Raw genomic sequence first — 84,804 nt, 5'->3', positions numbered from 1 at the left:
GGCACCCCCCCCCCCATAACGCCCTTGTGGGTACCCTTCCGCAACCACGCCCCCCTCAGGGTTCCCCTCACGGACCTCGGCATCACGCGTCAGGCCGGCCGCGCGACGCGAGAACCCCGCGCAAACGGGGGTCTTCTCGCAGGGCTGCGCGGTGGCATGCGGCGCGGGGCCGCTGGCAGCTGCGGCGATGCGGCCGACACTCGCCACACCGCATCACGCCACGCCGCTCCCCACTACCGAGAAAACCCCAATGTGGCATTGGGTGCGTCAGATGCACCCAATGTGGCGTTCGGTGCGTTCAGCGCACCCAATGCCACATTGGGGCGCAAGACCGCGCACCACCCGAACCCGTAGAGCACCGCGGCCTTGTGAGTGTTTATGCCGGTTAGAACCGGCATAAACACTCACAAGAGGGTCAGGCGGAAGCGGCCGCGGCGGCCTCAGCGAGGGCCTTTTCGTCTTCCTCGCCGAAAGTGTCCTCGAGCTGCTCAGGCGAGTAGTCGAGGTCGATCTGCTCGACCGGCGTGCCCCGCGCGGATTCGATCGCGCCGAGGCGGCGCTGGGCGCGGTCGGCGGCGTACTGGATCAGTTCCTCGGGGTCGTTGTCGAACGGGACTTCCTCGAACTGGTCCTGCACCCACTGGATCATGCCGAGCGCGTGCGGCAGCAACTCGCCCATGCGTTCCTGCACGGCGTCCCACATCGCGTCGTCCGCCGCGACGTGCCGGCGGCAAGTGAACGTGCCCCACGCCATGTGGCGGCGTTCGTCGTCGCCGATGCGGCGCACCAATTCCTGCATTCCCGGCAGGATCTGGTTCTGCGTGCAGATCAGCTGCCACGAGTAGTACCCGGTGAGCGCGAGGCTGCCTTCGATCACGTGGTTGTACGTCACGCTCGCACGAATCTGGTTGAGCGGACTGGGATCGGCCTCCAGCGCGCGCAGCGACTGCGGCAGCTCCTCGTAGAAAAGCTTGCGGTAGTGCGGGTTTTCCGCGACGTAGGAGTGCAGGTCGTCGTCCAGCCCGACGGCGTCCATCCAGCGCCGGAAGACCTCGACGTGCTTGGCCTCCTCGAAGCAGAACTGCGTCAGGTACATCTCGTCGCCGAACCGGCCGGTGGACGACATCGCGCGCATGAACGGCTGGATGTCCTCGGTCACCGCCTCCTCGCCCGCGATGAACTGCGCCACGAGGTAGGTGGTGGAGCGCTGCTGTTCGGGCGTCAGGCTTTCCCAGCCCGCGCGTTCCTGGCTGAAATCGAGGTCCGCCGGGTTCCAGAACTTCTTGTTGCCCTTGACGAACAGCCGCAACGGGAACGAGTCCCAGTTCAGCCCGCCCTTGCGCAGGGACGAGAATCCGCTGCGCAGCTCCGGAAGCGTCTCGGTCATGACTGGCCCTCTCGTTTCACTCCATTGTGGACGAATTGGTCGATGGCGGGGGCGAGCACCGCGAGGACCGACTCGGCGGCCTCGGACGCGGTGTGCGTCGGCAGCACCAGGTGGCTCAGCGACAGCCGGACCACCGTTTCGGCGAGCAGTGCGGCGGCGTCGGCCGTGAGCCGGGGTTCGAGCGCGAGGTACTGCTGCGTCGCGAGTTCGGCCGACGCGGTGAGGATCGGTTCGCCGCGCGAAGTCAGCAGGGGCAGCAGATCCTCGCCGGCCTCGGTGCCGAGTGCCGCGGCGATCAGCCGGTTCTCCCTGGCGTGTTCGATCGTGTAGACGACTGCGCCGCGGATGCCCGTGAGCAAACTCTCGGCGTCCTCGAACCGGCAGCGGATGCCGTCGAGGAATTCCGCCGCGACGCGCAGCGCGACGGCCTGCGTGAGCGCCGCCTTGCTGCCGAACTCGTTGTAGACCGTCTGCCTGCTGACCCCGGCTTTCGCGGCCACGTCGGCCATTCGCAGGCCCTGGTGGCCGCGGTCCGGGAGAAGATCCGCGGCCGCGTCCAGCAGCGTCTCGCGAAGCGTCGCCTTGGTCCGCTCGGTGAAGCTGGTCACACCGCCAGCTTGACACAGACTGATTCTGTGTCAAGAACCTTTACCTGGATGGTGTACGTGTACAAATGCCCGCCGGAATTGTCGGTGCGGACGGCTACCGTGTGGGACGTGGGCATCACGGTGGGGTTCGACCTCGACATGACATTGATCGACCCGCGGCCGGGCATGGTCGCGGCGATGAACGCGCTGGGAAAGAAGTCCGGGCTGCCGTTCGACGGAGAGGCGTTCGCCGCCAACCTCGGGCCGCCGCTCGACCAGGCGCTGCGCGAGTTCGGCGCGCCGGAGGACCGGATTCCCGAGCTGATCTGGCAGTTCCGCGAGCTGTATCCGGAGACGGTCGTGCCGAGCACGGTCGCCCTGCCGGGCGCGGCCGAGGCGCTGGAGGCGGTCCGGGCGGCGGGCGGGCGGGCGCTCGTGGTCACCGGCAAGTACGGGCCCAACGCGCAGATGCACCTCGACGCGCTGGGCATGAAAGTCGACGACCTGGTGGGCGAGCTGTGGTCCACGCAGAAGGCGGCGGCCCTGCTGGAACACGGGGCGCGGGCGTACGTCGGCGATCACCTGGGCGACGTACGGGGCGCGCGAGCGGCCAACGCGGTGTCAGTGGGCGTGGCGACCGGGCCGTGCACCCGGGAGGAACTGACCGCCGAGGGTGCGGACGTGGTGTTCGATTCGCTGGTCGAATTCCCGGAGTGGTTCGCCAGGACGTTCGTGGAGACCGCGGTGTAACCCCAGCTCAGCCGTGCTTCCCGGCGCGGGCTTCCTGGATCAGGGCGATGAGCCCGAGCAGCAGGCCGAGCGGGGTGATCACCCCGGCGGCCGCGCTGAGCCACACCGGCAGGTTTTCGAGTCCGGCGGCGAACAGCACGAACACCGTCGCCACGGCGAGCATGCCGATGGCGAACAGGCCGATGCCGAGCCGCATGAGGATCGGTTTGCCGGTCTGCTTCGCTGCGTTCTCCATGGGGTGAGAGTAACGGGACTATCCGCTTCTCCCCAGCGCCTGTGGCGAGATACGCTTGTCGGACGCGCGCCTCGAGATCGCTCGGGGCGCGTTCGTCGTGACCTGCACAGCAGAAGGACTGGTGAGGGAAGTGCCGACCGGCAAGGTCAAGTGGTACGACGCGGAGAAGGGGTTCGGTTTCGTCACGCAAGACGGCGGTGCCGACGTCTACATCCGCAAGGCCGCGCTGCCGCAGGGCGTGGAAGGCCTGAAAGCCGGCCAGCGGCTCGAGTTCGGCGTGGCCGACGGCAGGCGCGGGCCGCAGGCGCTCTCCGTCCGGCTGCTGGACCCGCCGCCGTCGGTCGCCGAGGCGCGCCGCCGTCCCGCGGAGGAATTGCACGGCCTCGTCGAGGACATGATCAAGCTGCTGGAGCTGAAGGTCCAGCCGGATCTGCGGCGCAACCGGTACCCGGATCGCAAGAACACGAAGCAGATCGCGGAGATCATGCGCGCGGTCGCGCGCGACCTCGACCCGTGATCGGCCACGCCACCGCTTGAAAAACGGTGAAGGGCTCCGCGCGGGAATCCCGGCGCGGAGCTCTTCACTGCTTTGCGAAGAAATCAGGCAGGCTGGACCTGCAGCGACCACAGCGCCGTCGTGACCGCTTCGGCGTCGTTCGGGTCGCCGGTGCGGCTGATCACCGAGGCCTGCGCGATCTCGACCACCACGATCTGGTCGTCCTTCGCGGGCGGGGTCGCGGTGTAGGCGTAGCGGTCGCGGGAGGTGATGATCTCCTCCTTGAGCGGCTGCGGCTCGCCCTTGCTGTTCACGAACTGCACGGTGACTTTCCACGGCGTCTCGGCGATTTCCTTCGGCACCGAGATCTGCACCGACCGGCCAGGGCGCACCTTGAGCTTGCCCGTCGCGCCGGGGTTGGCCGCGCAGACGCCGGATTTGATGTCGCAGTTGCCGATCGGGGCGGCGGTGATCGTGTGCCCGTCGGCGTAGAAAGTCACCTCGGCCGGGCCGGGCGCGGAACAGCCGGCCACCGCGAAACCACCGGCCGCGAGCACGGCCACCACCCGGGAACGTCGCATGGCCCGAGATTACCGGCGGCCTCGCGCCGGGCCGGGAGCGGGGAAGCTGCCCGTCGGCTCTGGGCGCAATGGGCGATTGCCGCCGAGGCCGGGCAGGAGCGAACCGCCGCGCTGCACCAGGAAGGTCTGCGCCAGGCCGACTGCCAGCAGCAGCGTCACGGTGAGGAAGCCGATCCAGTACGTCGGCGGCAGCAGCAGCCCGACCGCGCCGCCGAAGCACCACGACAGCTGCAGCACCGTCTCCGAACGCCCGAACGCCGACGCGCGCGACTGTTCCGGCAGATCCTCCTGGATCACCGCGTCGAGGCTGATCTTCGCCAGCGCACTGGCCGTCGCGCCGATGAGACCCACGATCGCCGCTGTGGCGAGGCCGGGCAGCAGCGTCGCGATCAACGTCGTCACGACACAGGCCGCTACGCAGGCCACGATCACCTGGTCCGCCGAACCGAAGTGCAGCCGCGACCCCAGCGCGTTGCCGACGAATCCGCCGACGCCCGCCGCCGCGCCGATGATGCCCAGCAACAGCAGCTGCACGAACGGACTGTGCCCGGCGTGCTCGGTCTGCGCCTTCACCGCGAAGGCGGCGAACATCATCAGGAACCCGGTGAGCACGCGCACGGAACCGTTGCCCCACAAGGCAACGACGATGTGCCGCCCCATCGGCTGGCGCTGCCGCTTCTGTTTCGGCTCCGGCCGCGCGGACAGCGACGTCGGGACCTCGCCCTCGGTCACCTCGACCCACGCCGGGATCCGCATCGACTGCACGGCCGCGGCCACGCAGATCGCGGCGGTGAACCACAGTGCGCCGGAGGAGTTGGTGAGGCCGCTCACGCCGCTGGCCAGCGCGCCGAACGCGCCGCCCGCGATCAGGCCGAACACGGTGATCCGCGCGTTGGTCTTCGACAGCGTGATCTCCGGCGGCACCACGCGCGGCGTGACCGCCGCCTTCAGCACGGTGAACGACTTCGAGAGCACCATCATCCCGAGCGCCGCCGGGTACAGCAGCCAGTCGTCGAAGTGCAGCGCCATCACCACGGCCATCAGGCCCTGTCCGACCGACGAGACGCACATCGCCAGCCGGCGGCCGCGCTGGATCCGGTCCAGCGCCGGGCCGATCACCGGCGCGACGAGCGCGAACGGCGCGATCGTGATCAGCAGGTACAGCGCGACCTTGCCCTTGCTCTCGCCGCTGGTCGCGGCGAAGAACAGCGTGTTGGCCAGCGCGATCGCCATCGCCGCGTCGCTGGCATAGTTCAGCATCACCGCGTACATCAGCGAGGTGAGACCGGACTTGTCCGCACCGTCTGCCTTGGTGGCGCGCTGGAACGCGCCGACCGCCTTCCCGCTCAGCTGACGGCTGCGCAGCGCGGCGACCCGCGTGACGGTGAGCTTCTTCGGCAGCTTCGGAACCGACCCCGCGCCGGCGACCGCGGTGGTGTTGAAGGCCTCGTCCTGCTCGTCCTCGACGCGGGGCTCGCCCGCGTAACCGCCGGTGTCGTAGTGCTCGTAACCGGCGCTGCCGGGACGGTCGTCGTACGGCCGCGGGTGGACGGGCTCGGTGCGGTGCTCGCGAGGCGGGTACGGCCGGGCACCGCGCGGGGGCGGCGGCGGACGGTGTCCCATCGGGACCGCGCCAGTGGGTGCTTCCTCGGCGTTCGGCGGGAACGGCGGCGCGTCGTCGTAGAACGCGCTGCGCGGCTCCGGCCGCCCGGGGTAAGCGCGCGGAGGACGCTGATCGACGTGCTCGGTCCGCGGTTCGGCCGGGCGGCCGCGGGGCGGTTCGGGCGGGATGCGCTCCGGCCGGGCCCTTGGCGGCTCCGGCGCGTACTGCGGCGGAGCCTGGCGAACGCGCTGGTCAACGGACTGATCGACCCGGGTCGGCGGGGTGTCGCGCCACGAACGGGCCTGCGCCGCGCCGGGCTCGGGAGTCCAGCGGCGCTTCTTCTTCCCACGGCCTTTGCCCGACTGCCCGCCGAGGGGGCTGTCGGAACCGGAGCGCGAGCTGAAGAGTGCCACGGTTCAATCCTGCCTCATCGGGGTCCCGCGCCGCCCGCTCACGTGCCGGTTCGCTGATTTTCCGGGACGAACTTCACGCGGAACGACGACGGCCACAGCTTCCCGGTGAGGAGGAATTCGTCCGTGCCGGGGATCGCGGCGATGCCGTTCAGCACGTCCTCGCCGGGCCGGGTCGGCGTGCGGAGCCTGCCCGCGTCGATCTTCGCGGTGATCCGTCCGGTGTTGGCGTCGATGCGCAGAATGGTGCCGGTCTGCCAAACGTTTGCGTAGACGGTGTCGCCGACGCACTCCAGTTCGTTCAGCTGATCCTGGCCGACCTCGACGGAACCGGTGACCGCAAACGTTTGCGGATCACGGAACGTGAGCTGCGACGACCCATTGCTCATCACCAGCCGCCCGTTGGGCTGGTGACAAAGACCCCAGCCTTCGCCGTCGTAATGCACGCGCCGCAGCTCGGCGAGCGTCTGGGAGTCGCGTTCGATGGCGATTCCGTCCCGCCAGGTCAGCTGCCACAGCTTCGGCCCGAGCACGGTGATGCCCTCGGCGAACAACGGCGAAGCAACTGTCACCTGTTTGGCTGGTGTTCCGCCGGCCGGGCCAGCGGTGAGTGCGGACTGCCCTTCGAGGCCGCGGCTTTCGTAGAGCGTGCTGCCGGAGTACTCGAGCCCTTCGGTGAAGGCGGTCGAGTCGTGCGGCAGCGTCCCGAGCACCTGGACTGTGAGCCGTTCGGGCTGGGCGGGCGTGGCTTGAGTGCCCGCGCATCCGCCGAGCAGGGCAGCGGCCACCAGGGGCCAGACGATCCGGGTTCGCACGAGGAACAGCCTGGCACGGGCGGCGCGGATGCGTGCGGCACAATTGGGGGTATGACGCTGCTGTTGACCCTGGACGACGGCTCTCTCCACCGGAAGCTCGCGGACGCCGTGGCGGTCGCGCGGGAGGCCGTACTGGCGGAAGCCCCCGCTGAACAGGTCGGCGAGCACGTCGGGGTGGGGCGCGAGGACGCGGTTTCCGCGAGCCACCTCTTCGAAGCGTCGGTGCCCGGCTACCGGGGCTGGCGCTGGTCGGTCACCGTCGCGGTGGCCGGACCGGACGAGCCGGTCACGGTAAGTGAGCTGGTGCTGCAGCCGGGCCCCGAGGCCTTGGTTGCGCCCGCCTGGGTGCCGTGGGAGCAGCGGGTGCGCGCAGGCGACCTCGGCGTCGGCGACCTGTTCCCCGCGGACAAGGACGACCCGCGCCTTTCGCCCGCGTACCTCCAGTCGGACGACCCGGCCGTCGAGGAAGCGGCCCACGAGGTCGGCCTCGGCCGGGTGCAGGTCCTCTCGCGCTACGGCAGGTCCGACGCGGCCGCCCGCTGGCACGGCGGCGAGTTCGGCCCGCGCTCGGACATGGCCCGAAGCGCCCCCGCGACCTGCGGGACCTGTGGTTTCTTCGTGCCGCTGGCGGGTTCGCTGCGCGGTGCGTTCGGTGCGTGCACGAACGACATCGCGCCCGCGGACGGGCATGTCGTGGACGTGGCCTACGGGTGCGGGGCGCACTCGGAGGTGCGGGTCGAGGTGACTTCCTCGGTCCCGGTCGCGGAGCTGGTTTACGACGATTCGCTGATCGACTTCACGCCGGTTCCGGAGCCTGCCCCGGAGCCGGAGGTCGTCGCGGACCCAGTCGTGGTGGAGGAAGCGGCGGCTGCTGCGGCTGAGGAGACCGCGGCGGTGGCGGCGGTGGAGCCGGAGGCGGCCGCGGAAGTGGCTGTTGAGGAGGCTGCTGCTTCGGAGGCGGCTGAGGTTTCGGACGCGGTCGAGCCGGTTGCGGCGGAGACTGCGACCGAGGAGGCGACGGCGAGCGAGCCGGTTGCGGCGGAGGTTGCGCCGGAGGCGGCGGGCGAGAAGCCGGTTGAGAATGCGGTGGCCGAGCCGGTGGCTGCTGAGGAGTCGGCTGCGGATGCTGCCGAGCCGGTCGCTGTTGAGTCTTCGACGGCAGACACTGCCGCCGAGCCGGTTACCGCGGAGACGCCCGCCGAGTCCGGAGAGCCGGAGACTGGTGCGGTTGCCGAGCCGGTCGTCACTGAAGAACCGGCGGCGAGCGCTGCTCCCGAGCCGGTCGAGGGTGTTGTCGAGGCTTCGGCGGCGGGTACTGCCGCGGACGTTGTCGTCGAGTCGGTCGCTGCTCCGGCCGGTGGCGAAGAGAACTCCGCGCAGCAGCACGGCGACGGCTCCGACGGGAGCGATGTCCTCCGGTGAGCGAAGTCGCTGGGGGAGCGGCTGATCCTTTCGGGACAGCTCGCCTGCGGGAAGCGGTCCTGAGCGCCTGGCGCGACTCGCCCACCCGCTTCATCGAGGACACCAACTCCGAGCGCGACCTTCGCGTCGGCGCCTACCGCGATCGGCTGTTCGTCGAACTCGCGCAGAACGCCGCCGACGCCGCGCAGATCGCCGGCGAGCCGGGGCGGATTCGGGTGTCCGTTGTGGACGGTGAGTTGCGGTTCGCGAACACCGGCGCGCCGTTGGACAACCGGGGTGTCGAGTCGCTGGCGTCGTTGCGGGCGTCGGCTAAAGAAGGGACTGTCGGGCGGTTCGGGGTCGGCTTCGCGGCCGTTCTCACTGTCACGGACGAGCCGCGAGTCATCTCTGCTACCGGCGGGGTCGCGTTTTCGGCGCAGCGCACGCGGGAGGAATCCGGACGGGCCGGCGACGTTCCGGTGTTGCGGCTGCCGTTTCCCATCGAGGAACAGCCGGCCGACGGGTTTGTCACCGAAGTGCGGTTGCCGCTCAGGGAGTCCGGGCAAGCGCTGCTCGACGGGCTGGCGAACGAGATCGAGGATCTCCTGCTGGCGCTCCCGTGGCTCGCTGAGGCCGAAGTGGACGGTCGCAAGTGGACTCGAAGCGGCGAGGAGATCGTCGAGATCACTTCGCCGAGCGGGCACAAGCGTTGGCTGAAGCACGGGTCCTGGGCGGTTCCGGTCGACGCCGACGAGGTTCCGCAGCCGCTTGAGGAAGATTTGCTGCACGCGCCCACGCCGACCGACGAAGGGCTTTCGCTCCCGGCTCGGTTGATCGCGGAAGTGCCGCTGGAGCCGTCTCGGCGGCGAGTGCTTCCCGGGGAAGAGCTCACTCGTGCGTTGGAGAAAGCAGCGAGTGAGTATGTCGAGCTGGTTCGAGCGGTAAAGGCAGAACATCGACCAGCGCTGGTTCCCGCGGCGGGCTTTCCGCAGTCCACTGTGGACGCGAAGCTAAAAGAGCTGGTGTACGCCGAGCTCGCGCGGAAACCTTGGCTGGCCACAGTGGATGGTCAAGAAGTCTCGGGGCAGCAGGCTCGGGTGCTCGACATCGACGGGCTGGCTCCGTTGCTCGCGGACGTCATCCCGGGTCTGGTGCAGGCGAATCCGCGACTGCTCAAGCCAGTCTCCGCGAACATTCTCAGTATCGGCGACGTTCTTGAAGTCCTGACTGGCATCGACCGCGAACCCGGCTGGTGGCAGAAGCTGTACGCCGCGCTGGCGGTCGCTGTCGAAAGTCACGCGCTCAGCGCGAATCAGCTGGACGGGCTGCCGGTTCCGCTGTCGGACGGGCGGACGTTGCCTGGTGTCAAGGGCGCGCTGCTCGTCGACGGCAGCAGTGAGCTTCGGGAACTGCTGTCCGATGTGGACGTTCCGGGGCTGAGGTTGGTGCATCCGGGCGCGGCGCACCAATTACTGGAACTGCTGGGGGCCAAGCACGCTGACGCGCAGCAGCTGCTCGAAGCGGAACAGCTGCAGTACGCGGTGGAGCACAGTGTCACCGACGTTCAGTCCGGTTTGGACGGAATGAACCTCGCCGGCGCGGTACTCCGGCTGGTCGCGGATTGCGGCAACCAGGCACCGGAGTGGATCGGCGCGCTCGCGCTTCCTTCGGAGGACGGCTGGCGGCGCGCGGACGAGTTGATGCTGCCGACGTCGCCGTTGCTGGAAGTGATCGACCCCGAGGTTTTCGAGCCCGGTGGCGCGCTTTCCGTGCTGGACGAGGAATTCGCCGAGGATTGGCTGGCCGAGACCCTCGTCGCGGCGAAGGTGCTCGACTCGTTCGCGGTCGTGCTGGACGAGGAGCCGCACGAACCCGATCATCACCTGCCGGACGAGGAGCAGTGGTGGGATTCGTTCGAGCAGCCGCCGACCACCGTGGTGTCCATTCGGGACCTTGACCTTGTCGCGGACGACGCTTGGCCCGACGCGCTCCGGCTGATCGCGGCGCGGCCGGAAACGTGGCAGGCGCTGCACAGCCCGGACGGTCACGCGGGCTGGTGGCTCGCGCGCTACGCCCTGCTGGCCGGGGAAGCGCCCGGCGCGTGGCGGCTCCCTTCGGCGACCGCGCTGGCGGGGCTGTACGACCCGGTGCCGGATCTTGAGCTGAGCGACGATCTGCTCCGCGCCGTCGGTGTCCGGACCGGGCTGGATTTGGAGACCGCGGAAGACGTCACCGATCTGCTCGAAAGGCTCGGCGATCCGCAGCGCACGCCAACGCCGGGGCTGGTCGCTCGTGCGCACGCGGCGTTGGTGGCCGCGCCGATCGCGGTGTCCGACGTCGACGCGCCAGCACGAGTCCGCGCGGCGGACGGGAGCGTTGTCGAGGAAGCCGTGGTGCTGGACGTGCCGTGGGTCGCGGCGGCACTCGAACCGGCGAGGATCCTGGTCGCGCCGGTCGAGCCGGAGCGGTTGGCGGAACTCCTCGACGTCCCGGTCGCGAGCAGTCTCAAGGCCGAGGTCGAGAGCACCGGCGAGTACGTCGCGTGGGCGGACCTGCCTGCCCTCGCGCTTGCCGCGGACCAGCTCGGGATTCCGCTGCCGGACGGCGGTGTGCTGCTGCACGATCCGCTCACCGTGACGGTCGACGGCGAAACGACTGAGGTGCCGTGGTGGTCCGACGACCGGCTGCACGCGGCGGACACGTCCGAGGGGCTGGCGCGCGCCTTCGCCTGGGCGAGCGACCACTGGGGCGAGCGCTACCGCATCACCGCGCTGCTGGAAGACCCCGCGCCGCGCACCCTGCTGAACTGACGTCGTGAGTGGCAAAGCCGGTGGGAACCGGCGTAGCCACGCACGAGCCCTAAAGCCGCTGCGCCGATTTGGACCCGCGCCGGGCCGCTGCGCGCTGCCAGAAAATGATCCCGAACCCGATGAACCCGAGCGCGATCCCGGCGACACACGTCTGTAACCACACGCCTCCGCTGGTGAAGAAAAGCACCACGAGCGCGACAAGCCAGAGCGCAGTACCTACGATCACCACCGGCGTCAGGTCGGTGAGCCGCTTCGGCAGGTCCGGCGTGTGCCGCAAGGCGGCCGGAGCGTCCGGGGCACTGGTCGGTTCGTCCACGAGCCAGAGTTTACCCGGACGGAAACAGCGAGACAGGCGGGGAAATGGCGGAGCAGCGCGAACGGGCGGGGTCCACTCTGGACCGCTTCTTCCGGATCAGCGAACGCGGGTCGAGCACCGGGCGGGAGATCCGCGGCGGCGTGGTCACGTTCGTGACGATGGCCTACATCGTGGTCCTCAACCCGCTGATCATCGGCAGTTTCGCGGCGGACACCCCGTCCGCGCACAAGGACGTGCTCGGCCACATCCTCCCGGTGCCGCAGGTCGCCGCGGTGACCGCGCTGGTCGCCGGCGTGCTGACGATCCTGATGGGGCTCGTCGCGAACTATCCGTTCGGCATCGCCACCGGGCTCGGCATCAACAGCCTGCTCGCGGTCACCATCGCGCCGCAGATGAGCTGGCCGGAGGCGATGGGCCTGGTGGTCATCGAGGGCGTGATCATCGTCCTGCTCGTGCTCACCGGGTTCCGCACCGCGGTGTTCCGCGCCGTGCCGCCCGCGCTGAAATCGGCGATCGCGGTCGGCATCGGGCTGTTCATCTGCCTGATCGGCCTGGTCGACGCCGGGTTCGTGCGCCGGCTGCCGGACGACGCGCACACCACGGTGCCGGTCGGGCTCGGCATCGGCGGCTCCATCGCCTCGTGGCCGACCGCGGTGTTCGTGGTCGGGCTGCTGCTCACCGCGGTTCTCGTGGCCAAGCGGGTCAAGGGCGCGATCCTGATCGGCGTGCTCGGTTCGACCGTGCTGGCGATCGTGGTCGAGTCGATCGTGAAGGCCGGGCCGTCCAACGGCACCGACCCGAAGGGCTGGAACCTCGGCTACCCGGCGCTGCCGGGCAAGGTCATCGGACTCCCGGACCTGTCGCTGGTCGGCGACGTGTCGTTCGGCGCGTGGACCCGGCTGCCGATCATCACCGTGGTGCTGCTGGTCTTCACCCTCGTCCTCGCGGACTTCTTCGACGCCATGGGCACGATGACCGGCCTCGGCAAGGAAGCGGGACTGGTCGGCAAGGACGGCCAGCTGCCGAACGTCGGCAAGGCGCTGTTCGTCGAGGGCCTCGCGGGCGCGGCCGGCGGGTTCGGCTCGGCCAGCTCGAACACGGTCTTCGTGGAATCCGCGTCCGGCATCGCGGAGGGCGCGCGGACCGGCTTGGCGAACGTCGTCACCGGCCTGCTGTTCATCGCCGCGATGTTCCTGACCCCGCTGTATCAGGTGGTGCCGGTCGAGGCGGCCGCTCCGGCGCTGGTCGTGGTCGGCGCGCTGATGATGGCGCAGGTCCGCGACATCGACTTCACCGATTTCAAGATCGCGCTGCCCGCGTTCCTCACCATCGTGGTCATGCCGTTCACCTACTCGATCGCCAACGGCATCGGCGCCGGATTCGTCAGCTACGTCGTGATCCAGGCGGTCACCGGCAAGGCCAAGAAGGTGCACCCGTTGATGTGGGTGATCGCCGTGGCGTTCGTCGCGTACTTCGCAGTGGGCCCGATCGAGGCCGCGCTCAGCTGACCGGCGTAAACCGGAACCTCAGGTCGTGAGGTATGCTAACTATATGTCCGGCGACCCGCACGAGCGTTCCTTGGCGAGCCGCTTGCGTCTCGCGGTGGTGCGGCTCAACCGCAGGCTCCGGGCACAGCGGGTGGCTGACGACGTGTCGCTCACGCAGATCGCGGCGTTGTCCACCCTGCACAAGTGCGGCCCGCTGACCCCAGGTCAGCTCGCCGCGAAGGAAGGCGTCCAGCCGCCCTCGATGACGAGGGTCATCGCCGCGCTCGAGGAGATGGGGTTCGTCGAGCGCAGGCCGCACCCGACTGATGGCCGCCAGGCCATCGTCGAGCTGTCCGACGACGGGCTCACGTTCGTGCGCAAGGCCATCTCGGTGCGGGAGGCGTGGCTGGACCGGCAATTGGCCGAACTCGGCGAGGAAGAGCTCGAAGTGCTCTCCCGAGCCGCGGAGATCATCGACAGGATGGCGGGGAACTAGCACAGGTGACCACCACGGGTAGCGAAACAGGATGTCCGGCCCAATCCACTGCTACCCGGGACACGGCACCGCCGCCGTCCGGCTCCGCTCCACCCGGCACCTCCGCGCCGGCCGGGAAATCGTCTTCCGCCGCTGAGACCGCCCCGGAAGCTAGCGGCCCATCGGGAACCAAGACCCGCCGCACGATGTTTTCGTCGTTGCGCGTGCGGAACTACCGGCTGTTCTTCAGCGGCCAGGTCATCTCGAACATCGGCACCTGGATGCAGCGCATCGCCCAGGACTGGCTGGTGTTCACGCTGTCGGGCAACGACCCGGTGGCGCTCGGCGTCGCGGTCGCGCTGCAGTTCATCCCGACGCTGCTGCTGTCGCTGTGGGCGGGCGTGCTCGCCGACCGCGTCGACAAGCGCAAGCTGCTGATGCTCATCCAGGCGGTGAACTGCCTGCAGGCCGTGCTGCTCGGCGTGCTCGACCTGACCGGCGTGGCCCAGCTGTGGCACGTGTACCTGCTCTGCGTGATGCTCGGGACGACCTCGGCGATCGAGGTGCCGACGCGCCAGTCGTTCGTCGCCGAGATGGTCGGCCGCGACCAGGTGGCGAACGCCGTCGCGCTGAACTCGTCGATCTTCAACATGGCGCGCATCGTCGGACCGGCCATCGCCGGGTTCGCGATCACCTGGGTCGGCACCGGCTGGCTGTTCATCGCGAACGCGGCGAGCACGCTCGCGGTGATCACCGGGGTCGCGCTGATGAACCCGGCGAAGCTGTTCCGCGGTCCGGCGATCCCGCGCGCCAAGGGCCAGCTGATGGAGGGCCTGCGCTACGTGCGCGGGCGGCCGGATCTGGTGACCGTCATGGTGCTGATGTTCTTCGTCAGCACGTTCGGCATCACCTACTTCACGTCGCTGCCGATCGTGGCCGCGAACGTCTTCCACACCCAAGCCGACGGCTACGGCCTGCTGTCCACCCTCGTCGCGGTCGGCACCTTCACCGGTGCGCTGGCTTCGGCGAGACGTGGGGTGAAGAGCCAGCCGAGGGTTCGGCTGATGCTGGTGTCCGCGGCGCTGCTCGGGGTGTTCGAGTTCGCCACCGCGTTCATGCCGACGTACCTGGCGTTCGGGATCGGGCTGATCCCGCTCGGCTTCGCCACGATCACGTTCCTGAACACGGCGAACGCGCTGGTCCAGACGTCGGTGTCGCCGGAGATGCGCGGCCGCGTGATGGGCATTTACGTGCTGGTGCTGATCGGCGGGAACCCGATCGGCGGGCCGATGACCGGCTGGATGGCGGACGCGTTCGGCGGCCGGTCGCCGTTCTACATCGGCGGCGCGGTCTCGGCGATCGCGGCGGTGGTGTGCGCGGTGGTGCTGATCCGGCGCGGCGGCGTGCGGCTGCCCCGGCGGCTCGGCAACGGCCTGCGGATCCTGCCCCGGGAACGGGTCTGACCTGCGGTAATGGCTGTCAAAGAGGGCGGAGGCCGCCGAAAGTTGTCACTCGGGCGGGTGAGACTGAGGTCTCCGCTGGGACGGTCTTGCTTCCATTGATGAGGTTAGGCTAACCTCATACATGTCCGCTTCGTGGTGGGAGCGGCAGTCAGTTCGGGAACGGACAGAGCCCCGCAACCTGGGAACCCCGGGAGGCGGGGCTCTGTTCATGGTCGGGGGACCGGGCGGATGGGGCAAGAGGGTCCAGTGGCTGGGTTCTCGTGAGTGGCTAGGCCGGTTCTAACCGGCTTGAACACTCACGACGTAGTCAGCGCGTCGCCAGAGGCCCCGAGCGGATGCTCGCCCGGCCGCACCGGCAACCGGCGCAGCCGCAGGCCGAAGTACACGTGATACGCCAGCCGGACGGCCTCGTCGTTCGGCAGCAGCACCTCGTGCCGCACGCCGTCCACCGTCTCGATCAACCGGTCTCCGGACAGCGTCACCCGGCCTTGGGCGGTCGGGCGGGAGCAGGTCAGGGTCTGCGTGAAGTGCGATTGCGGCGACGTCGACTGCCACCACGCCATCGGCCCGAAGTCCGACAGCTGCCGCGGGCGGCGTTCAAGGCGGTACTCGGGCTTGCCGTCGCGCAGGACGTCCACGTCGCCGTACGGGGCGTCCAGGATGAGGTAGTCGCCCTCTGGGTCGCTCTGCGGCTCGACCGCGGACAGTGCCAGCGGCTGCCGGCTGAACTTGCCGAAGCCGACGTCCACCAGGTACTGCTCGTCGTCGAGCTGGACGAGGATGGCGGCGTGGTCCAGCGGCGGGCCGGGCACGCCGGCGTCGTTGAAGACGCGAGCCGCGTGCAGCGTCGCGGCGAAGCCCAGCTCTCGCAGCAGGGCGACGAAAAGACCGTTCAGCTCGTAGCAGAATCCGCCGCGACGGCGGCGCACGAGCTTGTCGAAGAGTGCTTCTTCGGTGAGTTCGACGGGTTCCCCGAGGTGCACGCTCAGGTTCTCGAACGGGACGTGCATCAGGTGTCGTTCCTGCAGCTGGCGCAGCGCGGCCAGGTCTGCCGCCGGAGGCACCGGCAGGTCCAGGCGAGCGAGATAGGCGTCGACGTCCATGGGTTCCACTCTCACACCTCCAGTGCACTCCAGGTCAAGCGAAATAAAGGGGCCCGGCCGTGGCGAGGCCGGGCCCCTGGGGCGCAGCGGGCCTCAGCCGAGCAGGAGGCCGTTGCCGCCGGCGACGGCGTTGTCGAAGCGCTTGGAGATCTCGGCCCAGTTGAAGATGTTCCACAGGGCGTTGACGTAGTCCGGCTTCACGTTCTTGTAGTCCAGGTAGAACGCGTGCTCCCACACGTCGACCAGCAGGATCGGCGTGGTCGGCAGGATCAGGTTGTTGTGGTGATCGCGCAGCTGCTGGGTGATCAGCGTCTTGCCGATCGGGTCCCACGACAGCGCGCCCCACCCGTTGCCCTGGATCGTCGTCGACACCGCGGTGAACTGGGCCTTGAACTTGTCGAACGACCCGAACGCCTCGTCGATCGCCGCCGCCAGCTCGCCGGTCGGCTTGTCCCCGCCCTCCGGCGACAGGATCTTCCACCACACCACGTGGTTGGCGTGCCCGGCCAGGTTGAACGCCAGCGTCGTCTCCAGGCCCACGATCGAGCCGAAATCGCCGGCCTCGCGCGCGGCGGCGATCTTGTCCAGCGTGTCGTTCGCGCCCTTGACGTAGGTCGCGTGGTGCTTGCTGTGGTGCAGCTCGTTGATCTCGCCCGAAATGTAGGGCGCGAGAGCGCCGTAGTCGTAATCGAGTTCGGGCAGCTCGTACCGGGCCATGGGCCCTCCTTCTGGTCGACGCGCGGTTTTGCTTGGCGGCTTCCCTCGCGGGAGCCTTCTGAAACCGAGCCTCGTACTTCAAGCTAGGTGGAGGTCAACCGGCTGTGACCCGGGTCATGCCGAGGGATCGCGGTACTGCGCGAGGTCGCGGGCCAGTTCGTCGAACACCGCCACGTTGTGCTCGAACGCGACCACGGATTCGTCGATCACCCGGGCGCGGTCGTCCTCGCTCCAGGGTGCCTCGTCGAGCTTCGCGCGGTAGCGGTCGCGGAACGCGGGGGCGCTGCCGATCTCGTCGAAGCGGTAGAAGAGCGTGCCCGCCTCGGCGAGGTCGAACTTCTTCTCCAGCAGCCGCCGGATGATCTGGCCGCCGGCGATGTCGCCGAGGTAGCGCGTGTAGTGATGCGCCACGAACCCGCCGGACCAGCGCGACGCCTCGGCGATCCGCGCGGTGTAGGCCTCGGTGGCGGCGAGCGGCGCGATCTCGGTGCGCCAGCCGGGGCCGACCAGGCGGGCGAGGTCGCGTTCCAGCGCGGGCAGCCGGCGCAGCTCCTCGAACACGAACTCGCCGCCGACCGGGTCGTCGGCCATCGCGTCGCCGGCGCGCTCGATGGCCTGGTAGATGAAGTAGTACTGGGTGGCGAGCGCCGCGTAGCCCGCCAGCGTCAGCTCGCCGCCGAGCAGCGCGTTCATGTACGTGGAGTGATTGGCCTTGTCGTGCACTGTCCTCGTGGACGCGCGCAGCTGTCCGGAGAACGGGCTGGCTTCGAGGTCCGCGGTCACCGTCATCAAAGGCCTCCGACGTTCTTTATGACAAGCTGTCAGAAAGAACTGTAGGCCACGACCCGCACTTAGGCTACCCTAAAATCAACCGTTTTCACTCGAACCGACCGCCCGGCGGACGAACCGCACGGCGGCTTCAATGGCGTCTTCCAGCTGGTCAGCGGACACATCGATGACCTGGCGGCTGCCCAGGGCGGCGGTGATCATCGGGACCACCACGTCGAGGTCTTGCGCGGGCCAGCTGCCCGCGTCGACTCCGGCGAGCAGCACCGAGCGCAGCTGTTCGATGATCGGGTCGGCGTGCGCGCTGATCCGCTGATACGCCGCGGGCGCGAGCGCGGACTCCAGCGCGGTGCCCGGCGGGAGGTGGTGTTCGGCCAGCACGCGCAGCTGCAGCCGGACGAACGTGGCCAGCTGGGCGACGGGGTCGGCTTCGGCGTCCACCGCCGCGCGCAGCCGCTCGACGTACCGCGCGGCCTCGTCCTCCACGAAGGCGACGAGCAGGCTTTCCTTGTCCGGGAAGTGGTTGTACATCGCGGTGCGGCCGAGCCCGGCCTCCGCGGCGACGCCGGCGAGCGTGATCGCGTCGAACCCGCGCTCGTACAGCTGCGCGCGGACGACGTCGAACACCCGTGACCGCACTTCGCGGCGGTGCGCTTCGAGCGAACCGCCCAGCACCTTCGGCACTCGCGCCACCCCTTCCCGTGCGAAACACTTTAGGGGACCGCGCAAAACGAATCAGTCGTCGAGCGTCCAGGTGTGCACCGGCTCGCCTTCCGCGGAGAGCTCGAGGTACCGCCGCAGCATCCAGTTGAGCGCGGTTTCGCGGTCCGCTCCGCGTTCGTGCGCGCGCAGCACGTAGTCCCGCTGCCAGGTCGCGCCGCTGCGGCGGGCGAGGCAGCGGCGTTCGATGATGCCGAGGTAACGCACCCGGGCCTCGTCGGACACGTCCGAACGGCGCAGGCCTTCGTGCGCCAACGGCAGCAGCACGCGCAGCGCCAGTTCGTCCGGCGGGATCCAGCCGATGCCGGGCCAGTACAGCTGCGCGTCGAAACCCTTGCGCGCGCCCTCGTGCAGATTTTCTTCCGCTGCCTGGAACGACATCTGCGACCAGACCGGCCGCTCCTGCTCGGCCAGCGCGCGTTGCGCGCCGTAGAAAAACGCCGCGTTGGCCACGATGTCGGCGACCGTCGGGCCGGCGGGCAGCACGCGGTTTTCGATGCGCAGATGGGGCAGGCCGTCGACGACGTCGTACACCGGCCGGTTCCATCGCCAAATCGTTCCGTTGTGCAGCCGCAGTTCGGAAAGTTTTGGCGCCTGCCCGGATTCCAGTGCTTCGATCGGGTCCTCGAGATCAGTCTCCGGCAGTAGACCTGGAAAATAGCGGACGTTTTCCTCGAACAGGTCGAAGATCGACGTGATCCACCGTTCGCCGAACCACACGCGCGGCCGGACGCCCTGGTTTTTCAGCTCCTCCGGCCGGGTGTCGGTGGCCTGCTGGAACAACGGGATCCGGGTTTCGTGCCACAGCGCCTTGCCCAGCAGGAAAGGAGAGTTCGCGGCGACCGCGATCTGCACGCCGGCCAGGCATTGCGCGGCATTCCAGTGCGCCGCGAATTCCTCGGGGGCCACTTGCAGATGTAATTGGACCGAAGTACAGGCGGCCTCCGGGAGAATGGACTCCGCGTAGTGCCGCAGCCGTTCCGGCTGGGCCCCGGGCAGCGCGGGCCCGTCCATCGCGAGAGCGATCCGCTCGCCGCGCGCGGCGAAGATCTCGTCGTTCAGCGACGAATAGCGCGTTTTGTGGGAAAGCCACTTTTGGTCGAAGTGTTCCGGGCGCAGCGTCGGAAGAACGCCGATCATGGCCACCGTCGAGCCGGTGTGGGCCGCGCTTTCCCCGGCTTTCGCGAGGTAGGCGTGCAGGTCTTCTTCCAGTCGCAGCGCGGAATCCCCGGCGAGCGGGCGCGGCGGCACGTTGAGTTCGAGGTTGTGCTGGCCGAGTTCGGTGGTGAACGCGTCGTCGTCGAGCGCCTCCAGCACGACCGAGTTGGTCATCGACGGACGCAGTTGCCCGTCCACCAGGTTCAGCTCGACTTCGAGGCCGATGTTCTTGCGGGGAAAGGAAAAGCTGCCGTCGGTGAGCATCCGCGCCAGGGTGTCCAGGCAGCGCTGGACCTTCCGGCGGTACCGTCCGCGATCGAGCCGGCCGGGGTGTGCCGAGAGATCCGTACCCATTGTTCGACGCGCTCCTTGGCTGCTGTCCGCAGTGGTCTGGGCGGCTAGTACGCCAGGCAGACCACCGTCGCACAGCGGGTGGCGATGGGCTAGCGGCCAAACTGGTGCTCTCCGTCACCGGAAGTTGACCCTGCGCGAAAATACGCCGTTTGCAGTAAATGGCGCCAAGCGTTCGGACCAATCGGCGCGGGTTCGGGCGGGTGCGAGACTGTCCGATGTGGCTCAACTGATCTTCACCGAGGACCGGGCGCATCCGGGGCTCGACGACTTCCGCGACCTGTCCACAGCGGACCGTCGCCCGGACCGCCCCGGCGGGCGCGGGCTGGTGATCGCCGAAGGAACCGTCGTGGTCGGACGGCTGCTTGCTTCGCGCTATCCGGTGCGAGCGCTGCTCGGCGTGGAGAGACGGCTGCGGGAACTGGAAAACGAACTCGCGGCCGTCGACGTGCCGGCGTATGTGACGTCGGCGGAGACGATGGCCGACGTGGTCGGTTTCCACCTCAACCGCGGCGTGCTCGCGGTCGCGGACCGCCCGGAACCGCCGGCGGTTTCCCAAATCGTGGACAGCGCACAGGTTTTGGCGGTTCTCGAAGGCGTCGGCGACCACGAAAACCTCGGCGCGCTGTTCCGCAACGCGGCCGCGCTCGGCGTCGGCGGGATATTGCTCGGTCCAGGTTGTTCGGATCCGCTTTACCGGCGCAGTGTGCGCGTTTCGATGGGACACGTGCTGCGCGTCCCGTTCGCGACTTTCGACAGCTGGCCCGGCGGGCTGGATGTGCTGCGGGCACGGGGTTTCACGGTCGCCGCGCTCACGCCGCGCGCGGATTCCGTGCCGCTGCGCGGATTGCGCGAGAAGGTGCCGGGTCCGATCGCGCTCCTGCTCGGTGCCGAAGGACCGGGGCTGACCGACGAGGCGATCGAGGCCGCGGACGTCGCGGTCCGCGTGGAGATGGTGTCCGGCGTCGACTCGCTGAATGTCGCCACGGCCGCGGCGATCGCGTTCCACGAAGTCTCGGCGGGGGTCTCCCCACTAGAGTGACCCCCGGCACGTTTCTTGCGGGGAGGGGCACCATGGAGCTGCGGATCCGCGGCGAGCAGGCGGTGCTGGCCGGGCCGGGCGGCGAGCACGCGCGCGAGGTCGACCCGCGCCGGCTCGCGATCGGCGCCGACCTGGCGCAGGACCTGCACGAGTGGGCGCGCGTCGCGTCGGCGGTGACGCGTTCCGAGTCAGACGCCGATGTCGCGGGTTCGGTCGTGTCGCAGCGCGGCCGACAGCTTGCCGCGCGCCTGGCCGCGGTGATGGGCACCGAGGTGCGTTTCGTCGACCCGGTGACTGGCGTGGAGACGGTGGTCGAACCGCCGCCGCGGCCGGATCAGCCCGCGCGGGCCGCGACTCCGGACGAGCCGACGCCTTGGTTTACCGGGCTTACGGTGTCGGCTTTCGCGGCTGCCGTGGTGATCGTGGCGATGCTCGCGCTGGCTGGCACGCTCGCGCGGGAGACGAGTACGTGGCTTGCGTTGATCGCGTCGCTGGTGGTCACCGGCGGGGTCGCGCCGTCGCTGTGGCTGGGGCGGAAGGTGCCGATCCTGCGCTGGGCGGTGTACGGCGCGGGCGGCGGGCTGGCGGTCGCGTGGATCGGCGTGCTGGCCACGGTGTTCTGACTCGCGGATACTGAGCCGATGGCTCCGCTCGACCAGCTGCGCGCCCTCTGCCTCGCCCTGCCCGAAGCCACCGAACGGCTCAGCCACGGCGAACCGACGTGGTTCGTCGGCGGGCGCAAGACGTTCGTGATGTTCGCCGACCAGCACCACGACGACCGGCTCGCGTTCTGGTGCCCCGCGCCGCCCGGCGTACAGGAGGAATTGGTGCGGACCGAGCCCGAGCGGTTTTTCCGGCCGCCCTACGTCGGACCGCGCGGGTGGCTCGGCGTGCGGCTTGACGTGGACGTCGACTGGGTCGAGGTGGACCAGATCGTGCGTGAGGCTTATCGGCACGTGGCGCCGAAGAAGCTGGCAGCGTTGCTGGACTCCTGACCCCAGCCTGCGCCCGCCCCAATGTGGCATTGGGTGCATGTGGCGCACCGAATGCCACATTGGGTGCGTGGGACGCACCCAATGCCACATTGGGGCGCTAGAAGCGGTCCAGGCGGTCAGCCGCGCTGGGTGCGGACTCCGAGCAGCACGTCCTCCCAGGACGGCACGATCGGATGGTTCTTCTTCGCCTTCGTGCGCGGCTGCTCGGCTTCGTCGCCGTCGGACTCGCCCGGGACGCGCGGGATCTCGCGGGTCTCGTCGTCGCCCTCGTCCGGACCCTCGATGGCGCGCGGCTCCTCGACGGCGTCGAGCGTCGGCTGCACCACCGAATCACGGGCCGGGGCCAGCGCGCGCACGGTGCGCGGGGCGACATACGAGTTCGGGTTCAGCAGGACTTCGGCGTTCTCGTCGAGCGCGTGCACCGTTCCGCCGTGTGCGCCGGGCGAGAACGACCAGTGCGCGCGGTTGTCGGAGCGGCCCGCTTTCCAGCGCAGCACGACGACCCACTTGCCGTCGTCGCCGCGCCAGGCGTCCCACGAGGCCTGGTTGTAGTCGTGGCCGCGGACGCCGAAGGCGTAGGCGATGACCTCGCCGAGCGTCTGGACGTCGGGCCCGTCCTCGCGGACCGGGTGCGCCGACTGCGCGAGCTCCGCCGTGCGGGACCGTTCGAGCAGCACCGGGTAAGCGAATCGCTCCACCCGCTGCGTCGAGACGCCCGCGCTGCTCGCGACCTGCTCGACGGACTCGCCCGCGCGGATTCGCGCCTGGATCTCGCGTGGCCGCATCTGGCTCTCCAACTCGATCTCGATCTGGCCCAGCCGGGCTATGTCCCCCCTCGCCGCCGCACGCAGTCTCTCGTCGGCCGGGAGCAGGAAGCGGGTACGGCTCGCCGGGTCCTCCAGCACGAGGGACTTCCCGTCCTCGTGCAGCCCGACCACCCGCAACGCCCGCATTTCTCGCCTCCCCGGTGTTCACCTTTGTGGGTGCCCACGTTAGAACGGCGCGTCGGCTTGACGTGCGAGGCGCGCCGACGCCTCACCCATCCGAACTCAATCCGACGACACTTTCCCGGCCATTTTCGCGGCCGCCGTTATCCGGCACAGCCGTGACACGCCGACCACGGTGTGTCACGAACGAGTGGTCGTCAACGCGAACCGCCCCGCGAGCCGGGCGGCAGGCGGGGCGGTTTGGGCGTTTTTCGTTCAGCCCAGGCGTTCCACGACGTATTCGATGCTCTGGGTGAGCTTCGTGACATCGTCCGGGTCGATCGCCGGGAACAGGCCGACGCGCAGCTGGTTGCGGCCCAGCTTCCGGTACGGCTCGGTGTCGACGATTCCGTTGGCGCGCAACGCCTTCGCGACCGCGGCGGCGTCCACCTCGTCGGCGAAGTCGACCGTGCCGACGACCTGCGAGCGCAGGTCCGGGTTCGCCACGAACGGCGTGGTGTACGAGGTTTTCTCGGCCCATTCGTACAGCCGGGTCGAGGATTCCTTGGTGCGCGAGGTGGTCCAGTCGAGGCCGCCCTGGCCGTTCATCCACTCGATCTGCTCGGCGAGCAGGAAAAGCGTGGAGACGGCGGGGGTGTTGTAGGTCTGGTCCTTGCGCGAGTTGTCGAGCGCCGTGGTGAGCGACAGGAATTCGGGGATCCAGCGGTCGCCGCCGCCGATCTCGCCGATCCGCTCGATCGCGGCGGGCGAGGCGAGCGCGATCCACAGCCCGCCGTCGGACGCGAACGACTTCTGCGGCGCGAAGTAGTAGACGTCGAAGTCCTCGGCCTTGACCGGAAGGCCGCCGGCGCCGGACGTCGCGTCGATCGCGACCAGCGCGCCGTCGCTGCCCTCGGGACGCTGCACCGGCACCGCGACACCGGTGGAGGTTTCGTTGTGCGCCCAGCCGACGAGGTCCGCGCCCTGCTGGTAGGCGATCTCCGGCGCGCTGCCCGGGTCGGCCTTGACCACGATCGACTCGCCGAGGAACGGGGCCTTGTTCGTGACGGTCGCGAACTTCGACGAGAACTCGCCGTAGGTGAAGTGCTGGGCGCGCTCGCGCACGAGGCCGAACGCGGCGGCGTCCCAGAACGCGGTCGTCCCGCCGTTGCCGAGGATGACCTCGTACCCGTCCGGGAGCGAGAACAGCTCGGACAGCCCGGCGCGCACGCGGCCGACGAGCGACTTGACCGGCTTCTGCCGGTGCGAGGTGCCGAGGTAGGTGGAACCGGACCGGGCGAGGGCGGCGAGCTGCTCTTCGCGGACCTTCGAGGGTCCGCAGCCGAAGCGGCCGTCGGCCGGCTTGAGGTCTGCTGGGATCGTCAACTCAGCGTCGGTCATGTGCGTAGTCTCTCAGGTCGGGACAACGCAGGTAACGGCGGTTGGCGGGTGTCCGACATGTGGAATCGTGACGGAAACGCACGGTTACCGGCCGCGCTGGGGGTGGGTTGCGCTCTTCGCCTTGACGGCGTTGGTGCACCCGTGGGATTCGACTGCGCTGATCGGCCTTCCGGTCGGGCTCGCGGTGACGCTGCTGCTGGTTTTCGTGCCGCGATGGCCGCGGTGGTCGTTCCCGCGACGGCTGGCCCCGCCAGCGGTGTTCGGGCTTTCGGCCGGATGCGCTGGGCTGGTTGCGGCGGGCGTGATCAAGGAACCACCGGACCCGGACGAGGTCGGCTCGGCGGTTTTCGTGGTCATGGTCGTCGCCGCTTTCGTCGTCGGCTCGCTGTGGTGGTGGCGGCCGTGGCGTCGCCTGGCCCGCGTGCGGCCGAAGGGACCAATGCGCGAGGTCCGCGCGACGCTCGACGGAGATACCACTCAGTGGGACCACGGCCAGGAAATCCCGCATCTGCTGCGAGTCACGGTTCGCCCGCGCGGCTTCCTCACGCTGCTCGACTGCCCGCCGGAGCAGGCACTCGAACTCCGGCGAACCGGACGGCTGCGACTGGACGAGCCGGATGCGCGAGGCCGGGTCGCGGTGGAGATTGGCGGGGTGTGACGTCGGGGGCCGTTGCTGGAACTGGGACACTCCGGAGACGGTGCCTGCCGCTCTGGACGGCGGTTTTCGGTGGCTTCGGCGGCTTTCTCGGCGCATCGTGCTGAAACCGTGCGGCCCTCACGCGTGGGAGACGGCGAAGCCGCTGTCCAGAGGCCTGGGCGGGGCTTCGTTCTTGCGTGCCGGAGCGGGTTGTCCACACCCGCCCGCGGTTGTGGAGTAGTCGGCCTCCGCACGCTCTGAGCACCGGTTTCGTCGGGTCGCGCCGGTAGAATGGGCATGGGCAGCCCCCCAGAGGAGGGCGGGGGTGGGCTTCGGCCCGGTTAGGCCTCGGACAGAGGAAGCCGGGCGCGGTCCAGGCCTCGGAAGTGCGAGCTGGTGGGGCTGCGCGGCTGGCATCGAGCACCGGCGGCTGTGGGTGTTCGGCCCGCCGCGGCTGGGCGGGGTTCTCGTCGGCCTGCCCGGCCAGGACTTCTACGCGGAGGCGTGGCTGTCGCCGACGGGACGGCCTGCTGACCTCGACGCCGAAGAACCCGGCGTCGAGGTCGAAGCGGGCTGACTCAGCGCCACCCGGTCTCGTCCAGCCCGCCGGGGATAGGCGCGGCTGGGTCGTACGGTGTGCGGCTGAAGATGAACGTCGCGAGGTTGAGGTGGTTCGCCGTCCCGTCCGCGGTGCGGCCGACGGTGAGGGTTTCGCCTGCGTAGTAGCCGTCCAGGCCGATCCAGGTGTCCGGGCCTTCGGGGCGGAAGCGCGAAGCCCGTCCGGCTCCGACGGCCGGGTTCAGCGAGATCAGGCCGTCGCCTTGCACGCGCAGGAAGTACGGCGACGGGCCCCAGTGCCACAGGCCGGTCAGCGCGAGCAGTTCCGGGTCCACAGTGGACGGGAGCCACTCGTCGGGCAGCGTGGGTTCGAGGTCGTCGGTGGTGGTGAGCAGGTCCAGGCAGAGCTGCGTGATGCCGACGCCGCCGGTGGAGTTCGCCAGGCACAGCGCGCCGGTGCCGCTGCGCGGGTCGACCAGGGTCGCGGCGAGGAAGCCGGGCATCGAGCCGGTGTGCCCGGCCAGGTGCCTGCCCTGGTAGCGCACGACCATCAGGCCGAGGCCGAATCCGGTCGACCACACCTCGGTGTCGTCGACGGTGTTCATCGTCCGCATTTCGTCGACCGTGTCGGCGGACAGCACGTCGCCGGTGTGGCCGCCGAGGAACGACGTCCAGCGGCCGAGGTCGGTGATCGTGGACCAGAGCTGGCCGGCCGGGGCCATCGCGCCGGCGTCCGGCCACTTCTCCGGCAGCAGCACGTCGGCGAACGGGTGCACGGCGAATCCCTCGGCGTGCGCGCCTTCCGGGTACGGGGTCGTGCGGTTCATGCCCAGCGGGGTCAGGATTTCGTCGCGCACGACGTCGTACCAAGGACGCTCGCGGTGCCGGGCGACCAGCTCGCCGAGCACGCCGTAGCCGACGTTCGAGTAGTGGAATTTGGAGCCGGGACGCAGCTTCGTCGCACCCTTTTCCAGGCTCGCGACGAGCGCCGCCCAGTCCGCGCCGGGCGCGCGTTCCCACCACTGGCCGGGCGATTCCGACGTCAGGCCGGACGTGTGCGACAGCAGCTGCGCGACGGTGACCGAGCCGAACGCGGTGCCCGGCAGGTGCCGTTCCAGCGGGTCGGTGAGGTCGAGTTTGCCCTCGTCGCGCAGCCGCATGACCGCGGTCGCGATCATCGTTTTGGTGATCGACCCCAGCCGGTACTGCGTGTCGTCGTCCGGGCGCTGGTCGCCGACGCGGCCGCGGGCTCCGGACCAGACGACCTCGCCGCCCCGCACGACAGCGGCGAGCAGGGACGGGGCGCGGCTGACGGACTGCTCCTGCGCGAGCCGTCGGTACAGGGCGAGTTCGGTGGAGTCGAGCATGGGCGTCATTCTGCCCGGGCGGCTCAGCCGAGCAGTTGCCGGTCCAGGGCCGTCGTCACCGCCGCCGTGCGGTCGGAAACGCCGAGCTTCGAGAACACCCGCAGCAGGTGCGTTTTCACCGTCGCCTCGCCGATGTGCAGCTCGCGGCCGATTTCGGCGTTGGTGCGGCCCTTCGCGACCAGCCGCAGCACTTCCACCTCGCGCGCGGACAGCGGCGAGGCCGGCGTCGGGTTCCGCATCCGGTGCACGAGCTTGCCCGCGACCGACGGCGCCAGCACGGTCTCGCCGCGATGCGCGGCCCGGATCGCGCCGGCCAATTCGGTGCGCGACGCGTCTTTCAGCAGATATCCCGACGCGCCCGCCTCGACCGCGCGCAGGATGTCCGCATCGGTTTCGTACGTGGTGAGCACGACGATCCGGCGCGCGGGCGTCTCCTTGAGGATCGCGTGGATCGCGCCGACGCCGTCGAGGCCCGGCATGCGCAGGTCCATCAGGATGACGTCGGGCTGTTTCACGCGGTCCAGCGCCACCGCTTCGTCGCCGGAACCGGCTTCGCCGACCACCGTGAGGTCGTCCTCGGCTTCGAGCATGCCGCGCAGTCCTTCGCGCACCACGGGATGGTCGTCGACGAGCATGATCGTGATCACGCGGGCACCTCCAGTTCCAGTTCGGTGCCGCCGTTCGCGCCGGTCCGCACTTCCAGGGCGCCGCCCACCTGCTCGGCCCGCGAACGCATGCCGCGCAGCCCGAATCCTGTTCCGTCGGCGTCCGGGGTGAAGCCGCACCCGTTGTCGGCTACCCGCAACCGTATCGCTCCGTCCACAGCGGACAGCTGTACGCGGACGAGCGTCGCACCCGAATGCTTGCGTACGTTCGACAGCGCCTCTTGCGCCGCGCGCAGCAGCACCACTTCGACCGCAGTGGACAGTGGTGGCAGCGCTTCGTCCACTTCGCACTCAACCGGGATGCCTAGTTCCTCGGCGAGCCGATCTGCCTGACGCTGCACGGCTTCCGGCAGCGATCCAGTGGCCAAATCGGACGGTGCGAGCGCGGCGACCATCGCGCGCGCCTCGGCGAGATTCTCCCGCGCGGTACGGCCCGCGAGGGCGAGATGTCTGCGCACTGTGGACAGATCAGTGTCCAGTTCGGACTCGATCGCCTGGGTCAGCGTGATGATGCTGGTGAACCCCTGGGCGAGGGTGTCGTGGATTTCCCGCGCCAGCCGCTCGCGTTCGGCGGCCGTGCCCGCTTCCCGAGACAGCCGGGCGACCTCGGCCTGGCTCGATTCAAGTTCGCGGATCAGCTCGGCGCGGGCGCGGCTCTGCTGCAGGACGTCGCTGGTGAACTTCCCGGCCAGCACGCTGAAGACGATGAGAATCGCGGTCATCGGCAGCAGGACCGACAGCAACTGGTTGTCCCAGCCGCCGTTCACCACCGCGGAGACGGGTTCGAGCAGGATCAGCAACGTCGTCGCGACGATCCCGGGGCGCAGCTCCAGCAGCATGAACACCAGCGGGCAGGCGAGGAACAACACGAAGCTCGCCGCGGTGGTCGCGAGAATGGCGGTGGCGCTCAACGCGATCAGCGCCACCGCCGCGACGACCCGGGTGGTCTCGTTGTCCTCGCCGTGCACGACGCGCCGTCCCGCGGCCAGATACCCGGCGGCGATCGCGCCCAGCGCGGCTTCGGCCACGATCTTCGCGGTTGCCGAACCGTCGTTGATGAGCACCAGGACCGCGGTCGCCACGTAGGCGACCGCGAACATCACTTCCCAGGACCAGTACGAGCGCTCCCACGCGTCGGCCTGGGTCACTTCGCTTCGTTCGTCCACCGGAACGTCACCCTCGCGAGCACCAGGCCCACCACGCACCACACCGCCAGCACCAGCGCCACCTTCGGAAGCTCCCATGTCCCCGCCATCTCCTGGGTCGCGGCCTCCGGCGGCAGGAACACCGAGCGGAAGCCCTGGCAGATCCATTTCAGCGGGAAGAACGACGCGACGTCGACCATGATCCTCGGCAGGTGCGTGATCGGCGTGACGAACACCCCGGAGATGAACTGCAGCACCAAGTACACCAGCTGCACCAGCGCCACGGTTCCGGTCGCGGACCGGGCGACCGAGCTGATCGCGATGCCCAGCAGCGTCGAGGAGACGATCCCGAGCAGCAGCACCCAGACCAGGGTCAGCCACTTCGCCGGGTCGGACGGCAGTTCGAGCCGGAACATCAGCATCGCGACCGCGCCCATCAGCACGGTCTGCGCCACGCTGGTCACCGCGACCATCACCATCTTGCCGACGAAGTACGCCGCCGCCGGCATCGGCGTGCCGCGCAATCGTTTCAGCGCACCGATTTCCCGGTCCGCCGCGATGCCGATGCCGACGCTGTTGAACGACGTCGACACGATGCCCGCGCCGATCATCCCGGCGGCGAGCAGCTGCCCGGACGACACCCCGGTCTGCGCGGTCGGGCCGTCGAGGATGGAGCCGAGCAGGATCATCAGCACCGCGGGCAGCGAGAAGGTGAACACCACCTGCTCGCGGTTGCGGAAGAACTGCCGCAATTCGAGCGCGCCGCGGGCGAGGCCGAGGCTGAACGTGCCCGGTACGGCCATGGTCGTGGTCACGGTTTTTCCCCGATCAGGTCGAGATAGACGTCTTCCAGGCTGGGGCGCGTCACGGTGAGGCCGGCGAGTTCCCCTTGCGCGCCGGCGAGTTGCGAGACGAGCTTCGTCGGGAACTGCGTGCGTTCCTCGTGACTGCCGCGATCGTCCTGCCACCGCACGACGGCCTCGGCGCGTTCGCGGCCGCCGAGCGTCGCCGGCGTCCCCTCCGCGACGACCGAACCTCGGGCAAGCACCGCGAGCCGGTCGGCCAGCGCTTCGACCTCGTCCAAGTAATGCGTGGTCAGCAGGATCGTGGTGCCCTCGTGGGCGAGCCCGTCGATCAGCGCCCAGAACTGCCGCCGCGCCTCGGGGTCGAATCCGGTGGTGGGCTCGTCGAGGAACAGCAGTTCCGGACGGCCGACGATGCCGAGCGCGACGTCCACGCGGCGGCGTTGCCCGCCGGACAGCGACTTCACCCGCGCGCCCGCCTTCGCGGTGAGGCCGACCTGGTCGATCACCTCTTCCGGATCCCGCGGGTTCGGGTAGTACTTCGCGAAGTGCCGCACGGTCTCCGCGACGGTCAGTTCCGCCGCGTCGGTGGCCGTCTGCAACACGATGCCGAGGCGGGCGCGCCACGCGCGTCCCGCGGTACCCGGGTCCTCGCCGAGGACAGCGGCTTCCCCCGCCGTTCGCCGCCGGTGCCCCTCCAGGATCTCGACGGTGGTCGTTTTGCCCGCGCCGTTGGGCCCGAGCAGGGCGAACACCTCGCCGTCGTGGATGTCGAGATCGATCCCGGCCACGGCGAGGTGGCCCGGGTACTCCTTGCGCAGTCCGCGCACTCGCACTGCTGTGCTCATGTCGTCAAGAGTGCGCCGCGAAGGCCGGTGAGCGGGACGTCCGGGCAGTGGAATCCGGCTGTCCACCGAACGGTGGACACGCTGGTTTCCCGTGGAACCACGCGACTCGCTGTTGACAAGTTGTCTAACATGACAAGATGTCTCACAAGCAGGTGACTGCCAGCGACGGAGTCCGCCTTTCGGTCCGGGTGAGCGGCAACCCGGACGGGCCCACAGTCGTGCTCGTGCACGGGTACCCGGACAACAGCTCGATGTGGGACGGCGTCGCCGAGGAGCTGCGCCGCGAGCATCGCGTGGTCGTCTACGACGTGCGCGGCGCGGGCGAATCCGACAAACCGCGAGCGCGCCGGGCGTACCGGCTCGATCAGCTCGCCGACGACCTCGCCGCGGTGGTCGACGAGGTGCAGCCGGCCGGCAAGGTCCACCTCGTCGCGCACGACTGGGGTTCGATCCAGGCCTGGCACGCGGTCACCGGCGACCGGCTGCGCGGCCGGATCGCTTCGTACACCTCGCTTTCCGGGCCCAGTCTCGATCACGCGGGCGCGTGGTTCCGCGACCAGCTGACCCGGCCGACGCCGCGTCGCCTCGGGCACGCGTTGCGGCAGTTCCTGCACTCGTATTACATCGTCGCGTTCCAGGTTCCGTTGATCCCGGAACTGTTGTGGCGCACCGGAATCATGCGCACGATGATCCGGAAGCTGGAGCCCGCCGAGGCGTCGCCGAAGACGGCCGACGGGGTGCACGGCCTGAAGCTGTACCGGGCGAACATGGGGCCGCGGCTGTCTCGGCCGCAGCCGCGTCCGGCGGAAATCCCGGTGCAGGTGCTCGCGCCGACCGGCGATTCGTATGTCACCGCGCCGCTGCAGACCGAGGTCGAACGCTGGGTGCCGGATCTGCATGTCCGGCGCGTGATCGGGTCGCACTGGATCACCCGGACTAAGCCCGCGGTGGTTGCTTCCGCGGCCGCTGAACTGATCGCTTCGGTGGAAACCGGCGAGGAAACCCGTGCACTGCGTCGCTCTCGGGTCGGCGGTTCCAGCGGTCGCTTCGCGCACCGCCTCGTGGTCATTACTGGTGCGGGCAGCGGGATCGGCCGGGAGACCGCGCTGGCGTTCGCGGCCGAGGGTGCTGACGTGGTCGTCAGCGACATCAACGGCGATTCGGCCGCGGAAACCGCGAAACTGGTGCGGGAGCGCGGAGTCGACGCCGGTGAGTACACAGTGGACTCTTCGGACGGCGAGGCGGTCGCCCGGTTCGCCGAGCAGGTTCGCGATGAATTCGGCGTGCCGGACATCGTGGTGAACAACGCCGGGATCGGCATGTCCGGCCCGTTCCTCGACACGACGATCGAGGACTGGGAGAAGGTCGTCGACGTCAACCTGTGGGGCGTGATTCATGGGTGCCGCGCGTTCGCGCCGATGATGAAGGAACGCGCCGAGGGCGGGCAAATCGTGAACCTCGCATCGGCGGCGGCCTATCTGCCCTCAAAGATTCTCACCGCTTACGGCACCACGAAGGCGGCTGTTCTGGCGCTGAGCAATGGCCTGCGTGCGGAGCTGGCGGCCGAGGGAATCGGTGTCACAGCGGTGTGTCCGGGACTGGTGAATACCAACATCACCAGCACCACCAAGTTCGTCGGTGTGGACGAGGTCGAGGAGAAGCGGCGGCAGAAGGAATCGTCGAAGCTCTACGCCCGGCGCAATTTTGGTCCGGAACGAGTGGCGCGCGACATTCTGCGGGCGGTGGAGAAGAACGTCGCGATCCAACCGTCCACTCCGGAAGCGAAGGTCGCGCTGGTCCTTTCGCGACTGACCCCGGGTTTGCTGCGGGCGGCGGCGAAACTGGACGTCACGCCGTGAGCCGTCCGCGCCGGATGACCGCGCAGGCCCGGCGGGACGACCTCATCGCGGCGGCGCTGGACCTGTTCGGCACCCGCGCACCGGAATTGGTCACGGTGGACGACATCGTGGCCCGTGCCGAGGTGTCGCGGCCGTTGTTCTACCGGTATTTCCCGAGCCTGCGGGAATTGCAAATGCAGGCATTGCGGACGGTTACCGACGGCCTCGTCGACCGGCTCGCCACGCTTGAGGAAGGCCCGCCGGAGGAACGGCTGCGCGCGGCCGTACGCGGTCTCGTCGATGTCGCGGCGCATTACCGTGAGGGCTACGTTGCGTTGCTGCGCAGCGGTTCAGTCATCGCCACGTCGGAAACGGACGCGGCGATCGACGAGGTCCGCAACCGGGCCGTCGAGCTGATTCTGGAAGCGCTGCCGATCCCCGAACCGTCGCCGTTGGTGCTGCTCACACTGCGCTGCTGGACCGCCGTGGTCGAGGGCGCTTTGCTGTCGTGGCTGCAGGAAGGCACCGTCCCGCGCGAAACGCTGGACGGCTGGCTCGTCGATCAGCTCACCGCGATGCTCGCCGCCACCGACGCGCACCTGGCCAAAACGCCGTGAAGGACTCCTTGAGGGAATCAGATTCCCTCAAGGAGTCCTTCACGGACAAACGGCTCAGGCCTGCGAGATGAGGTTCCAGCCCTCGACCTCGGAAGGCGTGCGCGGGCCCGGGCCGACGTACTTCGCCGACGGACGGACCAGGCGGCCGGTCTGCTTCTGCTCCAGGACGTGCGCCGCCCAGCCCGCGGTGCGCGCGGAGGAGAACATCGCCGGCATCATGTGCGGCGGCACCTTCGCGAAGTCCAGGATCACCGCGGCCCAGAACTCGACGTTCGTTTCGATCGGGTGGTCCGGACGGCGTTCGCGCAGCTCGGCCAGCGCGGCCTGCTCCAGCGCGGCGGCCACCTCGTAGCGTTCGGCGCCCAGTTCCTTGCAGGTGCGGCGCAGCACGCGGGCCCGCGGGTCCTCCGCGCGGTACACGCGGTGGCCGAAGCCCATCAGCCGCTCCTTGCGGTCGAGGATGCCCTTGACCAGCGCGCGGGCGTCACCCGAGCGCTCGACCTCCTCGATCATCGGCAGCACGCGCGCCGGGGCGCCGCCGTGCAGCGGGCCGGACATCGCGCCGATCGCGCCGGACAGCGCCGCCGCGACGTCCGCCCCGGTGGAGGCGATGACGCGCGCGGTGAAGGTGGAGGCGTTGAGGCCGTGCTCGGCGGCGGAAACCCAGTACGCGTCGACCGCCTTGACGTGCGCCGGGTCCGGTTCGCCGCGCCAGCGGATCATGAACCGCTCGGTGATCGACTTCGCCTCGTCGACCCGCGACTGCGGCACCGCGGGCTGGCCGATGCCGCGCGCGGACTGCGCGACGTAGGACAGCGCCATCACCGAAGCGCGGGCGAGCTGGTCGCGCGCGTCGGCGTCGGTGATGTCGAGCAGCGGGCGGTAGCCCCAGATCGGGGCGAGCATGGCGAGCGCGGCCTGGACGTCGACCCGCACGTCGCCGGTGTGCACCGGAAGCGGGAACGGCTCGGCGGGCGGAAGCCCGTGCCCGAACCGGCCGTCGACCAGGAGGCCCCATACGTCGCCGAAGGTCACCTTTCCGGCGAGGTCCTCGATGTCGACGCCGCGGTAGCGCAGTGCACCGCCGTCCCGGTCGGGTTCGGCGATTTCGGTCCGAAACGCGACGACGCCTTCGAGGCCAGGCCGGAACCCGTCGTCTGCTTCGTTGGTTGTGCTGATCGTGGAGGTAGTCACTCTTCGCGAACCCTTTCGATGCGCATTCCCCGGCTGTGTTGTGCACGCGCGGACGGGATACACGCTGGCTCCTGGCGCGCCTCATCGCACGGTGGGACAAACCATGCTCCCTTTACCCGGCTGAGGCAACGGAAGAAGTCGTGGTTTCGGTCACGATTACGAGAACGATTCAGTCCAGGTGAGCCGGGGACGCCACTTTCTCCCGTCCAGTGAGGTGACCGCAGACTGGTACCCGGGTGGACGGGAGGTGAATCCCGGCTTGCCGAGGCGGGCGGAGGTCACGCTCGGTGAGCGGGGCGAGCACCGGGCGTCCGCCGGGAGTGGCAAGCCGCGGCCGGGCGGAAATTGCGGAATCCTCGCCGGCGCGTTCCCGGCTTGTCCGAATTCTTTTCGAGTTCGGTGAACGGGCGCGGTCCGCGCCACGTAAACACTGCGTTTCCGAAGCAGGCGGAGCGCGCCCTCCGGTGGTAGACCTTGGCCATGCACCTGAGCCCGCAGGAACGCGACAAACTGCTGGTCCATGTCGCGGCGGATGTTGCTCGCAAACGGCTCGAACGCGGTGTCCGGCTCAATTACCCCGAAGCCGTCGCGCTGATCACCGACTACGTCATCGAGGGCGCCCGCGACGGGCGCACGGTCAGTGAATTGGCCGCGGGCGGGCGCACCGTGCTGACGCGGGCGCAAGTACTCGACGGGGTGCCGGAAATGGTGGAATCCGTGCAGGTGGAAGCGACTTTCCCGGACGGCACGAAGCTCGTCACGGTGCACGAACCGATCGGTTGAGGAGGAATTCTTGCGGCCAGGCGAGATCATTCCCGGCGACGAGCCGGTGCCGCTGAATCCGGGGCGTGCCCGGGTCCGGCTGCGCGTGCGCAACCTCGGTGACCGGCCGGTGCAGGTCGGGTCGCATTATCACTTCGCGGCGGTCAATCCCGGCCTGGAGTTCGATCGCGCAGCGGCTCGCGGGCATCGGCTCGACGTGCCCGCCGGGACCTCGGTGCGGTTCGAGCCGGGCATCGACCGGGAGGTCGACCTCGTGCCGCTCAGCGGAAACCGGCGGGTGCCGGGGCTGCGCGCCGAATACGCCGGGGAGTTCTGATGCCGGAGATCGACCGCGCCCGTTATGCCGAGTTGTTCGGCCCGACGGCCGGGGACCGGATCCGGCTCGCGGACACCGACCTGCTGATCGAGGTGACCGAGGACCGGTCGATGGGTCCTGGCGGCAGCGGCGACGAGGTGCTTTTCGGCGGCGGCAAGGTGATCCGCGAGTCGATGGGCCAGGGCATGGCCACCCGCGCCGAAGGAGCGCCGGATCTGGTGATCACCGGTGCGGTGATTCTCGACCACTGGGGTGTCGTCAAGGCGGACGTCGGCGTCCGCGACGGCCGGATCGTCGGCATCGGCAAGGCGGGTAATCCGGACACCATGGACGGTGTCGATCCGGCGCTGGTGATCGGGCCGTCGACGGAAGTGCTGGCGGGCAACGGGAAGATCCTCACCGCGGGCGGCATCGACTGTCACGTGCATTTCGTCTGCCCGCAGCTGGTGGACACCGCGCTCGCGGCCGGACTGACCACTTTGGTCGGTGGCGGCACCGGGCCGAACGAGGGCACCAAGGCGACCACGGTGACTCCCGGTGCCTGGAACCTCGGCCGGATGCTGTCCGCAATGGACGGACTGCCGGTGAATGTGTTGCTGCTGGGCAAGGGAAACACCGTCCGGCACGAGGCGCTGCGGGAGCAGTTGGCCGCCGGGGCGGGCGGGTTCAAACTGCACGAGGACTGGGGATCGACGCCGGCCGCGATCGACGCTTGTCTCACGGTCGCGGACGAATCCGGTGTGCAGGTCGCGATCCACACCGACACTTTGAACGAGGCCGGGTTCCTGGAGTCCACTGTGGAGGCGATCGGCGGCCGGTCGATCAACGCCTATCACACCGAGGGGGCCGGCGGCGGGCACGCGCCGGACATCATCGAGGTGTCCGGGATGGCGAACTTCCTTCCGTCGTCGACGAATCCGACCCGGCCGCACACCGTCAACACTCTCGACGAGCACCTCGACATGCTGATGGTGTGCCACCATCTGAACCCGTCGGTGCCCGAGGACCTCGCGTTCGCGGAAAGCCGGATCCGGCCGAGCACGATCGCCGCCGAGGACGTCCTGCACGACCTTGGTGCGATCTCGATGATGAGTTCCGATTCGCAGGCGATGGGCCGGATCGGCGAGGTGATCATCCGAACCTGGCAGACCGCGCACGTGATGAAAGGCCGCCGTGGCGCGCTTCCCGGCGATGGTACAGCCGACAATCTGCGTGCCCGCCGCTACGTCGCGAAGTACACGATCAACCCGGCGATCGCACACGGGATGGACGCGGAGATCGGTTCAGTCGAGGTCGGCAAACTCGCCGATCTTGTTCTGTGGGAACCGAAATTCTTCGGCGTGCGCCCGCATATCGTGCTGAAAGGCGGCTTCCCGGCGTGGGCGGCGATGGGGGACGCGAACGCTTCGATCCCCACGCCGCAGCCGGTGCTCGCACGGCCGATGTTCGGTGCCGCACCTGCCGTGGCGGCCGCGTCCAGCTTGCATTTCGTGGCTCCGGAAGCGTTGGATTCCGGGTTGTCAGAACGATTCCGCCTCACCCGGCCATTGGTTCCGGTCGCCAATACCCGCCGCCGGACGAAAGCGGACATGGTGCTGAACGACGCGACCCCGGCGGTGCGAGTGGACCCGGACAGCTTCGCGGTGCGCGTGGACGGCGAGCTGATCGAACCGCATCCGGTGGCTGAATTGCCCATGGCGCAGCGGTATTTCCTGTTCTGATGGACCCGGTCGCACTCATCCTCTCGGACTCCCGGTTCCCCGGTGGCGGACACGTGCATTCCGGCGGCCTCGAAGAAGTGGCGGCACGCGGCCTGGTCCGGTCCGAACGCGACTTGCCGGGGTTCCTCTTTGGACGGTTGCGTACTGCGGGGCTCCTCGCCGCCGCGTTCGCCGCTGCCTCAGCGCATGCTGCCGCCCGAACCGTCGAGAGTGTCCATTGGCGACGGCTCGATCAGGAACTCGACGCCCGCACGCCGTCGCTCGCGCAACGGGAAGCGTCGCGAGCGCAGGGCCGGGGCACGGCGCGAGCCGGACGTGCCGCGTGGCCTTCGTCAGTGCTGTCGCAGCTGCTGGCCGAAACCCCGCGCCCGCATCATCCGATCATCAGCGGCGCGCTCGTCGGGATCGGTGGCGGCAGTCCGTTCGACGCGGCCATGGCGGTCGCCTACCTCGCCGTGAGCGGCCCGGCGAGCGCGGCCGTACGGCTGCTCGGGCTGGATCCGTTCGCCGTGAACGCGGTGGTCGCGCGGCTTGCCGGGCCGTTGCGCGAAGTCAGCGGACAGGCCGCCGAGACCGCCGGTGCCGATCCGGCCGATTTGCCAGCACCAGCGTCGCCGGCGCTGGATTTGTTCGCCGAGGAACACACTCGGCATCACCAGGAAGAGGTGCGTCTCTTTGCCAGCTGAACACGGTCACGGGCACTTCCACGCGGTCAACTTCGACCCGACTGCCGCCGAACCGGACCACTACGACGCGGCCCCGACCGCCGGGCGGGCGTATCGGATCGGCATCGGCGGCCCGGTCGGCAGCGGCAAGACCGCGCTCACCGCCGCGTTGTGCCGAGCGCTGGGCGGCGAATACAACCTGGCCGTGGTCACCAACGACATCTACACCACCGAGGACGCGGACTTCCTGCGCCGAGCAGGCGTTCTCGACCCGGAACGGATCGAGGCGGTGCAGACCGGAGCCTGCCCGCACACCGCCATCCGCGACGACATCACCGCGAATCTCGACGCGGTGGAAAAGCTGGAGGAGAAGTTCCCCGGCCTGGAATTGGTCATCGTGGAAAGCGGCGGCGACAACCTGACCGCGGTGTTCAGCCGCGGACTCGCCGACAGCCAGATCTTCGTGGTCGACGTCGCGGGCGGGGACAAGGTGCCGCGCAAAGGCGGGCCCGGCGTCACGACGGCCGACTTGCTGGTGATCAACAAAACCGACCTCGCCCCGCTGGTCGGCGCCGACCTGACCGTGATGACCTCGGACGCCCACCACATGCGCGGCGAGCTGCCGGTGTTCGCCCAGTCCCTAGTGGACACTCCGGACGCTCCCGCCGTGGCGGACTGGGTGCGCTCGCTGGTGCCGGTCCGGCAGGGGTGAAGGCGCACGCGCGCCTGGTCGCTGTCCTCGACGACGGGCGGACGGTGCTGCGGGAACTGAAGTCGATGGCACCCCTGACGCTCGTCCCGCGCCGCCAGCGCAGCTCCGGCGCGATGGTGCACCTGGTCAACTCGGCCACCGCGCCGCTCGGCGGCGATGAGCTGCGGCTAGAGATCCGAGTCGGGCCTGGTGCGGAGCTGAAGCTGTCCGGCGTCGCGGCGACCCTCGCGCTGCCCGGTCTGCGCGAGGTGCCGAGTTTGTCCACTGTGGAGATCGTCGTCGAGGACGGCGGTTCGTTCGAGTATCTGCCGGAGCCGACCGTCGTCACCGCCCGGGCCGACCACGTCGCCGTGCTGCGTGCCGACCTGGCTGCTGATGCGTGGTTCCACACCCGGGAGGTGCTCGTCCTCGGCCGGGAGGGCGAGCGTCCGGGCCGGTTGTCGTCGACAGTGCATGTGACCTGCGGCGACGTCCCGGCACTCCGGCAGACGCAGACCGTCGGCGACCCGGCCTTGGACGCGAGCCTCGCGGTGCTGGCCGGCCACCGGGTGCTGGTGACAGAGATCGAGTTCGGCGGTCCGCCGCGGCGAGCGGAGTCCGGACCGTGGTGGTCGCGGACCCCGCTCGCCGCGGGCGGCACGCTGACGACCGCGGTCGGTCCGGACGTGGTGACCGCGTCGAGATTCGGTTTAGCCGGCGGTGCGGAAAGTCGGCTCGGGCAGTGAGACCGGGCCGGCTGTGCGGCACATGTCGTGGCAGCTGCTGTCGAGTGTGCAGCACAGCGAGCAGATCGCGCCGCCCTGGTTGGCGCAGTCGGCGATGTCGGGCAGTTCGTAGGCGTCGCCGCAGACCGAGCAGTTGTGCGTCGCGGTCGGGTCCTGGTCGGCTTCAGGGCCGGAAACGAGGTTGGGCCGCACCAGGTAGTACCGGCCGCGGGTGGCCGCCGCGAGCACCGGCACCAGGGCGACGGCGATCACCAGCGCCAGCAGCGGGCTGAAGGCCGCCAGGTATTCGCCGAACGCGCCGAAGTACGCCGCGATCGACACCGCGGAAGCGATGACCATGGCGCCGAAGCCGACCGGGTTGATCTTGTGCAGGTAAGCCCGCTTGAATTCGATGTAGCGCGGGGAAAGGCCGAGCGGTTTCGCGATCACGAGGTCCGCGCACACCGCGCCGATCCAGGCGATCGCGACGTTCGAGTAGAAGCCGAGGATCTTGTTCAGGAAACCGAACGCGCCGAACTCCATCAGCGCGAGCGCGATCCCGCAGTTGACCAGCACGTACCAGGCGCGGCCCGGGTGGCGGTGCACTACGCGGGAGAAGAAGTTCGCGAACGACAGCGAGCCGGAGTACGCGTTCGTCGTGTTGATTTTGATCTGCGAAACCACCACGAACAACGCGGCGAAGGTGAGCGCGGCCGGTCCGAGCGCGGGCCGCACCGCCTCGAGATAGGGCGCGATCGGCTCCAGCGCCGCGGTCTTGCCGACCGCCCCGAGCGCGAGGAAGGCCAGCAGGGCGCCGCCGATCTGCTTGGCCGCGCCGAGCACCACCCAGCCTGGCCCGGCGGCGAGCACCGCGGCCCACCAGGAGCGCTTGTTCTCCGCCGTCTTCGCCGGCATGAAGCGCAAGTAGTCGGCCTGCTCGCCGATCTGCCCGATCAGCGACAGCGCGATGCCCATCCCGAACCCGAAACCGACCGCGGAGAATCCGGAACCCGCGCCCTCGATGCCGCCGAACGTCGCGAAATCGGCGAATCGGCCGGGTTCCCGCACAAGCACGACGACGAACGGCAGTACCAGCCCGGCGATCCAGATCGGCTGCGTCCAGGTCTGCATCTTCGCGACCGCGCCCATCCCGTAGAGCGCGAACGGCAGCACGATCAGCGTCGCCAGCAAGTAGCCGATCGGCAGCGGAATGCCGAGTGCCAGCTGGAACGCCTGACCCATGATCGAGCCTTCGAGGGAGAAGAAGATCACGGTGAAACTGGCATAGACGAGCGAGGTGAGGGTGGACCCGAAGTAGCCGAATCCGGCGCCGCGGGTGAGCAGGTCCATGTCCACGCCGTAGGTCGCGCAGGCGCGCGCGATCGGTACGCCGGTCACGAAGATCACCACCGCGGCGGCCAGGATGGCGAGGACTCCTGAGGTGAAGCCGTAGGACAGCACGATGCTGGCGCCGATGGCGAAGTCGGCGAGGTAGGCGATCCCGCCCAGCGCGGTCGTCGCGACGACGAACGGCGACCAGCGCCGGAACGATTGCGCGGCGAAGCGCAGCGAGTAGTCCTCGCGGTTTTCATTGGCGGCGAGCGCGGCGTAGGTGCGTTGTGGCTTTCGCGTGTCGTCGCGTTCGGACAGAGTTTCGGTCATCTGGCCTGCCTCCGTAGCTGGGGACGGGTGCCGGAGCAGGTCGAAAGGTAGGTGCGGGCTGTATCGATCAGGGACCGGCCCGTGAACGGCGAGTTACAACTCGGCGTCCTGCGGTTACGGGCTCATGGCGGGCCGGGCGTGGCAGGAGTCACCGTTCGGTGGGTTTCGCCGCGACCGGCGACCCAATACCGTCGCTGGATAGCCGTGATTCGACACCCTCACCAGGGGTAACGGAGGTTGGGCCGGATGACACCGGAGATCGACGAGGCGGTCGTGCGGCTGCCTGGCATGCGGGTGGCTTACGACAGCGCGCCGTTTGACGAGTCGGCGCTCGCGGCCACGTGGCATGACCAGCTGGAAAGCTGGCTGAGCCAAGCGGTTTCCGAGGCGCTCGCGGAGCCCAACGCGATGGTGCTCGCGACCGCCGACGCCGAGGGCAGGCCCTCTTCGCGCACGGTGCTGTGCAAGGGCTTCGACGAGCGCGGCGTGGTTTTCTACACGAACTACACGTCGACGAAGAGCCACGACCTCACTGCCACGCGCTACGCGTCGGCCACCTTCCCCTGGTACCCGCTGCACCGTCAGGTGACGGTCCGCGGCGAGGTCGAGAAGGTCAGCGCGGACGAGACGGCCGCCTACTGGGCCCAGCGCCCGCGCGGTTCGCAGCTGGGAGCGTGGGCGTCGCCGCAGTCGCGAGTGGTCGACGGACGGCGCGCGCTGGACAACGCCCTGCGCAACATCGAACGCCGCTTCGCCGACGTCGAGCACATCCCGGCCCCGCCGCACTGGGGAGGCTGGCGCATCCGCCCGGACTTCGTCGAGTTCTGGCAGGGCCGCGAGGACCGCCTCCACGACCGCCTCCGCTTCCACCGCACCCACGACGGCTGGCACGTGGAGCGGCTGGCTCCCTGATCTTCGGGCTGTTTTCGGACGCCGCCCCCGGGCTTTGACCTGGGGGCGGCGTTTTCGTTTCACGGACCTCGCCATCGCGCGCCGGGCCCGCCGCGGCCCGTGCGAACGTCCGTGAGGGGAACCCTGAGGGAATCAGAGTCCCTCAGGGTTCCCCTCACGGACATCAGCGGGACCGCGTGGCCCGGCCGTCGGCAATCCCGTCCTGACCAGCCTGCGGGGAAAATCACCTGCACCAGCTTCGTTAGCGCAACTAAGCTGATAGCTCGTGACCGCAGAACCGGGGATACGCCCGCCCCGCAACGGGGCCCGCAAGCTCCTCGGCCGGATCGTCGTCGACACTCGTCCGCTCAAGATTCCGGCTTTCCGGCGGCTGTGGATGTCCACCGCGGTCACCGCCGTCGGTTCGCAGCTCACCGCGGTCGCGGTGCCGAAGCAGGTTTTCGATATCACCGGATCGTCCGGTTACGTCGGGCTGACCGGCGCGGTCGCGCTCGTGCCGTTGCTCGTGTTCGGGCTCTGGGGCGGGGCGATCGCCGACGCCGTCGACCGGCGGAAGCTGCTGCTCGTCACCAACGTCGGCGTCGCGGTCACCTCCGCGCTGCTCTGGCTCCAGGCGTTCACCGGGATGCATTCGGTCTGGCTCGTGCTCGGGCTGCTCGCCGCGAACCAGGCGTTCTTCGCGATCAACATGCCCACTCGCGGCGCGGTCGTCGCGCGGCTGGTGCCCGCCTCGCTGCTGCCGTCGGCGAACGCGCTCAACACCACGATGGCCACGTTCGGCGCGGTGTTCGGGCCGCTGTTCGGCGGGGCGCTGATTCCGGTGATCGGTCTGTCCACTTTGTACCTGGTGGACGTCTGCGCCTTGGCGATCACGCTGATCGCGGTGTGGCGGCTGCCCTCGATCCCGCCGCTCGGCGAGGGGGCGCGCAAGGCGGGAATCGGGTCGGTCATCGACGGATTCCGTTATCTGGCCAAGCAAAAAGTGCTGCTGGCGTCGTTCGTCGTGGACATTATCGCGATGGTCGCCGGCATGCCGCGCGCGTTGATCCCGGAGATGGCCGAGCGCACGTTCGGCGACCCGCCCGGCGGCGGTCCGGCGCTCGGCCTGCTCTACGCCGCGCTGCCCGCGGGCGCGATGCTGATCGGGTTGTTCTCCGGCTGGCTGCACCGGGTGCAGCGGCAGGGGGCCGCGGTCGTCATCGCGATCTGCTGCTGGGGCGCGGCGATGGCGGCGTTCGGGCTCGCGCATTCGCTGTGGCTGGCGCTGGTGTTCATCGCGCTCGGCGGCGCGGCGGACATGGTCAGCTCGGTGTACCGGCAGGCGATCCTGCAGACCGCGACCACCGACGAGATGCGCGGGCGGCTCCAGGGCGTGTTCACCGTGGTCGTCGCGGGCGGGCCGCGGATTGCCGACCTCACGCACGGCTGGTCCGCGGCGGCATGGGGGACCAAGGTCTCGGCGACGGGTGGCGGGCTGCTGGTGATCGTGCTGACGGTGGCCTCGCTGGCGGTGCTGCCCGGGTTCTGGCGGTATCGGGCTCCGGTTGAAGAGGGCCACTGACAGGGGCATTACTCCAAACGGAATAGCATGCCCGATATGCGTGCATACCCGATCGCTTTGTTGATCTCCGCCGCCGCTGTTCTCACTGCCTGCTCCTCCGGCGAGCAGAAGGCAGCCGCGCCGCCGCCCGCAACCAAGGCCCCGTCGTCTCAGCCCTCCTCGTCCGCGCCCGCCGGCAAGGCGTCGGACACCTGCGCTCTGCTGCCGTCCGACGACGTCAGCAAGGCGATCAAGATCCCCGGCATCACGTCGAAGGCCGGCCCCGCCCACGACAACCCGAGCAACGGCGGCAAGGCCACGAGCTGCGAATACCTCGTCGAAGGCAAGACCGCCGGCGCGCTGGCGGTGACCCGTTACGAGGGCCGCAAGGCCAAGGCCGCCGACATGATCGCCGCGATCAAGAAGGCCAAGCCGGGCGCGGTCGACGTGCCGGGCTTCCCGGACGGCGCGGTTTTCTACACCGACGAGCAGAAGACCGCCACGCTCGCCGCGGCCAAGCTGTCCAACGGGGTTCCGGTGCTGGTCAACTACACCGGGCCGGTCAAGATGACCAAGGAAATGATGACCCCGCTCGTGCACACGGCGGTCGCCAAGGCCTGATCGGCCGGCTTTCCGTCCGAGTCCGATTGCTGTACGGCCTCTCGAAGGAACGCAAGCGGGCGCTCAGTGATGCGTCATCGCGGCCTGGAGCCACCAAGCGCTGAACCCGGCGATCTTCGCGTCGACCACCAGCGGACGGTCCAGACCGGCGGCGACCCGGGTCGCTACTTCTTCGAGGTCCTCCTTGGCGCGGACGGTGACCGCATCGCAGCCGTAGCCGCGGGCGATCGCGGCGATGTCCGTGTCCGGGAACGTGACCGTGTCGGCTGGGTGTCCGCCGGGCTCGAAGAAGTACACCTCGGCGCCGTAGGCGTGGTCGTTGTAAACGACGATCAGCATCGGCAGCTTCAGGCGTACGACGGTTTCGAGTTCGGCGATGCTCATCAGGAACCCGCCGTCGCCGCAGGCCGCGACCGGGAAGCGGTCCGGCTGGGCGAGCGCCGCGCCGATCGCGGTGGCCAGTCCGAGACCGATCGACTGGAACGCCTGGGTGAAGCAGAATCCGTTCTCGTCCGGGACGTCGAGGTACATCGTGGGGTAGCCCATGAAGTTTCCCGAATCGACGCCGACGACGCGATTGGCCGGAATGATCTCGTCCAGCGCGGCGGACAGGGTGCGCGGGTCGATCACGTCGGCGGTCCCGGCATCGTCGTGTTCGTTGTCGCGCCAGCGGATTTCCCGGTCGATGCGGGCTTTCAGCTCATCAGTGCGATATCCATTGTGGACATCGAGCTGTTCGGCGACCGCCAGCGCCGTACCGGCGACGTCGCCGACGATGCCGAGGGTGACCGGCCGGTTCCGTCCCAGTGCGGCGGATTCCAGGTCGACCTGTACGAGCGTGGTCTCCGGCGAAAGCAGGCTTCCGTGCGCAGTGGTCCAATCGTTGAGTGCGGAACCCCAGCCGACGACGACATCCGCACCCTGGATGAGTTCGGCCGTCAGCGGCGAAGAAAACCCTCCGGACACTCCGATCGCCCACGGCTCGCCGGTGAACAGTCCTTTCGCGACGGCACCCTCAGCGAGCAGCGCGCCGCAGCGGTCGGCCAGTGCGACCAGTTCGGTCCGGGCGGCTCGGGAACCGCGTCCACAAAGGAATACCGGCCGTTCGGCTTTCCGCAGAATCGAAGCGAGCGCCTGCACCTCCGCCTCGGCGGCGCGCGGCTGGGGCAATGGCGAAATGGGGGTCAGGCCATCGAGAAGACTCTCCTCGAACGGCTCCGCCTGCACCTCCAGCGGGAGTCGCAAAAGGACAGTCCGCCGGTCGCGCCGCGCTTGAGTGAACGCCCGCGCTGCGTCCGCCAAGGCGGTTTGAGCGGACCGCACCAGGATGCTGCTCGCTCCGACGGACCGGGCGAGCGCGTCCTCGTCGATGTGAAAGTTCGACAGCGGATCCGTCGCCTCACCGGTGACGATGACCAGCGGCGTCCGGCTTTTCGCCGCCTCCCCGATCCCGGTGGTCGCGTTGCCGAGCCCGCAGCCCTGATGCACCGACACCGCCGCGACCTCGCCGCTGCACCGGGCGTAGGCGTCGGCCATCGTGGTCGCGCCGCCCTCGTGCCGGGCCGCGACGAACTCGGCCCCGCCTTGAATCAAACCGTTGGTGAAGTGGAAATTTCCGCTCCCGACAACGCCGAACGCCTTGCGGACGCCGAACCGGGCCAACGCGATCCCGACGGCTTGTGCGACGTTCACGCCGGCACCACCGCGAGCACCCGCGCCGGGCTGCCGGTGCCGCCGACGATCGGCAGCGGGCAGACCACGACGAGCGCACCGGCCGGCGGCAATGAGCCGAGATTCTGCAACGAGGTGATGCCGTACTTGTCCGCGGCGAGCAGATGGTGGTGCGCGGGCATCGGCGGGTCGAGCGCGAAGCCGTTTCCGGCGTCGATGCCGACAGTTTCCACGCCGTAGCCAGCGATCGGCGTCTCCTCGGCAAGCCACTTCGCCGCCGCGGCCGAGATGCCGGGGGTGTGGCTGGCGCCGTCGGAGAAGTTGAGGAACGCGTCGCGGTCTTGCGCGTACTGGTCCCAGCCGGAGTGCACGAGCAGCCAGCCGCCCGGCCGCAAGGGACCGTGCTCGGCTTCCCAGGCCTGGATGTCGTCGATCTCCAGCAGGAAGTCCGGATTGTCGGCGACGCGTGCGGAGATGTCGAGGACGTGCGCGGGCCCGATCAGCCTGCCGACCGGAAGCTCCGAGACGTCCGCGCCGTCGCGGTTGGAGATCCAGTGCCGCGGCGCGTCGAGGTGGGTGCCGATGTGCTCGCCGGTGTGGATGTTGTTGTGCCGCCACAACGGTCCGGAATCGTCGAACTCGCTGACCGATTCGAGGCTGAAGTCGATCAGATTCGCGAACGGCTCGGGCAGCTGCAGGGTCGGAGTGGCGGCGCTGAGCTTGTTGGTGAGGTCGACGACCTGCAGCCGGCCCTCGGCCAGCTGGGTCAGGAGCTGGTCGACCGCGGTCTCGGCGGGGATGCTCATCGGTGCGTCCTCTCGGTCGCGGGGCGCGCTATTGCGGATCCTTGACGGTCGTTGACAGCGCGGAAGGCCATATCTACAGTACCGGTTTCAGCAGCACTGACGGAATAGCTGTCAGAGATCAGTCAGGGTGAACACGGAGCCTCGACCAGGGCTTCCGGAGCCGCAAGGCCGCCGGGACGGAGCATCGACGCACGGTGCTCGCGCCGTTACGGTGGCGAACGGACCGGTCTCGCCCGCCAGTCAAGGAACGGAGTGTCGTGACCGACCAGCCCAGCCCAGCCGCTTTCCGGGCGCATTTCCCCGCCTTCGCCGACTCGGTGCACCTCGCGAGCTGCAGTCAGGGCGCGCTCTCGGACGCGCTGACCGCGGAGCTTTTCGAGTTCCAGCACACGATCCGCGAGCACGGGGCACCGTGGGACAAGTGGATGGTGAAGGTCGCCGAGGCGCGAGAACTGTTCGCTCGGCTGATCGGCGCGGACGCGGATGACATCGCCGTTGTGCCGTCGGCGTCCGAAGGGGCGTATCAGGTCGCCTCCACGCAGGCGTGGTCGCCGCGGCCGGGAATCGTCACGACCGACCTGGAATTTCCTTCACTGGGCCATGTTTGGCTCGCGCAGCAGGGCCGCGGTGCGGACGTCCAGTTCGTCGCCCACCGCGACGGCCTGGTCGACACCGAAGATTACGCCGCGCTCATCAACGAGCAAACGCAGTTGGTATCCGTCCCGTTAGTCAGCTACGCCAACGGTCTGCGGTTCCCGGTGCGCGAAGTTGCCACGCTGGCCAGGGAAAACGGGGCCCGGAGCTTTGTCGACGCCTATCAGGGCCTTGGCGTCGAGCCGGTCGACGTCGCCGAACTCGGTTGCGACTATCTCGTCAGCGGAAGCTTGAAGTACCTGCTCGGCATCTCCGGGATCGCCTTCCTCTACGTACGGCCAGGCGTGCGCGACGAGGTTTCCCCGCCGCTGACCGGCTGGTTCGGCCGCACGAACCCGTTCGAATTCGACCCGCGACACCTCGACTATCCCGAGCACGCCCGCCGGTTCGAGACCGGGACGCCGTCGATCCCGTCCGCCTACGGCGCGGTCGCCGGGCTGAAGTTGCTGCACCAGTTGGACGCGCACCGGGTGCGTGACCACATTGGAGCGTTGACCGGGCAGCTGCAGCAGCGGCTGCTCGACGCTGGGGAACAGCTCCGGTCGCCGCTGGACGACGCGCGGCGCGGTCCGCTCGTCGCGCTGGCCGACCGGGATCCCGACGCGCTGGCGGCGTTCCTCGCCGGGCGGCGGATCGTGTGCAGTGCCCGCGGCGACGTGCTGCGGATGTCCTTGCACTACTACAACGTCGAGTCCGATCTCGACGCCGTCGTCACGGCGATCGCCGAGTACCGGGCGAGCCAGTAGGGAGCAGACATGGCCGAGTCCCCGTCCCCGAACCGGCTGCAGCGGAGGCTGCGCGGCAGGCAGTTGACCATGATCGGAATCGGCGGGGCCATCGGCACCGGCCTTTTCCTCGGATCGAGCCTGGCGATCTCGCACGCGGGGCCGGGCGTCGTGCTCGCCTATGTCCTTTGTGGACTTGTCGCGCTGGCGATTTCCTGGGCACTGGCCGAAATGGTGGTGGTGCACCCGGCCGCGGGCGCGTTCGGCAGCATCGCGCAGAAGTATCTCGGCGCGGGCAGCGGGTTTGTGGTGCGCTGGGCGTATTGGGCGATGCAAGTGATCGCGATCGGCGGCGAGACGATCGCGGCCGGCGTGTACGTCCAGTTCTGGTGGCCGCAGATTCCGTTGTGGGTGCCGGTCGCGGTGTTCTCGCTGCTGGTGATCGTCGTCAACGGCGCGGCGGTGCACATTTTCGGCGAGTTCGAATACTGGTTCGCGATGATCAAGGTGTGCGCGATCCTGGTGTTCGTCGCGCTCGGCTTGATTCTCGTGTTCTTCGGCCTGCCGAAGGCGCCCGCGCCCGGTCTGACGAATCTCAGCGTGAGCGGCGGGTTCTTGCCGAACGGTGTGTCCGGACTGTTGCTGGCCATGGTGTTCGTGCTGTTCAGCTACATCGGCACCGAGGTGGTTTCGGTGACCGCGGCCGAATCCGAGAACCCGACCCGCGACATCCCGCGCGCGGCCCGGGCGATGGTGGTGCGGCTGGCGATCTTCTATGTCGCGGCAATGCTCATCGTTGTGTTGGTGGTGCCATGGACCGTCACCGGCGAGGGCGGCTCAATCACGGCCAGCCCGTTCGTCCGCGTCTTCCAAGCCGCCGGGGTTCCGGCGGCGGCGACGATCATGAACTTCGTGGTACTCACGGCTGCGTTGTCGAGCGCGAACACCAACCTCTACCTCACCACGCGCATGCTGCATTCCCTTGCCGAGCACCGATTCGCCCCGTCCTGGGCGGGACGGCTGACCAGGTCCGGAGTGCCGCGCAACGCGCTCGTGCTGTCCACCGCGGGCCTCGTGATCGCGACCATCCTGTCCAAGAATTCCGATTCCAACGCGTATCTGGTGTTGTTCGGCATTTCGATCTTCGCCGCGCTCGTGGTGTGGATGATCATTCTGGTGACGCATTTGGCGTTCCGGATCCGCCGCCGACGGGCCGGGCTGCCGCCGTCGCCAGTGCGGTTGTGGGGCGCGCCGGTCGTGAACGTCGTGGTGATCGCTTTCCTGGCCACCGTGCTGATTTCGACGTTCTGGATCGAGCGTCTCGACCCGGCGTGGAAGTTCGGGATTCCCTTCTTCGTCCTGCTGGTGGTGGCTTACCTGGTGCTGCGGGCGACTGGGCGCACGAAGCAGGCCGCGGAGGCGGAATTGGAAGACTCGACGTTGGTCGAGGTGCGCGAAAAGGCGTGATCACGGGGTCAGGTGGGCGGCGAGTTCGGCTGCCGCCTCCTGTACCTGCCCGGCGAAATCCGTGTCCGCAGGCTGATCGGACCATCGCTCGAACGCGGTTTGAAAGACCGCGGTGCCAACCTGTGCGAGCATCTTCGCGCTCGATTCGGTGGCTCCCCGTTCCCGTAAAGCGTCAACGACTGCTGCGGTGACGGCCGCCAGTTTCGTCCGCTCGCGTTCCTGCAGCTCCGGACTGGACGCGATGATCGCGCGGCGTTGTGCGGCCTGCGAAACCAGACCAGCGAACAAATCGCCAGCGTCGACCAAGGCGGCCAGCAGCGCTTGAAACGGCGGCAGCGAGGGGTCGGCGCGCCGGACGGCGTCGGCCATCGCGTCCGGGAGCTGCTCCGACCCGGCGAACAGCACGTCGCGTTTGTCCGCGAAGTAGCGCGAGAACGTGCGCCGGGTCAGCCCGGCACGCTCGGTGATCTGTGTGACCGTGGCGTTCTCGTAGCCGTGTTCGGCGAACAGCTCCAGCGCTGCCGCGCGGAGCCGCTCCCTGGCTTCCGGATCCCAACGCGGCATGAAGCGATCTTAACAGTGATGACGCAGTGGGTCATCACTGTTACTGTTGATGTCTCACTGAGTCATCAACCAGGAGGAGATCCATCATGTCTTTGGCTGACCAGCGGGTTGTCGTCATCGGCGGCAGCTCGGGCATGGGATTGGCGACCGCACGCGCCGCAGCGGAGGCGGGCGCGTCCGTCACGATCGCGGCGAGCGGCAAGGCGCGGCTGGACGCAGCGCTCGCCGAATTGCCGGACACCTGCGAAGGATTCATCACCGACGTACGCGACGACGAGAACGTCGCGGCCCTGTTCGAGCACGTGGGCACGCTCGACCACCTCGTGTACACCGCAGGCGACGCGCCACATCAGCAGCCGCTCGCCGACCTGTCGCTCGATGACGCGCAGAGCGGGTTCTATGTCCGTTACTGGGGCGTCGTGAGTGCGGTGAAGCACGCCGCGCCGCGGATCCGGCCGGGCGGTTCGATCGTGCTGACGTCCGGGATCGTCGGCGTGCGCCCGATGCCCGGCGCGGCGCTCGCGGCCGGTTCCGTGGGCGCGATCGAGGGGTTGGCGCGCGGGCTGGCCGTCGACCTGGCCCCGGTGCGGGTCAACACCGTCCGCCCGGGGCCGGTCCACACGCCGATGTGGGACGCGCTCCCGCAACCACAGCTGGACGCGATGGTCGCCGCGTTCACCGAACGGACGCTGACCAAATCGGTCGGTGAGGCGGACCAGGTAGCGGCGACCAATGTGTATTTGATGGAGAACAGTTTCGTCACCGGCGCGGTGATCACCGTGGACGGCGGGTTCGTGCTTACTGGAAGCTGACCTGCTCGCCGGGCTTGAGCAGATGCAGCCGGTCCGCCAGGCCAGCTTCGGCGAAAGCCGGGCCGAGCGTGTCCGGGCCCTGCGTGAAATGCGCCCAATGCTCGAAGTGCAGCGGGACGACCTGACGCGCGTTCAGGATCCGGGCCGCCTCGGCCGCGCCGTCGCTGGGCAGCGTGAGGTAGGCGTCGCCGACCAGCGGTGTCTGGGCTCCGCCCGCGAACAGGACGGCGATGTCGATCCGCTCGAAGCGTTCGGCGATCTGCCGCACGACGTCGAGAGAAGCGTTGTCGCCGCTGACGTAGACGGTCGGCTGGCCTTCGCTTTCGAGCACGAAACCGGTGACTTCGCCGACGAGATGCGCACTGCCGTCCGGCCCGTGCTGTGCGGGAACTGCGGTGACGCGGACGCCGCTGAGGTCGTAAGACTCCCAGTTGGCCAAGGCTCGAACCGGGTCGCCGATCCGTTCCCTCGCCGAGGCGGTGGACAGGACGAGCGGGGCGGCGAGGGCGTACTTTCGCCCCGCTACGTCCAGGTTGTCGGGGTGCTGGTCGTGGGAGAGCAGCACCGCGTCCACCTGGCCGACCTCTGCTGCGGTGACCGCAGGACCAGCGGTTTTCGCGAGCTTGCGGGCGCCGATCGGGTAGTCGCCGGCGGCGTCGAAGGTCGGGTCGGTGAGCAGGCGGGTCCCGCCGTACTCGATGAGGGCGGTCGGGCCGCCGACGTACTGGATGCGCGTCATGCGGGTACTCAACTCGGGGAGGGCTGCGCGGTATTCCGGCGCAGCGCCTGGAATTCGACCTGGCTGTGCGCGCTGAACACCGAGACCTCGTCCTGCTTTTCGCGGGCGAGGGTCTGCAACCGGGCGAGGTTGGCGCGGCGGGCCGATCCGTCCATCTGGTTGATCGCCTCGAACGCGCGCATGCCCGGCGGGCAGTGCGGGCGCACCGGGGCGACTTCGCCGTGGAAGAAGTACGCGTCGCCGGCGTGCAGGAGCCAGCCGTCGCCGGTGTCGACCGCGACGCCGGAGTGGCCGTGCGTGTGGCCGGGCAACGGGACGAGCAGGATTTCCGGCGGCAGTCCACGCAACGGTTGCACGGCGTCGAAGCCGAACCACTTTTCGCCGGCTTCGTCGTAAGTGCTCCACAATGGACTGTGCGCGAATTGCTCGGCGCGGTACCGCGTTTTCTCCGGGAAGCTCTTCGGGTTGTCCGCGGCGCGGCGTTCGGTGGTGCGGACATGCACTGTGGCGTCAGGGAAATCGGCGAGACCGCCGGCGTGGTCGACGTCGAGGTGAGTCATCACGATGTGCCGGACATCGGCGGGATCGTGGCCCAATGCGTTGATCTGCGCCACGGCGGTTTCTTCCATGATCGGTTTCGCGCCGACCATCGCCATGAACGGACCGCCGAGCCAGCGCCGCGATTCGGTGACGCCACGGGTGCCGAAGCCGGTGTCGACCAGCACGAGCGAGTCGTCGGTCTCGACCAGCAGGCAGTGCGCCACGATCGTGCTGCGCCGCAGCATCCCGGGACGGCCGTCGAGCGCTTTGCCGCCGAGCGGGCGCATCGTGCCGCAGTTGAGGTGGTGCACCTTCATACTGTGCTCCTCTCGCTGAGCCGGACGAAATCGGTCAGGTCGTGCGAGGCGAACACGGTCACCTCGTCGGCGTGGTCCCGGCGCAGCTCGCGCAACCGGCGCTGGTTCTCGCGCCGCGGCCCGGGCAGCGTCTGGACCCGCCGTTCGAACATAGCCAATCCGGGCGGGCAATAGGAATCGGTGTCGATCTCCTGGTGGAAGAAATACGCGTCGCCCGCGTTGAGCACCCAGCCGGACCCGGTGTCGACGGCTACCCCGGCGTGCCCGACGGTGTGCCCGGCGAGCGGCACGAGCGCGACTCCCTCGACCTCGTCCAGTTCGCGGACCGCGTCGAGGCCGAACCAGCGGTCGCCCGCGTCCGAATAGGACTTCCACTGTGGACCGTGCCGGAACTGGACGTCGCGGTAGCGCGGGTTTCCGGTGCGGTAGGCGTCGAGTTCCTTGCCGTAGACGTGCACGCGGGCCTGCGGGAAGTCGACGAGCCCGCCGGCGTGGTCGAGGTCGAGGTGGGTGAGGACGATGTCGCGGACGTCGGCCGGGTCGAAGCCCAGCGCGCGGATGCGGCTCAGCGCGGTTTCGTTTTCGTCCGTCATCGGGTTCGACGTGCGAAGGAAGCGCGAGCCGAGCCAGCGCGCGGCATCGGTGACGGTGGGCGAACCCATTCCGGTCTCGATGAGCGTCAGCCCGGTCCCGGTTTCGACCAGCATGCAATGGCACACAAGGGTGGCGCGGCGCAACAGCCCGGGCTTTCCGTCGACCAGCCGGCCGCCGATCGGACGCATGGTGCCGCAGTTGAAGTGATGTACACGCATTAGGCGAACTCCCGTTCGACAGTGGTGTGCAGATGGGCGGCGATAGCTTGCAGCGGCGCGGTGTCCCGCCGGGTGCGTGCGAGCAGCAACGCGCCTTCGATCGCGGAAAGCACGATGGTCGCCAGCGAAGCAGCGCGTTTTTCGGGAAGACCGCGCTCGGTGAAGTAGGCGGAAATGCCGCGCAGCCAGCCTTCGTAACCCTGGTCGCACGCGGCGCGGATTGGCTCGCTGTCGGCGGCTTCCAACGCGACAGTCGCGATTGGACAGCCGCAGCGGAAGTACGATTCGGACAGTGAAGCGGCCAGGGCGGCCACGATGAGGTCGATGGCGGTGGCCGGATCCGGTGCGGCAGAGGTGATTTCGCGGAACTGCCCGGCCAGCCGCTCCCCGGAAAGCTGTACCGCCTCAGCCGCCAGCTGTTCCTTGCCGCCGGGGAAATGGAAGTACAGCGAACCCTTCGGGGCCCGGCTTTCGGACACGAGCTGCGTCATCCCGGTGGCGTGATAGCCCTGGGTGCGAAACAGCTCAGCCGCCGATTCGAGCATCCGGCGGCGTGTGTCGGTGCGGTTGACCATGCGCCCACCGTAGCTCAAACTATGACGACCGGTCTAGTTAGTTTCGAGCCCGGTTAGTGTTCGAGCGCTGCCCGCCCGGCGCGGCCGATCGGTAACCTCAGCGCCATGGCGAACCCCACCGGAGAGCAGTTCGAGATCACCCGCGGCAACGCGCGCGCCGTCATCACCGAGATCGGTGCCGGGCTGCGCGCGTTCGAGATCAGCGGAGTGCCGTACGTCGAGACGTTCGCCGAGGACGAGAAGCCGCCGAAGGGGCTCGGCCAGGTGCTGCTGCCGTGGCCGAACCGGACCAAGGGCGGCAAGTGGGAGTTCGAAGGCGAAGAGCAGCAGCTGGAGATCACCGAGGAAGCGCGCGGCAACGCCATCCACGGCCTGACCCGGCACCTGGAGTGGGAGCTGCTGGAACACGCGGAAACGTCCATCACGCTCGCCATCGACGTCGAGGTGCAGCCCGGCTGGCCGGTCCCGCTGCGCGCGACGATCACCTACGACCTGCAGCCGCGCGAGCTCGTCATCACGCACGAGATCCGCAACGAGGGGGAGAAGCCGATCGGCGTCGGCGTCGGGACGCACCCGTACTTCCGGATCGGCGACGCGCCCACCGACGAGCTGACCCTCACGCTGCCCGCCACGCGCGTCCGGCCGTACGAGGGCGATCAGCAGATGCCGTACGCGGACGAGCAGGACGTCGAGGGCACCGAATACGACTTCCGCCAGGGGCGCGTGCTCGACGGAGTCGACCTGGACACCGCGTTCGGCGGGCTGGAACTGGCCGCGGACGGCACCCGCCACCACGTGCTGTCCCACGGCGACCGCCAGCTGGTGGTCTGGACCGGTCCGGACTTCCGCTGGGTGCAGGTGTTCACTCCGGACGACCTGACCGGCCGCGGCCGCGCGGTGGCGATCGAGCCGATGACCTGCCCGGCGGACGCGCTCAACACCCGCACCGACCTGATCGAACTGGAGCCGGCCACGTCGTGGACGGGCAGCTGGGGGATCCGGGTCCCGTGAAACTCGAACTGCTGACCGGCGCCGACGCGGGCGAGTTGCTGACCCTGCAGCAGGCCGCGTACATCACCGAGGCGCGGGCGCACCAGAACTTCGACCTGCCGCCGTTGATGGACACCCTCGACCACGTGCGCGCGGCCATCGCCGACCCGTCGATCACGGTCTGGGGTTTCCGCGACGGCGGCAGGCTGGTGGCGAGCGTGCGGATGCGAGTGGACGGTCCGGCCGGCGAGATCGGGCGGCTCGTGGTGGCACCGGATCGCCAAGGCGAGGGACTCGGTACCGCGCTGCTGGCGGCGGCCGAGGACGCGACCCCGGCGGAGGTGACGGTGTTCCGGCTGTTCACCGGCGAGCGTTCGGCCGGGCCGCTCTATTTGTACCGAAAGCTCGGTTACCGCGAGACGCATCGCTCGCCGGAAGCGGACTATCAGTTGGTGCACCTGGAAAAACCCCGGATGCGCGAACCCGGGTGAGTTCGTTAGCGTGTCAAACTATGGCTTACAAGGCGATTGTCGGGGGCTATGTGGTTCCCGTCGGCGCCGCTCCGATCGAGGGCGGCACTGTGCTCATCGAAGACGGCCGGATCACCCAAGTCGGGGCTGAGGCCGACGTCGAGGTGCCGGAGGACGCGGAGCTGGTGGACGCGTCCGGCAGCTGGGTCCTGCCGGGATTCATCGACGCGCACGCGCACCTCGGCGTCCACGAGGACGGCGAGGGCTGGGCGGGCAACGACACCAACGAAATGACCGACCCGAACGGCGCGCGCTTCCGCGCGGTCGACGGGATCGACCCGTACGAACCGGGTTTCGACGACGCGCTGTCCGGCGGCGTCACGAGCGTGGTGATCAAGCCGGGGTCGGGCAACCCGATCGGCGGGCAGACCATCGGTGTCAAGACGTGGGGCCGGTCCATTCTGGACATGACGTTCGCCGAGCAGGTGAGCGTGAAGAGCGCGCTGGGCGAGAACCCGAAACGGGTGTACGGCGAGAAGAAGGTCACCCCGTCGACCAGGCTCGGCGTGGCCGCGATCCTGCGCGAGGCGTTCACGAAGGCGCGCAATTACCAGGCGAAGCGCGACCACACACTGGCCGAGGGCAAGCCGTTCGAAACGGACCTGACCAACGAAACGCTGGTGAAGGTGCTGGACGGCGAGCTGTACTGGGACCAGCACGTGCACCGCGCCGACGACATGGTGACCGCGATCCGGCTCGCCGACGAGTTCGGCTACAAACTGGTGATCAACCACGGCACCGAAGGCCACCTGATCGCGGACCTGCTGGCCGAACGCGACGTCCCGGTGATCCTCGGCCCGCTGTTCACCACGAAGTCCAAGGTGGAACTGCGCAACCGAAGCCTGCGCTCGGCGGGGATCCTCGCGCGGGCCGGGGTGCGTATTTCCATCACCACTGACCACCCGGTCGTTCCCATCAACTTCCTGGTGTACCAAGCCGCGTTGGCGGTGAAGGACGGCCTGGACCCGGAGACCGCGCTGAAGGCACTGACGCTGCACCCGGCGCAGATGCTCGGCCTGGACGACCGCGTCGGCACCCTGACGCCCGGCTTGGACGCGGACGTGGTGCTGTGGTCGGGCGACCCGCTGGACGTGATGAACCGCGCGACACGGGTGTTCGTGCGGGGCCAGGAGGTCTACCACTTCGACGAGACGACCGGCGAGGGCGTGTCGAAGGATCGGCGGTACCGGGAAACTCGCTGAGGCCTTGATTGAGGCGGCCCGGGCGGCCGCCTCAATCGAGCAGCGCGGCGAGGTCGATTTCGGCGGGGAATGGCTCTGTGGTGCGGAATTTCCCTGTGACTGCCGGGGCATCCTGGTAACCGAGGTCTCCGGCTTGGTGGCAGGCGACGAGGGAGATGGGGTCGTCGAGGTCGAGGATCCAGTAGAACGGGATTCCGGCGTCGGCGTACTCGTCGTGCTTGGTGGCGTAGTCGGTGCGCTTAGAACCAGGCGAGACGATCTCGACGACGAGAAGGATCTCGTTGGCGCGGAGCATGTCCTCGTCGTGGTCAACGCGCGCTAGCGCGGCCTTCGTCGTGATCATCAGGTCGGGGCGACGAGAAAAGCCTGGTTCGCCGGGCGGAACCAGTTCGAGGTCGACATCTGTCTCGGCTACGGTTTTGTACCCGTCCGGCAGGTGGGGTCGCAGTTGATGCGCTAGCTCCAGCATGGCAACGCTGTGTCTTGGTTTAGGACTGGGCGACATCATCAAGCGGCCCTCCACGAGCTCGGTGAAGCCGGAGTCGGTTTCACCGAGGGCCGCGTATTCCTCGATCGACAGCAGGTGATCCGGGATCTCCCAGGGGAATTCACCACGCGTCGGCTCGGGAAGTGCTGTCACAGCGTCTCCTCACGTCACCGGCATTGTCTCACGCCTGCCGCGAGACTGTCAGTAACCATAACGACACGGAGAGCCATGTTTCGCCGCTGGGTTGATCATGCTCAGCGCTCTAGGGGCAGTAGTCCGCCAGAAACCCCCGCAACCCCCGCGGCGCACCACCGGCGACCGCGGCGAAGTCGTCCGACAACCAAGCCCCGTCCCCCTCCGCCAGCAGCTCGAAAACTTGCGCGTTCGACCCCGCCTCCGGCACCCCGTTCGACTCCATCGCCGCGCGATGCTCCTCAGCCGAGATCCGCCGATACTCCACCGCGCGGCCCGTCACCGAAGCCCATTCCCGCGCCACATCGGCGAACGTGACCAGCTCCGGTCCAGTCAGCAGATACGTCCGCCCGGCATGCACCGCCGGAGCAGTCGCGATCGCGGCAGCCGCCGCCGCGACGTCGCGGGCGTCGATCATCCCGATCCGGCCGTCGCCCGCGGAGCTCGAAAAGCCGCCGGTCGCAGAGATCTCCGGCGCGAGAGCCAGCAGATTCTGCATGAAGAAGTTCGGCGCGAGCAGCGTGTAGTCCATCCCGGACGCCTTGAGGTGCGCGTCGATCCGCGCGTGCTCCCGCCGTCGGGCGACGGGCGAATCGTCGACAGCCTTGTGGTTGGTGACCCGCACGACGTGCCGCACGCCGTGCGCAACCGCGCGATCGAGCACCGCCATCTGCGACGCCACGGCGGGCCCGATCAGCAGGAGAGTGTCGACCCCGCGCAGGGCCGCGTCGAGGGTGTCCGGGCGGTCGAAATCGCCGATCACCTCGTCGGCGCCGCCCGACGGGGTGCGGACGAGCGTGCGGACAGGTCCGAGCAGCCGGACGGCCTCGCGCCCGATTTTTCCGGTGGCTCCGGTCATCAAGATCATGCGACAAAGCCTGCTCGCCACCGGTATCGTTTGTGAAGAAGGCACCTCGACGATCTATAGGTACCCAATGGATACCAAGTATGCGAAAGCGTGCCCGTCGCGCACCGTGATGGACGTGCTAGCCAACAAGTGGACGCTCTACGCCCTCGGTCTGCTCCGGCAGTACGAGCGCCCGCTGCGGTTCACCGAGCTGCGCCGCGGAGTCGAGGGCGTCACGCAGAAATCCCTCACCCAGGTGCTGCGCAACCTCGAACGCGACGGGCTGGTCACCCGCACGATCTACCCGACGATTCCGCCGCGCGTGGAGTACGCGCTGACCGATCTCGGCCGGGACGTCGGCGCGTTGACCGGCGCGATCGCCGACTGGTCCAAAGCCAACGCGGGCCGCGTCCATGCCGCCCGCGCGGCTTATGACGACAGAAAAAACTAGGCGTTCTTCAGCGAACGCGCGATCACCATCCGCTGAATCTGGTTCGTCCCCTCGAAGATCTGCGGCACCTTCGCCTCCCGCATGTACCGCTCCACCGGGAAGTCCCGCGTGTACCCAGCACCGCCGAGCACCTGCACGGCGTCGGTCGTCACCTTCATCGCGCCGTCCGTCGCCACCAGCTTCGCGATCGACGACTGGCGCTGGAAGTCCAGGCCGCGGTCGCGACGGCGGGCGGCGTCCAGATAGGTCGCACGGGCCGATTCGACCGTCGCGGCCATGTCGGCCAGCAGGAACTCCATGCCCTGGAAGTCCGCGATCGGACGCCCGAACTGGGTGCGTCCCTTCGCGTACTCCACGGCTTCGTCCAGCGCGGCCTGCGCCAGGCCCACCGCGCACGCGGCGATCCCGAGCCGGCCCGAGCTGAGCGACGACAAAGCGATCTTCAGGCCCGCACCCTCGCCGCCGATCAGGCGGTCAGCGGGCACCCGCGCGTCCTCGAACAGCAGCTGCGCCGTCGGAGACCCGGTCAGGCCCATTTTCCGCTCGCGCGGAGCCGCCGAGAGGCCCGGAGTCGACGAGTCGACCAGGAGACACGAGATGCCGTGCCCGCCGTCGTCGCTCGTGCGGACCATCGTCGTGTAGAAGTCCGCGACACCGGCGTGGGTGATCCACGCTTTCGTGCCATTGACGACGTACTCGTCCTCGGAAAGCCGTGCGCGGGTGGACAGCGCTGCCGCGTCCGAGCCGGCCTGTGTTTCCGACAGGGCGTACGCGCCGAGCAGCGAGCCGCCCAGCATGTCCGGCAGCCAGCGGTCCTGCTGTTCCTCCGTGCCGTAGTGCGCGAGCGCGTAGCAGGACATCGTGTGCACCGACAGCCCGACACCGACGCTCATCCACGCGCCGGCGATCTCCTCCAGCGCCTGCAGGTAGACCTCGTACGGCTGCTCGGCCCCGCCCCAGCGCTCCGAGTACGGCAGGCCCAGCAGGCCGGACTTGCCCATCAGGGTGAACAGGTCGCGCGGGAACCGCTCGGCCTCCTCGTCGGCCGAAGCACGCGGTTTCAGCTCGTCACGGGCGATCTCCGTGGCAAGCGCGAGCAGGTCTTCGGACTCCGGCGTCGGCAGCAGACGGTCGACCGGCATGGTTCCTCCCAGAACGCGGTGGTACTGAAAACAGTACTAACGGCTGATTGAGAGTACCGTATGCGGAGCGGGGCTGTCCCTGATCGGTAGGAGATAGTGACGTGATGTCCACCCCTGAAGCCCGTCGCCGTCCCACCGCGCGGCAGCAAGCCCTGCTGCGCGAGTTAGAGACGTTGTTCCTGGCGGAGGGCTTCGCCGGCTTCACGCTCGACGACCTGGCCGCCCGGCTCCGCTGCTCGAAGTCGACGCTGTACGCGCTCGCGCCGAGCAAGGAGCAGCTCGCGGTCAAGGTCGTCGCGCACTTCTTCCGCGACGCCGCCGAACGCCTGGAGAAGCGGATCGCGGGCATCGACGACGCGCGCGAGCTGATCGGCGAGTACCTCTCCGGCGTCTCCGAGCACCTGAACCGGGCGTCGCCGGAGTTCATGGCCGATATCGCCGCGTTCGCGCCCGCCCGCGACACCTATCAGCTCAACAGCCGCGCCGCCGCCCGCCGGATCCGCGCGTTCATCGACAAGGGCGTCGCCGACGGAGTGTTCCGCGACGTGCACGCGCGGCTCGTGGCCGAAATGACCGGACTGATCATCGAGGGCATTCAGACCGGCGTGCTCGGCCGCCGCACCGATGTGTCCGACGCGGAAGCGTTCACCGCGCTCGGCGAACTGCTGCTGGGCGGACTCGACAAGAACTGATTTGTCCGCATCGGGACAGGAATTGTCAGCGCCGGTTCCTCTACACTCGCCGCTTGTGATCGTGGTGGGTGGAGAGGCGCTGGTCGACCTCGTTCCTGGCGAACCGTTGGATTCCACTGTGGACGGTGGGCTGCGCGCGCTGCTGCCGAGGCTCGGCGGCGGCCCGTACAACGTCGCGCTCGCCGCGGCCCGGCTCGGCGTGCCCGCGTCGTTCCTGTCGCGGGTTTCCACTGACCGGTTCGGCGTCGCGTTGGTGGATCGCCTTTCCGCTTCGCACGTCGACACTTCGTTGCTGCAGCGCGGCAACGAGCCGACGACGCTCGCCGTCGTCGCGCTCGACGAACGCGGCGCCGCGCGATACACGTTCTACGTCGAGGGAACCGCCGATCGGCTGGTCTCCGATCCTGGTGCGCTGCCGGAAGAAACGACCGCGCTGTCGCTCGGAACGCTCGGCATGGTGCTGGAACCCGGAGCGAGCGCGTACGAACAAATTCTGCGCCGCGAATCCGCGCGTGGCACGCTGACCGTGCTCGACCCGAACATCCGGGAGGCGCTCATCGCCGATCCGGCGGCTTATCGCGCGCGCTTCGCGTCCTGGCTGCCCGACGTGCGGCTGCTGAAAATCTCCGACGACGACGCCGCGTGGCTCGCCGAAGGAGCCGACCCGGTGGCCGCGGCGAAAACGTGGGTGGAGTCCGGTGTGGACGCCGTCGTGCTCACCCGAGGCGCGGACGGCTTGTCTGTGATCACTTCGGCTGGTGAGCTGGCCCACGTCGCGTCTCGCGAAGTCACCGTGGCGGACACCATCGGCGCCGGCGACACCGTGCAAGGCGCGTTGCTGGCCTGGTTGCACGAGCGCACCGTGCGCGACCTGGCCGCACTCGACGCCGGCGCGTGGACCGAAGCGCTTGCTTATGCGGCGAAAGCGGCCTCGATCACGGTTTCCCGCAGCGGCGCGGAGCCGCCGACCGCGGCGGAGATGGCGGCCACCGTGTGAACCTGGTCCCAATGGGGCCTTTTGGGGCAACGCAGCGAGTGCGGACTGACCCACCCTTCGACTAGCGTAGTGGTGAATTCATACCCAGCGGGTCGGTGTGCAGCGAGGCGCGTGTTTCCTCGCGTGAACACGTGGCTACTGCGGAACCCGCAGACGCCGCCGTCCCGTGCCCAACGTGAGAGGGACCTGCATGTCCGACGCGACGAATGCGGGGCAGTCCGGCGGCGAAACCGCGACGCTGCGCCTGCCGAACGGCGAGCACGAGTTCAAGGTCGTCAAGCCGGTCGAGGGCGCTCCGGGAATCGAACTGGGAAAGCTGCTGGCGCAGACGGGGTACATCACCTACGACCCCGGGTTCGTCAACACCGGCGCCGCGTCGTCGGCCATCACCTACATCGACGGTGATGCGGGCATCCTGCGCTACCGCGGCTACCCGATCGAGCAGCTGGCGGGGAAGTCCACCTTCATCGAGGTGTCCTACCTGCTCATCTACGGCGAGCTGCCGACCGAGGCCCAGCTGGCCGACTTCACCGAGAAGATCCAGCGGCACACCCTGCTGCACGAGGACCTCAAGGCGTTCTTCTCCGGCTTCCCGCGCGACGCGCACCCGATGCCGGTGCTGTCCAGCGCCGTTTCCGCGCTGTCGACCTTCTACCAGGACTCGCTTAACCCGTTCGACGAGCCCAACGTCGAGCTGTCCACCATCCGCCTGCTGGCGAAGGTGCCGACGCTCGCGGCGTACGCGTACAAGAAGTCCGTCGGCCAGCCGCTGCTGTACCCGGACAACTCGCTGGGCCTGGTCGAGAACTTCCTGCGGATGACGTTCGGCTTCCCGGCCGAGCCGTACGAGGTCGACCCGGACGTCGCGAAGGCGCTCGACCTGCTGTTCATCCTGCACGCCGACCACGAGCAGAACTGCTCGACCTCCACGGTGCGGCTCGTCGGCTCGTCCGAGGCGAACCTGTTCGCCAGCATCTCGGCGGGCATCAACGCGCTGTTCGGCCCGCTGCACGGCGGCGCGAACGCGGCGGTGCTGGAGATGCTCGAGGGCATCCGCGACGACGGCGGCGATGTCGCGACGTTCGTCAACCGCGTGAAGAACAAGGAAAAAGGTGTCAAGCTCATGGGCTTCGGGCACCGGGTCTACAAGAACTACGACCCGCGCGCGAAGATCATCAAGAACACCGCGGACGAGATTCTCGGCAAGCTCAAGGGCGGCGACCAGCTGCTGGAGATCGCCAAGAAGCTCGAGGAAACCGCGCTTTCCGACGACTACTTCGTCGAGCGCAAGCTGTACCCGAACGTGGACTTCTACACCGGTTTGATCTACCGCGCGCTTGGGTTCCCGACGAAGTACTTCACCGTGCTGTTCGCGCTCGGCCGGCTCCCCGGCTGGATCGCGCACTGGCGCGAGATGATCAACGACCCGCAGACGAAGATCGGCCGCCCGCGCCAGATCTACACCGGCCACGAGTCGCGGGACTACATCCCGATGTCGGAGCGCTGAGTCTCTGCTTGGTGAAACGCCCCGCCGTGCTTTCGCACGGCGGGGCGTTTATCGTTGTGCGGCATGACGATGGAAGCGCCGGTCGTGCTGTGGTTCCGCCGGGATCTGCGGTTGCGAGACCATGCCGCGCTCTTTGAAGCGGCCAAGCACAGCAAACGCATTCTGGCGCTGTACGTGCTGGACGACCGGCTGCTCAAGCCCGCCGGTTCGCCGCGAGTCGCGTTTCTCCTGAATTCCTTGCGGGAGCTGGACAAAGCGTTGTCCGGCCGGTTGATGATCCGGTACGGCGATCCGGCGCGCGAGGTGGCCGCCGCCGCACGGGAGATTCGTGCGGCAGCGGTGCATGTCTCTGCGGATACCGCACCATATGGGCGCGAGCGCGACGAAGCTGTGGCTGCTGCGTTGGCAGAGCATCGAATTCAGTGGGTCGAGACGGGTTCTTCGTACGCCGTCACGCCAGGGCGGGTTACGAAGCCGGACGGCACCCCGTATCGGGTCTTCACCCCGTTCCACCGCGCTTGGGCGCAGCACGGCTGGCCTCGCCCGGCGGATACCGATGTGTCTATTGTGGACTGGATTAAGCCTTCTTCTTCGTCGGCTTTGCCGGAAACTCCCGAGGTGGACTGCGAACTGCCGCCAGCGGGGGAGGAGGCCGCTTTGTCGGTGTGGCATGACTTCCTCTCCGACGGCCTCGCCGATTATGCTTCCGAACGCGATCGACCGGATCATGCTGGCACCACAAGGCTTTCTCCCTATCTGCGCTGGGGTGCGATCCATCCGCGGACGATGCTGGCCGATCTGGCCGCCAAGCGGTCCGAGGGAGCGCAGGCGTTGCGCTCCGAGCTGTGCTGGCGCGAGTTTCATGCCGACGTCCTGTGGAACCGGCCGGAGACCGCGCGGCAGAACTATGACCGGCGCTTTGACGGAATGCGTTACGACACCGGGAAAACCGCGCAGGAGATGTTCGCGCAGTGGCGCGAGGGCCGGACCGGCTACCCGATCGTCGACGCCGGGATGCGGCAGCTGCTCGCCGAGGGCTGGATGCACAACCGGGTCCGGATGATCGTGGCGAGTTTCCTGGTGAAGGACCTGCATCTGCCGTGGTGGTGGGGCGCGCGGCACTTCATGCGGCATCTGGTGGACGGGGACCTGGCGTCGAATCAGCTGAACTGGCAATGGGTCGCCGGTTCCGGGACGGACGCCGCGCCGTATTTCCGGATCTTCAACCCGACCACGCAGGGGCAGAAATTCGACCCGCAGGGCGATTACGTGCGCCGGTATGTGCCGGAATTGCGTGGGGTGGAAGGGAAAGCGGTGCATGTGCTGAAGGAGCGTCCGGAGGGGTATCCGGAGCCGATCGTCGACCACGCGGAGGAACGGCAGGTCGCGTTGCAGCGGTATGGGGCGATTACGAAGTCTTAGGGTGGGCTGATCGAGGTCAACCAGAGCTACCTCGCCGACCGCCACGCGGATCCCGTACCGGGCCGAGTGCCTTAACGGCGCAACGCGTCCACCAGCCGCACCCGGCTGCCGACTCGCAGCACGCCGTTCCGGTACACCCGTGCCCCCGCCCAAGTGACCACCGCGATCAGCGCGACGGTCAGCAGCAGAGACAGCACAATTTCCCACGGCTCGACCGTCCCGAGCGCGATCCGCGCGGGCATCAGGATCGGCGACAGCAACGGGATCAGCGAAACAACCCGCGTCGCCGTCCCCTGCGGTGCTTGCGTCAGCAGATTGATCCCCGCCACAAACCCGATCACCAGCGCGATATTCACCGGCCCGACCACCGCTTGCGTGTCCTCCTGCCGCGACACCAGCGCGCCGGCCGCGCCGTACAGCATGGCGTAGAGCAGGAAACCCAGCAGATACCAGACGAGACCCCAGCTCAGTGTCCCCAACGCGACGCTGGAGATCGAGAACACGCCGGATACACCACCGGCGAGCAAACCCGCCGCGGTGAGGATCGCGAGCTGCGCCAATCCGACCAGGCCGAGCCCGATGACCTTGCCCAGCAGCAAATGCGCCGGCCGGACGGTCGCGAGCAGGATCTCCACCACGCGGCTGGACTTCTCCTCGACCACGCCCTGCGCGACGAACATCCCGTAGGTCATGATGCTGAGATACAACAGAATCGCGACCACGATCCCGGTCGCCAGCTTCGTCCCGGCTTGCGGATCCGCCGGTTCGAGAGCCTGCACGTCTGCGTGGGTGGCGGATACTGCCTGGTGCACGGCGGCGGGGTCGAGGTTCGCCGAGTACAGCTGAGCGTCTAAGACCTGTTGCTGGGCGATGTTGTCCAGTACGGTGCGCAGGTGTGTGTCTAAAGTGGACTTAACGATGACTCGCTGCCGGGAAGCGCTGCCGGATACGAGCGCGTCGACCTCGCCGTCGCGGACCTGGGTCAATCCGTCCGATTCGGACTGTACCAGGACGATCTTGAGATGCCGGTCGTTGTTCTCCAGCTGCGTGGCGATGCCCTGCGCTTGCCCGGCCAGGGCGACGCGAGTCGTCTCCCGATCCCCGGCGAGGAACGCCTGCAGGGCGACGTAACCCAGCAGCAGCACCAGCATCACTGCGGTACTGACCACAAAGGACCGGGTGCGCAGCCGGGCGTTGATCTCCCGTTTGGCTACCAGCCGCACGGCGCGGGTGGAGCGGATCCGGCTCATCGAGGTGCTCCCGGCGTGGCGACCGAATCGCGGAACAGGTCGGCGAGCGTCCGGCGGCGATGGCTGAATTCCGTCACCGGTCCGGTGGCGAGCGCGGCGGCGAGCACGGCCTGGTCGTCGGCGCTCGGTGACAGTTCCAGCACCGTCGTGGGGCCGCGGTCTTCGAGGACGCGCGCGCCGGGAACCGTTGCCGCCCAACCGGGATTCGCGCTCGGTGCGGTGACGACCAATCGGCGTCCGGCGTCGCGAGTCAGCTCGTCCACGGTGCCGACCGCGACCATCCGTCCGTCGCGGATGATGCCGACCCGGTCGCACAGCCGCTCCACGAGGTCGAGCTGGTGGCTGGAAAACACCACCGGCACGCCCGTCGCCGCCTTCTCGCGCAGTACGCCGCTCAGCACGTCTACCGCGAGTGGGTCGAGGCCGGAGAACGGTTCGTCGAGCACCAGCAATGCCGGATCGTGCACGAGCGCGGCGGCGAGTTGCACGCGTTGCTGGTTGCCGAGGCTGAGCTTCTGGATGTCGTCCTTGCGCCTCGGTCCGAGTCCGAGCCGCGCGATCCACAATTCGGCGGCGCGGTGTGCGTCGTTGGTGCTGAGACCGTGCAGTTCGGCGAGGTAGACGAGCTGGTCGATGACCTTCATTTTCGGGTACAGCCCGCGTTCCTCCGGCATGTACCCGATCTGCGCGCGGGTGTCGTGCGTGATCGGCTGCCCGGCGAAGCGCACCTCGCCGGAGTCCGCGGACAGCACGCCGAGCGCGATCCGCATCGTGGTCGTCTTGCCTGCCCCGTTGCTGCCGACGAACCCGAACAGTTCGCCCGGCGCAGCGGTGAAACTCACGCCGTCGAGCGCGGTTTTCGTGCCGAACCGTTTGCTGACCCGGTCGATCTCCAGCGTCACGCGTCCCCCTCCAGCGGCGCACGGCTGAACACGGCCTCCACCGGCAGGCCGAACACCGCGCAAATACGCAACGCCAGATCGAGGCTCGGGTAATGATCCCCGCGCTCCAGCGCCCCGATGGTCTGCGGATTGACCTCGACCGCCTCGGCGAGCTCCGCGCGGCTCATCCCGCGCTCCGCGCGCAGCACCGGCAGCCGGTTGTGGATCGGCAGCTCCTTGCCACGCCGCACCGGGCTCATGGACCGAACTGTTGCAAAAACCCAACGAAGCGTCAAGCTGCCTTGCCGGGATTTACCCGGGGTTTTCAGGACAGTCCGGCCAGCGTTTTCTCCACCAGTTCGGCTACCCGATCCCGGGCGGCTTCTGCGTCGGCGGGCACCAAGGCCAGCCGGGTGCGGCGTTCGAGGACGTCCTCGACAGTCGTCGCGCCCTCGTGCCGGACGGCCCACACCGCCTCGGCGGCGGTGATTTCCGTCGACGCGCACAGCGGGGTCGCGAATTCCGGTTCCAGTTCGCCGAGCGCCGCCACGCGCGGTGCTTCGGTGCCGTATTTGGCCACCAACCGGGCTGGAGCGTCCACAAGAGACAGTCGGGGTCGTGGTGCGGCGCCGAGCAGTGGCAGTTTTGCGGTTCGCGAAGGGCCGGCGGGCAATCCAGCGTGCGTCAAGGCGACATCGACGGCGTCCTCGGCCATGCGTCGATACGTCGTCAGCTTCCCGCCGACCACAGTGAGCACGCCGTCGGAACCGGTGATCACTGCGTGCTTTCGGGACAGATCGGCGCTCCGTCCAGCGGAACCGGAGACGAGCGGACGCAACCCGGCGTACGAACCGATCACGTCCGCGGCGGTCAACGGGCGATCCAGGACGGAAGAAGCTGTCGATAGCAGGAAGTCCACATCGGACTCGGGCACGGATGGGACATCAGGTACGTCGCCGGATACCGGCTCGTCGGTGAGTCCTAAGTAGACTCGACCGTCGAGCTGCGGCAGCAGGAACACGAACCGATTGGTCTCGCCGGGAACCGGAATGTTGACCGACGTGGCTCCGACTCGCACTGAGTCCGGCGCGAGCACCAGATGGGACCCGCGCGACGGGCGGAGCTGGACAGAGTCGGTCAGGGTGTCCGCCCACACGCCGGTCGCGTTGATGACCTGGCGCGCGCGAAGGGTGTACGCGGAGGTCCCGTCGCTGACCTGGGCTTCGTTGCCGGACAAGGAAACCGCGGACAAGCGCGTGAGGATCCGGGCCCCGAGCAAGGCTGCGGTGCGGGCGATGCTGACCACCAGGCGCGCATCGTCCACCAAAGCTCCGTCGTACGCCAAGAGGGCGCCGCGCAGCCCAGCGGGAGCCAGACCGGGGGACAGGGCCAGCGCCTCGGCGGCGGGAATCCGGCGCGGCCCAGGAAGCACCGACGACGGCGTCCGCGCAGCCCGGCGCAACCCGTCGCCAGCCCGGAGCCCGGCCGCGATCAAAGCCTGTTGCGCGGCGGAAGTCCCGGGATAGAGCGGAAAAAGCTGCGGCATCGCGCGCGTGAGGTGCGGCGCGGTGCGGGTCAGGAGAATCCCGCGCTCCACGGCGCTCTCGTGCGCGAGCCCGAGTTCGCCCTTGGCGAGGTACCGCAACCCGCCGTGCACCAGCTTGCTCGACCAGCGCGACGTGCCGAACGCGAGATCGTGCGCCTCCACCAACGCGACGGAAAGACCCCGTGCGGCCGCGTCGAGTGCGATGCCGGCGCCGGTGACGCCGCCGCCGACCACGAGCACGTCGACCTGTTCGCCGTCGACCAAGCGGGACAGTTCGCGTTCGCGGCGGCGCGCGTTGAGGGATCCGGTGCTCATGGTTTCAACCCCGCTTCGACCAGGTGCCGGAATTCGGCGAGCAGCGCGTCCTCGTCCACGTCGGCGGTGGCCGGGCGCAGCGAGAACGCGAACGACTGCACGACCAGCAGCACGGATCGCGCCTGCGCGGCCACCTCGGCGGTGCGCACCGATCCGTCTCGGTGTCCCTCTTCGAGGAGGCTTCGGAGCACATGCTCGGCGAAGTGCTGCGTCGCACCGAGCCGCTCCACGATGTACGGCAGCACCAGCTCGGCATCGACATCCAGCAGCGTCCGGAACAGCGGATCGGCCGACAGCGCGCCGACGCTGGCCGCAGCCAGGTGCACGATGCGGTCGCGCGCGTGCGCCGCGTGGTCGCCGGACTCGCTCACCCGCTGCAGCAGGCCGCTGAACTCGCGCGTCATCAGCGCGGCGAGGACACTGCGCACATCGGGGAACCGCCGGTACACCGTCATGCGGCTGACCTGCGCGGTTCGGGCGATCTCGGCGAGCGTCGTGCGCCGGACGCCGACCGCGAGCACGCACTGGCGCGCGGCGTCGAGGAGCTCGTCGTCGGCGACGCGAGCCGAGGTCGGGCGGCTGCGAGCGTCCGCGAGTGCGGAGGGGGCCGCTCCCGGGCGGGAGTGACGTTTGACGTCCATGTGTCACACTGTAGTCGTGAGCGATCTCATCAACCACCGCATCCGGCGTTCGTGGACCGAGGAGGGCTCGGCCGCGGCCGGTCTGCCCGACCGCGCGGTCCGGTGGCTCGGCCAGCGTATCGGCCAGGTCGGCCCTGATCGAGGCGGAAAAACCGGTGCGGTCAGCCCGGTCTCCGAGTCCGCGCTGACTGTGCCCGTCCGTACCGAATTCGAGGAACTTCTCGGCGCGGACCACGTGCTCCTCGATCCGCGGGAGCGGCTCGGCCGTGCCGGTGGTCTGTCCTATCTGGATCTCCTGCACACCCGGGCCGGCGACGAGGTGCCGGTGCCGGACGCGGTGCTGCTGCCCGCGGACCCGGACGAGGTGCAGGCCGTGCTGGACCTCTGCGTGCGGCACGACATCGGCGTCGTCCCGTTCGGCGGCGGTACGTCGGTGGTCGGCGGGGTCGCGGCGCTGCGCGGCGACAAGACCGCGGTGGTCGTGCTGGACCTGGTGCGGCTCGACGAGCTGGTGTCGGTGGACCCGATGTCGCGGATCGCGGTGCTGCAGGCCGGCGTGCGCGGTCCGGAGGCGGAACGGCTGCTCGCGGCGCACGGGTACACGCTCGGTCACGTGCCGCAGTCGTTCGAGCGCGCCACCATCGGCGGGTTCGCGGCCACGCGTTCGGCCGGGCAGGCGTCGTCCGGTTACGGCCGGTTCGAGGACATGGTCGCCGGGGTCCGGCTGGCCACACCCAAGGGCGAGTGGCGGCTCGGTGTCGCACCGGCGTCCGCGGCGGGTCCGGATCTGCGGCAGCTCGCGGTCGGCAGCGAGGGCACGCTCGGCGTGATCACCGAGGTCGCGCTGCGGGTCCGGCCGTTGCCGGAGCAGCGGCATTACGAGGGCTGGATCGTCGACGGCTGGGAGGCCGGAGCCGCGGCGGTCCGGAAGCTCGCGCAGGACCACGCGCTGGCGGACGTCACCCGACTGTCCGATGTGGACGAGACGAATGTGTCGTTCTCGCTCAACGCCGGGCTGAAGACCACCGCGTTGAAGACCTATCTCAAAGCGCGCGGGATCAAGAACCCATGCCTGCTGATCGTCGGCTGGGAAGGCGACGTTGCTCGGCGCCGTCGGCGAACATCGGCGATGCTGAAGTGTTCCGGTGCCTTGCGGATCGGCAAGGTGCTCGGCGAATCATGGCGGCACGGCCGGTTCAACGGACCGCGGCAGCGCGACGCGTTGCTGGATCTCGGCGTCTGCGTGGAAACCCTGGAGACCGCGGCTTATTGGTCCAATTTGGACGAACTGCACGATGCGGTGCGCGCGGCTTTGGTGGCCTCGCTGGGCCGCGCGATCGTGATGTGCCACGTTTCGCACGCCTACGAAACCGGTGCGTCGCTGTACTTCACGGTGTTGACCTCGCGGGATGACACTGATCCGGTTGGACAGTGGCAGCGGGCGAAAGCGGCGGCGTGCGAGGCGATCACCGGCATCGGGACGATCAGCCACCACCACGCGGTCGGCGTCGACCACGCGCCGTACCTGGAGGCGGAGATCGGCCGGATCGGGCTGGACGTGCTGCGCGCGGCCAAGTCCGCAGTGGACCCGACCGGGATCCTGAACCCCGGAAAACTGCTCGGCTGAACGCGCCCGCGCGGGCAGACTGGCGCGGGTGAGCGATGCAGTGGGTTCCTTTCCGCAATACGAAGTGTTCGCCGACGAATTCCTCGACCACGCGCAAAACGGGTTCTACAACGCGCACTACGACCGCCCGGCCTGCCTGGAATTACTGGGCGACGTCGCCGGGCAGCATGTCCTCGACGCCGCGTGCGGTCCCGGCCTCTACGCCGAAGAACTGACCGCGCGCGGCGCACGGGTGACCGGGTTCGACCTCAGCCCGCGCATGGTCGAACTGAGCCGCGAGCGGGTGCCGGCGGGCGAGTTCCACGTGCAGGACCTGGCCGAACCGCTGACCTGGCTGCCGGACGCGTCGGTGGATCAGGTGCTGTTCGCCCTCGCGCTGGAGTACGTGGACGACCGGGTCGGCGCGCTGCGCGAGTTCCGCCGGGTGCTGCGGCCGGGCGGTGCGCTGGTGCTGTCGCGGCAGCATCCGACCGGTGATTGGCTCCGGCACGGCGGCAACTACTTCGACGTCCGGGTGATCGAGGAGGTCTGGAGCCGCGGCTGGAAGGTGCGGTACTGGCTGGCCCCGCTGGAACGCACGTGCGAGGAACTGCGCGAGGCCGGGTTCCTGATCGAGCAGCTGCGCGAGGGACGCCCTGCTGCCGAAGCAGCGTTGGTCGATCCCGAACGCCACGCCCGGCTGGCGCAGGAGCCGCTGGGCTTCCTGACCGTGCGCGCGATTCCGGACCCGCGGGTCAGCTGAAGGTCTGCTCCGGCGGCAGGACGGTGCAGGCGAGGCCGTGCCCTGCCGCTGGTTCGCCGATGAGCGACGCCGCGTCCGCCTGGGCCACGTCCGCGACGCGGACCGGGAAACCGTTGACCAGCAACGGAAACCGGACCGGCGCGGCCCCGACATAAGCGTGTACGCCAGAAAGCAGCACGCCGTCCAGCCGGATGTCGGCGTTGTCCAGCGTCGCCAGGTCGTACCGGTTCCCGCGACCCTCGCAGACATCCAGTACGGCCAGCTGTTCCGGCGTCGCGAACCAGACGAAGTGGTCCTCCGCCACGCCCCGCAGCGCGGTGAGCGTTGCCGGGCGCTGGCCGTCGCGTTCGCGCAGCCCGGCGGCCCACACCGCGGCGAGCCCGGTGCACTGGACGCGAGCCGCGACGACCGGCCCGGTCAGGCCGAGCTGGGTGCGCAGCCAGGTGATCTTCGACGGGCACGCGTTCGACCCGTACGCGAGCACCGGCGTGCGCGAACGCCACCCCGGCGGCGCGGTGTCCAGTGCGTGGCCAGCGCCGTCGAGGTGCACGTACGAGCAGTCCGGCCGCGTGCCCGGGTACGGGTCGGCCGGATAATCCGCGTCGGCGAAAAGGATCAGAACTCCACCACGCTGCGCAGCACGTCGCCGTGGTGCATTCGCTCGAAAGCCTGCTCCACGCCGTCGACGCCGATCCGCTCCGTGACGAACTTGTCCAGCGGCAACCGGCCCTGCAGGTACAGGTCGACGAGCATCGGGAAGTCCCGCGACGGCAGGCAATCGCCGTACCACGACGATTTCAGCGAGCCGCCGCGCGAGAAGAAGTCGATCAGCGGCAGGTCGTTCAGCTTCATGTCCGGCGTGGGCACCCCGACCAGCACGACGGTGCCGGCGAGGTCGCGTCCGTAGAAGGCTTGGCGCCAGGTCTCCGGACGGCCGACCGCGTCGATCACGACGTCCGGGCCGAACGAGTTGGTCGCGTCCTGCATCGCGGCGACCACGTCCTCCTCGCTCAGGCCGCGGCTGTTGACCGTGTGCGTGGCCCCGAAGTCCTTGGCCCACTGCAGTTTCCGGTCGTCGGTGTCGATCGCGACGATGGTGGTCGCTCCGGCCAGCCGCGCGCCTGCGATGGCCGCGTCGCCGACGCCGCCGCAGCCGATCACCGCGACCGAATCGCCGCGCCCGACCGCGCCGGTGTTGATCGCCGCGCCCAGTCCGGCCATCACGCCGCAGCCCAGCAACCCGGCGACGGCGGGTTCAGCGCGCTCGTCGACCTTGGTGCACTGTCCACTGTGGACCAGCGTTTTCTCGAGGAAGGCTCCGACGCCCAGCGCGGGCGACAGCTTCGTGCCGTCGGTGAGCGTCATCGGCTGCTCGGCGTTGAAAGTCGAGAAGCAGTACCAGGGCTTGCCGCGCTTGCATGCCCGGCAGGTGCCGCAGACCGCGCGCCAGTTGAGGATCACGTAGTCGCCGGGCGCGAGATCGGTGACGCCCGCGCCGACCTTGTCCACCCGTCCCGCGGCCTCGTGCCCGAGGAGAAACGGGAACTCGTCGTTGATCCCGCCCTCGCGATAGTGCAGGTCGGTATGGCACACCCCGCACGCCTGCACCGACACGACGGCCTCGCCCGGTCCCGGGTCCGGAACCACCACCGTCTCGAGCGTGACCGGCTCACCCTTGGCCCGTGACACGACTCCCTGGACCTCGTACGGCATATGCACAACCCTTCGACGGCGTTTCAGGGGCAGCTAATCACGGATCATGCGCATGTCGCCATAGCCCGGATCGGTCGCTACTCGCCGGTCGCTCCGTCCGCCAGCTCGCGCACCACATCCAGCTGCCCCACATGCCGCGCGTACTCCTGCAGCACATGAAACAGAATCCAGCTCAACGCGGGCGGCTGCGCCGGAGGCGTGAAGCGGCCGGTGCCGCGGGCGATGTCCTCAAGCCGCGCGCCGGACACGATCGCACGAGAGGACTCGCACTCTTCCAGGAAGAGCGCCCGAACCGACTCCGCCGATTCGTCCGCGCCGACCGTCCACTTTCTGGTCTCGGGGTCCTCGTCGCCCGAGACCGGATCCACGTCCTCGCCAAGGAATCCCCAGCGCAGCCACCGCCGTTCCACGAACGCGAGGTGCTTGAGCAGCTCGAGCGGGGTCCAGCCCGACGGGAGCCTGCTGGTGCGCAGCTCGTCGTCGGACAGGCCGTCGAGCTTGCGCAGCAGCGTCGCCCGGTAGTAGTCGAGGTAGGCGAGCAGCAGCTCGCGCGGGTCGGTCAAAGTGTCCGAGGGTTCGCTCACGGACGGGAATGTAGCCCCGAAACGGCAAGGGGGACCAGCGCGTTTACGGCGTGATCAGGTAAACGACCCCGCCCGGCCCGCCGGCCACCGCGCCGCTCTCGGTGTGCCGCTTCGTGCGCTGCCAGATCTTCTCGAACTGGTCGCGCTTGTACACCGTGCGCACGCGGCCGTCGGAGCTGGACGCCGGATCGTTCGCGATCACATCGCCCGCCTGGGTGAAACCGACGACGACCATCAGGTGCCCGGCCGTGCCATAGCCCGCGCCGTCGAGTTCGCTGGACAGGAACGACTGCGAGGTGATCACCGGGATGCCGCGCGCGATGTAGCCCTCGAGTTCGTTGAGGTCGTGCAGCCGCGTGATGTGCCCGCGCAACCCGAGCGAAGCGGCGTACGCGGTGTTGAACGGCCAGTTGCCGGTGCCGTCGTAGGCGTAGTCGAAGGTGTTGCGCGCGGCGTAGACGACCGACCGGTCCTGGTAGTCCGCCGGGATCCAGTCCATCTGCTGCGCGGACGGCTTGCGGCCCCAGTACTCGGCGACCATCTCGGTCGAGGTCGGGCTGCACCAGGCCTCGCCGCCACCGCCGTACTGCGGGAACTGTCCTTTGTGGATGTTCTGGGCGAACGGCGGCACCTTCAGCTCGATCCCGCGCGCCCGGCCGGGTTTCGTGGTCTGGACGTCGAACCGGTCCGGCACGTTCGAGGTCATCGCGCCGAGCGAGGACAGCGTCGGCGTGGTCGGCGAACCCTGCTCGCGGTAGAGCGTCACGCGCAGCTGGTACGAGCGCAGCGTGACGCCCGCCTTCGTGGCGAGCGTGTCGACGTCGACCGAGGCGTTGGCGTCGCTCTGCCCGTCGACGCTGGTGCGGTGGATGTCGGCGTCCCCGCTGGCCCAGCGGCCCATGGTGTACCAAGTGGTTTCGGCTCCAGCCGAAGTCCGGCCGCGCGCCTGCACCTCCAGCCACGTCTTCGCCGGGGTGCGCGCGTTCCACGACGCGATCAGCTGTGTCGCGTCGAAGCCCTGCCGGTACTTCGGCGACGTCCAGGTGCCGTAGTCGTAGGTGCGCGTGGTGCCGAGCCCCGGTTCGGTGTGCGCGACGCTGCCCGCCGGATGCGTGATCCGCAGGCCGCCGTAGCCGAAGCCGAGGCCGTCGAGCCGGCCCGCGAAGAACGAGCCGGACGACCATTCGTGGTAGTCGATGGCCTCGTCGTTCCGCGCGTGCCGCGGTTCAGCAGCGGCCTGTGTCGCACCAGCCGTGAGCATGACGATGGACAGTAACGTGCACAATCCGCGAACCCGCATTCCGGCTCCGTCCCCAGACCCCAGTGGTAGCCAAAGATTTTCGCCTTCCGGAGCGGGTAAGTAAAGAGCCGTCGCTACAACACTGCTTGCGTCTGGGTGATTTTCGCGGCGAGCTTGCCGTCGTCGGTGCGGATTTCGGTCTCGACGACCACGACTCGGCGCCCGGCGTGCAGTGGTCTGGACGACGCGGTGGCGTACCCCGAACGGACGCCGCGCAGGAAGTTCGTCTTCGACTCCAGCGTCGTCGTGCCCTGCGCGCCCTCGGGAAGATTGAGGAACGCGCAGACGGCTCCGGTCGAATCGGCCAGCGCCATCAGCGCGCCGCCGTGCAGCACGCCGCCGAGCGTGCACAGCGATTCGTCCCACGCGATCCGGCTGCGGACCAGGTCCGGGCCGTGCTCCAGCACCTCGATGCCGAGCCGTTCGCTGAACGGCATCGTCTTGTGGAACAGCTGCGTGCCTTCGACGTCGGTCATGCCGAGCAGTCAACCGCAGCCGGATGCATGGCGTCGATTACCTCGCGGGTAATCAGCTAAGCGGGTTAGTGAGCAGCAGCTCGGTGTTGCGGTCGCCCGCCTCGCCGACGTGGCTGAGGTTCGCGTGGATGTCGTTGTAGGAGAACTCGCGGTACATCGAGGCGAGCGCGTCGGGCGTGCGGGCGGAGTAGTCCACGGCGTACGGGGCGTCGGCCTCGATGAGCGTGGTGAACACCGAAAGCGTGCCGTCGTGGTTGTCGGCCAGCTCGATCACGCGGGCGTGCTGCGGGAAGTCGATGTGGCTGGCGGTGTTGATCTCCCAGAAGCTCTGCGCCGGGGTTTTGCCGACGTGCGGGGTGATCTTGTTGAGGTGCGTGTGCCCGTTGACCCAGGCCACGACGTTCGGGAAGCGCTGCAGCATGGCGACGAACGTGTCGCCGTTGAGCCGTGGGTCCAGCAGATGGCGCGCGTCAGGCAGGAGATTGCCCATGGTGCCGCTGGTGTGGTGGCTGAAGAGGACGAACAGCTCGTCGGTAACGGAGTGCGTGACCTTGCGGCCGAAGAAGTCGTAGTACGTCGAGCTGTTCCGCTTGAGCGTCGACTCGACCCAGTTGAACTGCGCGAGCCCGATCGACCCGTCGGCGAACCCGCCCTGAGTAGTGGTGTCGAGGCTGATGCCAGTGACGCCGGGCGCGATCCGGAACGTGTAGTAGACGTTGCGCCCGTCGGAGTTGGCGTCGGTGAAGCCATGCCCGACCGGCCCCGGTCCGGTGTTCTTCGCGGCCAGATGCGCCTTGACGAACTCCGAAGTGCTGAACGGCCGCCGCCGCGGATCCGGCGTGACCTCGCGAACGGTGCCGCCGCCGAACAGCTCGCCGAGCGGCACGCTCTGGCCCTGCTGGATGGCGGTGCCGAGCTTGCGCGCGCTGCTCTCGTCCTTGCCGATGACCTTGTATTTGCCGGTGTACCAGGCCTCGATGCCCGGAATGCCCTCCGGCAGCGTGCCGACGACGCTGTCGTCGTGATTGCCGAACGTGCAGTACCACGGCAGGTTCAACCCCGGCGCGGTGAACGGCGCGATCCCCGCCTCGAGCAGCCCGGGGATCTGCGGAAAGCCCTTCTTGGTGTAGTCGTCGGCGAGCCGCGTGCCCGGGTTCCAGAACTCCGGGTTGCCCGACGCCTGAACACCCTCGTAGCGGTTCGGGTCGCCGGAATTGGGCGTGATCGCGCCGCCGTTGAGCGTCGTGAGGAACCAGTCGAGCTCGAGCAGCTCGTGGTTGTCGGTGTTGTCGCCGGTGGTCATGACGAAGTCGAACTGCCGCCCGGTGAACGGCCCCGCGCGCAAGCTGTTGACCCGCTTGACGAGCGCGCTGGTCGCCACCGTGCCCAGGGTTTCCTGCGGCCGATGCGCGGACCCGATGAACGGATGCAGATACTCGAACCGGGCAGGTGATTCGGTGTCGGTGATGTGCAAGTCGGTGAACTGCACGAACGCCCCGAGCGCGGTACGCCGATCGTCACGCCCGGCCTTGGCCTCGACAAGATCCGCCCGAACCGCGACCGGCCAGCCAGGCCCGGCGGACAGCCGCGAGTACCCCGTCGGCGCCCCGGAAGCGGCCTGTTCCAGCGTCGTACCGCCAGTCCGGACGGCCCGCTGACTGGTCCGCCGCAACGCCCGGTCCAGTGCGTTGGCCGTCGGAGTGCAAAGCAGCAACCCCACCCCGGCCACGCCCGCGGTGGTGAACGCCCGCCTGGTCAGTTCCGCCATGTTCCCGCTCCCCGCCTCTCGCCCGTGCTGCAGCACGCTCCCGGATGTCCATGACCGGCCGGTGAACGAGACCGAAGCAGAATGCGAAGGTCTCTCACATTTGCCGTGACAACGCGGGTGACTTTGTCACACGGGCGAGAGGGGGGCTACCGCCGAACGGAGGGGGTGGTCGCGGTGCCGGACGTCCCCGGGGTTCGCGAAAACCGCGACCGGCGGGTCGGTCAGTCGATGCCTTCGACGATGCGGAAGTCGCGCTCGACGCCGTCGGCGAGGACTGCCAGCGCCTCCTGGTAAGCCTCGCTCTCGTAGGCCGCGACGGCCTGTTCGAAGCTGTCGAACTCGATCAGAACGGCGCGTTCCGCGATTCCGGACTCGCGGGTGGCGACCCGGCCGTCACGGGACAGGAGCCGCCCGCCTCCGGCTTGAACGGCCGGACCGGCCAGCTTGTTGTAGGCGGCCAGCTTCTCGGGGTCGGAAATGACGCGGTAGATGCTGGCCCAGTAACCCTTGGCCATGGAAACCTCCGGATGCATAGAACATTTATATAAATACTCTATGCTTCACGGATGAGCCGTCAAGACGACGACACTCAGGGCGCTTCCGCGGCGATCGGGTCGGTCCTCTACGGGCTGGCCACCAGGGCCGCGAGACGCCTTCCGCGCGGGATCAGCATGACCTCCGCCGCCACCCTGGCCACCCTGCACCGGTCCGGCCCGCGACGCATCACCGAGCTGGCCGCGATCGAGGGCGTCACCCAGCCCGCGATGACCGCCTTGGTCCGGGCGATGGAGGAATCCGGTCTGGTCGAGCGGAAAGGCGACCCGGCCGACAAGCGGGTCACGCTGGTGCGGCTGACCGAGGCCGGCGCGTCGTACGTGCGGGAGCGGCACCAGGCGGGCATCGACGCGTTCGCGCGGCTGATCGGCGAACTCGCCGCCGACGAGGTCGAGGCGCTCGCGGCGGCGCTTCCAGCGTTGGCGCACCTGGCCGAACTCGAATGCCAGGACCGGGAAGGACCTCAGCAGTAGAACGCGCAGGTAGCCCCCACCGCGGACAACGACACGAAGAACCAGATCAAGAAAATCACCGCCGGGATCGCGGCCAGGATCCCGCACACCAGCCCGGCGATGCCCATGCCCTGCCCGGTCCACCCGGGCTTCCCCGCCTGCACCATGCCCGCCCAGGAGAGGCCGATCGCCGTGATAGCCGCGACCACGTCGAAGAACGGCACCCAGAAGAAGATCAACGCCACGATCCCGACGACCATCCCGGCCACCGCGAGCCCGCTGGTCTTGAGCGGGACAACGCCCGGATACGGAGCGGCATACGGCGACCCGTACATCGGCGCGCCATAAGGCACCGGCGGCTGGCCGTACCCCGGCGCGGGCGTCGGTCCGGACGGATACCCGGGAGCCGGGACGGGCCCGGACGGATGACCCTGAGCCGGGTCCTGGCCGGGGTAGGGCTGCTGCTGATAAGGGTCCGTCATGGGTGCACTCCTGCTACGACTGTGGCGACGGTGAGTCGTCGGCGGCTAACGGCGAAACGTTACGCGCGGTCGCCGGTCGATGTGACGGTTTTCAGCCTTTCAACCCGGATTCGGTGACCCCGCGTACCAGATACCGCTGGAGAAACGCGAAGAGCAGCACGATCGGCACGATCGACAGCACCGCGGCCAGGAACAGCAGGTTCAGCTGCGGGTTCTGCGCGGTCAGCAGCCCGGAGAGCGCGACCTGCACCGTCCACGAGTCCGGCGACTGCGCGATGATCAGCGGCCACAGGAAGGCGTTCCAGCTGCCGATCACGGTGATCACCGCGATCGCGGCGAAGAAGCCGCGCGAGTTCGGCACCACGATCTTGCGGAAGACGCCCCAGCGGGACAGGCCGTCGACGCGGCCGGCGTCTTCCAGTTCCTTCGGGAAGTCGAGGAAGTACTGCCGGAACAGAAAAACGCTGAACGCGCTGAACAGGCCCGGGATCACCAGCCCGCGGTAATCCGAGAGCCAGCCGAGCGTCGACACCACTACGAAACTCGGCACGAACGTCACCGACGTCGGGATCATCAGCGTCGCCAGCACCGCGTAGAACACCGGCTTCGAGTAGCGGTACGGCACCCGCGCCAGCCCGTAGCCGGCGAGCGAGCACACCGCCAGCAGGCCGACGGTTTGCAGGACCGCGACGACGACCGAGTTCAGGATGCTGCGCGCGAACGGCACGTCCTGCTGGTCGAACAGCTTGGTGAAATTCTCCCAGTGGATCTGCTTCGGCCACAGCGTCCAGCCCGGCGCGGTGAGCTCCGCGCGCGACGCGAGACCGTTGCGCAGCAACAGATAGAACGGCAGCAGGAACAGGATCGCGGACACGCCGAGCGCCGTCCAGCGAAGCACCGCGCGGATCATGACGCGCTCCGATCGAACCGGAAAAGCTTGCCCTGCAGAAGGGTGACCACAGCGATGAGCAGCGCCAGGATGATCGCGCCCGCGCTGCCGCGGCCCAGATCCTGGCCGCCGGAGCCGAGGGAGGTGTAGTAGAGGTACACCAGCGGCGGCCGCGCGAACGGCGGATAGCCCCGGGAATCGCCCATGATGTTGTAGAACTCGTCGAACGCCTGATAGGCGTTGATCAGGTTCAGCAGCAGCACGGCCACCGACGTCGCGCGCAGCTGCGGCAGCGTGATGTGCCGGAACACCTGCCAGCCCGGCTTCGCGCCATCGAGCCAGGCCGCCTCGTACAGATGCTGCGGAATCCGTTGCAGCGCGGCGAGGAACAGGATCATGTAGAAGCCGAGCTGCAGCCACAGCCGCGCGGTCACCAGCACGATCCAGTACAGCGGCGGGTGCACGGTGCCGGTCCACGCCACCGGGTCGATGCCGAAGACGCCGAGCACGGTGTTCGCGAGGCCGTAGCGGACGCCGGAGAACAGCGACGTCTTCCAGATCAGCGACGCCACCACGTACGAACACGCGAACGGCAGGAAGAACACCGAACGGAAGAACGCCTTCGCGAACCGCAGCTGGTTCACGCCGACCGCCAGCGCCAGCGACAGCACGAACGTCAGCGGCACGATGAACACCGCGAACACGCTGAACGTGCCGAGGCTCGAGACGAACGGGCCGTCGGAGAGCATGTGCGCGTAGTTGTCCAGGCCGACGAAGACGCTCGGGGTGACCGTGTTGCGCGCGTCGAAGAACGACAGGTACAGGCTCCACCCGATCGGCACGTAGGCGAAGATCGCCAGTCCGAGCAGGAACGGGCCGACAAACCCCCAGAACGCCAGCGTATCCCGGGCTTTCCGGGACAGCTTCATCCGAAAAGGCGTTTCAGCTCGGACTGCGCGACGGTGACCGCGGCCTTCGTCTGCGCCACCGGGTCCGCGCCCTCCTTGGCGATCTTCGCGACCGCGTCCGACAGCGCGGTGTTCGAGGTCTGTGTCCACACTGGACCGCCGATGAGGTGGCTGTTCTCCTTGACGAACTTCACCACGTCCGCGGCCGGACCGGTTTGCAGCGTCTGCGCTTTGTCGATCAGGCTCTGCCGGGCGGGCACGTGGAAGCCGTAGCGGGTGGCGAATTCGAGCTGGCTGTCGGTCTGGTCGATCCACAGCCACTTCACGAACGCCTTGGCCTCGTTGACGTGCGCGCTCTTCGCGTTGACCATCGCGCCGTACGCGCCGACCGGAACCGAGGGCTTGCCGCTGTCGTCCAGCTTCGGGAACGGCAGGACGCCGAAGTCGTCGTTGAGCGCGTCGCGGACCTTCGGGACGTTCCACAGCCCGGTCCACTGCATCGCGCAGAGCCCGTCGACGAACGCGCCCGGATCCGACCAGTCGGCGGGAGCGCCGAGCAGCAGGGAACCGTTGGTGTTCAGCGTGTGCAGCTTGCTGAACGCGGCGGCCGAGCGTGGATCGTCGAAGCCGACCTCGCGGTTGTTGTTCTTCAGATAGTCCAGCCCGGCCGACCACAGCAGCGGCCCGGTGAGCGTGCCGACGCCGCCGTCATTGCCCGCGAACAGGCCCTTCACGCCGTCCTTCGACAGCTTGCTCGCGGCGTCGATCAGCTCGTCCACCGTCTGCGGCGGCTGCACGCCGGCGGCCTGCAGCATGCTCTTGCGGTAGAAGAGGACCTGCGTGTCGGTGGCCTGCGGAATGCCGTAGACCTTGCCCTCCACGGTCTGCGCGGCGAGCACGGCGGGGCTGAAGTCGTTCTTGACCGGCCCGATGATGTCGTCCAGCGACACCACCTGGTTCTGCCGGACCCAGTCGATCTTCACCTGCGCCTCGAAGACGTCCGGCACCGGGCTGTTCTGCAGCGCGGTGACGATCTTCGAGTCGTAGTCGCCCGGGTTCCACACGACGTTGACCTTCGCGCCCGAGTAGCTGGCCGCGTAGTTCTTGACGGCTTCCTGCACGCCGTCCTCGCCGTAGGCGTGGTACCACTGCTGCAGCGTGGCCTTCGGGGCCTGCGACGGGGTCGAAGCCCCCGCCGACATCGCCGTGGACGGCGGCGGATCCCCCGGCCGCCCGGTATTCGACCCGCACGCCGCCGCGACCGCTCCCACCGCCGCCGTTCCCGCCAACGACAGGAACGCCCTCCTGCTTCGCTGCTGCATCCCCAGTTCTCCTCCGACGTGCTGGGAAGGACTCCTTGCGTGAAACAGATTCCCGCACGAAGTCCTTCCCAGGCCGACAACTCGCCGGAGATTTACCGCTCAGAGGTGTGAGATGTCGAGCTTTCCCTCGGAGTAGGACGCGCGCAGCCGCTTCTTGTCGAACTTGCCGACGCTGGTCTTGGGCACCTCCTCCACGAACGTCCAGTTCTCCGGCAGTTGCCACTTCGCGACCTTGTCCGACAGGTACTCGCGCAGTTCTTCGGCGGTGGCCTGCTGGCCTTCCTTCACCACGACGGCGACCAGCGGCCGTTCGTCCCACTTCTCGTCCGGGATGCCGACGACCGCCGCCTCGGCTACCGCCGGATGGCCCATCACCGCGTTCTCCAGGTCCACCGACGAGATCCACTCGCCGCCGGACTTGATCACGTCCTTCGCGCGGTCGGTCAGGGTCAGGAAGCCGTCCGGGCTGATCTTGCCGACGTCGCCTGTGCGCAGCCAGCCGTCGTGGAACTTCTCCGGGTCGATATCGGACCCGCCGTGGTAGGCGCCCGCGATCCACGGACCGGAGACCTCCAGCTCGCCGACCGCCTCGTTGTCCCACGGCAGTTCCTCGCCGTCGTCGCCGATCAGCCGGGCCGCCACGGACGCCGGGAACCGGCCCTGGGTGTAGCGGTAGGCCCAGCGCTCCTCGCCGGTGGCGCTGGCGGGCGGACGTGCGACGCTGCCCAGCGGCGACGTCTCGGTCATGCCCCACGCGTGCAGGATCGGCACGTCGTAGCGCTCCTCGAAGGCGTGCATCAGCGACGGCGGCGCGGCCGACCCGCCGACGACCACCTCGCGCACGTGGCTGATGTCCTGCGGGTTCGCGTCCAGGTGCGCGAGCAGGCCCTGCCAGATCGTCGGCACCGCCGCGGCGAAGGTCGGCTTCTCCGCGGCCAGCAGCGCCGCGATCGGAGCCGGCTGCAGGAACCGGTCCGGCATCAGCAGCGAGGCGCCGACCATCATCGCCGCGTACGGCAGGCCCCACGACATCGCGTGGAACATCGGCACGATCGCCAGCGCCAGGTCTTCCTGGGCGAGCCGCATGCTGTCGGTCATGCAGACCTGCATCGAGTGCAGCCAGATCGACCGGTGCGAGTAGACGACGCCCTTCGGGTCGCCCGTGGTGCCGGACGTGTAACACATCGCGGCCGCGGCCCGCTCGTCGATCTCCGGCCAGTCGAACTCGTCGGACTGCCCGGCCAGCAGCTCGTCGTAGGAGTGCACGGTGACGCCCTCGGGCGCGGTGAGCGCGGACGCGTCGCCGTTGGCCACGATCACGTGCTTGACCGTCTTCATTCCCGGCAGGTTGCTCGCCAGCAGCGGGACGAGCGTGCCGTCGACGATGACGACGTGGTCCTCGGCGTGGTTCGCGACGAAAACCAGCTGTTCGGGGAACAGCCGGATGTTCAGCGTGTGCAGCACCGCGCCCATGGCGGGCACTGCCAGGTAGGCGGCGAGGTGCTCGGCGTTGTTCCACATGAACGTGCCGACCCGCTGGTCGCCGGTGACGCCGAGACCGCGCAGCGCGTTCGCCAGCCGGGCGGCGTGCTTGCCGAGCTCCGCGTACGTCTCCCGGCGGGCTTCTGAACCGGTCCAGGTGACGACTTCGCTCTTCGCGTGCACCTTCGTGCCGTGGCGCAGCAGCTTCGCGAGCGACAGCTGTCCGTCCTGCATCGTGCTCAACATGGGTGACTCCCGTGGTGCTGGTTCGCCGGTGAACTGGGGGTGCGCCCGACTCTAATGCGCATCCGCCGGATCAGGCACGAACAAGTTCGGTAACGGCTTGTCGGGGCCCTCCCGCCATCGGGTGGCGGCCCCGGCCGTTCATGATCCACTTCTGTCGCGCTTTCTGTTGCGGGACAAGAAAATGCGTTGTGTTAACTGCGTCGAAATACACTCCCGTTCGGGTGAGGTAATGGGGGTGGAAATGAGCCCTTCGAGGCCGTTTTCACAGGTCGCGAGGGGTCCCCTCGCGCAGGTCCGCCGTGCCCGTCGACGGGTGATAAGTGCGTGTCGGTTGCGCGTACTGCGGGCACGTGGCGTTTACTGGGGCCGTGGTAAGTGACGGCTGGCCAGCGCTTGCAGCTGCAAGCATCGGCTGAGACCGTCGGCCGCGAAAGCGGAGACCTGAGAGGAAAGGACATTACGTTGGCTCTGCCCACGTTGACTCCGGAGCAGCGCGCCGAGGCCCTCGCCAAGGCGGCAGAGGCTCGTAAGGCGCGTTCGGAGCTGCTCGCTTCGATCAAGTCCGGCAAGGAGAGCATCGAGTCGGTGCTCAAGCGGGCCAAGGAGAACAAGACCGTCGGCAAGACGAAGGTCACGCAGCTTCTCAAGGCGGTGCCCGGCCTGGGCGCGGTCAAGGTCGCCGCGCTGCTCGAGCAGGCGGGGATCGACCCCGACCGCCGGGCCGCTGGCCTGGGCGAACGGCAGCGCGAAGCGCTGATCGACGCGCTCAAGTAACGCTGATCCGGCGGCCGCGGGGAAGGTGTGCGCGAAGGTGTTGCACCGGCGACACTTTCCCCGCGGCGCTCCCGGATCCTGAGACGCTGGTGGAGTGACGACCAGTACCGCGCCGGCGACCCCGGCCGAGACCACCGTCCGCTACCAGCGCGGCGACTTCTTGTTCGCGACCGCCCGGCGTGCCCTGCTCGCCCGCGGTGCGCTCGGCACTGTCACCGACGCCGACCCTCGCCGCCTCGCCCGCTCGGCAGCCGCTGAGCTGGAGCGTTCCGGCGTGCCGCTCGCCGTCGGGGTGCTGCCGTTCGACACCGGGCCCGGCGCTTCCTCGCCGGGGCACCTCGTGCTGCCCCGGACGGTGCATCGCGCCCAGGCCGATGCCGAGACCCCGGCCGCTCCGCCCGCGGCGGACCTGCCCGCTCCCGCGGCCACCCGGCGGCTTCCGTCCGCCGAAGGCCATCGCGAGAACGTGCGGGCGGCTGTCGCTGCCCTGCGCGACCGTGACCTGCGCAAAGCCGTGCTGGCCCGCGCGCTGGAGCTGGAATTCGACGCGCCGATCCCGGTCGAGGGGATCGTGCGCAACCTCGCGCGCGGCAACCCGCGCCACTTCACCTACGCCGCCGAACTGCCCGGCGGGCGCACTCTCGTCGGCGCCACGCCCGAGCTGCTGCTTTCCCGGGCGGGCGACTCCGTGTTCACGACCCCGCACGCCGGGTCGATGCCGCGTTCGGCCGACCCGGAGACCGACCGGGCCAACGGCGAAGCCCTCCTCGCGTCCGCGAAGGACCGGGAAGAGCACGACCTGGTGATCGACTACGTCGTCGAGTCGCTGCGGCCGTTCTGCCGCAAGCTCGACGTCCCCGCCGGTCCTGAGCTGGTCTCCACGCCCGCGATCTGGCACCTGCGGACGTCCATCACCGGCGAGCTGGCCGACCGCTCGGTGACCGCGCTCGACCTCGCCGCCGCGATGCATCCGACGCCGGCGGTCTGCGGCACCCCGACCGTCGCCGCGCGCGACCTGGTGCAGGACCTGGAGCCGTTCGACCGCGGCTACTACGCGGGCGCGGTCGGCTGGGTCGACGCGGCGGGCGACGGCGAGTGGGCCGTCGCGATCCGGTGCGCCGAGGTGGCCGAGAAGTCGATGCGGCTCTACGCGGGCGGCGGCATCGTGCCCGCCTCGGACCCGGACACCGAGTACCAGGAGACGATCGCGAAGTTCCGCACGCTGCTCGGCGCGATGGGGCTGGACGACAGCGCCTCGTGTGGTGGGTACCGCGGGGGATAAGGGCGGGTGCCACCCCCCCCCACAGGGCCCCCCCGACGGGGGGGTGGGGCGCGGGGTGGGGGGGGGGCCGCCGCCCCCCCCCCCCCGGGCCCGCGGGGCGGCGAG

87 protein-coding genes are annotated in these 84,804 nt (G+C 68.9%); 39 read left to right on the top strand and 48 right to left on the bottom strand.

The window, feature by feature from the left end; translation table 11 throughout:
• Nucleotides 1-415: 415 nt before the first annotated feature.
• Entirely contained in the window at nt 416-1,387 is a 972-nt protein-coding gene (locus ACFXI3_RS22820; RefSeq protein WP_378401934.1) for a R2-like ligand-binding oxidase, read from the bottom strand.
• Complete coding sequence (locus ACFXI3_RS22815) at nt 1,384-1,995, bottom strand: TetR family transcriptional regulator (protein ID WP_344264809.1); 612 nt, start codon at nt 1,993-1,995, stop codon at nt 1,384-1,386. Before ACFXI3_RS22815 ends, ACFXI3_RS22820 begins: the two co-directional genes overlap by 4 nt.
• Before the next feature lie 108 nt (nt 1,996-2,103).
• Here ACFXI3_RS22815 and ACFXI3_RS22810 point away from each other — a divergent pair, with 108 nt between their 5' ends.
• Nucleotides 2,104-2,724 (top strand): HAD family hydrolase, encoded by a 621-nt coding sequence (locus ACFXI3_RS22810; RefSeq protein ID WP_378401942.1) that lies wholly within the window; start codon nt 2,104-2,106, stop codon nt 2,722-2,724.
• A 7-nt stretch (nt 2,725-2,731) separates the two neighbouring features.
• Here ACFXI3_RS22810 and ACFXI3_RS22805 read toward each other — a convergent pair whose 3' ends face one another.
• Nucleotides 2,732-2,959, bottom strand: a complete 228-nt coding sequence (locus ACFXI3_RS22805; RefSeq protein ID WP_037807785.1) for a hypothetical protein — start codon at nt 2,957-2,959, stop codon at nt 2,732-2,734.
• 130 nt (nt 2,960-3,089) lie between these two features.
• Between ACFXI3_RS22805 and ACFXI3_RS22800 the strand changes: the two genes are divergently transcribed.
• Entirely contained in the window at nt 3,090-3,476 is a 387-nt protein-coding gene (locus tag ACFXI3_RS22800; RefSeq protein WP_240601315.1) for a cold-shock protein, read from the top strand.
• An 83-nt stretch (nt 3,477-3,559) separates the two neighbouring features.
• Here the strand turns inward: ACFXI3_RS22800 and ACFXI3_RS22795 are convergent, their stop codons facing one another.
• The 3 genes from ACFXI3_RS22795 to ACFXI3_RS22785 are packed head-to-tail and all read right to left on the bottom strand — an operon-like array spanning nt 3,560 to nt 6,864.
• Nucleotides 3,560-4,036, bottom strand: coding sequence for a DUF2771 family protein (locus tag ACFXI3_RS22795; RefSeq protein ID WP_344264801.1), 477 nt, complete (start codon nt 4,034-4,036; stop codon nt 3,560-3,562).
• Between the two features lie 9 nt (nt 4,037-4,045).
• Nucleotides 4,046-6,052, bottom strand: a complete 2,007-nt coding sequence (locus ACFXI3_RS22790; protein WP_344264798.1) for an MFS transporter — start codon at nt 6,050-6,052, stop codon at nt 4,046-4,048.
• 38 nt (nt 6,053-6,090) lie between these two features.
• Complete coding sequence (locus ACFXI3_RS22785; RefSeq protein WP_344264795.1) at nt 6,091-6,864, bottom strand: glutaminyl-peptide cyclotransferase; 774 nt, start codon at nt 6,862-6,864, stop codon at nt 6,091-6,093.
• A 51-nt stretch (nt 6,865-6,915) separates the two neighbouring features.
• On the opposite strand from ACFXI3_RS22785, the gene ACFXI3_RS22780 reads away from it, so the two are divergent.
• Complete coding sequence (locus ACFXI3_RS22780; protein ID WP_378401931.1) at nt 6,916-8,286, top strand: DUF3027 domain-containing protein; 1,371 nt, start codon at nt 6,916-6,918, stop codon at nt 8,284-8,286.
• Nucleotides 8,283-11,075 carry a sacsin N-terminal ATP-binding-like domain-containing protein gene (locus ACFXI3_RS22775; protein ID WP_378401929.1) on the top strand — a complete coding sequence of 931 codons (2,793 nt, stop codon included), beginning with the start codon at nt 8,283-8,285 and terminating at the stop codon, nt 11,073-11,075. The genes ACFXI3_RS22780 and ACFXI3_RS22775 overlap by 4 nt, the downstream gene beginning before the upstream one ends.
• A 49-nt stretch (nt 11,076-11,124) precedes the next feature.
• Here ACFXI3_RS22775 and ACFXI3_RS22770 read toward each other — a convergent pair whose 3' ends face one another.
• Nucleotides 11,125-11,352 (bottom strand): DUF2530 domain-containing protein, encoded by a 228-nt coding sequence (locus tag ACFXI3_RS22770; protein WP_344266641.1) that lies wholly within the window; start codon nt 11,350-11,352, stop codon nt 11,125-11,127.
• Nucleotides 11,353-11,435: 83 nt separating this feature from the next.
• On the opposite strand from ACFXI3_RS22770, the gene ACFXI3_RS22765 reads away from it, so the two are divergent.
• From ACFXI3_RS22765 to ACFXI3_RS22755, 3 genes are all read left to right on the top strand, one after another.
• On the top strand, nt 11,436-12,899 hold the full coding sequence (locus ACFXI3_RS22765; RefSeq protein ID WP_378401927.1) for an NCS2 family permease: 1,464 nt from the start codon (nt 11,436-11,438) through the stop codon (nt 12,897-12,899).
• A 43-nt stretch (nt 12,900-12,942) separates the two neighbouring features.
• The gene (locus ACFXI3_RS22760) at nt 12,943-13,374 is read left to right on the top strand and encodes a MarR family winged helix-turn-helix transcriptional regulator (protein ID WP_037807762.1); all 432 of its coding nucleotides are present in this window, start codon (nt 12,943-12,945) and stop codon (nt 13,372-13,374) included.
• Nucleotides 13,375-13,559: 185 nt separating this feature from the next.
• Complete coding sequence (locus ACFXI3_RS22755; protein ID WP_344264778.1) at nt 13,560-14,816, top strand: MFS transporter; 1,257 nt, start codon at nt 13,560-13,562, stop codon at nt 14,814-14,816.
• Nucleotides 14,817-15,112: 296 nt separating this feature from the next.
• Here ACFXI3_RS22755 and ACFXI3_RS22750 read toward each other — a convergent pair whose 3' ends face one another.
• From ACFXI3_RS22750 to ACFXI3_RS22730, 5 genes are all read right to left on the bottom strand, one after another.
• Nucleotides 15,113-15,919 (bottom strand): arylamine N-acetyltransferase, encoded by an 807-nt coding sequence (locus ACFXI3_RS22750; RefSeq protein ID WP_344264773.1) that lies wholly within the window; start codon nt 15,917-15,919, stop codon nt 15,113-15,115.
• Nucleotides 15,920-16,012: 93 nt separating this feature from the next.
• The gene (locus ACFXI3_RS22745; protein WP_378401925.1) at nt 16,013-16,636 is read right to left on the bottom strand and encodes a superoxide dismutase; all 624 of its coding nucleotides are present in this window, start codon (nt 16,634-16,636) and stop codon (nt 16,013-16,015) included.
• A 114-nt stretch (nt 16,637-16,750) separates the two neighbouring features.
• Nucleotides 16,751-17,425 (bottom strand): heme oxygenase (biliverdin-producing), encoded by a 675-nt coding sequence (locus ACFXI3_RS22740; protein ID WP_378401923.1) that lies wholly within the window; start codon nt 17,423-17,425, stop codon nt 16,751-16,753.
• A gap of 78 nt (nt 17,426-17,503) precedes the next feature.
• Entirely contained in the window at nt 17,504-18,106 is a 603-nt protein-coding gene (locus ACFXI3_RS22735; protein WP_378401921.1) for a TetR/AcrR family transcriptional regulator, read from the bottom strand.
• Between the two features lie 51 nt (nt 18,107-18,157).
• Nucleotides 18,158-19,654 carry a glutamate-cysteine ligase family protein gene (locus tag ACFXI3_RS22730; RefSeq protein ID WP_378401919.1) on the bottom strand — a complete coding sequence of 499 codons (1,497 nt, stop codon included), beginning with the start codon at nt 19,652-19,654 and terminating at the stop codon, nt 18,158-18,160.
• A gap of 217 nt (nt 19,655-19,871) precedes the next feature.
• Between ACFXI3_RS22730 and ACFXI3_RS22725 the strand changes: the two genes are divergently transcribed.
• The 3 genes from ACFXI3_RS22725 to ACFXI3_RS22715 are packed head-to-tail and all read left to right on the top strand — an operon-like array spanning nt 19,872 to nt 21,688.
• On the top strand, nt 19,872-20,693 hold the full coding sequence (locus ACFXI3_RS22725; protein ID WP_378401917.1) for a TrmH family RNA methyltransferase: 822 nt from the start codon (nt 19,872-19,874) through the stop codon (nt 20,691-20,693).
• Between the two features lie 32 nt (nt 20,694-20,725).
• Nucleotides 20,726-21,316 (top strand): DUF2537 domain-containing protein, encoded by a 591-nt coding sequence (locus tag ACFXI3_RS22720; protein WP_378401915.1) that lies wholly within the window; start codon nt 20,726-20,728, stop codon nt 21,314-21,316.
• An 18-nt stretch (nt 21,317-21,334) separates the two neighbouring features.
• On the top strand, nt 21,335-21,688 hold the full coding sequence (locus tag ACFXI3_RS22715) for an MmcQ/YjbR family DNA-binding protein (protein WP_378401913.1): 354 nt from the start codon (nt 21,335-21,337) through the stop codon (nt 21,686-21,688).
• A 116-nt stretch (nt 21,689-21,804) separates the two neighbouring features.
• On the opposite strand, the gene sepH is transcribed toward ACFXI3_RS22715, so the two are convergent.
• Together sepH and serC are read right to left on the bottom strand one after the other, a co-directional pair.
• Nucleotides 21,805-22,641 (bottom strand): septation protein SepH, encoded by an 837-nt coding sequence (sepH, locus tag ACFXI3_RS22710; RefSeq protein WP_344288370.1) that lies wholly within the window; start codon nt 22,639-22,641, stop codon nt 21,805-21,807.
• Between the two features lie 249 nt (nt 22,642-22,890).
• Nucleotides 22,891-24,015, bottom strand: a complete 1,125-nt coding sequence (serC, locus tag ACFXI3_RS22705) for a phosphoserine transaminase (protein ID WP_378401911.1) — start codon at nt 24,013-24,015, stop codon at nt 22,891-22,893.
• 67 nt (nt 24,016-24,082) lie between these two features.
• On the opposite strand from serC, the gene ACFXI3_RS22700 reads away from it, so the two are divergent.
• Nucleotides 24,083-24,673 carry a hypothetical protein gene (locus ACFXI3_RS22700; protein WP_378401909.1) on the top strand — a complete coding sequence of 197 codons (591 nt, stop codon included), beginning with the start codon at nt 24,083-24,085 and terminating at the stop codon, nt 24,671-24,673.
• 304 nt (nt 24,674-24,977) lie between these two features.
• Nucleotides 24,978-25,229 (top strand): hypothetical protein, encoded by a 252-nt coding sequence (locus tag ACFXI3_RS22695; protein ID WP_378401907.1) that lies wholly within the window; start codon nt 24,978-24,980, stop codon nt 25,227-25,229.
• Between the two features lies 1 nt (nt 25,230).
• On the opposite strand, the gene ACFXI3_RS22690 is transcribed toward ACFXI3_RS22695, so the two are convergent.
• The 5 genes from ACFXI3_RS22690 to ACFXI3_RS22670 are packed head-to-tail and all read right to left on the bottom strand — an operon-like array spanning nt 25,231 to nt 30,038.
• Nucleotides 25,231-26,577 carry a serine hydrolase domain-containing protein gene (locus tag ACFXI3_RS22690; protein WP_378401905.1) on the bottom strand — a complete coding sequence of 449 codons (1,347 nt, stop codon included), beginning with the start codon at nt 26,575-26,577 and terminating at the stop codon, nt 25,231-25,233.
• A gap of 23 nt (nt 26,578-26,600) precedes the next feature.
• On the bottom strand, nt 26,601-27,224 hold the full coding sequence (locus ACFXI3_RS22685; RefSeq protein ID WP_344288366.1) for a response regulator transcription factor: 624 nt from the start codon (nt 27,222-27,224) through the stop codon (nt 26,601-26,603).
• The gene (locus ACFXI3_RS22680; RefSeq protein ID WP_378401940.1) at nt 27,221-28,342 is read right to left on the bottom strand and encodes a sensor histidine kinase; all 1,122 of its coding nucleotides are present in this window, start codon (nt 28,340-28,342) and stop codon (nt 27,221-27,223) included. Before ACFXI3_RS22680 ends, ACFXI3_RS22685 begins: the two co-directional genes overlap by 4 nt.
• Nucleotides 28,343-28,386: 44 nt before the next feature.
• On the bottom strand, nt 28,387-29,202 hold the full coding sequence (locus tag ACFXI3_RS22675; protein WP_344288365.1) for an ABC transporter permease: 816 nt from the start codon (nt 29,200-29,202) through the stop codon (nt 28,387-28,389).
• On the bottom strand, nt 29,199-30,038 hold the full coding sequence (locus ACFXI3_RS22670; RefSeq protein WP_344288364.1) for an ABC transporter ATP-binding protein: 840 nt from the start codon (nt 30,036-30,038) through the stop codon (nt 29,199-29,201). Before ACFXI3_RS22670 ends, ACFXI3_RS22675 begins: the two co-directional genes overlap by 4 nt.
• Before the next feature lie 152 nt (nt 30,039-30,190).
• On the opposite strand from ACFXI3_RS22670, the gene ACFXI3_RS22665 reads away from it, so the two are divergent.
• Both ACFXI3_RS22665 and ACFXI3_RS22660 read left to right on the top strand, forming a co-directional pair.
• Nucleotides 30,191-31,897 carry an SDR family oxidoreductase gene (locus ACFXI3_RS22665; RefSeq protein WP_378401938.1) on the top strand — a complete coding sequence of 569 codons (1,707 nt, stop codon included), beginning with the start codon at nt 30,191-30,193 and terminating at the stop codon, nt 31,895-31,897.
• Between the two features lie 14 nt (nt 31,898-31,911).
• Nucleotides 31,912-32,493 carry a TetR/AcrR family transcriptional regulator gene (locus tag ACFXI3_RS22660; protein ID WP_116203364.1) on the top strand — a complete coding sequence of 194 codons (582 nt, stop codon included), beginning with the start codon at nt 31,912-31,914 and terminating at the stop codon, nt 32,491-32,493.
• A 54-nt stretch (nt 32,494-32,547) separates the two neighbouring features.
• Here the strand turns inward: ACFXI3_RS22660 and ACFXI3_RS22655 are convergent, their stop codons facing one another.
• The gene (locus ACFXI3_RS22655) at nt 32,548-33,687 is read right to left on the bottom strand and encodes a citrate synthase 2 (protein ID WP_344288363.1); all 1,140 of its coding nucleotides are present in this window, start codon (nt 33,685-33,687) and stop codon (nt 32,548-32,550) included.
• A gap of 480 nt (nt 33,688-34,167) precedes the next feature.
• Here ACFXI3_RS22655 and ACFXI3_RS22650 point away from each other — a divergent pair, with 480 nt between their 5' ends.
• From ACFXI3_RS22650 to ACFXI3_RS22625, 6 genes are read left to right on the top strand one after another with little or no spacing between them, the layout of a single operon-like run.
• Entirely contained in the window at nt 34,168-34,470 is a 303-nt protein-coding gene (locus tag ACFXI3_RS22650) for an urease subunit gamma (RefSeq protein ID WP_378401902.1), read from the top strand.
• Nucleotides 34,471-34,480: 10 nt separating this feature from the next.
• Nucleotides 34,481-34,786, top strand: coding sequence for an urease subunit beta (locus ACFXI3_RS22645; RefSeq protein ID WP_344288361.1), 306 nt, complete (start codon nt 34,481-34,483; stop codon nt 34,784-34,786).
• The gene (locus tag ACFXI3_RS22640; protein ID WP_378401901.1) at nt 34,786-36,507 is read left to right on the top strand and encodes an urease subunit alpha; all 1,722 of its coding nucleotides are present in this window, start codon (nt 34,786-34,788) and stop codon (nt 36,505-36,507) included. The genes ACFXI3_RS22645 and ACFXI3_RS22640 overlap by 1 nt, the downstream gene beginning before the upstream one ends.
• Entirely contained in the window at nt 36,507-37,193 is a 687-nt protein-coding gene (locus tag ACFXI3_RS22635) for an urease accessory UreF family protein (RefSeq protein ID WP_344288359.1), read from the top strand. The genes ACFXI3_RS22640 and ACFXI3_RS22635 overlap by 1 nt, the downstream gene beginning before the upstream one ends.
• Entirely contained in the window at nt 37,183-37,884 is a 702-nt protein-coding gene (gene ureG / locus ACFXI3_RS22630) for an urease accessory protein UreG (protein WP_344288358.1), read from the top strand. Before ACFXI3_RS22635 ends, ureG begins: the two co-directional genes overlap by 11 nt.
• The gene (locus ACFXI3_RS22625; protein ID WP_378401899.1) at nt 37,881-38,609 is read left to right on the top strand and encodes an urease accessory protein UreD; all 729 of its coding nucleotides are present in this window, start codon (nt 37,881-37,883) and stop codon (nt 38,607-38,609) included. The genes ureG and ACFXI3_RS22625 overlap by 4 nt, the downstream gene beginning before the upstream one ends.
• Here ACFXI3_RS22625 and ACFXI3_RS22620 read toward each other — a convergent pair.
• Nucleotides 38,574-40,250, bottom strand: a complete 1,677-nt coding sequence (locus ACFXI3_RS22620; RefSeq protein ID WP_378401897.1) for a purine-cytosine permease family protein — start codon at nt 40,248-40,250, stop codon at nt 38,574-38,576. The two genes, ACFXI3_RS22625 and ACFXI3_RS22620, sit on opposite strands and share 36 nt — an antisense overlap.
• A 246-nt stretch (nt 40,251-40,496) precedes the next feature.
• On the opposite strand from ACFXI3_RS22620, the gene pdxH reads away from it, so the two are divergent.
• The 3 genes from pdxH to ACFXI3_RS22605 all read left to right on the top strand — a co-directional run bounded on the left by pdxH (nt 40,497) and on the right by ACFXI3_RS22605 (nt 43,323).
• Nucleotides 40,497-41,162 (top strand): pyridoxamine 5'-phosphate oxidase, encoded by a 666-nt coding sequence (gene pdxH, locus ACFXI3_RS22615; protein ID WP_344288353.1) that lies wholly within the window; start codon nt 40,497-40,499, stop codon nt 41,160-41,162.
• Between the two features lie 265 nt (nt 41,163-41,427).
• Nucleotides 41,428-42,723 (top strand): MFS transporter, encoded by a 1,296-nt coding sequence (locus ACFXI3_RS22610; protein ID WP_378401894.1) that lies wholly within the window; start codon nt 41,428-41,430, stop codon nt 42,721-42,723.
• A 36-nt stretch (nt 42,724-42,759) separates the two neighbouring features.
• The gene (locus tag ACFXI3_RS22605) at nt 42,760-43,323 is read left to right on the top strand and encodes a DUF3558 family protein (protein ID WP_344288349.1); all 564 of its coding nucleotides are present in this window, start codon (nt 42,760-42,762) and stop codon (nt 43,321-43,323) included.
• 63 nt (nt 43,324-43,386) lie between these two features.
• Here ACFXI3_RS22605 and ACFXI3_RS22600 read toward each other — a convergent pair whose 3' ends face one another.
• A complete protein-coding gene (locus ACFXI3_RS22600; RefSeq protein ID WP_378401892.1) occupies nt 43,387-45,015 on the bottom strand; it encodes a thiamine pyrophosphate-binding protein in 1,629 nt (542 codons plus the stop codon).
• Nucleotides 45,012-45,800 carry a cyclase family protein gene (locus ACFXI3_RS22595; RefSeq protein ID WP_378401890.1) on the bottom strand — a complete coding sequence of 263 codons (789 nt, stop codon included), beginning with the start codon at nt 45,798-45,800 and terminating at the stop codon, nt 45,012-45,014. The genes ACFXI3_RS22600 and ACFXI3_RS22595 overlap by 4 nt, the downstream gene beginning before the upstream one ends.
• Nucleotides 45,801-46,057: 257 nt before the next feature.
• Between ACFXI3_RS22595 and ACFXI3_RS22590 the strand changes: the two genes are divergently transcribed.
• Both ACFXI3_RS22590 and ACFXI3_RS22585 read left to right on the top strand, forming a co-directional pair.
• Nucleotides 46,058-47,200 (top strand): aminotransferase class V-fold PLP-dependent enzyme, encoded by a 1,143-nt coding sequence (locus ACFXI3_RS22590; RefSeq protein WP_378401888.1) that lies wholly within the window; start codon nt 46,058-46,060, stop codon nt 47,198-47,200.
• A 9-nt stretch (nt 47,201-47,209) separates the two neighbouring features.
• A complete protein-coding gene (locus ACFXI3_RS22585; protein ID WP_378401886.1) occupies nt 47,210-48,646 on the top strand; it encodes an amino acid permease in 1,437 nt (478 codons plus the stop codon).
• Here ACFXI3_RS22585 and ACFXI3_RS22580 read toward each other — a convergent pair whose 3' ends face one another.
• Complete coding sequence (locus tag ACFXI3_RS22580; RefSeq protein WP_378401884.1) at nt 48,647-49,210, bottom strand: TetR family transcriptional regulator; 564 nt, start codon at nt 49,208-49,210, stop codon at nt 48,647-48,649.
• Nucleotides 49,211-49,296: 86 nt separating this feature from the next.
• On the opposite strand from ACFXI3_RS22580, the gene ACFXI3_RS22575 reads away from it, so the two are divergent.
• The gene (locus tag ACFXI3_RS22575) at nt 49,297-50,022 is read left to right on the top strand and encodes an SDR family oxidoreductase (RefSeq protein ID WP_378401882.1); all 726 of its coding nucleotides are present in this window, start codon (nt 49,297-49,299) and stop codon (nt 50,020-50,022) included.
• On the opposite strand, the gene ACFXI3_RS22570 is transcribed toward ACFXI3_RS22575, so the two are convergent.
• From ACFXI3_RS22570 to ACFXI3_RS22555, 4 genes are read right to left on the bottom strand one after another with little or no spacing between them, the layout of a single operon-like run.
• On the bottom strand, nt 50,009-50,761 hold the full coding sequence (locus ACFXI3_RS22570; protein ID WP_378401880.1) for an MBL fold metallo-hydrolase: 753 nt from the start codon (nt 50,759-50,761) through the stop codon (nt 50,009-50,011). The genes ACFXI3_RS22575 and ACFXI3_RS22570 overlap by 14 nt on opposite strands.
• Before the next feature lie 8 nt (nt 50,762-50,769).
• Nucleotides 50,770-51,618, bottom strand: coding sequence for an MBL fold metallo-hydrolase (locus ACFXI3_RS22565; RefSeq protein WP_378401878.1), 849 nt, complete (start codon nt 51,616-51,618; stop codon nt 50,770-50,772).
• Nucleotides 51,615-52,430: an MBL fold metallo-hydrolase gene (locus tag ACFXI3_RS22560; RefSeq protein ID WP_378401876.1), complete on the bottom strand. Its 816-nt coding sequence runs from the start codon at nt 52,428-52,430 to the stop codon at nt 51,615-51,617. The genes ACFXI3_RS22565 and ACFXI3_RS22560 overlap by 4 nt, the downstream gene beginning before the upstream one ends.
• Nucleotides 52,430-53,005, bottom strand: a complete 576-nt coding sequence (locus tag ACFXI3_RS22555; RefSeq protein ID WP_378401874.1) for a TetR/AcrR family transcriptional regulator — start codon at nt 53,003-53,005, stop codon at nt 52,430-52,432. Before ACFXI3_RS22555 ends, ACFXI3_RS22560 begins: the two co-directional genes overlap by 1 nt.
• Nucleotides 53,006-53,110: 105 nt before the next feature.
• Between ACFXI3_RS22555 and ACFXI3_RS22550 the strand changes: the two genes are divergently transcribed.
• The 3 genes from ACFXI3_RS22550 to ACFXI3_RS22540 are packed head-to-tail and all read left to right on the top strand — an operon-like array spanning nt 53,111 to nt 55,727.
• On the top strand, nt 53,111-54,016 hold the full coding sequence (locus ACFXI3_RS22550; protein ID WP_378401872.1) for an aldose 1-epimerase family protein: 906 nt from the start codon (nt 53,111-53,113) through the stop codon (nt 54,014-54,016).
• Complete coding sequence (locus tag ACFXI3_RS22545) at nt 53,983-54,486, top strand: GNAT family N-acetyltransferase (protein ID WP_378401870.1); 504 nt, start codon at nt 53,983-53,985, stop codon at nt 54,484-54,486. Before ACFXI3_RS22550 ends, ACFXI3_RS22545 begins: the two co-directional genes overlap by 34 nt.
• Before the next feature lie 20 nt (nt 54,487-54,506).
• Entirely contained in the window at nt 54,507-55,727 is a 1,221-nt protein-coding gene (locus tag ACFXI3_RS22540) for an amidohydrolase (protein ID WP_378401868.1), read from the top strand.
• Nucleotides 55,728-55,758: 31 nt separating this feature from the next.
• On the opposite strand, the gene ACFXI3_RS22535 is transcribed toward ACFXI3_RS22540, so the two are convergent.
• Both ACFXI3_RS22535 and ACFXI3_RS22530 read right to left on the bottom strand, forming a co-directional pair.
• Nucleotides 55,759-56,367 (bottom strand): Uma2 family endonuclease, encoded by a 609-nt coding sequence (locus ACFXI3_RS22535; RefSeq protein ID WP_378401866.1) that lies wholly within the window; start codon nt 56,365-56,367, stop codon nt 55,759-55,761.
• Nucleotides 56,368-56,476: 109 nt separating this feature from the next.
• The gene (locus tag ACFXI3_RS22530) at nt 56,477-57,274 is read right to left on the bottom strand and encodes an NmrA family NAD(P)-binding protein (protein ID WP_378401864.1); all 798 of its coding nucleotides are present in this window, start codon (nt 57,272-57,274) and stop codon (nt 56,477-56,479) included.
• Nucleotides 57,275-57,341: 67 nt separating this feature from the next.
• Here ACFXI3_RS22530 and ACFXI3_RS22525 point away from each other — a divergent pair, with 67 nt between their 5' ends.
• Nucleotides 57,342-57,704, top strand: coding sequence for a winged helix-turn-helix transcriptional regulator (locus ACFXI3_RS22525; RefSeq protein ID WP_378401862.1), 363 nt, complete (start codon nt 57,342-57,344; stop codon nt 57,702-57,704).
• Here the strand turns inward: ACFXI3_RS22525 and ACFXI3_RS22520 are convergent.
• Complete coding sequence (locus tag ACFXI3_RS22520; protein WP_378401860.1) at nt 57,701-58,846, bottom strand: acyl-CoA dehydrogenase family protein; 1,146 nt, start codon at nt 58,844-58,846, stop codon at nt 57,701-57,703. The two genes, ACFXI3_RS22525 and ACFXI3_RS22520, sit on opposite strands and share 4 nt — an antisense overlap.
• A gap of 104 nt (nt 58,847-58,950) precedes the next feature.
• Between ACFXI3_RS22520 and ACFXI3_RS22515 the strand changes: the two genes are divergently transcribed.
• The 4 genes from ACFXI3_RS22515 (at nt 58,951) to ACFXI3_RS22500 (ending at nt 63,464) form a co-directional block, all read left to right on the top strand.
• On the top strand, nt 58,951-59,538 hold the full coding sequence (locus ACFXI3_RS22515) for a TetR/AcrR family transcriptional regulator (RefSeq protein ID WP_344281193.1): 588 nt from the start codon (nt 58,951-58,953) through the stop codon (nt 59,536-59,538).
• Between the two features lie 55 nt (nt 59,539-59,593).
• Nucleotides 59,594-60,535 carry a carbohydrate kinase gene (locus tag ACFXI3_RS22510; protein ID WP_344281190.1) on the top strand — a complete coding sequence of 314 codons (942 nt, stop codon included), beginning with the start codon at nt 59,594-59,596 and terminating at the stop codon, nt 60,533-60,535.
• 190 nt (nt 60,536-60,725) lie between these two features.
• The gene (locus tag ACFXI3_RS22505) at nt 60,726-62,042 is read left to right on the top strand and encodes a citrate synthase (protein WP_344281187.1); all 1,317 of its coding nucleotides are present in this window, start codon (nt 60,726-60,728) and stop codon (nt 62,040-62,042) included.
• A gap of 63 nt (nt 62,043-62,105) precedes the next feature.
• The gene (locus tag ACFXI3_RS22500) at nt 62,106-63,464 is read left to right on the top strand and encodes a cryptochrome/photolyase family protein (RefSeq protein WP_378401857.1); all 1,359 of its coding nucleotides are present in this window, start codon (nt 62,106-62,108) and stop codon (nt 63,462-63,464) included.
• 71 nt (nt 63,465-63,535) lie between these two features.
• Here ACFXI3_RS22500 and ACFXI3_RS22495 read toward each other — a convergent pair whose 3' ends face one another.
• The 5 genes from ACFXI3_RS22495 to ACFXI3_RS22475 form a co-directional block, all read right to left on the bottom strand.
• The gene (locus tag ACFXI3_RS22495; RefSeq protein WP_378401855.1) at nt 63,536-64,714 is read right to left on the bottom strand and encodes an ABC transporter permease; all 1,179 of its coding nucleotides are present in this window, start codon (nt 64,712-64,714) and stop codon (nt 63,536-63,538) included.
• Entirely contained in the window at nt 64,711-65,610 is a 900-nt protein-coding gene (locus ACFXI3_RS22490; protein WP_378401936.1) for an ABC transporter ATP-binding protein, read from the bottom strand. The genes ACFXI3_RS22495 and ACFXI3_RS22490 overlap by 4 nt, the downstream gene beginning before the upstream one ends.
• 2 nt (nt 65,611-65,612) lie before the next feature.
• Nucleotides 65,613-65,855, bottom strand: a complete 243-nt coding sequence (locus ACFXI3_RS22485; RefSeq protein ID WP_344281179.1) for a helix-turn-helix transcriptional regulator — start codon at nt 65,853-65,855, stop codon at nt 65,613-65,615.
• 65 nt (nt 65,856-65,920) lie between these two features.
• A complete protein-coding gene (locus ACFXI3_RS22480; RefSeq protein WP_378401853.1) occupies nt 65,921-67,456 on the bottom strand; it encodes a glycerol-3-phosphate dehydrogenase/oxidase in 1,536 nt (511 codons plus the stop codon).
• Complete coding sequence (locus tag ACFXI3_RS22475) at nt 67,453-68,097, bottom strand: TetR/AcrR family transcriptional regulator (RefSeq protein ID WP_344281173.1); 645 nt, start codon at nt 68,095-68,097, stop codon at nt 67,453-67,455. The genes ACFXI3_RS22480 and ACFXI3_RS22475 overlap by 4 nt, the downstream gene beginning before the upstream one ends.
• 16 nt (nt 68,098-68,113) lie before the next feature.
• On the opposite strand from ACFXI3_RS22475, the gene ACFXI3_RS22470 reads away from it, so the two are divergent.
• Nucleotides 68,114-69,724, top strand: coding sequence for an FAD-binding oxidoreductase (locus ACFXI3_RS22470; RefSeq protein ID WP_378401851.1), 1,611 nt, complete (start codon nt 68,114-68,116; stop codon nt 69,722-69,724).
• Nucleotides 69,725-69,752: 28 nt separating this feature from the next.
• Nucleotides 69,753-70,466, top strand: a complete 714-nt coding sequence (locus ACFXI3_RS22465) for a methyltransferase domain-containing protein (RefSeq protein ID WP_378401849.1) — start codon at nt 69,753-69,755, stop codon at nt 70,464-70,466.
• Here ACFXI3_RS22465 and ACFXI3_RS22460 read toward each other — a convergent pair.
• From ACFXI3_RS22460 to ACFXI3_RS22430, 7 genes are all read right to left on the bottom strand, one after another.
• On the bottom strand, nt 70,459-71,016 hold the full coding sequence (locus ACFXI3_RS22460) for a gamma-glutamylcyclotransferase (protein WP_378401847.1): 558 nt from the start codon (nt 71,014-71,016) through the stop codon (nt 70,459-70,461). The two genes, ACFXI3_RS22465 and ACFXI3_RS22460, sit on opposite strands and share 8 nt — an antisense overlap.
• 65 nt (nt 71,017-71,081) lie before the next feature.
• Nucleotides 71,082-72,179, bottom strand: coding sequence for an S-(hydroxymethyl)mycothiol dehydrogenase (locus ACFXI3_RS22455; RefSeq protein WP_344281163.1), 1,098 nt, complete (start codon nt 72,177-72,179; stop codon nt 71,082-71,084).
• Nucleotides 72,180-72,256: 77 nt separating this feature from the next.
• A complete protein-coding gene (locus ACFXI3_RS22450; protein ID WP_378401845.1) occupies nt 72,257-72,763 on the bottom strand; it encodes a DinB family protein in 507 nt (168 codons plus the stop codon).
• Between the two features lie 43 nt (nt 72,764-72,806).
• Entirely contained in the window at nt 72,807-74,063 is a 1,257-nt protein-coding gene (locus tag ACFXI3_RS22445) for a peptidase C39 family protein (RefSeq protein WP_378401843.1), read from the bottom strand.
• Nucleotides 74,064-74,137: 74 nt separating this feature from the next.
• Entirely contained in the window at nt 74,138-74,539 is a 402-nt protein-coding gene (locus ACFXI3_RS22440) for a PaaI family thioesterase (protein WP_344281155.1), read from the bottom strand.
• Nucleotides 74,540-74,591: 52 nt separating this feature from the next.
• A complete protein-coding gene (locus ACFXI3_RS22435) occupies nt 74,592-76,307 on the bottom strand; it encodes a TIGR03767 family metallophosphoesterase (RefSeq protein ID WP_378401841.1) in 1,716 nt (571 codons plus the stop codon).
• Between the two features lie 221 nt (nt 76,308-76,528).
• Entirely contained in the window at nt 76,529-76,822 is a 294-nt protein-coding gene (locus ACFXI3_RS22430) for a DUF1330 domain-containing protein (RefSeq protein WP_344281149.1), read from the bottom strand.
• Nucleotides 76,823-76,873: 51 nt separating this feature from the next.
• Here ACFXI3_RS22430 and ACFXI3_RS22425 point away from each other — a divergent pair, with 51 nt between their 5' ends.
• Nucleotides 76,874-77,335, top strand: coding sequence for a MarR family winged helix-turn-helix transcriptional regulator (locus ACFXI3_RS22425; RefSeq protein WP_378401839.1), 462 nt, complete (start codon nt 76,874-76,876; stop codon nt 77,333-77,335).
• Here the strand turns inward: ACFXI3_RS22425 and ACFXI3_RS22420 are convergent.
• The 5 genes from ACFXI3_RS22420 to ACFXI3_RS22400 all read right to left on the bottom strand — a co-directional run bounded on the left by ACFXI3_RS22420 (nt 77,326) and on the right by ACFXI3_RS22400 (nt 82,643).
• Complete coding sequence (locus ACFXI3_RS22420) at nt 77,326-77,796, bottom strand: DUF4190 domain-containing protein (protein ID WP_344281143.1); 471 nt, start codon at nt 77,794-77,796, stop codon at nt 77,326-77,328. The two genes, ACFXI3_RS22425 and ACFXI3_RS22420, sit on opposite strands and share 10 nt — an antisense overlap.
• 91 nt (nt 77,797-77,887) lie before the next feature.
• Nucleotides 77,888-78,706, bottom strand: a complete 819-nt coding sequence (locus ACFXI3_RS22415) for a carbohydrate ABC transporter permease (RefSeq protein ID WP_378401837.1) — start codon at nt 78,704-78,706, stop codon at nt 77,888-77,890.
• Nucleotides 78,703-79,614, bottom strand: coding sequence for a carbohydrate ABC transporter permease (locus ACFXI3_RS22410; RefSeq protein ID WP_378401835.1), 912 nt, complete (start codon nt 79,612-79,614; stop codon nt 78,703-78,705). The genes ACFXI3_RS22415 and ACFXI3_RS22410 overlap by 4 nt, the downstream gene beginning before the upstream one ends.
• Nucleotides 79,611-80,915: an ABC transporter substrate-binding protein gene (locus tag ACFXI3_RS22405; RefSeq protein WP_378401833.1), complete on the bottom strand. Its 1,305-nt coding sequence runs from the start codon at nt 80,913-80,915 to the stop codon at nt 79,611-79,613. Before ACFXI3_RS22405 ends, ACFXI3_RS22410 begins: the two co-directional genes overlap by 4 nt.
• Nucleotides 80,916-81,014: 99 nt before the next feature.
• Nucleotides 81,015-82,643 carry a long-chain fatty acid--CoA ligase gene (locus tag ACFXI3_RS22400; RefSeq protein WP_370933871.1) on the bottom strand — a complete coding sequence of 543 codons (1,629 nt, stop codon included), beginning with the start codon at nt 82,641-82,643 and terminating at the stop codon, nt 81,015-81,017.
• 462 nt (nt 82,644-83,105) lie between these two features.
• Here ACFXI3_RS22400 and mihF point away from each other — a divergent pair, with 462 nt between their 5' ends.
• Both mihF and ACFXI3_RS22390 read left to right on the top strand, forming a co-directional pair.
• Entirely contained in the window at nt 83,106-83,417 is a 312-nt protein-coding gene (mihF, locus tag ACFXI3_RS22395) for an integration host factor, actinobacterial type (protein ID WP_020664542.1), read from the top strand.
• 94 nt (nt 83,418-83,511) lie between these two features.
• Entirely contained in the window at nt 83,512-84,699 is a 1,188-nt protein-coding gene (locus ACFXI3_RS22390; RefSeq protein WP_378401831.1) for an isochorismate synthase MenF, read from the top strand.
• Nucleotides 84,700-84,804 lie beyond the last annotated feature (105 nt).

The sequence above is a fragment of the Amycolatopsis sp. NPDC059235 genome (genome assembly GCF_042754125.1).
Taxonomy (GTDB): domain Bacteria; phylum Actinomycetota; class Actinomycetes; order Mycobacteriales; family Pseudonocardiaceae; genus Amycolatopsis; species Amycolatopsis albidoflava.
This window is presented reverse-complemented; position numbering and strand designations above follow the sequence as displayed.

Bases quoted from the DNA above. Each gene is read 5' to 3' on its own strand.
- ACFXI3_RS22795 (WP_344264801.1), bottom strand. From the start codon at position 4,036: ATGCGACGTTCCCGGGTGGTGGCCGTGCTCGCGGCCGGTGGTTTCGCG.
- ACFXI3_RS22720 (WP_378401915.1), top strand. From the start codon at position 20,726: ATGGAGCTGCGGATCCGCGGCGAGCAGGCGGTGCTGGCCGGGCCGGGC.
- ACFXI3_RS22445 (WP_378401843.1), bottom strand. From the start codon at position 74,063: ATGCGGGTTCGCGGATTGTGCACGTTACTGTCCATCGTCATGCTCACG.
- ACFXI3_RS22680 (WP_378401940.1), bottom strand. From the start codon at position 28,342: ATGTTCGCGGTCGCCTACGTGGCGACCGCGGTCCTGGTGCTCATCAAC.
- ACFXI3_RS22740 (WP_378401923.1), bottom strand. From the start codon at position 17,425: ATGACGGTGACCGCGGACCTCGAAGCCAGCCCGTTCTCCGGACAGCTG.
- ACFXI3_RS22755 (WP_344264778.1), top strand. From the start codon at position 13,560: ATGTTTTCGTCGTTGCGCGTGCGGAACTACCGGCTGTTCTTCAGCGGC.
- ACFXI3_RS22635 (WP_344288359.1), top strand. From the start codon at position 36,507: ATGGACCCGGTCGCACTCATCCTCTCGGACTCCCGGTTCCCCGGTGGC.
- ACFXI3_RS22515 (WP_344281193.1), top strand. From the start codon at position 58,951: ATGTCCACCCCTGAAGCCCGTCGCCGTCCCACCGCGCGGCAGCAAGCC.
- ACFXI3_RS22405 (WP_378401833.1), bottom strand. From the start codon at position 80,915: ATGCAGCAGCGAAGCAGGAGGGCGTTCCTGTCGTTGGCGGGAACGGCG.
- ACFXI3_RS22435 (WP_378401841.1), bottom strand. From the start codon at position 76,307: ATGGCGGAACTGACCAGGCGGGCGTTCACCACCGCGGGCGTGGCCGGG.
- ACFXI3_RS22415 (WP_378401837.1), bottom strand. From the start codon at position 78,706: ATGATCCGCGCGGTGCTTCGCTGGACGGCGCTCGGCGTGTCCGCGATC.
- ACFXI3_RS22440 (WP_344281155.1), bottom strand. From the start codon at position 74,539: ATGACCGACGTCGAAGGCACGCAGCTGTTCCACAAGACGATGCCGTTC.
- ACFXI3_RS22750 (WP_344264773.1), bottom strand. From the start codon at position 15,919: ATGGACGTCGACGCCTATCTCGCTCGCCTGGACCTGCCGGTGCCTCCG.
- ACFXI3_RS22560 (WP_378401876.1), bottom strand. From the start codon at position 52,430: ATGCGTGTACATCACTTCAACTGCGGCACCATGCGTCCGATCGGCGGC.
- sepH (WP_344288370.1), bottom strand. From the start codon at position 22,641: ATGCGGGCGTTGCGGGTGGTCGGGCTGCACGAGGACGGGAAGTCCCTC.
- ACFXI3_RS22730 (WP_378401919.1), bottom strand. From the start codon at position 19,654: ATGGGTACGGATCTCTCGGCACACCCCGGCCGGCTCGATCGCGGACGG.
- ACFXI3_RS22530 (WP_378401864.1), bottom strand. From the start codon at position 57,274: ATGATCTTGATGACCGGAGCCACCGGAAAAATCGGGCGCGAGGCCGTC.
- ACFXI3_RS22640 (WP_378401901.1), top strand. From the start codon at position 34,786: ATGCCGGAGATCGACCGCGCCCGTTATGCCGAGTTGTTCGGCCCGACG.
- ACFXI3_RS22480 (WP_378401853.1), bottom strand. From the start codon at position 67,456: ATGAGCACCGGATCCCTCAACGCGCGCCGCCGCGAACGCGAACTGTCC.
- ACFXI3_RS22475 (WP_344281173.1), bottom strand. From the start codon at position 68,097: ATGGACGTCAAACGTCACTCCCGCCCGGGAGCGGCCCCCTCCGCACTC.
- ACFXI3_RS22400 (WP_370933871.1), bottom strand. From the start codon at position 82,643: ATGTTGAGCACGATGCAGGACGGACAGCTGTCGCTCGCGAAGCTGCTG.
- ACFXI3_RS22520 (WP_378401860.1), bottom strand. From the start codon at position 58,846: ATGCCGGTCGACCGTCTGCTGCCGACGCCGGAGTCCGAAGACCTGCTC.
- ACFXI3_RS22760 (WP_037807762.1), top strand. From the start codon at position 12,943: ATGTCCGGCGACCCGCACGAGCGTTCCTTGGCGAGCCGCTTGCGTCTC.
- ACFXI3_RS22540 (WP_378401868.1), top strand. From the start codon at position 54,507: ATGGCTTACAAGGCGATTGTCGGGGGCTATGTGGTTCCCGTCGGCGCC.
- ACFXI3_RS22555 (WP_378401874.1), bottom strand. From the start codon at position 53,005: ATGGTCAACCGCACCGACACACGCCGCCGGATGCTCGAATCGGCGGCT.
- ACFXI3_RS22715 (WP_378401913.1), top strand. From the start codon at position 21,335: ATGGCTCCGCTCGACCAGCTGCGCGCCCTCTGCCTCGCCCTGCCCGAA.
- ACFXI3_RS22565 (WP_378401878.1), bottom strand. From the start codon at position 51,618: ATGAAGGTGCACCACCTCAACTGCGGCACGATGCGCCCGCTCGGCGGC.
- ACFXI3_RS22765 (WP_378401927.1), top strand. From the start codon at position 11,436: ATGGCGGAGCAGCGCGAACGGGCGGGGTCCACTCTGGACCGCTTCTTC.
- ACFXI3_RS22820 (WP_378401934.1), bottom strand. From the start codon at position 1,387: ATGACCGAGACGCTTCCGGAGCTGCGCAGCGGATTCTCGTCCCTGCGC.
- ACFXI3_RS22780 (WP_378401931.1), top strand. From the start codon at position 6,916: ATGACGCTGCTGTTGACCCTGGACGACGGCTCTCTCCACCGGAAGCTC.
- ACFXI3_RS22670 (WP_344288364.1), bottom strand. From the start codon at position 30,038: ATGAGCACAGCAGTGCGAGTGCGCGGACTGCGCAAGGAGTACCCGGGC.
- ACFXI3_RS22605 (WP_344288349.1), top strand. From the start codon at position 42,760: ATGCGTGCATACCCGATCGCTTTGTTGATCTCCGCCGCCGCTGTTCTC.
- ACFXI3_RS22570 (WP_378401880.1), bottom strand. From the start codon at position 50,761: ATGACGCGCATCCAGTACGTCGGCGGCCCGACCGCCCTCATCGAGTAC.
- ACFXI3_RS22430 (WP_344281149.1), bottom strand. From the start codon at position 76,822: ATGGCCAAGGGTTACTGGGCCAGCATCTACCGCGTCATTTCCGACCCC.
- ACFXI3_RS22585 (WP_378401886.1), top strand. From the start codon at position 47,210: ATGGCCGAGTCCCCGTCCCCGAACCGGCTGCAGCGGAGGCTGCGCGGC.
- ACFXI3_RS22620 (WP_378401897.1), bottom strand. From the start codon at position 40,250: ATGACCGAAACTCTGTCCGAACGCGACGACACGCGAAAGCCACAACGC.
- ACFXI3_RS22550 (WP_378401872.1), top strand. From the start codon at position 53,111: ATGGCGAACCCCACCGGAGAGCAGTTCGAGATCACCCGCGGCAACGCG.
- ACFXI3_RS22455 (WP_344281163.1), bottom strand. From the start codon at position 72,179: ATGCCGTACGAGGTCCAGGGAGTCGTGTCACGGGCCAAGGGTGAGCCG.
- ACFXI3_RS22690 (WP_378401905.1), bottom strand. From the start codon at position 26,577: ATGCTCGACTCCACCGAACTCGCCCTGTACCGACGGCTCGCGCAGGAG.
- serC (WP_378401911.1), bottom strand. From the start codon at position 24,015: ATGACCGACGCTGAGTTGACGATCCCAGCAGACCTCAAGCCGGCCGAC.
- ACFXI3_RS22660 (WP_116203364.1), top strand. From the start codon at position 31,912: ATGACCGCGCAGGCCCGGCGGGACGACCTCATCGCGGCGGCGCTGGAC.
- ACFXI3_RS22410 (WP_378401835.1), bottom strand. From the start codon at position 79,614: ATGAAGCTGTCCCGGAAAGCCCGGGATACGCTGGCGTTCTGGGGGTTT.
- ACFXI3_RS22805 (WP_037807785.1), bottom strand. From the start codon at position 2,959: ATGGAGAACGCAGCGAAGCAGACCGGCAAACCGATCCTCATGCGGCTC.
- ACFXI3_RS22485 (WP_344281179.1), bottom strand. From the start codon at position 65,855: ATGAGCCCGGTGCGGCGTGGCAAGGAGCTGCCGATCCACAACCGGCTG.
- ACFXI3_RS22595 (WP_378401890.1), bottom strand. From the start codon at position 45,800: ATGAGCATCCCCGCCGAGACCGCGGTCGACCAGCTCCTGACCCAGCTG.
- ACFXI3_RS22650 (WP_378401902.1), top strand. From the start codon at position 34,168: ATGCACCTGAGCCCGCAGGAACGCGACAAACTGCTGGTCCATGTCGCG.
- ACFXI3_RS22580 (WP_378401884.1), bottom strand. From the start codon at position 49,210: ATGCCGCGTTGGGATCCGGAAGCCAGGGAGCGGCTCCGCGCGGCAGCG.
- ACFXI3_RS22420 (WP_344281143.1), bottom strand. From the start codon at position 77,796: ATGACGGACCCTTATCAGCAGCAGCCCTACCCCGGCCAGGACCCGGCT.
- ACFXI3_RS22525 (WP_378401862.1), top strand. From the start codon at position 57,342: ATGGATACCAAGTATGCGAAAGCGTGCCCGTCGCGCACCGTGATGGAC.
- ACFXI3_RS22425 (WP_378401839.1), top strand. From the start codon at position 76,874: ATGAGCCGTCAAGACGACGACACTCAGGGCGCTTCCGCGGCGATCGGG.
- ACFXI3_RS22505 (WP_344281187.1), top strand. From the start codon at position 60,726: ATGTCCGACGCGACGAATGCGGGGCAGTCCGGCGGCGAAACCGCGACG.
- pdxH (WP_344288353.1), top strand. From the start codon at position 40,497: ATGACACCGGAGATCGACGAGGCGGTCGTGCGGCTGCCTGGCATGCGG.
- ACFXI3_RS22495 (WP_378401855.1), bottom strand. From the start codon at position 64,714: ATGAGCCGGATCCGCTCCACCCGCGCCGTGCGGCTGGTAGCCAAACGG.
- ACFXI3_RS22500 (WP_378401857.1), top strand. From the start codon at position 62,106: ATGACGATGGAAGCGCCGGTCGTGCTGTGGTTCCGCCGGGATCTGCGG.
- ACFXI3_RS22745 (WP_378401925.1), bottom strand. From the start codon at position 16,636: ATGGCCCGGTACGAGCTGCCCGAACTCGATTACGACTACGGCGCTCTC.
- ACFXI3_RS22575 (WP_378401882.1), top strand. From the start codon at position 49,297: ATGTCTTTGGCTGACCAGCGGGTTGTCGTCATCGGCGGCAGCTCGGGC.